This is a genomic window from Arthrobacter sp. 2RAF22 (genome assembly GCF_052115325.1).
Lineage (GTDB): Bacteria > Actinomycetota > Actinomycetes > Actinomycetales > Micrococcaceae > Arthrobacter.
In genome coordinates, this window is sequence record NZ_JBFRGL010000001.1 from 517,290 (window position 1) to 629,815 (window position 112,526).

The following is a 112,526-nucleotide window of genomic DNA, read 5'->3' on the forward strand; positions in this document are numbered from 1 at the left end:
TGCGCGGGCGCCTAAGTAGTACTTAGGCAGGTAAACCGAGTACCCGTGAATCGTACTTCGAGTAGTCAGCGCCATCCACTGCCGGAAAGACGAGTACCACTACGCATTGTTTGTTAACCCTCCCAGGGGCAATTCTTGTCCTATCGAAATCCGAACCGCCAAAGGGATATGTAAGCGGCAGGGATTCGTAGACAAATTCACTTATCTGGGAAGGGTTTTCCAATGTCATCTCTCATGGTTTCCGTCATTGCTTTCGTCGCCGGCGTCAAAGAGCGCTTTAATTCCGAAAAGGGTGCGACAGCCGTTGAATACGGCCTGCTCGTAGCCCTCATCGCCGCCGTCATCGTTGTTATCGTCGGCACTCTTGGCGGGCAGATCAACACCGCCTTCACAACCATCTCAAACAAGCTCTAGCAAGTCCGATGAAGACTCTGGGAATGCAAGCACTGATTCTTAGGTGGCGTGCGCAGCAGCTATTCAAATCGGAAAAGGGCGCAACAGCAGTCGAATACGGCTTGCTCGTAGCCCTGATCGCTGCGGTCATTGTCGTGATCGTCGGCACGCTCGGCGGGCAGATCAACACCGCCTTCACTTCCATCTCAAGCCAGCTCTAGCAAACAACAACAAAGTAATCAGCCCAGGGGCGGGCGGAACAGTACGGGCTTCTGCTCCACTGGTAACCACTTCGCCCCTGGGCTTTTTATTTGGTAATCACTCTCGTCAAGGAGGGGTTGTGCAAGGTCTCAAGTCTCAGGTAATCACTCTCTCACTACGTCTGAGGAAAGCACTCAGGGTCACGAGTGCCTCCGAGGCCGGCGCCAGCGCCGTAGAGTACAGCCTCCTCGTTGCCTTCATCGCCACGATCATTTTCACGATCGTAGGCACTTTGGGGGCCCAACTCGTTCCAGGGTTCGAACATGTTGTGGCAGGTCTGTGATGAGAATCCGGAACCGTTCAACCGCGAAGACGACCACAACCCGGGAATCGGGCGCAGTGGCCGTCGAATTCGCCCTCGTCTTTCCCTTGTTGATTGTTCTTGTTCTGGGAATCGCCGAATTCGGCAGGGCTTTCAACATTCAAGTTTCGCTTTCCGAAGCCGGTCGGGAGGCCTCGCGCTACGCGGCCATCCACTGTTCAGAGACCACTTACAGCGCTTCAAATGCGCAGAGCGCCGGAATTGCGGCGGCGCCGTCCGTCGCTCTGAATGCGTCAAACATCACCATCACGTATTCGGGCACCGGCACATGTTCTTCGGGGAATAACGCGGTCGCCAACGTAAGCTACACGACCGCCTGGATGACCGGCTTCCCCGCACTTATTCCAGGCATGCCTTCAAGTCTGACCGTCAAAGGGACAGGTGTTATGCGATGCGGCGGATAAGGATCGATCAACCGGAGCGCGGCGTCGTAGCTCCGATGACTGCCTTTCTCATGGTGGTCCTACTTGGTATGGCGGCGTTCGCGGTGGATGTCGGCTCAATGTATTCCGAGCACGCACAGCTCCAGAACGGGGCGGATGCCGCGGCCATTGCGATTGCCCAAAAGTGTTCCAAACTGCCGGCCGGCACTTGTCCCGCAGATCAGACGGCATACGCAGCACAGTTTGCCAATGGCAATACCCTGGACAGCCATGGTCAAGCAATCGTCGCAACCGTCAGCGGCAACATTGTGAACGTGACCATTCAGGCCCAGGATCCGTCCGCGAGCAATCACTTCTCCCTCGTCTTCGCACGCGCCCTCGGGATTCAGACAGCGGATATCCGCGCCTCCGCCCAAGCAAAATGGGGGCCGCTAGGCTCGGCCGGCGCATTCCCGCTGGCAATTTCGGACAGCTGCTTCAACTTGTCGTCCGCCAGTCAAACCGCTGAGGTTCAAAGGATCTCGTACAAGCCAGGCGGAACATGCACTGGCCCATCCGGAACGCAAATACCTGGCGGTTGGGGTTGGCTGACCCAGAGTGCTCCGTGTTATGCAAGCACGCAGGTCGGAAGCAACACCATCGGCTCGGACCCGGGAAACAACCCTCCGAGCCTTTGCCAGAGCACTCTCCAAGGCTGGGAAGACACCATTCTTGGCGGCGGTGACGCCGACGTGACCTTCCCGGTCTTCGACAACGCCAGCAACCAGGGCAATAACGGCACGTTCAACATCATCGGCTATGCAACCTTCAAGATCTGGGGTTGGAAATTCGGAAACAACGGCGTCTATGAGTTCCGGAACAAGACATCGGACCCCAACATGACGAGTTCGCTGGCATGTTCGGGCGGAAATGATCGCTGCATCATCGGACAGTTCATCAAATATCAGACCATCGACGCGGCTGGCAGTGGTGGCGGTGGATCGGACCTCGGAACCGAAAACATCGGTCTCAGCAACTAGGTACTAATTAAGGGGAAGAAAGTGAAAACTCGCCTACTGGGAGGCATCGTTGCTCTAGTGCTCGCAATCGCCGGCACACTGCTACTGGTCTCATACGTACAAGGATCTGAAGCCCGGGCTCAGAAGGACCTTCAACCTGTTGATGTGTTGGTGGTCCAGGCTCAGATTCCCTCGGGCGCCAGCCTTGACACGATTAGGTCGTCGGTAAAGCTGACGTCTCTGCCGACAGCGTCCGTCCCCAACGGTGCGCTCAAGAGCCTGGACGGCGTCCAAGGGAAAGTGGCTGGAACGGACCTTTTGCCGGGCGAGGCCCTGCTGGGCGCACGGCTAGTCGACCCCAGCAGCTTGGCGGCACCTGGCTCTGTTCCCGTCCCGGCTGGAATGCAGGAAATCTCCGTGCAACTGGAGGCCCAGCGAGTGGTGGGTGGACGAATCGCCGCGGGCGACACGGTAGGTATCGTCGTCCTCTTCCCTGCCGGATCCGGCGGTGACTCCTCGAGCGCAGCAACGTCCCAGGAGGTATTCCACAAGGTTCTGGTCACAAGCGTGCAGCGTTCCCAAGCCAAGGCTTCGAACTCAACCTCAAACTCGCAGGAACAGGCGAACACTGAACTGCCAACCGGCCAGTTGCTCGTGACTTTCGCTCGCAGTGACGTGGATTCAGCCAAATTGGCATTCGCAGCTGAGTTCGGCAAGTTATGGCTCACCAAAGAACCCGCCTCCGCAGCAGAAAGCGCACCTGTTGTCATCAAGAAGACGGAGCTGTACCGATGAGCCGGTTCGTAGTGATCACGTGTGATGCGGACTTCGAGCGCAGGGCGCGGCATGCGGCCACCGGCCTGCGCGGCACCCTCCACGTGATCACAGCTGATTACCTGCCACCGAGCCCGGAGGACATACTCCGTGTACTGACGGGAGAGATTGCCGAGGTCATCCTCCTCGGTCCAGGCCTCCCGCTCGAGGATTCGATCCGGCTAGCAAGCCTTTTCGACCTTCAGTTCCCGGAAATCAGCGTCGTCCTTGTCACGGAAAGCAGGTCGGAAATAGCCCTGCCGGCAATGCGCGCCGGGGTCCGCGATCTACTGTCGCCCAATGCGGACGCGGATGAAATCCGCGCCATGCTCGAACGTGCAAGCCTGGCCGCCGCCGGGAGGCGTCGTGGCCTTGGAAGCTCAGTAGAGAGTCACCCCAGCGGCGCCCGCGTCATCGCGGTCATGTCTCCGAAGGGAGGTGTTGGCAAGACGACCGTCACAACGAACCTCGCTGTGGGTTTGGCCAAAGTTGCGCCGATGAGCGTCGTCGTACTGGATTTGGACCTGCAATTTGGAGATGTTGCTTCGGGGCTCAACCTTGACCCTGAGCGAACTCTTACGGACGCCGTGGACGGAGCCGCGGTTCAGGACAGCATGGTCCTCAAGTCTTATCTGACGATGCATCCTGCCGGCCTCTACGCGCTCTGTGCTCCGCTCAATCCAGTGGACGCTGACAAGATCTCGGGTGATCAAGTAGGGCACCTGATCAAGCAACTCTCAGATGAATTTCAGTTTGTTGTTGTCGACACCGCGCCTGGCCTGGGTGAGCATGTACTCGCCACCCTGGAGGTAGCCACGGACGTCGTGTGGGTCTGCGGGATGGACATTCCCAGTATTCGCGGACTCCGGACGGGACTGAACATTCTCAATGAGGTGGGTCTTCTCCCGGAGAGGCGCCATATCGTCCTGAACTTCGCGGACCGTCGAAGCGGCCTCACGCTTCAGGACGTGGAGTCCACGATTGGTTCGCCGGTTGACGTGGTCCTTCGCCGCTCCACCGCCGTTCCGTTTTCAACCAACAAAGGTGTGCCCTTGCTGCAAGACGGATCCAAGGATGCCGCCGCCAGAGGACTTTCCGAGTTGGTTGATCGGTTCAAACCGTCTTGGGAAGAAAGGCCACATAAGAAACTTCACAGAAGGGTAGTAGTCCAATGAGTCTCGCCAAAAGGCTGGAAGAAGCCCGCAATTTCGATAAAGCGACTGCGTCAGCTTCGGGGTCGGCTTCGGAGTCAACCTCCCAGGCGGCCCCGTGGGGCCCGGGGGGGCTCGATCCAATGAGTCACACTGCGTCTACATCAGTTGAACAACGGCATTCCTCCGACACCAATGAAGCACTCAATGCAATCAAGGACCGTGCCGGGACCGCTCTCTACGAGCGAATGGGAAGCCGAATCACCGACGCTTCCATGGAGGAAGCGGAGTTGCACCAGTACGTCAAGGACGAACTCCGCGCCATCATCGAAGAAGACGAAATCCCGCTTTCCATGCTTGAGCGGCAGCGACTCGTTAAAGAGATCACCGACGACGTCCTGGGTCTTGGTCCACTGCAAAGGTTCCTCGATGAGACGGCTGTTACCGAGATCATGGTCAATGGGCCCGACAAGGTCTACGTGGAGCGGGCCGGCAAGCTCTACCTGACCGGCGCAAAATTCAGCGATGAAGAACATCTCCGGCGGATCATCGAGCGCATCGTCACCAAAGTCGGGCGACGGATCGACGAATCCTCGCCGCTCGTCGATGCTCGGCTTTCGGATGGATCTCGCGTTAACGCGATCATTCCCCCGCTGGCCGTCGGTGGCTCGACACTCACCATTCGAAAGTTTGGCCATGTTCCCCTCACGGTGGCGAATTTGATTTCGTTCGGCACCATGACTCCGGAGATCGCCGAGCTCCTGCACGCTTGTGTGCAGGGCCGGCTCAACATCATCGTTTCTGGCGGTACAGGCACCGGGAAGACCACGCTTCTCAATGTGCTGTCCTCTTTCCTCCCACCTGAAGAACGCATCATCACCATCGAGGATGCAATTGAACTTCAGCTTCAGCAGGAGCATGTGGTTCGGCTGGAAAGCCGGCCACGAAACATCGAAGGAAAGGGCGAGGTCAGCATCAGGGAACTGGTACGGAACTCGCTGCGCATGCGCCCGGACAGAATCGTGATCGGCGAAGTGCGCGGGGGTGAATCCCTCGACATGCTGCAGGCAATGAACACGGGCCACGACGGCTCCATTTCAACCGTTCACGCCAACTCTCCCCGCGACGCAATTGCCCGCCTTGAGACCCTGGTTCTGATGGCAGGAATGGACCTGCCACTCCGGGCCATTCGCGAGCAGATTGCATCCGCTGTGAACCTGATCGTGCATATTTCCCGTCTCCGCGACGGCACGCGTCGGGTTACACATGTTACGGAGGTTCAGGGAATGGAGGGCGACATCATCACTCTCCAGGACGCCTTCGTCTTTGACTATGGTGCCGGGGTGGACGCTAACGGCAGGTTCCTCGGACGCCCTGTTCCGACCGGAGTGCGGCCGAGGTTCGTCGATCATTTCGCTGATCTTGGAATCGGGCTTTCACCGGCCGTCTTTGGAACCGTGCCGATTGGGGGCGCATTCCGATGACCGTCACTGAACCCGCCTTTTTCGCGATCGGCGTCGGGTTCTGGCTCGTTGCCCTGGCCACGCTGTTCTTCACGACAATTGGATCGGGACGGAACCAGATCTCACTGGCCCGACGCCGGCCCGGAGTGACGGAGCAACCATCGATCCTCACCCGCGTTACCGGGAAGGCAACAACTTTCGTTGAGCAAAACGTGAGTCGAAACTCTAGATTCGGCAGCCGCGATTTGCTTGAACAAGCCGGGCTGAAACTGCGCCAATCCGATTTCATCCTCTTGGTTGCCTGCATTGCTGTGACAGCCGGGGTCGTTGGCTTCGTATTGGCCGGTTTCTTCCTCGGAATCCTGGCGCTGTTGATTACCCCTTTCCTCGCGATGCTCTTCTTGAAATTCAAGACCAACCGCCGTCGGCAGAAATTCGAGGAACAGCTCGGCGACACTCTGCTGATGCTCTCAGGTGGTCTCAGGGCAGGCCACAGCCTCCTGCGAGCGGTTGACGCAGTCGCAAAAGAAGCCGAAGCACCTACCTCGGAAGAATTCGCCCGGCTCGTCAACGAGTCCCTCCTGGGACGCGACTTGAAGGACTCCATGTTGGATGCCGCGCGCAGATTGCGCAGCGAGGACTTCGATTGGACCGCCCAGGCAATTGAAATCCATCGAGAAGTCGGCGGTGACCTTGCCGAAGTGTTGGACCATGTCGGGGAAACCGTGCGGGAAAGGGCTCAGATCAAGGGCCAGGTGCAGTCGCTCAGCGCCGAAGGGAAACTCTCGGCGTACATCCTGGTGGCTCTCCCCCTCGGCATGTTCCTTTACCTGACCGTAGCCAGTCCCAATTATGTCGGGACGCTCTACACCAGCCCATTGGGGTGGTTGATGGTGATCGCGGCCGTCATTCTTCTGGTTGCAGGCAGTTTCTGGCTCAGCCGTGTTGTCAAGATCAAGTTCTAGGAGGGCATCGTGACTACCATGGCCTGGTTGATGGTGGGACTCGTTGTCCTGCCTTGCACCTACATAGTGTGGTCGTTTGTTTCAGTTGACCGAAGTGGGATCGCGGCAGTTCGCACCAACCTCAGGCGCAGCGGAATCGCTGTCCCCGTCGCCTCGAATGCAGGCGTTGTGGTCGGCTCCACTTCCGACGCAAAACGGGTCGCTTTAGGGCTTCGCCTGACGCCCGCCGGTTATGCGGGCTGGCTTGACAAGCTCCTTGCGCGGGCAGGGCGACCAGCCGGAATGCCTTTGGAACGCCTGTTGATAGCCAAGCCGGCGACGGCCTTGGTGGTGAGCATCCTGGGGTTCCTCTTGGTTTTTAGAACACCGAGCAGCAACGCCGTTCTCTTCATCATCTTTCTGGTGGTGCTGAGCTACTTCGTTCCCGACATTCTCATCCACGGCCGCGGGGCGAAGAGGCAGGAAGCAATCGAGTTGGAACTACCCAATACGCTTGACCAGATGCTCATTTCAGTCGAAGCGGGTCTCGGCTTTGAATCCGCGATGGCCAGGGCAGCCCAAAACGGAAAAGGGCCGCTGGCTGCGGAACTAGCCCGAACGCTCCAGGACATGCAGGTGGGCCGCAGCCGTAAGGAAGCCTATCTGGCCATGGCCGAGAGGGTGTCGGTCCCGGATGTTCGGAGCTTCGTCCGGGCGGTCGTCCAAGCGGACACCTATGGGATCGCGATCGCAAACGTACTCCGGACGCAGGCGAAGCAGATGCGTGTCAAGCGGCGCCAAAGGGCCGAAGAAAAGGCGATGAAGTTGCCTATCAAGGTTCTGTTTCCGCTCATGTTTTGCATCTTGCCCGTGCTCTTCATCGTGATCATCGGTCCAGCGGTCATCAATGTCATGAAGAACTTCGTCGGAGCGTTCTAGACAGCTTAACGTCGAGGGCGCCAAACGAATCCCCCAAAGACCGGTCCTCCTCGACACCCAGAGTCGAGGAGGACCTCCTCGCGGGTACCGTGGACGCCCCCAAACCTACTCCCGCCGTGCCCGCGTCAGCTCGGCCCGTGCAAACAGTTCGTCGTCAGAGGGATAGGCCACTTCCTCAAGCACCAAGGGGTGAGGCGCGGCAAGCACGGACTTGGCGTCCCTGACCCCCGCGAGCAAACGCTCGTGCAGCCACTCCGGACTTTCCAGGCCCTCCCCCACACGCAATGCGGATCCCACCAGCGCACGCACCATGTTGTGGCAAAACGCGTCGGCCTGGACATTGGCGAGCAGTACGCCGTCGCTGCCGCGGACGAACTCTAGCCGCTGCAGTTCGCGGATAGTGGTGGCTCCCTCACGGGGCTTGCAGTAGGCGCGGAAATCCTGGAGCCCGAGCAGCGTCGCGGCCCCCGCGTTCATCGCGGCCTCGTCCAACTCCGCCTTGTGCCAGAGGGTGAGCCTGCGCAAGACAGGATCCCAGCGTTCCGGCCCATCGGCGATCCGGTAGCTGTAGCGACGCCACAACGCTGAGAAGCGGGCGTCAAAACCGTCCGGCGCCAATCCGACGTCGTGCACTTCAATGGCGCCGGTTTCATCCTGAAGGACCCGGCTCAAGGCGCCGCGAAGCCTCCGCAACAACGCGGCAGCGGGGTCGATCTCGTGTCCCCTCGGCAGCCCGTCCCACTCGGCCTCGGACAGGTCAATGTGCGCCACTTGTCCCCGGGCGTGGACACCGGCGTCGGTCCGCCCCGCCACGGTGACCCGCACAGGGCGCCGCACGATCAGCGCCAACCCCTCCTCCAGCGATCCCTGCACGGTCCGGAGACCGGGCTGGAGCGCCCACCCGTTGAAAGGGCCGCCGTCGTACGAAAGATCCATCCGGACACGCAAAAACCCGCCGCCCCCCAAAACGGGGGCAGCGGGTTTTCGTTCGTTCATAGACTTAAGTCTACTGTGAGGAATTCAGTGAATTACTTCTTTTCCTCAGCGGCCGGAGCCTCTTCGGTTTCAGCAGCTTCAGCTTCAGGAGCCTCGGCTTCGGTCTCTGCGGCTTCGGTCTCAACGACCTCTTCCTCAGCAACCGGAGCGGTCTCTTCGGCGGCCGGAGCAGCCTTCTCAGCGTCCTTCTTGGCAGCGGCAGTTGCCTCGGCAACTACAGCCTGCTTCGGGGAAACCGGCTCAAGAACCAGCTCGATGACAGCCATGGGAGCGTTGTCGCCCTTGCGGTTGCCGATCTTGGTGATACGGGTGTAGCCACCATCGCGGTTGGCAACGGCGCCGGCGATGTCGGTGAACAGCTCGTGGACGATGCCCTTGTCGCTGATCAGGCCGAGTACGCGACGGCGGGAGGACAGGTCGCCGCGCTTGGCGAAGGTCACGAGGCGCTCTGCGTACGGCTTCAGGCGCTTGGCCTTGGTGACCGTAGTGGTGATGCGCTTGTGCTCGAACAGCGATGCTGCCAGGTTCGCGAGCATCAGGCGCTCGTGAGCCGGACCGCCTCCGAGGCGCGGACCCTTAGTGGGGGTAGGCATAGTAATTTCTCCTGTAATGAAGGCCGTCCGGGTCCGAACGTGGACTCGGTGGCCAAGATCTGCTTGTTAGAGCTCGTCGTCGCTGAAAGCGGCGTCGTCCTCTTCGATGGCTGCGGCGCGGGCTGCAAGATCGAAACCGGGAGGGGAATCCTTGAGGGACAGACCCAGTTCAACCAGCTTTGCCTTGACCTCATCGATGGACTTCGCACCGAAGTTACGAATGTCCATCAGGTCAGCCTCGGAGCGGGCAACGAGTTCACCCACGGTGTGGATGCCCTCACGCTTGAGGCAGTTGTAGGAACGGACGGTGAGGTCCAGATCCTCGATCGGCAGTGCCATGTCGGCTGCCAGGGCAGCGTCCGTCGGCGACGGGCCAATCTCGATACCTTCAGCTGCGGTGTTCAGCTCACGTGCAAGACCGAACAGTTCCACCAGGGTGGTGCCTGCCGAAGCAACGGCGTCGCGCGGGGCGATAGCCTGCTTGGTCTCGACGTCGACAATCAGCTTGTCGAAGTCAGTGCGCTGCTCAACACGGGTAGCTTCCACGCGGAAGGTAACCTTCAAGACCGGCGAGTAGATCGAGTCGACCGGAATACGGCCGATCTCGGAGTCGCCGGACTTGTTCTGAGCTGCCGAAACGTAGCCGCGGCCGCGTTCGATGGTCAGTTCGAGTTCGAACTTGCCCTTCGAGTTCAGCGTGGCAATGTGCAGATCCGGGTTGTGGAATTCGACGCCGGCCGGCGGAGCGATGTCCGCGGCCGTGACGACTCCGGGGCCCTGCTTGCGCAGGTATGCAACAACCGGCTCATCGTGCTCGGAGGACACGGAGAGGTTCTTGATGTTCAGGATGATCTCAGTGACATCTTCCTTGACACCCGGAACCGTGGTGAACTCGTGCAGCACGCCATCGATCCGGATGCTGGTTACAGCAGCACCGGGGATGGAGGAGAGCAGGGTACGGCGGAGGGAGTTTCCGAGGGTGTAACCGAAGCCCGGTTCCAGCGGTTCAATGATGAAACGCGAGCGGTTCTCGGAGACTACTTCTTCAGACAGAGTGGGGCGCTGTGCAATAAGCACTTAGGTTTCCTTTCGGCGAGCATCCGCTATATGACGCAACACAGGTGGTGGAAATCGGCTTGGTTCCGGCTTTGCCGGCCGGGCGCCACGGAACAGTCAGGCTGTTCCGTGGCGGACCCGGCCGGCAAGGCCAAGAATCCAATTAGACGCGGCGGCGCTTCGGCGGGCGGCAACCGTTGTGGGCGCTGGGGGTGACGTCCTGGATGGAGCCAACCTCGAGGCCAGCGGCCTGCAGCGAACGGATTGCGGTCTCGCGTCCGGATCCCGGTCCCTTGACGAACACGTCAACCTTGCGCAGACCGTGCTCCTGGGCGCGCTTTGCAGCAGCCTCGGCAGCCATCTGGGCGGCGAACGGGGTGGACTTGCGGGAGCCCTTGAATCCAACCTCACCGGCGGAAGCCCAGGAGATTACAGCACCGTTCGGGTCCGTGATGGACACGATGGTGTTGTTAAAGGTGCTCTTGATGTGCGCCTGGCCAAGCGCGATATTCTTCTTGTCCTTCTTACGCGGCTTGCGAACCGCGCCACGAGTCTTCGGGGGCATTATTTCTCCTACAGAAAGTTATCGGGGGAAAGTCGGCGCTATTTCTAGCGGCCGGCTTTCTTCTTGCCGGCGACGGTGCGCTTCGGGCCCTTGCGGGTACGAGCGTTGGTCTTCGTACGCTGACCGCGTACGGGCAGGCCCTTGCGGTGACGCAGGCCTTCGTAGCTGCCGATTTCAACCTTGCGGCGGATATCTGCTGCTACTTCGCGGCGAAGGTCACCCTCAACCTTGTAGTTGCCTTCAATGTAGTCACGCAGCTGAACCAGTTCGGCGTCAGTCAGGTCCTTGACGCGAACGTCAGCGCTGATGCCGGTGGCAGCCAGGGTTTCGTGTGCACGGGTCTTGCCCACGCCGTAGATGTAAGTAAGCGCAATTTCCAACCGCTTTTCGCGGGGAATGTCTACGCCAGCGAGACGAGCCATAGTGGCAGTACTCCTTGAATAAACCGGAGGTCGTAGGCAGTACACCCGCACTTTCAGTGCGGCCCCAGCCTCCGACCGGGGGTTAGCTGTCCGGGCTCCATACGTCCCAATTCAGCTTGTGCTGCCTTTATTTACTTGCGTGGGTTAGCAACCCAGGTTTGCCCTCGCGGGCGCTAGTTCCCTTGCGGGGAATTAGCCCTGGCGCTGCTTGTGGCGCGGGTTCTCGCAGATCACCATGACCCGGCCATTACGGCGGATCACTTTGCACTTGTCGCAGATCTGCTTAACGCTCGGCTTGACCTTCATGGCGTTCCTTTGCGTGTTGCAGTTGGTCGGCTGGAGCGGCAACTACCCGGGTTTCCCAAGGCTGCCGCCCAGCAATTACTTGTAGCGGTAGACGATGCGACCACGTGTGAGGTCGTAAGGGCTTAGCTCCACCACTACGCGGTCCTCAGGGAGAATCCTGATGTAGTGCTGTCGCATCTTCCCCGAGATATGTGCAAGAACGATGTGCTTGTTGGTGAGCTCAACGCGAAACATCGCATTGGGCAGCGCCTCAGTCACAACGCCCTCGATCTCAATGACCCCGTCCTTCTTGGCCATATCCTCCGCTAACTGTTGTTTGCCGCAGCCCTCCGGTTAGGCACCGGAAAATCTGCGGACGTTTTTTGTTTGTTTGACCGTCCGGCCCCTGCCACTCCACGAAGCAGGACTCGCGACCTGTTAAATGGGCGTGGCTGTGCAGACAACCAACAGACAACTCTACGCCAAGACGGCGCGAAAGTTAAATCCGCCCATGCTAGCGCAGACACCGGCACGGTGTCACGCTTCCCCTGGCCGCGGGACCCCCTTGGATCCCGCTAAACCGCGCCGTAGGCAGGGTAGGTGCCTGCCGCCGTCGTGATTGATTCCGCGGCCGCGACACCGTCGAGGACAGCCAGGCGGACGGCGTCGGCCGCCGCGCTTTGCAGGGTGATGAGCGAGACTTGCCGCGCTTGTTCCGAACTGCGGTCAAGCCCGACGGCGCCGGTCGCCAGCGCGAACACGGTGTCGCCGTCGGCGAGGGTATGGGAAGGACTCAACGCCCGGGCGAGGCCGGCGTGTGCGGCACTTGCGGTGCGCTTGCATTCTGCCGGGTCGAGGACGGCGTTGGTGGCGACGACGACGAGCGTGGTGTTCAGTGCCGGGGGCCTCGGTTCGGAGGTGCCGGCTTCCGCCTGCGGGGACGATATGCCGAAAGGCATCCCGAGCGCGTTGACCACTGCGAGCGCACCCACCACCACGCCGCTGTCCAGGGTGATGGACGAGGTGCCCACTCCCCCCTTGAACGCGCCGCGGCCGATCACGGCACCAGTGCCGGCACCGACGTTTCCGCGCCCGACGTCGGCGTGCTCGCTTGAAGCCGCAGCCGCGCCTGCCGCTTCGTATCCCATGGCTTCGTCGGGGCGGGCGGCGAAGTCACCGCCGCGACCCAGGTCGAAGATCGCGGCGGCCGGAACGATCGGTACCACTCCCCCCGGCACTGCGAAGCCGCGTCTTTGTTCTTCGCACCATCGCTGGGCACCGTGGGCCGTGACCAAACCGAAGGCGCTCCCGCCGGTGAGCACGACCGCGTCGACCGTGGGCACCAGGGTGGTGGGATCGAGGGCGTCCGTCTCGTGCGTGCCCGGCCCGCCGCCGCGCACATCCACGGAACCCACAGTCCCGGGCGGCGGAAGGACAACGGTCACCCCGCTGAGCCAGCCGTCGCCGATCCGCTGGACATGTCCCACCCGGATTCCCGGCACATCAGTGATCTTGGAAGTCATGGGCCTATTCTGCTCCTCCCCACCCAACTGACTGGCAGTTAATGTCATTCTGAAGCGTCTAAACGACAACAACTGCGAGGCAGTTGGGTGCGACAGCGCAGTCGTGCCTACACCGCGGCTCCGATCCGGGACAGTGCGTCCCTCAGGGATTTCGCCGAGACGTCGATGAAGTGCGCACCGTCGTACGTTGCCGCGCGCAAGTCGCTGATCCGCGGCGCCTCGCCCCTTTCCGTCCGTTCCGCGTACTCGGCAGCCATGCCCCGGATGCTGGCCACTTCGTCCTGATCAAGGTCAGGGTGCATGGCAATCCATTCAGGATCGTCGAGGCCGATCGGCAAATGCAGGGTGGGACCTGCGTTCTCGATCGAGAGCGGCAGGTCCGGGTTCTCGGCGTGCAGGATGCCGAGCACCGCGTCCCAATCGATCGAGCCCTGGCCGATCGGCGCGAAGACCCTGCCAAAGACGCCGTCCTGTTCACCGAGGACAAAATCCCGCAAGTGCGTGGCCCGGGTGTACGGTGCAACGCGACGCGCAGCAGCCACAGGGTCTTCCCCTCGCACCACCACGTTGGCGGTGTCGAAAGTGACCCCGAGGACATCCGGCCCCACGGCTTCCACCAGGCGGACGATTTCATAGCTCGTGATCTCTTCGTGTGTCTCGATGTTCATGTGCACGCCGTGGTCCCGGGCCACCGGGGCAAGGAGCCGCAGGAACTTCTCGATCGCCACGATCTGGTCGGCCCACGGCGCGTCTGTCCGGAAGCGGTCGAAAACGTAGTAGCCCGGCATGCCGCGCTGGTAGTTGGCACACGCCACCCACAAGTCCGTCACGCCTGCGGCTTCATGCGCGGCCTCGATCATCTTGATCATGCCGCGCGTGTAGTCGCCATCGCCGAGCCTGCGGACGTGCGGAGCTTCAGCCGTCGCGTACGGGTTGACCTTCGCGAGGCCCATTTGGAGGTAGAGGTTGAGTGAATCCGCGCAGTCCCGGACCTCTGCGAGCAAGCCGCGGTCCAGGGTTGGGGAGACGTCCATGACGCTGCGGAAGTACACTCCTTCCATCCCCATGCCGTGCGCCCGTTCGAGGATACGGATCGCCGAGTCGTCCGCGTCGTGGGGGATTTTGCTTCCATCGACACCAATTCGCATTTCGCGTCCTTAGCTAGTTCTTCGTGTTGTCTTGTCCGCCGCGGGTGCTCTCCGGAGCCCAGGGCGGTATCCAGGGAGCTAGCCCCTACCGTCCCCAGTTGTAGAAGGTGGTTGACGAGGCGTAGTCGAAGGCCTTCACCGAGTGGGCCAGCACCGCCGTGAATTGCGCACGGTAGAGGATGATGGTGGGCGAACTGGCCCGCCACGCGTCCACCAGCGCGTTGATGTAGGGCTGCTGCGACTGGAGATCCGGGGCGTTGTCCAGCTTCTTCATGAGGTCCGGCGTCCCTGGGATACAGATGTGCTGGTTGTTGAAGCTGCTGCCACAGGTCATCTTCTTGCGGAGTTCGTAGGCAGCCACCGCGCCGGCGCTCTCGAACAGCAGCGCAGACTGGTACTTGCCCGTGTTGAACTTCGTGGCGAAGGCCGTGGGCGTCTGCGAATCGATGTTGACCGTGACGCCTATGTCCTCCCACGAGGCTTTCAGGATCGTCGCAAGCGTGGAGACCCCCGGCGATGTCGGGTTGATCATGAGGTCGATCTGGGGGTTCACCAGCCCGGACTCCTTGACCAAGGCCCGTGCCCGGTCCTTGTCGAGGGGGCGGGCGGCCGAGCGTTGCGGGTCGAATCCCGGTGTTCCTGGAACGAAGGGGCCGTAGTAGCTGTCCGCGTAGCCGTAAGCCACGCTGGCCTTGATCTGCTCATAGGGCACCGCGTACGTCAGCGCTTCGCGCAATTTCGGATTCGAGGTCACGCCGGAGGAATTGTCGAAGGACACCGTGACCGGGGCAAAAGCGGGGGCCGCGGTGACCGTGCAGCAGTCGTTCTGGCTTAGTTCGTGAACAACGTATGGTGGCAGCCCCAGGGTCACATCCGCCTCGCCCCGGCGTGCCTGCAGCATCAGGGTGGGGATCGAGGTGATGAAGTTGACGCGGACCACCGGTTCCTTGGCGGCTTGGCCGTAATAGTTGGGATTGCGTTTGAGCACCGCGTAGTTGTTGGTCACGTACTCGTCCAAGACATAGGGGCCGCTGCTGCTGGCGGTATGCGCGGCCAACCACTGATTGGGCACGCCCTTCTTGTCCTCGCCGTGGTCCTTGATGACTTTCGGGTCATAGATCGATCCGCGGCTCTGCGCCAACGTCACCAGGATTGCGGGGTAGGCACGTGACAGTTCGAGCCGGACATTCTGGGCGTCCACTACGACGACGCTGCTGATCAGGGGCGGGTCCGTCAGGCCGATTTGCAGGCCGAGGGATCCGCAGCCACCGATGGTGAGGTTCCGCATGATCGAGTACCGGACGGCCTCGGCATCCAAAGGGTTGCCGTTGGCGAACTTGGCTCCCGGTTGCAAGGAGAAGGTGTAAGCCTTCCCGTCGGGGGAAACCGTCCAGGTGGTGGCCAAGTCCCCCTTGACCCGGGCAGGGTCCGTGTTGGCCACGAGCGTTCCGTCGGGCTGTTGATCCTCGTCGAGCTTGACGAGCCGGGCGTAAAAGTTGCTGGCGAAGCTGTTCTCATTGCCGGCGCACACGAATGCAGGATCAATGTTGGTCAGCGTCGTGGCCCAGTTCACGGTGAAGGGCCGGCTGCTCGGGGCGGACGAAGCGGCCGGACTGGCACAGCCCGCCAGGGCGAGCAGACCCGCGGCGGCGAGGAACGCCGTCGTCCTCTTCGTCAGGCTACGCAGGGAGGGCAAGGTCCTCATTTCACTTTCCTTCCACGGCTACGGCCGTACCGGCCGCCGCAAGGGCCTTGGCCCGACGGCGAGCGCCCGGGACCGCGTCCAGCAGCGCACGGGTATAGGGGTGGGTGGTGTTGTCGAAAACGTCCTCTGAGGTTCCGGCTTCCACGATCTGTCCCGAGTTCATGACGGCGATGTGATGGCTCATGAGCCGCGCCACGGCCAAGTCATGGACGATGAACAAGTAGGTCAACCCCAACTCGTCCTGGAGATCGCTCAGGAGATTGAGGACCTGGGCCTGGATCGAGACGTCCAGCGCGCTCACCGGTTCGTCGAGGACTACGAGGTCCGGATTGAGGACCAGTGCCCGTGCAATCGCAATCCGCTGGCGTTGACCGCCGGAAAACGCGAACGGATAGCGCTGTGCCTGCTTAAGGGTGATCCCGACGCGGTCAAGCACTTCCTCGACCCGGCGCGAGCGCTCCGCCGAGTCCGAGACTCCGTGGATGACCAGCGGCTCTTCCACGAGGTCGGCAACCGTGAAGCGCGGGTCGAGTGATCCGTTGGGATCCTGGAACACCATCTGGATGCGTTTGCGCATCCGCCGCATCTCCGGCTTCGACAAGGAGGTGAGGTCCACGCCGTCGAACTCGATCAGTCCGCTGTCCACCGCGGTCAGGCCCATGACGCACGCAGCCGTGGTGGACTTGCCGCTGCCCGATTCCCCCACGAGCCCCAGTGTTTCTCCGCGTCGTAGTTCGAAGGAGACATCCCGCAGGATCTGGGTCCTGTTCCTGGAACCGACACCCCTGCCGTAGGACTTGTTGAGGTTCGCCACCCGCAAGAGCGGGGCTGTGGCTGCGTTGCTCATGCTGGATCTCCTGGGGTATCGCTCGCGAAGTGGCAGCGGACGACGGCGCCGCCCGCCAAGGTGCGCGCCTCGGGCCGTTCCGTTGCGCACCGTAGTTCGTCCCGGCCGATCGGGCATCGGGACACAAACGGGCATCCGGGCTCATCGGCCGAAAGGTCCGGGGGCGAGCCGGGGATGGCCGGCAACGCGCCGCGCTTGGCCGTAGCGGGGTCGATGACGCAGTCCAGCAACGCTTTCGAGTACGGGTGGGCCGGCGTGCCGAAAAGTGACCGGGTGCTGCTCGATTCGACGAACCGTCCCGCGTACATGACGTTGACGCTGTCGCAGAGTTCTTCCACGATCCCCAGGTTGTGGGTGATCATCACCAACGCGTTGCCGCGTTCGTCGCAGATTTTGGCCAGGAGGTCCAGGACTTGTGCCTGCGTGGTGACGTCCAGGGCCGTGGTCGGTTCGTCGGCGATGACCACGGCGGGATCGTTGGCGATGGCCATGGCAATGAGCACGCGCTGCCTCATGCCCCCGGAGTACTGGTGGGGGTAGTCGGCGATCCTCCGTTCCGGATCGTTGACGCCCACCTCGGCGAGGAGTTCGCAGGCCATCCGCCGGGCCACCTTGACTGAGACGTCCTGGTGCACCCGGATGGTTTCCACGAACTGGGTTCCGATGGTCTTGAGGGGATCCAGGGCAGCCATCGGGTCCTGGAATACCAGGCCGATGTCCCGCCCCCGGATCTTGGATATCCCGGCGTCGTCAAGGCCCACGAGCTCTGTCCCGTGGAGCTTGACGCTGCCGCCCACAATGCGGCCCGGTGGCGGAACGAGCCCCACGAGGGACATGGCGAGGGCGGATTTCCCGGAACCCGATTCGCCGACGATCGCCAATCGCTGCCGTTTGTAGAGGTCGAAGGACACGTCCCGCACCGCGTGGACGGTTCCCGAGGAAGTGTCGAAATTGGTTGTTAGTCCTTTGACGCTCAGGACGGGCGCCTGGCCCGGGATCCCGTCGCTGGCAATGCTTCGGGAAGGAAAGGGAAGTGCGTTGATGTGCGACATTAGCGGGCTCCTACTCGGGTGCGGGGATCTGCCGCGGTCATGACGAGGTCCGAGACGAGGCTGACTACCACGTAGAGGATGGCGGCCAAAAGGAGTACCGCCTGGACCACGGCAAAGTCCTTCTGGATGATGGCGTCGGCGGTCATGGAACCTATGCCCGGCCATCCGAAAACTTTCTCGACCAGCAGGCTTCCAGCCAGGAGATCGGCGAACAACAGCGAAGCAGCCGGTAACAGTGCCAACAGCCCGTGCGGGGCCACGTGGCGCGAGTAGACCGGGAACCTGCGGAGGCCATGGCTCTGGGCGACTGTGACGAAGGTTTCCCGCAGCGTGCCACGAAGCTGGTTCCGGTACAGCCGGCTGAGGAAGGCGAACGGACCCAAGGCGATAATCGTTGCGGGCAGGATCAGGTGCCAGCTCGCATTGGCGAAAGTCCCCCACTGTCCCGCAAGCAGGGCGTCCACCGTAAACATGCCGGTGACGTTCGTCGGACGGAGCATCCCGGGTGACAGCCGGCCTTCAGGACCCGGGAATATCCCGAGCTGGATCGAGAGAACCAGCAAGGCAAGCAGGGCGATCCAGAAGGGTGGCGATCCCATGGCCAGGGAGGAAGCGATGCGAAGAAACCGGTCCGGCCAGCGGCGTCGTGAGTAGACAGCGATGCTCGCGGCGAGGACCGCCGCCACAATGGCAATGACTACTGACAGCAGCCCCAGTTCGATCGTCGCCGGCAGCCGTTGGGCAAGGAGGCTACCGACGCTGTTGCCGGTGCTGTAAGAGAAGCCGAAGTCACCGCGGAGGAGCGAGCCCATGTAGTTCCCGTACTGGACGAAGAGGTTGTCATCCAGTCCCATGGACTTCCGCAGCGCCGCGATGGCGTCGTCGGTGGCCGCATCGCCGGCAATGGCCCGGGCCGGGTCACCGGGAACCTTGCGGAGGAGGATGAAGGCGAAGATCGAAGCCCCGAAGACCGTGGCCAGTGCTATGCCGAGCCGTTTGAAAATGGTGCTAATCATCGAAAAAGCCTCATTTCGCCTGGATGAATTCGCCGCGTGGATCCAGGACTTCCCGGGCCCTGTCCGCGATCATGGTGGTCAGGCTGACGGCAAGGAGCAGGCCCAGGCCGGGGAAGCCCGCGATCCACCATTGACCCGTCAGGAAGAATTGCTGGCCATCGGTGATCATTTCTCCCCATTCGGCCGTCGGAGGTTGAGCGCCGAGGCCCAGGTAACCGAGGGCAGCCAGGGAGAGCACCGACGCACCGAAGACGGCGGCCATCTGCAGGATCATGATCGGGACCAGGTGCGGGAAAACGTGGCGGAACAGCACGCGGGCGGGGTGTGCTCCGAGTGCGACCGTGGAGCGAACGAAGTCCTGGCCGTACAAGCGCATCACCTCCCCGCGAAGCGTCCGCATGTACCAGGGGAACGAGTGCAGCGAAAGCCCGATGACCACCGCCGTGACTCCCGGCTGCAGTGCCATCGCGATCGCCATCGCCAGAAGGATGGCAGGGAAGCAGAGGATGGAGTTGGTCAGCCAGGTAAAGAGCGTGTCTACCCAGCCGCGCATCGATCCCGCCAAAAGGGCAGCGATACACCCGGCGACCGCGCCGATCAGTGCAATGGTCAGACCGGCCAGGATCGACGTCCGCCCACCCGCCAGGACCCGGGCCAACACGTCCCGCCCGGTGTCGTCCGTGCCCATAGGGTGTCCCAGGCTTGGAGACTGCAGGACGGCGCCGAGGTTGATGGCATCGGGTTGCACGCGCCAGACCAAGGGGCCAATCAAGGTGGCCACAATGAGGGCGGCCAGGAACGACAAGGTCATGGTCAATGCCCTGTCCCGACGAAGGAAGCTCCTGAAGGGTCTCCTTCTGACCGGGACAACGATCTGTGGGGCGGCAATGGCTGTCATGAGAGTCCTTCCTCTCCGGAAAGGATCGTGGCCGGCTTCTTCACGCCGGCACCCATTGATGTGAGGATCGTCCGCACAGTGGCGGCACTGTGGAGCAGTTGACGACGGCGCTCGGCGGGGGCGGGCTCGTCGTCCCAGTCGGCGAGCGCCGGGATACGCCCGCGCGCCACGCCGTCGTGCGTTGCAACACCGAGCCGGGCCAACTGGCCCAGCCCCGCGGCGTCGAGGTGTGGTTCGTGGGTGAACCACGAACGGTCGAAAACCGGAGCGTCGAACTTTCCCCGGTGCTGTTCCAGGGTGAAGTCGCGCACCCCGGCGCGGAGAAGGTGGCCGAGTATCGCTTCCCAGTCGAAAACTCCTTCGCCCACCGCCCGCAGGCGACGTCGGTACCCGTGCGGCAGCGGGAACAGGACCGCGTCCTCCAAATGCGTCATCCGGACCTGCGGCCCGAGCGCCCGGGCCGCATCGACAGGATCCTCTCCACGAACCACCAGGTTGGCCACATCGAATCCGATTCCGAAGACTGCGGGGTCCAAGGACTGGACCAATGCGTGCACTTCAGGTGAAGCCAGGTCTTCATGGGTCTTGACGTTGATGTGGACCCTGGCGTCACGTGCTGTGGACGCAAGCGTCTCGAGGTTCGCCCGGATGAGCCGGAGCTGGGCAGGGTGGTCGAGGAACCTGCCTTGTTCCGAGGCACCTTCGCGAACTGACCGGGTGTAAACAAAGAACTCAGTGACGCCTAGTTCCAGGCCGCGAACCAGGGTCCTGTTCAGTCCGGCCCGAACCATGGCGGGATCATCGAACGGCCCTGCGCAGCCCAAGCCCAGCTGGAGTTCGACGCCGGCATGCCGGGCTTCCTCTGCAACCTCGTTCAGTTCTCCGGCCTTGTTCGGTTGGCCGGGCGCTTCGCTCGAAAGTTCCGCAGAGATGCTGTTGAGCACCACCAGGGTGAAGCCGTCGTCCAAGGCGGCCCGAAGCGATTCCACCAGTGGCCGGTCTTCGTGGCCAGGGTAGCGGGTGAACTGGACTCCCAGCCGCGTCTCCGGCAGCTCGCCGGCGCCGAGGGCCCGTGAATCAGGTAGCACGTGTGTGATCTGGGTCATGTTTGCAAGATACACTCGTAAGACGTCTTACGAAAGGGTGGATTTTTCGAGCCCCATATGAGACGCTTCGTTGACGGAAGTGGATCGGCGAATTGCCTAGCAAGGAGGGCACCATGACGGTGAATGGCCGGCGCAGCGTCGTCGACGATGCGATCGATGACATCCGCCTGCGGATCCGGGAGGGCGAATGGGGCCTCGGAGACCGTATTCCGCCAGAGCCGGAGCTCGGAAAGGCCTTGGGCCTCAGCCGGGCACCCCTCCGGGAAGCCCTCCGCGCGTTGGTACACGCGGGACTCCTCGTGACACGGCAAGGTGACGGAACCTTTGTCGCCGCCGTGGACGAGCAAGAAGTCGCCCTCCGCAAAGGCCTCCAGGGAGCGGACCGGCTCGAAGCCATCGAAGTCCGCCGCAGCCTTGACATTCCTGCCGCCGCCCTCGCTGCACAGCGTCGTGACCAAGAGGACTTGGACAAGCTCCAGGACGCGCTCGATCGACGCCGCGCCGCCGCGGAAGCCCACGACGAGGACGGATTCCGGCTGGCAGACATCGACTTCCACCGGGCCGTGGTGGGCGCCGCGCACAACCAGCTCCTGGCTGGCATCTATGGTTCCCTCGCGGAGAGCATCGACGGTTCGTGGACATCGCCCGAGGGCCTGAACCGTGCTGCCCACGCCGAGCACGATAGCCATGACGAGCTTTTTGACGCCATCCGCGACCGCTCCACACAGGACGCCATGCTGGTGGCTGGAGCGATCCTGGACAACCAGGCTTCGGATTTGGAAGGCAAGCCCGTCGGCTCCACCGGGTCCTAGGATCTCCGAACCTCGACAACACCATCAAGGAGAGCCGTGATCACGCGCATCAAGGCCGCCTTCATCATTGGCTATGCCGACGGCGACCACTGCATCCTGCCCGACGCGGAGCTGGTCCACGAGGACGGAACCATTGTCTTCGTGGGCCGGGACTACCCTGGGAAAGTGGACATTGACATCGACGCCGGGGAGGCAATCGTGTCCCCCGGATTCATTGACTTGAACGCCCTCGCAGATATCGACCACGCCCTTTTCGATTCCTGGCCGGATCCCGGCCGGCGGCTCGGCCTCGTCTGGTCCGAGTCCTACCTGGGGGACCACGGAGCCGTGTTCACCCGCGAGCAGGCACGGTTCCGACGCGAGTTCGCCCTGTCCCAATTGGTCCGCAACGGCATCACCACGCTCATGCCCATTGCGTCCGAGAGCTACCACGAATGGTGCGAGGACTATGAGGACCTTGCCGACACGGCCGCCGCCGTGGAGGACCTCGGCGTCCGGGCCTACCTGGGGCCGAGCTACCGTACGGCAGTCCCCTATACGGACGGCAAGCGGGTGATGCTCCATGAGGACGAACGGCGCGGCCTCGACGGCCTCGACCAAGCCGTTCGCTTCGCCCAGGACTACGAAGGGCGGGCCCATGGTTTGATCCGGGCGGCATTGCTACCGGCCCGGATCGAAACGCAGACCGAACAGACCCTCCGCCTCACCCGGCAAGCCGCCGATGAGCTCAAGGTCCCCGTGCGCCTGCACGCCGCCCAGGGGCTCTTCGAGGTCGAGACGATGATCGCCCGCACGGGACGGCGTCCACTCCCTTACCTGGCCGATCTCGGTTTCCTCGCGGAACGCACCTACATCCCCCACGCCTGGGCCATCCCCGGGCACCCGCACATGCCTGCCTCCGCAGGCACCGGGGACGATCTGGCGCTGCTCGCCGGGTCCGGAACGTCGGTCCTGCTCTGCCCCATCCCCATGGCACATTACGGCGGGATGCTCGACAACTATGACTCCTACCGCGACCGCGGGGTGCGGATCGTACTGGGCACCGACTCAGCCCCGCCCAACATGATCCGGGCCATGGACCTGGCGATGGGGATGACCAAGACCCTCACCGGGGACCGCTCAAGCGCCCAGGCCGCAGACCTGTTCCGCTCGGCCACCCTGGACCCCGCCGAGTCCCTCGGCCGTTCCGATCTGGGCCGGCTGGCACCTGGAGCGCAGGCCGACTACTTCGTCCTGGACCTGAGCAGCAGCCATATTGGTCCGTACGCCGACCCCATCCGCACACTCATCATGAACTCGGACGGACGGGACATCACGCGGGTAGTGGTGGCCGGCCGCACCATTGTGGACCGGGGCGAAATCGTCACTGTGGACACCAGCGACTACCGGGAACGTGCCCAGGCATTCCTGAACCAGTACATTGCCTCGCTGAGCGACTCGGATTACGCCCGCCGCCCCATCCACGAGCTCCTTCCGCCGAGCTTTCCCCTGCGCTGAACCCGCGCAGCGCGCAGGACCTTCGGCGGCCTGGGAACAAACGGTAGTCGTGCCTCGAATGTAAACACGGCCCCATCCGCCACGAAACATCGAGTGAACGAGCGCAGAAGGCTTGTCCAACAATCCCGCGAACGCCCCCTTTTGTGACTTGACAGGTGTTTGCGTGTGGTGAGGTAAAAACTAGCCGCCCCCTTGACCCACCAGTCCGAGTCCGGCGCGCCCCGATATCTGCGAACCGTTAGAGACCCCCATGACAACACAACTGACTGGCAGCCCCGCGGCCACCGCGCAGGCTGTCCCGGCCCCTCAGCGCCGGGGACGCTGGTCCGGCCGAACCCGACGCGACTTCTTCGTATTCCTGGCATTGGCATTGCCGAACTTGGCGCTGATCGCGGTGTTCACGTATCTGCCCCTCATCAACAACATGTATTACTCGACCCTTGACTGGACCCTGGGCTCCACCTCGGCCACCGTCGTTGGCCTCGACAACTACGTCACCTTCTTCACCAGCTCCGACGCCCCGCAAGTACTCGGCACCACGCTCATCTTCACCGTGGTCACCGTCGGTGGCTCCATGGTGCTGGGCCTCTTGGTGGCCCTGGCCTTGAACGCGAAGGTCCGCGGCACCACATTTGCGCGCTCTGCCGTCTTCGCCCCCTACGTCCTCAGTGGAGTGGGCGTCGGCCTCGTATGGCTGTTCATCTTCGATCCCGGATACGGCGTGCTGTCCTGGCTGCTCCGCGGCATCGGCCAGCAAAGTCCCCAGTGGATCAACGATCCGCAACTCTCCCTCGCGATGGTCATCATCGTCTACGTCTGGAAGAACCTGGGCTACTGCGCGGTCGTGTACCTCGCCGGGCTCCAATCGCTCCCGAAGGACGTCATGGAGGCCGCTTCCCTGGACGGAGCCAACGGGTTCCGCCGCTTCATGAGCATTTCCGTTCCCCTGCTCTCGCCCACCACGTTCTTCCTGCTCATCACCACGATGATCAGCTCACTTCAGGCCTTCGACCTGATCCGCATCATGACGCCGCTGGGCAACGGCACCAGCACCCTGATCTACGAGGCCTATCTGCAGGCCTTTGGCGCCTACAACCGAGCCGGCTACTCCGCCGCCATTTCAGTGGTGCTGTTCGCCATCCTGCTCATCATCACCGTGCTCCAGTTGCGGTTCGTCGAACGGAAGGTGCACTACTCATGAGCACGCTCTCCCCCGTCAGCCCCAACCCCGCGAGCGGCGTCGGGACCCTTAAAGCTCCCGACGGCGGTCCGGACCTGCCGGCGCAGCGCGACAAGCCGTTCTCCCGCGCGAACCTCATCCAGACGCTGGCAGGCGGCTACATCCCGCTGATCGTGGCCACCCTCGTGGTAGTCCTGCCGCTGTTGTGGATGCTGCTGAGTTCCTTCAAGCAGCCCGGCGAGATCGTCACCACGGATCTCAAGATACTCCCGCAGGGCCTGAACCTGGAGAACTACCACACGGCCATGACCACTGTGCCGTTCGCACAGTTCTTCCTGAACAGCCTGATCGTCACCACGGTCGGCTCCACAGTCAAGGTGATCCTGGCGATCCTGACGGCCTACGCCCTGGTTTTTGTCCGTTTCCCGTTCAAGAACGTCATCTTCGTCGTGATCCTCGTGGCCCTGATGGTGCCGCCGCAGGTGTCGATCCTCCCCAACTACATCCTGATCGCAGGGATCGGCGGGAAGAACACCCTGTGGGGAATCATTCTCCCGGGACTCGGCACGGCCTTCGGAACCTTCCTCCTTCGCCAGCATTTCAAGACCCTTCCGGGGTCCATCCTCGAAGCGGCGGAAATCGACGGTGCGGGCCATTGGCGCAGGCTCTGGCAAGTGGTTGTCCCCGTTTCGCTCCCCTCGATCGCCACCGTTGCCCTCGTCACAGTCGTCAGCGAATGGAACGACTACATCTGGCCCCTGATCATCACGGACCGCCCGGAAACCATGACCCTCCCGGTCGGCCTGACTCTCCTTCAAAACTCCGAGGGAAACGGCGCAGGCTGGGGGATCTTGATGGCAGGAGCTGTCCTGGTGATCATTCCCATCCTCCTGGTCTTCGCAGCGTTGCAACGCTACATCGTTGCCGGGCTCACCCAGGGCAGCGTCACCGGCTAACAGCACAGCACGTCCACACAACCCCATCACCACCTTTGCATCCTTGAGAGGACCAACCATGGCAATGAATCTTGATCGTAGAAACTTCCTGGGGCTCGCCGGACTCGGAGTCGGCGCCGCCGCCCTTGCAGCATGCGGCGGTCCGTCGACGGGCGGCAGCGCAACGAGCAGCAGCCCCTCGGACATCGACTTCACGGGGGTCAAGCCGGCCGGCTCCTTCGACTTTTGGACCAGCCACCCCGGGCAGTCCCAGGCCGTCGAGCAATCCATCATCGACAAGTTCCAGGCGAAGTTCCCGGACATCAAGGTGAACCTCGTGACGGCGGGCGCCAACTACGAGGAAATCGCGCAGAAGTTCCAGACCTCGCAGGCAGCGAAGTCGGCCCTCCCCGGCCTCGTGGTGCTCTCCGACGTCTGGTGGTTCCGCTACTACACCAACGGCAATATCATCCCGTTGGACGGACTCATCAAGCAGATGGACGTCAAGATTGACGACTTCCAGAAGTCCCTCGTCGCGGACTACCAGTACGCCAACAAGCAGTGGGCGCTCCCCTACGGCCGCTCCACCCCGCTCTTCTACTACAACAAGGACCACTTCAAGGCCGCCGGCCTTCCGGACCGGGCTCCCAAGACCTGGCAGGAGTTCGCCGAGTGGGCCCCCAAGCTCCAGGCAAGCTCGGGCGCGAAGTACGCCTACATCTACCCGGCCCTTGCCGGATACGCCGGCTGGACCCTGCAGAACAACCTGTGGGGCTGGGGCGGCAGCTGGTCCAACGGCTGGACCTTCAACTGCGACTCCACCGAGTCCGTCACGGCCCTGCAGTGGGCCCAGGACTCCATCTACAAGGACAAGTGGGCCGGCGTCTCCTCCAAGAACGCCGCGGACGACTTTTCCGCAGGCATCACGTCCACCACGATCTCCTCTACCGGAGACCTGCTGGGCGTGCTGAAGTCCGCTAAGTTCAACGTCGGCGTCGGCTTCCTGCCGGGCGGCCCCAAGGCCGAGACCAACGTCTGCCCCACCGGCGGCGCGGGGCTCGGGATTCCCAGCGGCGTCAGCAAGGAAGTCCAGCTCGCGGCTGCCACTTTCCTGAAATTCATGACCGAACCGGAGAACACGGCGGCATTCTCCGCTGCCACCGGCTACATGCCCACGCGCGTTTCCGCGGACATGACTGCAGTCCTCGCCAAGACTCCGCAAATCAAGACGGCCATGGACCAGCTCGCCGTGACCAAGGTGCAGGACAACGCCCGCGTATTCCTGCCCGGCGCCGATCAGGAAATGGCCAAGGCCGCTGCGAAGATCCTCACCCAGCAGGGCGACGTGAAGGCCACCATGACGGACCTCAAGACAACCCTCGATGGCATCTACACCAAGGACGTGAAGCCCAAGCTCAAGAGCTGAGGCTCAACGCGCCGAGTGCTGCCCGCTGCCCAACTAGCTTGCAATTAATGTCGTTTTGACGCGTCAGAACGACATCTAATGCGAGCTAGTTGGGCAGCCGCGCCTGATCAGGGAATCGGAACGGGCACGACGCCGAGCGGCGCCAGCTGCTCCGCGCCGCCGTCGGGCGCGGAAAGCACCCAGATGCCCTTTTCGTGGACGGCGACCGAGTGCTCCCACTGGCACGAACGCTTCCCGTCGGTGGTCACCACAGTCCAGTCGTCGTCGAGGGTTGCTGTTTCGATGCTGCCGCGGACGAGCATGGGCTCAATCGCAAGGCACAGTCCCGGCCTGATTTTCGGGCCTCGGTGGGTGGTGCGGTAGTTCAACACGTCAGGGGCCATGTGCATCTCGGAGCCGATGCCGTGGCCTACGTAGTCTTCCAGGATGCCCAGCGGCTTTCCCGGGACGGAGGAGACGTAGTCGTCCACGGCGTTGCCGATATCGCCGACGAACTTGCCTTTGGCCAAAGCAGCGATTCCGCGCCACATGGCGGCTTGGGTGACATCCGAGAGCCGCTGATCTTCAGGATCCGCCGCGCCGACTATCACAGTGCGTGCGGAGTCGGAGTGCCAACCGTCAACGATCGCCCCGCCATCAATCGAAATGATGTCCCCATCCTGCAGGACCCGGTCGCCTGGGATGCCGTGAACCACTTCCTCGTTGACGGATGTGCAGATGGTGGCGGGGAAGCCGTGGTATCCGAGGAAGTTCGACTTCGCTCCAGCGTCGATGAGGACCGCGGCGAAAACGGCGTCGATCTCGCGCGTGGTCACGCCCGGTTTCGCAGCTTCAACGGCTGCGTCGAGCGCTCTGCTGAGGACCAATCCGGCCTCGTGCATTTTGCGCATTTGCTCATTGGTCTTGTATTCGATGCGGGGCTGGCCGAACGCCATGGTCTCCTCTTGTCGTGTGCTGCTTGTGGTGGGCTGCAGATCCAGACCCCCTCTGGCTTCCTATTTTCCCGCATCAGCGGCCCAGCCCGAAACCGGAGCCACAAACGCCCGTGAATTGGTTCTGATTTCAGGCGCTCAAACGGGGAAGCAAAAAGGGCGTGTCCCGCACGGGAGCAGTCAGCTCCGGCGCGGGACACACCCTCTTCAACAGTCGTGCGGCGGCTAGACCGCCTTGGCTGCCTCGATGGCCAGCAGCACGCGATCCGTGACCTCGTCGATGCCGCCAATGCCATCGACCTGGGTCAGGATGCCCCGTTCGGCATACTTGGCCACGACGGCCTCGGTCTGCTCGTGGTAGAGGTCCAGGCGGTGGCGGATGACGCCTTCGTTGTCATCCGAGCGCCCGGTCTCCTTGGCACGGCCCAGCAAACGAGTAACAAGTTCCTCGTCGTCGGCCGTCAGCTGAAGCACGACGTCGAGCTTCTCTTCCGTGTCGGCGAGGATCCGGTCCAGGTATTCCACCTGGGCGGTGGTGCGCGGGTAGCCGTCGAGCAGGAAGCCGTTCTCGACGTCGCTCTCACTCAGGCGGTCGCGGACCATCTTGTTGGTGACGCTGTCCGGAACGAAATCGCCGGCGTCCATGTACTTCTTTGCCTCGATACCCAGCGGGGTTTCGCCCTTGACGTTCGCACGGAAGATGTCGCCGGTGGAGATGGCGACTACGCCCAAGCGCTCGGAAATCCGCTCAGCCTGGGTTCCCTTGCCCGAACCCGGGGGTCCAATGATCAGCATTCTCGTCATCGCAAAAGCCCTTCGTAGTGACGTTGTTGTAGCTGCGCATCAATCTGCTTGACGGTTTCCAGGCCCACACCCACCATGATCAGAATCGACGTGCCACCGAACGGGAAGTTCTGGTTGGCGCTGATCAGGACGAGTGCGACCAGCGGAATCAACGCCACGAAGCCCAAGTAGAAGGCGCCGGGGAGGGTGATCCTGGAAAGCACGTACTGCAGGTAGTCCGCGGTCGGTTTACCCGCCCGGATGCCCGGAATGAACCCGCCGTACTTCTTCATGTTGTCCGAGACCTCTTCAGGGTTGAAGGTGATCGCGACGTAGAAGTAGGTGAAGAACACAATCATGACGAAATACAGCGCCATGTAGATGGGGTGGTCGCCCTTGGTGAGGTTGTTGTTGATCCACTCAACCCACGGAGCGATGGACTCTCCGGCCTTCGGCTGGTTGAACTGTGCAATCAGCCCCGGCAGGTAGAGCATCGAGGAGGCAAAGATGACAGGCACGACGCCGGCCATGTTCACCTTGATGGGGATGTAGGTGCTGGTGCCGCCCACGGTGCGCCGGCCGATCATACGCTTGGCGTACTGGACCGGAATGCGCCGCTGGGACTGCTCCACGAAGACCACGAGCGCGACGGTTACGAGGCCGATCGCCAACACCGTGAAGAAGGTGCCCGGTCCCTTGGAGTTCCAGATGGCACCGAGCGAGGTCGGGAAGCCGGCAGCGATGGAGGTGAAGATGAGCAGGGACATGCCGTTGCCCACGCCCTTCTCGGTAACCAGTTCGCCCATCCACATGATGAGGCCTGTACCGGCCGTCAAGGTGATGACCACGAGGATCGTGGCGATGATGCTCGTGTCCGGGATGATCGGCAGCTGGCAGTTCGGCAGCAGCTGTCCGGAGCGTGCCAGGGACACCAGCGTGGTGGCGTTCAGCAGGCCCAGCGCAATGGTCAGATAACGCGTGTACTGCGTCAGCTTCGACTGGCCCGAGGCACCTTCGTCATACAGCTGCTGGAACCGCGGAATGACCACGCGGAGCAGCTGCACGATGATGCTCGCCGTGATGTACGGCATGATCCCCAGGGCAAAGATCGAAACCTGCAGCAGTGCACCACCGCTGAACAGGTTGACGAGCTGGTAGAGGCCGCCCTGGTCCTGATTGCTTGACAAACATTGCTGAACATTTTGGTAGCTCACACCAGGCGAGGGGATAAAAGCTCCCAAGCGGAAGATTGTGATGATTCCCAGCGTGAACAACAACTTGCGTCGCAGATCAGGCGTCCGAAATGCCCGGCCGAATGCGCTTAGCAAGCGTCCTCCTGAGTTAAAAGTCCAAGGGTGTCGAAAGGGGTCATTGAAACCCAACACCCGAGTCTAACGGTTTGATGCGCCATGCGAACAATCGAGGGGTGCGCGCCATATCAAAAAACTCCCGGAGCAGGGGGCCGAAGCCCTCCGCACCGGGAGTCTTTTTACAGCGAGCGATAGCCCAGAGCCCTTAGAGGGCAGTGGTGGTTCCGCCTGCTGCTGCGATCTTCTCAGCTGCGCTGGAGGAGAAAGCGTGGGCGGTGACGTCAACCTTGACGGTGATGTCGCCGGTGCCCAGCACCTTGACGGGCTGGTTCTTGCGAACGGCACCCTTCTCAACCAGGGACTCGACGGTGACAGCGCCACCTTCCGGGAACAGCTCGTTGAGCTTGTCCAGGTTTACAACCTGGAACTCAACCCGGAACGGGTTCTTAAAGCCGCGAAGCTTCGGCAGGCGCATGTGCAGCGGCAGCTGGCCGCCGGCAAAGCCAGCCTTGACCTGGTAGCGGGCCTTCGTACCCTTGGTACCGCGACCTGCGGTCTTACCCTTGGAGCCTTCACCACGACCAACACGGGTCTTGGCAGTCTTGGCACCGGGGGCGGGACGCAGGTGGTGGACCTTCAGAGTGTTCTGCTTGTCGGCAGCCACGTTCTCTGCCTTATCGGCGGTTTTGTTCTCGGCCATTACTTCGCCTCCTCTACATTCACGAGGTGCGGAACCGTGTTGAGCATTCCAACGGTTACGGCATCAGCGGTACGGACAACAGTGTGTCCGATGCGCTTGAGGCCGAGGGACCGCAGGGTCTCACGCTGGTTCTGCTTGGCGCCGATGACGCCCTTGATCTGGGTGATCTCCAACTGAGCGTCGGAGGGAGTCAGGTTCTTAGCCATGACTAGACACCTGCCTTCTGGTTCTGGAGTGCGCGCACCAGAGCAGCAGGAGCAACCTCGTCCAGCGGCAGGCCACGGCGGGCTGCCACGGAAGCGGGCTCTTCCAGTCGCTTCAGGGCGTCAACAGTCGCGTGAACGATGTTGATGGCGTTCGAGGAACCGAGCGACTTGGAGAGAACGTCGTGGATACCGACGCATTCCAGTACCGCGCGGACCGGACCACCGGCGATAACACCGGTACCCGGGGAAGCCGGACGCAGCATGACAACGCCTGCTGCGGCCTCACCCTGCACGCGGTGCGGGATGGTGTTGCCAACGCGGGGAACGCGGAAGAAGGACTTCTTAGCCTCTTCAACGCCCTTCGCGATAGCTGCCGGAACTTCCTTCGCCTTGCCGTAGCCGACGCCAACCAGGCCGTTGCCGTCACCGACGACGACCAGGGCGGTGAAGCTGAAGCGACGACCACCCTTGACGACCTTGGCAACACGGTTGATGGTTACAACGCGCTCTACGAACTGGCTCTTCTCGGCCTCGCGACCGCCGTCGCGGCCACCACGGCCACCACGGTCGCCGCGGCCCTGGCCACGGTCACCACGCTCGCCACGACGGCCGCCGCGGCGGTCGTCGGTGGCAGCAGCAGTCTCAGTTGCCTCAGCAGCTGCAGCTTCAGTCACCTGAATGTCCTTTTCGTTATTCTCAACGGTCACAGTGCCAGCCCACCTTCACGTGCGCCGTCAGCGACGGCGGCGATCCGGCCGTGGTACTTGTTACCACCGCGGTCGAAGACAACAGCTTCGATGCCTGCAGCCTTGGCACGCCCGGCAACGAGCTCGCCGACGCGCTTGGCCTTGGCAGTCTTGTCGCCGTCGAATGCACGAAGGTCAGCTTCCAAAGTGGAGGCGTAAGCCACGGTTACACCCTTGCTGTCATCGACAACCTGGACGAAGATGTGGCGTGCGGAGCGGTTGACGACCAGACGAGGACGAACAGCCGTGCCGGTGATGCGCTTGCGGATACGAAGCTGGCGACGGCTGCGTGCAGCAGACTTGCTCTTGTTCGTACGCTTCTTGTTAATTGCGATGGCCATGGTTTACTTACCAGCCTTTCCGACCTTGCGGCGGATAACTTCGCCGGCGTAACGGACACCCTTGCCCTTGTAGGGGTCGGGCTTGCGCAGCTTGCGAATGTTGGCAGCAACCTCGCCGACCTGCTGCTTGGAGATACCAGCGACGGAGAGCTTGGTCGGCCCCTCCACCGTGAAGGTGATGCCTTCCGGAGCGGAGACATTGACCGGGTGGCTGAAGCCGAGAGCGAACTCAAGGTCAGAACCCTTGGCCTGAACGCGGTAACCGGTACCAACGATTTCAAGCTTCTTTTCGTAGCCCTTGGTGACGCCCTCGATCATGTTCGCGATCAGGGTGCGGGTCAGGCCGTGCAGGGAACGCGAAGCGCGCTCGTCGTTCGGGCGGGTGACAGTCAAGGTGCTTTCGTCCAGGGTGACCTCGATCGGGCTGGCTACAGTGTGGCTCAGCTCGCCTTTGGTGCCCTTGACGTTGATGACAGAGCCATCAACCTTAACTTCAACGCCGGCAGGAACGGTGATGGGGAGACGTCCAATACGTGACATTATTCTCTTCCTTTCCCGTTACCAGACGTACGCGAGGACTTCGCCGCCCACGCCCTTCTTGCCGGCCTGCTTGTCAGTCAGGAGGCCGGAAGAGGTGGACAGGATTGCGATACCCAGGCCACCCAGCACGTGAGGCAGGTTGGTGGACTTCGCGTAAACGCGGAGACCAGGCTTGGAAATGCGGCGGACACCAGCAATCGAACGCTCGCGGTTCGGACCGAACTTGAGGTCGATGGTCAGCTTCTTGCCGACTTCGGCTTCCTCTTCCTTCCAAGCAGCGATGTAGCCTTCTGCCTTCAGGATGTCGGCAACGCGTGCCTTGAGCTTGCTGTACGGCATGCTCACGGTGTCGTGGTATGCCGAGTTGGCGTTGCGCAGACGCGTAAGCATGTCTGCGACAGGATCTGTCATAGTCATTGTGGGCTCTTGCCCTTCCTCGTAATGGTTTCCGCGTTGGCTGCAAAGCAGCCGCGGCCGGACCTACTACGTAGTTATTAGTCTTCGGATTTGAACGGGAAGCCAAGTGCCTTGAGCAGCGCACGGCCTTCGTCATCGGTCTTTGCAGTGGTGACAACCGTGATGTCCATACCGCGAACGCGGTCGATGGAGTCCTGGTCGATTTCGTGGAACATAACCTGCTCGGTCAGACCGAAGGTGTAGTTGCCGTTGCCGTCGAACTGCTTGCCGTTGAGGCCGCGGAAGTCGCGGATACGGGGCAGGGCGAGGGTCACGAGGCGGTCCACGAATTCCCACATACGGTCCCCACGCAGAGTTGCGTGTGCACCGATGGGCATGCCTTCGCGCAGCTTGAACTGTGCGATCGACTTGCGGGCCTTGGTAACCTGCGGCTTCTGGCCGGTGATCAGGGTGAGGTCGCGGACAGCGCCGTCGATCAACTTGGAGTCCTTGGCGGCATCTCCAACACCCATGTTCACAACAACCTTCACCAGGCGGGGAACCTGGTTCACGTTCTCGTACTTGAATTCCTCAACCAGGGTCTGCTTGATGGAATCGGCGTACTTCGTCTTCAGACGCGGAACGATCTTCGCTGGAGTCTCGAGAGTCTCAGTCATTAGATGTCCTTCCCGGATGCCTTGGACACGCGGACACGGACGGACTTGGAGACGCCGTCCTTCTCAACGGTCTCGAGACGGAAACCAACGCGGGTCGGCTTCTTGGTCGAGGGGTCAACAAGAGCAACGTTGGAGACGTGGATCGGGGCCTCAACGACCTCGATGCCACCGGTCTTGGTGCCGCGCTGCGACTGACCGACCTTGGTGTGCTTGGTGACTCGGTTGATGCCTTCTACCAGGACGCGGTTGGTCTCGGTGAACACGCGAAGAACCTTGCCCTGCTTGCCACGGTCGCCGCCACGTTCCTGCTTGGCGCCGGTGATGACCTGAACCAGGTCACCCTTCTTGATCTTTGCACCCATGGGTTACAGCACCTCCGGAGCCAGCGAAACGATCTTCATGAACTTCTTGTCACGCAGTTCACGACCAACCGGGCCGAAGATACGGGTACCGCGGGGGTCGCCGTCGTTCTTCAGAATCACAGCTGCGTTCTCGTCAAACTTGATGTAGGAACCATCCGCACGGCGGCGTTCCTTCTTGGTACGAACGATGACAGCCTTGACGACGTCACCCTTCTTTACGTTGCCGCCCGGGATAGCGTCCTTGACGGTTGCGACAATGACGTCGCCAATGCCTGCGTAGCGACGGCCGGATCCACCGAGAACGCGAATGGTAAGGATTTCCTTAGCACCCGTGTTGTCGGCGACCTTCAGTCGCGACTCCTGCTGAATCAATTTTTACTCCTTGCGTCGCGCCGGTTCTCAGACCGAAATGGAGCATACGGAATGAGCCTTGCGGAACGGTTGATCGGGGTGTCTCTTGACCTGCCTGGATTTTGCCAGTGCAGGCCTAAACTCCCGTGCCGCCAGCATCAGCTTCCCTTGCGGAAATAACTGCGCGGGGCAGTATGCCGCGGCACGATTGTTTACGAGGTGGTTGTTGACGCACAACTGGCGCCATACAAACTCAATATCCTAGCACGTTTTATGCTAAGGACCGAAACGCGGAAAGGCCCGCATTCCTTCCGGAATACGGGCCTTCCACCAATCCATATCGCTGCCGGACAAAGCCCGGCGCGGGATTACTTAGCCTTTTCGAGGATCTCGACCAGGCGCCACCGCTTTGTAGCGGACAGCGGGCGGGTCTCAGAGATCAGAACGAGGTCGCCGATGCCGGCGGTGTTCTGCTCGTCGTGAGCCTTGATCTTCGAGGTGCGGCGAATGACCTTGCCGTACAGAGCGTGCTTCACGCGGTCTTCAACCTGAACAACGATGGTCTTTTCCATCTTGTCAGAGACAACGTAGCCGCGACGCGTCTTACGGTAACCGCGCTGTTCAGCGCTGGCTGCTGCTTCCGTCACAGTTTCCTTCTGTTCGCTCACTTGGCGTCCTCTCCAGCCTCGGCTTCGGCCTTCTCAGCCTTGGCTTCTGCCTTCTTGGACTTCTTTTCTTCCTTGGCTTCCACAACCGGTGCGGCAACCTCGGCACGAATGCCCAGCTCGCGCTCACGGAGAACGGTGTAGATGCGTGCGATGTCCTTCTTTACCGCGCGCAGACGACCGTGGTTCTCCAACTGTCCGGTGGCGGACTGGAAACGCAGGTTGAACAGCTCTTCCTTGGACTTGCGGAGTTCTTCAACGAGACGCTCGTTGTCGAAACCGTCCAGCTGTGCGGGTGCGAGATCCTTCGACCCTACTGCCATTTCTATTCACCACCTTCGCGACGCACAATGCGTGCCTTCAACGGCAGCTTGTGGATTGCCAGGCGCAGTGCCTCGCGAGCTACCTCTTCATTGACACCGGCGAGCTCGAAGAGAACGCGGCCCGGCTTGACGTTTGCGACCCACCATTCCGGAGAACCCTTACCGGAACCCATGCGGGTTTCGGCCGGCTTCTTCGTCAGCGGACGGTCCGGATAAATGTTGATCCAGACCTTACCGCCACGCTTGATGTGGCGGGTCATCGCGATACGGGCAGACTCGATCTGACGGTTCGTGACGTAGGCCGGGCTCAGCGCCTGGATGCCGTACTCACCGAAGGTGACCTTGGTGCCGCCCGTTGCAGCGCCGGAACGACCCGGGTGGTGCTGCTTACGGTGCTTGACTCGACGTGGGATAAGCATTTAAGCCTGTCCTCCTTCTGCTGCGGGAGCAGCAGCTTCAGCTGCCGGAGCCTCTGCAGCAACAGGTGCTGCGTCAGCTGCCGGACGGTCGGTACGACGACGGCGGTCACCACGGTCGGCGCCACCCGGGCGGCCCGGGCGGTCGCTCGGACCACGGCCGCGGGACGGAGCAGCAGCTGCCTGCTGAGCCAGTTCCTTGGCAGTGACGTCGCCCTTGTAGATCCAGACCTTCACGCCGATGCGGCCGAAGGTGGTCTTGGCTTCGTAGAAGCCGTAGTCGATGTTCGCACGCAGGGTGTGCAGGGGCACACGGCCTTCGCGGTAGAACTCCGAGCGGGACATTTCTGCGCCACCCAGTCGACCGGAGCAAGCAATACGGATACCCTTGGCACCCGCACGCTGTGCGGACTGCATGGCCTTCTTCATCGCACGGCGGAAAGCCACGCGGGAAGTCAGCTGCTCAGCAACGCCCTGGGCAACAAGCTGGGCTTCCATCTCGGGGTTCTTGACCTCGAGGATGTTCAGCTGGACCTGCTTGCCGGTGAGCTTCTCGAGCTCGCCGCGAATGCGGTCTGCTTCTGCGCCGCGGCGGCCGATGACGATACCCGGGCGGGCCGTGTGGATGTCCACGCGGACACGGTCACGGGTGCGCTCGATTTCGACCTTGGCGATGCCAGCGCGCTCCATACCCGTGGACATGAGCTGGCGGATGCGGATGTCTTCGCGAACGAAGTCCTTGTACCGCTGGCCAGCCTTGGTGCTGTCAGCAAACCAGTGCGATACGTGATCGGTGGTGATGCCGAGTCGGAACCCGTGCGGGTTTACTTTCTGTCCCACTTAGCGAGCCTCCTCTTTCTCCGGGGTAGCGACTACCACGGTGATGTGGCTCGTGCGCTTCTTGATCTGAAATGCGCGACCCTGAGCACGCGGCTGGAACCGCTTCATGGTCGGGCCTTCATCAACAAACGCTTCGCTGATGTAGAGGTCTCCTTCGTCAAAGGCAACGCCGTCGCGGTCCGCGAGGACCCGTGCGTTTGCCATTGCCGACTGAACTACCTTGAATACCGGCTCCGAAGCTGCCTGTTCGGCGAACTTCAGAATTGCCAGAGCCTCATTCGCTTGCTTACCACGAACAAGGTTGACGACGCGCCGGGCCTTCATAGGCGTTACGCGGATGTGACGCGCAATAGCCTTGGCTTCCATTGCTTTCCTTCTCTCGTCTTAGCCGTAGAGCGAGCGCCTTAGCGGCGCTTGCCCTTACGGTCGTCCTTGACATGGCCGCGGAATGTCCGCGTGGGAGCGAATTCGCCGAGCTTGTGCCCGACCATCGACTCAGTGACAAACACCGGAATGTGCTTGCGTCCGTCGTGAACGGCAATCGTGTGACCCAGCATGTCCGGGACGATCATCGAACGGCGGGACCAGGTCTTGATGACGTTCTTGGTGCCCTTTTCGTTTTCCCTGGCGACCTTCACAAAGAGGTGCTGGTCTACGAAAGGACCTTTTTTCAGGCTGCGTGGCATGTGTCCAGGCTCCTATCGCTTGTTCTTGCCAGTACGGCGGCGACGAACAATAAGCTTGTCGCTCTCTTTGTTGGGGCGGCGGGTGCGGCCTTCACGCTTACCGTTCGGGTTGACCGGGTGGCGTCCACCGGAAGTCTTACCTTCACCACCACCGTGCGGGTGATCGACCGGGTTCATGGCGACACCACGGACGGTCGGGCGAACGCCCTTCCAGCGCATACGGCCGGCCTTACCCCAGTTGATGTTCGACTGCTCGGCGTTGCCGACCTCGCCGACGGTTGCGCGGCAGCGCACGTCAACGTTGCGGATTTCACCGGAGGGCAGACGCAGCTGGGCGAAACGGCCTTCCTTGGCGACGAGCTGAACCGAAGCACCTGCGGAACGGGCCATCTTGGCGCCGCCACCCGGACGCAGTTCAACTGCGTGGATGGTGGTACCAACCGGGATGTTGCGCAGCGGCAAGTTGTTGCCCGGCTTGATGTCAGCGTCGGGGCCAGCCTCGACGAAGTCACCCTGGGACAGCTTGTTCGGGGCGATGATGTAACGCTTGGTGCCATCAACGTAGTGCAGGAGGGCGATGCGAGCCGTGCGGTTCGGATCGTACTCGATTTCGGCAACGCGGGCGTTGACGCCGTCCTTGTCGTGGCGACGGAAGTCGATCAGACGGTACTGGCGCTTGTGGCCACCACCCTTGTGACGGGTAGTGATCTTACCGGTGTTGTTACGGCCGCCAGTCTTGTGCAGCGGACGCAGCAACGACTTTTCCGGAGTCGATCGCGTGATTTCGGAGAAGTCGGCTACGCTCGAGCCGCGACGGCCCGGGGTAGTCGGCTTGTATTTACGGATTCCCATAATTCATTTCCTCGTTAAAGTGGTCTCCGCTACGCGAGCGGACCGCCGAAGATGTCGATTGTGCCTTCTTTGAGGGTGACAATTGCACGCTTGGTGCTCTTGCGCTGTCCCCAGCCGAATTTGGTCCGCTTGCGCTTACCGGCACGGTTGATGGTGTTGATCGATTCGACCTTGACGGAGAAAATCTTCTCCACGGCCAGCTTGATCTCGGTCTTGTTCGAGCGGGGGTCCACCAGGAAGGTGTACTTGCCCTCGTCGATCAGGCCGTAGCTCTTTTCCGAAACGACGGGTGCAATGACGACGTCGCGCGGGTCTTTGATGGTGGCTGCACTCACTTGGCATCCTCCTCGTTCTTTGCCTTGTCAGCGATGAAAGCCTCGAACGCAGCCTTGGTGAAGACAACGTCGTCGGAAACCAGCACGTCGTAGGTGTTCAGCTGGTCTGCGTACAGAACGTGAACATCTGCGAGGTTGCGCACGGACAGTGCGGCAACATCGTTGGCGCGCTCGATAACAACGAGCAGGTTCCGACGCTCGGAGACTGCACGCAACGCGGCCAGTGCTGCCTTGGAGGACGGCTTGGTGCCGGCAACCAGTTCAGAAACGACGTGGATGCGGCCGTTACGGGCGCGGTCGGACAGGGCGCCACGCAGTGCGGCAGCCTTCATCTTCTTGGGGGTCCGCTGGCTGTAGTCACGCGGCGTCGGGCCGTGGACGATGCCACCACCGGTCATGTGAGGAGCACGGATGGAACCCTGACGGGCGCGGCCGGTGCCCTTCTGCTTGAACGGCTTGCGGCCTGCACCGGAAACTTCGGCGCGGGTCTTGGTCTTGTGGGTACCCTGGCGAGCAGCAGCGAGCTGTGCGACGACGACCTGGTGCAGCAGCGGCACGTTGGTCTGGACGTCGAAGATCTCTGCAGGCAGGTCTACCTTGACAGTGCTAGTCATTTAACTAGGCTCCCTTCACGGCGGTGCGTACGAGGACGACCTGGCCGCGGGCACCGGGGACGGCACCCTTGATAAGGAGCAGCGACTTCTCGGCGTCAACAGCGTGAACCGTAAGGTTCAGCGTGGTGTGACGTTCTGCGCCCATGCGACCGGCCATTTTCAGACCCTTGAAGACGCGGCTCGGGGTGGATGCGCCACCGATTGAACCGGGCTTGCGGTGGTTCTTGTGCGCACCGTGGGAGGCTCCAACACCGTGGAAGCCGTGACGCTTCATAACACCGGCGAAGCCCTTACCCTTGCTGGTGCCGACGACGTCGATCTTCTGACCGGCTTCGAAGAGCTCAACAGAAAGCTCCTGGCCCAGTTCGTAAGACGCGGCGTCTGCAGTGCGCAGTTCGACGACGTGGCGGCGAGGAGTTACGCCAGCCTTTTCAAAGTGACCAGCCAGCGGCTTGGTGACCTTGCGGGGATCGATCTGGCCGTAGCCGATCTGAACGGCGACATAGCCATCAGTCTCTGCGTTGCGCAGCTGGGTGATGACGTTGGAGTCAGCCTGGACGACAGTTACCGGGATGAGCTTGTTGTTCTCGTCCCAGACCTGGGTCATGCCGAGCTTCGTGCCCAGCAGGCCCTTTACGTTACGGGTTGCGGTCATAGTTTTCTCAGCACCTCCCTACAGCTTGATTTCGATGTTCACGTCAGCCGGCAGGTCGAGACGCATAAGCGAGTCAACAGCCTTCGGCGTGGGGTCGATGATGTCGATCAGACGCTTGTGAGTACGCATTTCAAAGTGCTCACGGCTGTCCTTGTACTTGTGGGGAGAGCGGATAACGCAGTACACGTTCTTCTCCGTCGGCAGCGGCACGGGGCCCACTACCGTTGCGCCTGCGCGCGTGACCGTCTCAACGATCTTCCGCGCTGAAACATCAATGACCTCGTGGTCATATGACTTCAGCCGGATGCGGATTTTTTGTCCCGCCATGTCGCCTGACTCTCTTTCAGTCTGTGCTGCCCTCGAATAAAGGCTGCCCTGTTCACTTACGTGTTGTATGTGGCTGCCGAAGCATTTGAAGTAGTACTACCACCCGCCGCACAAGCTGAATCCGGAGGGATCCGGGTTCCTCAACTTGCCGGTGTAACCGACCCCCGCGGTCGGGCGTGTCGCGATTTCCACGCAAACGCGTCCGTATTCCTTTGGGGATCTGGGTTATGTTTGGGCTTCAGCTTGGACCCTGACACCCGGCATTATCCGGATCGGGACGCGAAGAAGCGCTTGAACAACTCACCTAGTATGCCGGAATTCCCCGGCATAAGCCAATCGGGCCTCCCTGACCATTGCCATCGGCACCTGCGCTCGGGATGATGGGGGCATGACCGTCCAAGATGCTGCCACTGTGGGGGATCTTGCAGGCCGCATCCGGCCGGACTTCACTTTGGGTGTCGCTGCCGCGGCCTTCCAGATCGAGGGCTCGCTCACGGCGGACGGACGCGGACCGTCGAGCTGGGACGCGTTTGCCGAGAAACCGGGCGCGATCGTCGACGGGCACTCCCCTGCAGTCGCCTGCGACCACTACAACCGGACGGACGAGGACATTGCCCTCATGCAGGACCTGGGCGTGGATTCCTACCGGTTCTCCCTCTCCTGGCCGCGAATCCAACCCGGCGGCAAGGGGCCCATCAACCAACAGGGCCTGGATTTCTACGACCGCCTGATCGACAAGCTCCTGAAGGCCGGGATCTCCCCCATGGTGACCCTGTTCCATTGGGATACTCCCCTGCCGTTGGAGCACGACGGCGGCTGGCTGAATCGGGCGACTGCGGAACGGTTCGCCGAATACTCCGCCGCGGCCGCACACCGCTTCGGTGACCGCGTGGCGCAATGGGTCACCCTCAACGAACCGGTTTCGGTCGCGTTGCAAGGTTATGCGCTCGGTGTCCACGCTCCCGGCAGGCGGCTGCTCTTCGATGCCCTGCCGGCTGCCCACCACCAGTTGCTGGGGCACGGCCTCGCCGTCCAGGCGCTGCGCGCCGCAGGCGTGGCGGGAACTGTCGGCGTCGCCAATGTCCACTCTCCGGTCCGGCCCGCAAGCAAGCGGCTTGCAGACGGTCTCATGGCCAAGGCCTTCGACCTCATCTTCAACCGGGTGTACGCCGATCCCATCCTCCTGGGGAAGTACCCAAAGCCGCCGCTCCAGGTAAGGCCTTGGTTCCGGGCCTTGGGCAAGGTCCGCGACGAGGACCTCAAAACCATCCACCAGCCGTTGGATTTCTACGGCCTGAACTACTACTACCCCGTCAAGGTGGCCTCGGGCCGCGGCGACGGAACCGCCCACTGGAACACCCCGGACATGATGGCCAAGCTGCCGTTCCATCTGGCGGCGTTTCCCGAATACGAGACGACAGGATTCGGTTGGCCTGTGGCTCCCGAACACCTCGGAATCCTGCTGCGGGAACTGAAGGACCGCTACGGAGCAGCGCTGCCTCCGCTGTTCATCACGGAGAGCGGCGCGAGCTTTCCGGAACCGGACCACACCCAGGGTCCGGTGCACGACGCCGACCGCATCAGCTATCTTGCCTCGCACCTTGGCCAGGCCTTGAGGGCCACTGCCCCCGGCGGGATCGCCCACGACGTCAAACTTCTGGGCTACTACGTCTGGACGCTACTGGACAACTTCGAATGGGCCGCAGGCTATTCGCAGCGGTTCGGCCTGGTGCACGTTGATTTCGATACCCTTGAGAGAACCCCCAAGGACTCGTACTACTGGTACCAGTCCTTGAGCAAGGCGCGACGGGGCTGATTCGAAGTCACTTTGTGGACCGATTGTGCTAAATCAGTCTTTCCTGTTCGCCCGATTGATGCGCTTGGCGCGCTCGATCTCGCGGCGGAAGTATTTCCTTCCCCACAACACCCCGGCTACCACAACAACCACCAAGACCAGAAAAATCAGCGTTCCCATTTCGCATTCCTCCCTTGAGGCAACGGTATCAGGGCGCAGTCCTGTTGAGGCGCCAGACCGCAAGGACAATCAATGCCAAGGCGATCACGGCGAGCATCGCGAAGGCATAGGAACGAAGGGCCCACATCACGCTGAGCGCAACACCCACGGCACCCCACCACACGAACGTGCGCTCGGCGAGGACAAGTCCGGCAAGCACTAGCACCGCAAATCCGACGAGGACCCATAGCTGCTGTGGCACAGTGCCCGGGAAGAGGCTTCCTGGCACTATCGAGAGGAGGCCTCCGAAGGACAACAAGCCTGAAGCGATCCCCCCTCTGATACGCCCCTCCAGCGCGTCCCCAACGTAATAGCGCACCCCTGCCAAAACCGCACCTTGGACCGCGAACCACTGCACCACCCAAAAGAACTCGGGCCTGGCTCCATGGACGAAGAGGACCGCCCGCTGTGCGGCTGAGAGCACCAGCACCGCACCGAGCTCCGCGACAGCGAATCTGATGGCGCGTGGTACCTCGAGGAAAGCCACGGCCACGGCAGCGCCGAGCAAGCACGTTCCTGCCACAGCGGTGTCATCGTGCAGTAGGCCTGCAGCTGCGGCCAGGGCAAATCCCCCTCCTGCTGTTACAGCGAGCGACAACTTGCGCACTGGGTGCGATCCCACGCCCGGGATCCGGGACCAACGGACAGCGTAAAGCACAGCGGCCGATCCTGCGCAGCCCAGGAGCCACGGCAGGAAATCCTCCCATTGAGCCCCAGACAGCCACAGGAGCCGAGCGTCATCCAGGACCGAAGCAGCCAAGACAGTAGCACCAACGAGGCTCGCGGCGGAGGCTAGCGGGTAGAAGCCCGGCATTCCCTCGACGTGGGAGGCTACGAAGCACACCATTGCCAGCACCAGTCCAGCCATTCCCACGGCGGTGTCCGATACGTCAACGGACGCCACCCCTCCGGCACCGCCGAAGCCCAGCGCCGCCGCCAGCCAGAACCAATGTTCAGGGACGCCGCTTCCTGGTTGGACGAGTAGCCTCACGCAAGTCACCACGAGTGACATAGCGAGCAGCACCAGGGGCACAGCCGTGTGGCCCAGCAAGGGTTCGGCCAGCCAGGTCCCGGGAGGGAAGGACACTTCGGGTCCGGCTGCCACCACCACTGCGATCGACGCCGGAATGGTGAAATACACAGCGCCTCGGGCGGTGAAGATCCGATGCGCGACCACGGCGGAAACCAACAGCACGGCCAGCTCAAGCAGCAGCACCCAGCGGCCGCCGTCGTGGGCTTCCGGCTGAGACACAGACGAAAGGTACGTCGCCGGCAGCACTGCTTGCGCGCTGAGCGTCACCCACACTGCCGCCTGTTGGAAGGGAATCTGCTGCAATCGGTTCCGCATGAGCCCGCGGATGATGTGCTGCAGCACCAGGACTCCCGCGAAAGTCAGCGACACCGCCGTGGCGGAGGCTGATACGTCGTGGGCAAATACCGCGGCAACGGCGGCCGTGAGAATCCTGGCGGCGATGAAGTAGACGCCCTTCGCCATGCGCGCGGGCACCGCAGCGACCATGACGGCGCTGAATACGGCGAAGATGGCAAGCAAAGCCTCGACCTCGTGAATGTGCCCACCGCGAAGCAATAGCAAGAGCGCCAACGTCGCCGGCGCGAAGACCGCGGAGGCGGCCTCGGTGCGAAGCAGGAACCCCGCCGCCACAGCCGACCCCGCCATGGTGATCGAGATCGCCACCGCCTGCCAGCTTCCGGCCACGGAGCCGTCGGAGTACCTCCCGGAGACGCTGACGACGGCGACTGCGCCGGCCATGAAGGGGAGCACCACGGCGGAATCGACTGTCGCAAGGCCCCGGTCAATACTGCGGACCGCCTCCACGAGGGGCGGAATCAGTTGGACTGTCAAGGCGACGAACACCACGGTGGCAAGCTGAAGCCTCTCCCCCGCCACCACCAAATCGCCTCCGTCCCGGAGCAGCTGCAGATAGCCTGTGCCGGCGAGCAGGGTGACGAGCGCACGGGCTGCCCACCAATAGCTGCGGCGATGCAGGGTGCGGGGAAGGCGGAGCGCCTGAACGGCGAAGTACAGCGCGCCGACGAGCAACACCGTGTTTCCCAACGACACGGACACTGCCCCGAAGGACAACGCCCCCGACCAGGCAAATGCCGCCGGGGCGAGGAACTCGACCACCCTTCCGGTCCTCACGGCGTCGCCCACAGCTTTCGGGAACAGCGTCAAGCCGAGCAAAGCGACTGCAAGGACATGAATCACCACGGCCGATACAGTGAGGGGCTGGCCCGATGCTTGGTCCAGCAAAAAAAGCAAAGGCAGCGCTGCCATGCCGGTACCGGCAAAGGCTGCGAGGCAGGCGGTCGGCGCGAAGGTGCTGACACCCGAGCGGATCAGCGCGGCCTCCAATAGCAACTGGAACGTCACTGCGGCGAGGAACGCCAGGACGACGGCGGCAAGGCGCTCGGGAGTCTCCGGCACTACCGCCGCCGTCGCTGCCGGGACACTGAGAGTGAGCGCAATGCGCCCCGCGAGGACAAAGGCCTTGCGTTTGCCCTCCCTAGGCCTGCTTGCGCGCAGCAGCCAGAACGCGCCGGCGATAGCCAACAATGCCGCTGTCGGCCAACCGCCCAGCTCATCGGCAAACGGGGCAGCAATCACAAGAGCGGCAACAGGGAGCCACTCGGCCTCGCCGCCCAGCTTCCACGCCAGGACCAGACCGCACAGGAGGGCCGCGAACAACGGGATCCCCACGGGCGTCCCGGAATGCCGGACCAGGATGGCAAAGCCCGCCATGAAGGCAGCCGCCGATTGAAGGCCAAAACACGCCACGGCATCAATGCGGCAGCGCCGGATCGCCTGGGATGTGCCCGGCCCAGGGAACCAACGGACCAGCCTGCTGCTGTCGAATGCCGACCATAGCGACTGCGCCGCAAGGAGAACGATGCCGGCCAGCAGCACTTCCGGGAGTCCAAGCCCCGCGTCGGACAGGAGTACAAGGAACGCCACCGTGAATGAGAGCCGCGCGGCATAGAACTGTGGGAGCCGGAAGATGCCCTGCGGAAGGGCCGCCATCACGGCAAAATACAGTCCACACGCCATCATGACGATGGCGTACTCGCCCTTCCCCAAATGTTGGGGAACGAAGCTCGCGGCAAGCGTAACGAGCGGCACCACATAGGGGTGGAGGGACATCAAGGGCCGGACATAGACCGGCGGAAGCCAGCGCGGTCTGCGCATGGCTATCAGGGTCAGGACTACGGCGAATCCGATCAGGCATGCGAAATACCAGACGAGGGCACCGCCCAGCATGGACACGCCCGACCACGCCGCGGAGACCACGAAGCTCAACGACAGGAAAGCGAGAACCCTGTTGTCGAGTCGCACCGCGGCGACAACATAGGCCACTGTCCCGACGACGGACGTAACCAGCCAGGCCGCCGGGCCATTGTGCAACGCGAAGTTGTACATCGCCAGGCCCGTCACGGGGATCAACGCAAGGCCTGTTCCCGCGAAGGCGATCGCGGCGGGCCGAAGCCTGGAAGCCCTCGCATGGAGGATGAAACCCGCAGCATAGAAGGCAGCCGTGATGGCCCAGACTCCGACGAAGCGGAGAACGGACGGAAGGCCGGAGCCGATGAACAGCGCCGAAGCGGCGACCAGCAGAAGGCTTGCCACGTAGAGGGTGATGTTGATGTTCTGCCGATCCCGCTTCCGCTTCCGGGCCGCTTCCTCTTCCCGCAGGGCCTCCGGCGGGATCCGGGCCTCTGGCGACTGGATTGCTTGCATCCGGGCTGGTTGCGGCTGGATGGGGAATGGCCAAGGTTCAAGTGGAACGGGCAGGGCCGGAACGGTCTTGGCTGGGGCGGCCTGGCCTGGAGTTGCTAGGGCCGGGACGTCCTGGACGGGAGCTGTCGCGCGCGTTTGCCAACCCTCCGGGCGCGACGGGCCGGACTCCCGGTACTCCGCGGGAGCAGCGCCGCGGTGGGCCTCGGCGTCGCGCCACCCTGCAAGGTGGCCGGCCAGATAGCCTGAGCGATACTGCCTGACGGAATCGTCTGCAAGCCGTGAGGCAGCACGTTCGGCAAGCCAACGCCCTTTCGATTTCCCTGAGGAATACGACACCAAAGCAGTGACCAGGACAAAAACCATTACGAGGATGGTGCCAAAGAAGCCAGACATTCCTGCTCTCCTGTCCACGGGCGACGAAGCCGCACGGCCTGCGGATCCGCGAAGTCACGGATCCACACTTCGTCATTAATCCATTCGATAGATAAACCATAGCAAAGAAGAACCCCGCCACAATAGTGACGGGGTTCTTCTTTGCTTTGCTACCGGACGCCAGGCGTCCGATCCTCCACCGATCTACAAGTAGAAACTACTTGATGATCTTGGTAACACGTCCCGAACCAACGGTGCGGCCACCTTCACGGATTGCGAAGCCGAGGCCCTCTTCCATAGCGATCGGCTGGATGAGCTCAACGGTCATCTCAGTGTTGTCGCCAGGCATAACCATTTCCGTGCCTTCCGGCAGGGTGATAACGCCGGTTACGTCCGTGGTACGGAAGTAGAACTGCGGGCGGTAGTTCGAGTAGAACGGGTTGTGACGTCCGCCTTCGTCCTTGGACAGGATGTAGACGTTGGCCTCGAAGTCGGTGTGCGGGGTGATGGAACCCGGCTTGACGACAACCTGGCCACGCTCGACGTCGTCGCGCTTCAGACCGCGGAGCAGGAGGCCACAGTTCTCGCCGGCCCATGCTTCGTCGAGCTGCTTGTGGAACATCTCGATACCGGTAACGGTGGTCTTCTGGACCGGACGGATACCAACGATTTCAACTTCCGAGTTGATCGCGAGGGTACCGCGCTCGGCGCGACCCGTAACAACGGTGCCACGACCGGTGATCGTGAAGACGTCTTCGATCGGCATCAGGAACGGCTTGTCGCGGTCACGAACGGGGTCCGGAACCGAGTTGTCGACAGCTTCCATGAGGTCCTCGACGGACTTGACCCAAACCGGGTCGCCTTCGAGTGCCTTGAGGCCGGAAACGCGGACAACGGGAGCGTCGTCGCCATCGAAGCCCTGAGCGCTGAGCAGCTCGCGAACTTCCATTTCAACGAGGTCGAGAAGCTCTTCGTCGTCGACCATGTCGGACTTGTTCAGCGCGACCAGCAGGTAGGGAACACCAACCTGGCGGGCGAGCAGAACGTGCTCGCGGGTCTGAGCCATCGGGCCGTCAGTGGCGGCAACCACGAGGATCGCACCGTCCATCTGGGCAGCACCGGTGATCATGTTCTTGATGTAGTCAGCGTGACCCGGAGCGTCTACGTGTGCGTAGTGGCGCTTCTCGGTCTGGTACTCAACGTGGGAGATGTTGATGGTAATACCACGCTGGCGCTCTTCCGGAGCAGAGTCAATCGACGCGAAGTCGCGCTGCTCGTTGAGAGTGGGGTACTTGTCGTACAGCACCTTGGAAATGGCGGCAGTCAGCGTCGTCTTACCGTGGTCAACGTGACCAATGGTGCCGATGTTGACGTGCGGCTTAGTCCGCTCGAACTTTGCCTTTGCCACAGGTTCCTCCTAGAACGATTTCAAGTGAGTTGCTCCTCGGCCGCGCTTTTCGCGGCAGAAACTCCAGCAAGTCTACTTGGGGGCTTTGGATTTGGTGAAATTGCAGATTCAGGGACCAATGTTGGTACCTGGAGTCTGTTCGCGCAAGGACCGGACTGCGGCCTGGGCTACAGCCCGGCGCCTGCGCTGAATGCTTTCCCGGAACGGGCCAACATCCTGGTTTATCCGTCGGTGATTACTCGCCGCGGTTCTTCTGGATGATCTCGTCGGCAACTGCCTTCGGGACCTCGGCGTAGCTGTTGAACGTCATGGAGTACACAGCACGGCCCTGGGTCTTCGAACGCAGGTCACCGATGTAGCCGAACATGCCGGACAGCGGAACGTGCGCACGGATCACCTTGACGCCAGCGGCGTCTTCCATGGACTGCATCTGGCCACGGCGGGAGTTCAGGTCACCGATTACTTCACCCATGTATTCCTCAGGGGTGCGGACCTCAACATCCATCAGCGGTTCGAGCAGAACCGGGTTCGCCTTGCGTGCGGCTTCCTTGAAAGCCATACGGCCGGCGATCTTGAACGCCATTTCCGAGGAGTCAACATCGTGGTACGCGCCGTCAATCAGCGTGGCCTTGATGCCGACAACCGGGTAGCCTGCCAGAACGCCGTCGTTGAGCGCATCCTGGATGCCCGCGTCAACGGACGGGATGTACTCGCGGGGCACGCGGCCACCGGTGACCTTGTTCTCGAACGCGTAGAGCTCGCCGTCGGCGGTGTCCATCGGCTCGATAGCGATCTGGATCTTTGCGAACTGACCCGAACCACCGGTCTGCTTCTTGTGCGTGTAGTCGTGACGCTCTACAGCGCGCTTGATGGTTTCGCGGTAAGCAACCTGCGGCTTGCCGACGTTTGCCTCGACCTTGAATTCGCGGCGCATGCGGTCCACCAGGATGTCCAGGTGGAGCTCGCCCATGCCGGCGATGATGGTCTGACCGGTGTCTTCGTTGAGGGAGACCTGGAAGGTCGGGTCCTCAGCGGAGAGCTTCTGGATGGCCGTGGAGAGCTTCTCCTGGTCACCCTTGGTGTTCGGCTCGATGGCAACCGAGATCACGGGCTCCGGGAAGCTCATGGACTCGAGGACGATCTGGTTGTTGGCGTCGCACAGGGTGTCGCCCGTGGTGGTGTCCTTCAGACCGATTGCTGCGTAGATGTGGCCCGCGGTAGCGCCTTCAACAGGCATTTCCTTGTTGGCGTGCATCTGGAACAGCTTGCCGATGCGCTCCTTCTTGCCCTTGGTGGAGTTGACCACCTGGGCGCCTGCTTCCACGTGACCGGAGTACACGCGGATGAAGGTGAGCTGACCGAAGAACGGGTGCGCCGCAATCTTGAACGCGAGGGCCGAGAACGGCTCCTCGGCGGAAGGCTTGCGGGTGAGCTCCTTCTCTTCGTCGCGCGGGTCGTGACCGACCATGGGCGGGACGTCGAGCGGGTTCGGCAGGAAGTCAACAACAGCATCCAGCATCGGCTGTACGCCGCGGTTCTTGAAGGCAGAACCACAGAGAACCGGGTAGAGCTCGGAGTTGATGGTCATCTTGCGGATGCCGGCCTTGAGCTCCTCGACAGTGAGTTCTTCACCGTCGAGGTACTTCTCCATGAGTTCCTCGGAAGCCTCGGCAACAGTCTCAACGAGCTGTGCACGGTATTCCTCAGCCTTGGCCTGGAGATCGGCGGGGATCTCCTGGACCTCGTACTTGGCACCCATGGTGACGTCACCCTTGGCATCGCCCGGCCACACCAGTGCGCGCATCTCAAGGAGATCCACGACGCCGATGAAGTCGTTCTCTGCACCGATGGGCAGCTGGAGAACCAGCGGCTTGGCGCCGAGGCGGCTGATGATGGTGTCTACGGTGAAGTAGAAGTCAGCGCCGAGCTTGTCCATCTTGTTGACGAAGCAGATACGCGGCACGTTGTACTTGTCGGCCTGGCGCCAAACAGTCTCGGACTGCGGCTCAACGCCTTCCTTGCCATCGAAGACAGCAACGGCGCCGTCGAGGACGCGCAGCGAGCGCTCGACCTCAACCGTGAAGTCCACGTGGCCCGGGGTGTCAATGATGTTGATCTGGTTCTTGTCCCAGAAGCAGGTCACGGCGGCAGACGTGATGGTGATGCCGCGTTCCTTTTCCTGTTCCATCCAGTCAGTCGTCGAAGCACCGTCGTGCGTTTCGCCGATCTTGTGGTTCACACCCGTGTAGAACAGGATGCGCTCGGTGGTGGTGGTCTTGCCGGCATCGATGTGGGCCATGATGCCGATGTTGCGGACCTTGCTAAGGTCGGTAAGCACGTCCTGTGCCACGGTGTCTCCCTTTCGGATGGACTACACGTTCGCCGCCAGCTCAGGGAGCCGGCGGCGTACGGGAAGTTTTACCAGCGGTAGTGTGCGAAGGCCTTGTTCGACTCGGCCATCTTGTGGGTGTCTTCGCGACGCTTCACAGCGGCACCGAGACCGTTGGACGCATCCAGGATTTCGTTCTGGAGGCGCTCGGTCATCGTCTTCTCGCGGCGGGCCTTGGAGTAGCCAACCAGCCAGCGGAGAGCGAGGGCGGTGGAGCGGCCCGGCTTGACCTCAACGGGAACCTGGTAGGTTGCGCCACCGACACGGCGGGAGCGGACCTCGAGGGAAGGCTTGACGTTGTCCATGGCCTTCTTGAGGGCGGCGACGGGGTCGCCACCGGACTTGGCGCGTGCACCTTCGAGTGCGCCGTAAACGATGCGCTCTGCGGTGGACTTCTTGCCGTCGATCAGAACCTTGTTGATCAGCTGGGTGACCAACGGGGAACCGTAAACGGGATCGGAAACTAGCGGCCGCTTCGGGGCCGGACCCTTGCGAGGCATATTACTTCTTCTCCATCTTTGCGCCGTAGCGGCTGCGGGCCTGCTTGCGGTTCTTGACACCCTGGGTATCGAGGGCACCACGGACGATCTTGTAACGGACACCCGGAAGGTCCTTCACACGACCACCACGGACCAGCACGATGGAGTGCTCCTGGAGGTTGTGGCCAACACCGGGGATGTAGGCGGTAACTTCAACGCCACCGTTGAGGCGGACACGAGCAACCTTACGGAGAGCCGAGTTCGGCTTCTTCGGGGTGGTCGTGTAAACGCGGGTGCAAACACCGCGGCGCATCGGGCTGCCCTTAAGCGCGGGAGCCTTGGTCTTGGAGACCTTCGGCGTGCGGCCCTTGCGGACCAGCTGGTTAATCGTAGGCACTTTCGTGTTCTCCGTTGGTTGATCTCTGCTCCGCGCCCAGGCGTTGGCCTGTGTTTGCGTGAGAGCTTTGGCGTTGTCCATGCGACCCTGGCCCGAAGACCGGTGGGCGTGCAAAAGTGCGGCATTCGTTGCGCACGTAGCCCGCAACCCGGAAACAGGCTCCACCCAACATCATGAGAACAAAACCGAAATGATGCTGCGGCGGCCTTCATCCACTGCCACACAGAACAATTACCAGAATTCTAGCATGGCTTGATCTGAGGCCTTAATCGGGTGTAGAGGGGTGAACCACGACGGCGGGTGCCGGCCGCCGTCGTCGGGCGCTTAACGGGAAGGACCCCGCACTCAGTGAGTACGGGGTCCTTGCGTTTCAGACTTCTCAGCGGAAGTCGTTGCCGAGATCGTAGTCATCCAGCGGGATGGCGTGGAACTCGGGAGCTCCGTCGCCGCCCAGGGCGTCATACGAGAAGTCGGTGAAGGCGCTGGGGCCCGTGAACAGGCTTGCCTTTGCTTCTTCAGTCGGCTCCACGGTGACCTCGGTGTAACGGGGCAAACCCGTACCGGCCGGGATGAGCTTACCGATGATGACGTTCTCCTTGAGGCCGAGCAACGGGTCGCTCTTGCCTTCCATGGCCGCCTGCGTCAGAACGCGGGTGGTCTCCTGGAAGGAAGCGGCCGACAGCCAGGACTCAGTTGCCAGAGATGCCTTGGTGATACCCATCAGTTCCGGACGGCCGGAAGCCGGGGTACGGCCTTCGGACACCACGCGACGGTTCTCGTCTTCGAAGCGGCTGCGCTCAGCGAGCTCGCCCGGAAGCAGATCGGAGTCGCCGGATTCGATGACGGTCACGCGGCGCAGCATCTGACGGACGATGACTTCCACGTGCTTGTCGTGGATGCCGATGCCCTGGCTGCGGTAAACGCCCTGGACCTCGTCCACCAGGAACTTCTGGGCGGCACGCGGACCCATGATGCGCAGAACCTGCTTCGGGTCCACAGGACCGTTGATCAGCTTCTGGCCGACGCTGACGTGCTCGCCATCCTCGATGAGGAGGCGGGAACGGCGCAGCACCGGGTAGGCGATCTCCTCGGAACCATCGTCCGGGGTGATGATGAGGCGCATCTGGCGCTCGGACTCTTCGATGGCGATGCGGCCGGCTGCTTCAGCAATCGGTGCAACACCCTTCGGAGTACGGGCTTCGAAGAGCTCCTGGATACGGGGCAGACCCTGGGTGATGTCGTCGCCACCGCTGGCGGAAACAGCACCACCGGTGTGGAACGTACGCATGGTCAGCTGGGTACCGGGTTCACCGATGGACTGTGCGGCGATGATGCCGACGGCCTCTCCGATGTCCACGGTCTTGCCAGTGGCCAGCGAACGGCCGTAGCAGAGCGCACAGGTACCGACCTTGGACTCACACGTGAGCACGGAACGGACCTTGACCTCGGTGATGCCGGCTGCGAGCAGCTCGGCAATGACGACGTCGCCGCAGTCGGTGCCGGCAGCTGCCAGCACAGCACCCTTGGAGTCGACGACGTCGACGGCGAGGGTACGTGCGTAGGCGCTGTTCTCGACGTTCTCGTCAAGGACCAGCTCACCGTTGGAGTCCGGCACGGCGATTGCGGTCATGAGACCACGCTCGGTGCCACAGTCCTCTTCACGGACGATGACGTCCTGCGAAACGTCCACCAGACGACGGGTCAGGTAACCCGAGTTGGCGGTACGCAGCGCGGTGTCGGCCAGACCCTTACGGGCACCGTGCGTGGCGATGAAGTATTCCAGCACCGACAGGCCCTCGCGGTACGAGGACTTGATCGGACGCGGGATGATCTCACCCTTCGGGTTGGCCACAAGACCACGGATACCCGCGATCTGGCGGACCTGCATCCAGTTACCACGTGCACCGGAGGACACCATGCGGTTGATGGTGTTCATCGGGGACAGGCTGTCACGCATCGCCTGGGCGATTTCGTTGGTGGCCTTGTTCCAGATCTCGATCAGTTCCTGGCGACGCTCGTCGTCGTCGATCAGGCCCTTGTCGTACTGGCCCTGGATCTTGGCAGCCATGGTCTCGTAACCGGCAAGGATGGCCGGCTTGGAGGTGGGCACCTCGATGTCGGAGATTGCCACGGTGACGCCCGAGCGGGTTGCCCAGTAGAAACCGGCGTCCTTCAGGTTGTCCAGCGTTGCAGCCGTGACAACCTTCGGGTAGCGCTCTGCGAGGTCGTTGACGATACGGGAAAGCTCGCCCTTGTCGGCAACAGCCTCAACCCACGGGTAGTCCTCCGGCAGGGTCTCGTTGAAGAGAACCTGGCCGAGGGAGGTCTGGACCAGTGCGGTCTGACCCGGCTCCCAACCTTCCGGAGCTTCCCAGCCGGCGTAAGGCACAAAGCCCTCAAGGCGGATCTTGACCTGGGAGTTCAGGTGCAGCTCGCGGGCATCGTAGGCCATGATGGCTTCCGAAACCGAGGAGAAGATACGGCCTTCGCCTGCGGAACCAACGCGCTTGGTGGTCAGGTGGTACAGACCGATGATCATGTCCTGCGAAGGCAAGGTCACCGGACGGCCATCTGACGGCTTCAAGATGTTGTTGGAGGACAGCATCAGGATCCGGGCTTCAGCCTGCGCTTCGGGGCTCAGCGGCAGGTGGACTGCCATCTGGTCACCGTCGAAGTCGGCGTTGAAGGCGCCACACACCAGCGGGTGAAGCTGGATGGCCTTGCCTTCAACAAGCTGCGGCTCGAATGCCTGGATGCCGAGGCGGTGCAGGGTAGGTGCACGGTTGAGCAGCACCGGGTGTTCGGTGATGATCTCTTCCAGCACGTCCCAGACCTGCGGGCGGTAACGCTCGACCATGCGCTTTGCCGACTTGATGTTCTGCGCGTGGTTGAGGTCAACCAGGCGCTTCATCACGAACGGCTTGAAGAGCTCCAGGGCCATCTGCTTGGGCAGACCACACTGGTGCAGCTTCAGCTGCGGGCCGACGACGATGACCGAACGGCCGGAGTAGTCGACGCGCTTGCCGAGGAGGTTCTGGCGGAAACGGCCCTGCTTGCCCTTGAGCATGTCGCTCAGGGACTTCAGCGGACGGTTGCCCGGACCCGTGACGGGACGGCCGCGACGGCCGTTGTCGAAGAGGCTGTCAACAGCTTCCTGAAGCATGCGCTTCTCGTTGTTGACGATGATCTCCGGAGCGCCGAGGTCAAGCAGTCGCTTGAGTCGGTTGTTGCGGTTGATCACACGGCGGTACAGGTCGTTGAGGTCGGAGGTCGCGAAGCGGCCACCGTCCAGCTGGACCATCGGGCGCAGTTCCGGCGGGATCACCGGGACGGCGTCCAGCACCATGCCAAGCGGGCTGTTGTTGGTGGTCAGGAAAGCGTTGACAACCTTCAGTCGCTTGAGGGCACGCGTCTTGCGCTGGCCCTTGCCGTTCTGGATGGTGTCGCGGAGGGACTCCGACTCTGCCTGCATGTCGAAGTTCTCAAGACGCTTCTTGATGGCTTCGGCACCCATGGAGCCTTCGAAGTACATGCCGTAACGGTCGCGCAGTTCGCGGTACAGGCCTTCGTCACCCTCGAGGTCGGCGACCTTCAGGTTCTTGAAGCGGTCCCAGACCTGCTCGAGGCGCTCGATCTCAGCATCCGCGCGCTTGCGGACGTTGGCCATCTGGCGGTCCGCGGAGTCGCGGGCCTTCTTCTTGTCCGCAGCCTTGGCGCCTTCACCTTCGAGGCGGGCAAGCTCGTCCTCAAGGTCGCGGGCAATCGTGGCGATGTCACTGTCGCGGTTGTCGACGAGCTGCTTCTTCTCGAGGTCGTGCTCCACCTGAAGGTTCGGCAGTTCCGCGTGACGGCTCTCGGTGTCGACGCTCGTAATCATGTAGGCAGCGAAGTAGATGACCTTTTCAAGGTCCTTCGGTGCCAGGTCAAGGAGGTAGCCCAAACGGGAGGGAACACCCTTGAAGTACCAGATGTGCGTGACGGGAGCGGCCAGCTCGATGTGGCCCATGCGCTCGCGGCGCACCTTGGCGCGGGTGACTTCAACGCCACAACGCTCGCAGATGATGCCCTTGAAGCGCACGCGCTTGTACTTGCCGCAGTAGCATTCCCAGTCCCGGGACGGGCCGAAGATCTTCTCGCAGAAGAGGCCGTCCTTCTCGGGCTTGAGCGTGCGGTAGTTGATGGTTTCCGGCTTCTTGACCTCACCGTAAGACCAGCCGCGGATGTCTTCCGCGGTGGCGAGGCCGATCTGCATGAGGCCGAAGGAGGATTCGCTGGACATATGGTCCCTGTTCTCTCTTGTTCTCTAAATTCTGAAGTCTTGGGTTTACGGAAAGAGGCAGCAGCCTTGGCTGGCGGTCTGCACCGCCAGCCAGAGCGGCTGTTTAGACCTCTTCTACGGAGCTGGGCTCTGCGCGAGACAGATCGATGCCCAGTTCTTCCGCAGCCGTAAAGACTGCGTCATCAGAGTCACGCATTTCGATCGTCGTACCATCCGTGGAAAGGACTTCCACGTTCAGGCACAGCGACTGCATTTCCTTGATCAAGACCTTGAAGGATTCCGGAACGCCAGGCTCGGGGATGTTCTCGCCCTTGACGATGGCTTCGTAGACCTTCACGCGGCCGTGGATATCGTCCGACTTGATCGTCAGCAGTTCCTGGAGGGTGTAGGCAGCGCCGTATGCTTCGAGCGCCCACACTTCCATTTCACCGAAGCGCTGGCCACCGAACTGAGCCTTACCACCCAGCGGCTGCTGCGTGATCATGGAGTACGGGCCGGTGGAGCGTGCGTGGATCTTGTCGTCCACCAGGTGGTGGAGCTTCAGGATGTACATGTAGCCCACGGAGATCGGGTCCGGGAACGGCTCGCCGGAGCGGCCGTCGAACAGACGGGTCTTGCCGGAGGAGTCGATCAGGCGGTCGCCGTCGCGGGTCACGTTGGTGGAATCCAGCAGACCTGTGATTTCCTCTTCGCGTGCACCGTCGAACACCGGGGTGGCAACGGTCGTCTGGCCGGTTTCACGAGGCAGGTTCGGGAGGTTCTTGACCCACTCCGGCTCGCCTTCGATCTTCCAACCGGTCTTGGCAACCCATCCAAGGTGCGTTTCGAGCACCTGGCCGACGTTCATACGACCCGGAACACCCAGGGGGTTCAGGACGATGTCCACAGGGGTACCGTCGGCAAGGAACGGCATGTCTTCGATCGGCAGGATCTTGGAGATGACGCCCTTGTTACCGTGGCGGCCGGCGAGCTTGTCGCCGTCGGTGATCTTGCGCTTGGCGGCAACGTAGACGCGGACCAGCTGGTTGACGCCCGGGGGCAGCTCGTCGTCGTTGTCGCGGTCGAAGACGCGCACGCCGATAACCGTGCCGGACTCACCGTGGGGAACCTTCAGGGAGGTGTCACGCACTTCGCGGGACTTCTCGCCGAAGATCGCGCGGAGGAGGCGCTCTTCCGGAGTCAGTTCGGTTTCACCCTTCGGGGTGACCTTTCCGACCAGGATGTCGCCGGCTTCAACCTCGGCACCAATGTGGATGATGCCGCGCTCGTCCAGTCCTGCGAGGACTTCCTCGGACACGTTGGGGATGTCACGGGTGATTTCCTCGGCACCAAGCTTGGTGTCGCGGGCATCGATCTCGTGCTCCTCGATGTGGATGGAGGAAAGGACGTCCTCAGCGACGATGCGCTGCGACAGGATGATGGCGTCCTCGAAGTTGTGGCCTTCCCAGGACATGAATGCCACGAGAAGGTTCTTGCCGAGGGCGAGCTCACCCTGGTCCGTTGCCGGGCCGTCAGCGATGATGCCGCCGACTTCGAGGCGCTGGCCTTCGTTGACCAGGACACGGTGGTTGTAGCAGTTGCCCTGGTTGGAACGGGCGAACTTGTTGATGCGGTAGCTGGTTTCCGTGCCGTCGTTGTTAAGCATGGTGACGAGGTCAGCGGAAACTTCGTTGACGACACCGGCCTTCTTCGCGATGACGACGTCACCGGCGTCGACGGCGGCAGCGCGCTCCATGCCGGTACCCACGAACGGGGCCTCGGAACGGACCAGCGGCACAGCCTGGCGCTGCATGTTGGCACCCATGAGTGCGCGGTTTGCATCGTCATGCTCGAGGAACGGAATCAGGGCGGTAGCTACGGACACCATCTGGCGCGGGGAAACGTCCATGAACTGAACTTCGCCGGCCGGAACCAGAACGGGCTCGCCTCCACCACCACGGGCACGGACAAGCACGGTCTCTTCCGCGAACTTCTTGTCGGCATCCAGCGGTGCGTTGGCCTGTGCAATCAGGACTTCGGCTTCGTCGTCGGCGGTGAGGTACTGGACCTCATCGGAAACGACGCCCTCGGACACCAGGCGGTACGGAGTCTCGATGAAACCGAACGGGTTGATGCGGCCGTAGGAAGCCAGCGAACCGATCAGGCCGATGTTCGGGCCTTCAGGAGTTTCAATGGGGCACATACGTCCGTAGTGGGACGGGTGAACGTCTCGGACTTCCATGCCTGCGCGGTCACGGGACAGACCACCCGGACCAAGGGCCGACAGGCGGCGCTTGTGGGTCAGACCCGACAACGGGTTGTTCTGGTCCATGAACTGCGACAGCTGGGACGTTCCGAAGAACTCCTTGATGGCTGCCACAACGGGGCGGATGTTGATCAGGGTCTGCGGCGTGATCGCTTCGACGTCCTGCGTGGTCATGCGTTCGCGGACGACGCGTTCCATGCGGGAGAGGCCGGTGCGGACCTGGTTTTCGATCAGTTCGCCGACGGCGCGGATGCGACGGTTGCCGAAGTGGTCGATGTCATCGATCTCGACGCGGAGCTCGTGGTCTTCGCCATCGCGCTTGCCCATGAGGGTCTTCTCGCCGGCGTGGAGCGCGACGAGGAACTTGATCATGGCCACGATGTCTTCAACGTGCAGGACCGAAGCTTCCTTGTCGCCAAGGGAGCGGTCGATGCCGAGCTTGCGGTTGATCTTGTAACGGCCAACCTTGGCCAGATCGTAGCGCTTGGCGTTGAAGTACAGGTTGTCCAGCAGGGACTGGGCAGCCTCGACGGTGGGCGGCTCGCCCGGACGCAGCTTGCGGTAGATGTCCAGCAGGGCGTCTTCGCGGGTTTCGGTGGCGTCCTTCTCCAGCGTTGCGCGCATGGAGTCGTACTGGCCGAACTCTTCGAGGATCTGGCCTTCGGTCCAGCCGAGGGCCTTCAGCAGAACGGTGACCGACTGCTTGCGCTTGCGGTCGAGGCGTACGCCGACCTGGTCGCGCTTGTCGATTTCGAGTTCGAACCATGCACCGCGGGACGGGATGATCTTTGCAGTGAAGATGTCCTTGTCACTGGTCTTGTCGGCGGTGCGCTCAAAGTAGGCGCCCGGCGAACGGACCAGCTGGGAGACGACGACACGCTCGGTGCCGTTGACGACGAACGTTCCCTTCTCGGTCATGAGAGGGAAATCGCCCATGAACACGGTCTGCTGCTTGATTTCACCCGTGTTGTTGTTCATGAACTCGGCCTTGACATACAGCGGTGCCGAGTAAGTGGCGTCACGGTCTTTGCATTCGGCCATGGTGTACTTCGGATCAGCGAACTCCGGCTCGGAGAAGCTCAGGGACATGGTGCCCTGGAAGTCCTCGATGGGGGAGATCTCTTCGAAGATGTCGGCAAGTCCGGAGGTGGTGGCGACGCTCAGGTCGCCTTCCTCGACAGCCTTCGCTACCCGCGACTGCCAGCGTTCGTTTCCGACCAGCCAGTCAAAGCTGTCTGTCTGCAGTGCGAGCAGATTCGGAACGTCCAGCGGTTCGTGAATCTTTGCGAATGAGAGCCGGCGAGTTGCACCATCGGTGCTTGCCGTATTAGCGGTTTCGTTATTAGAGGTGCTCGAGGCGACCAAGAGGGATCCTTCCACAGACCTTCAGGCGTTTTCAGATCTCCCCCGCTTGCACCCTGCAGATTGAATCCGCAGTGTACCTTTCCGGTTCCGCTATATGACCCGGGACCCCGGCTGACCAAGACCATGCTCGTTCTTAACGGCACGTCGATGGCGCAGCTGAGAGGTAAAGCCCACCGCTATATGAAGGCTGAAGGTTAACAGGGAAGACGCAAATATCCACAATACGGCAAATCAACCCACCTGTCTACCCCACATCCCGCCTGAATGCAAGCACCGTTGCCGCAGGCACCTATGCGGCAACGGCCTCTTGCTGGCGCGGGCGGAATGTTGATCCAGGCTCCATTGTTGAATGGAGAGGTGATCTACGCCACGGTAACCTAGGCTCACCACCCTTGATCGGAAGAGAGAAAATGGGCACCCCCTCAGACACAACGGACAACAACAACGACGTTGTCATCCTTTCCGCCAGCCGTACCCCACAGGGACGGTTGAACGGGCAACTGGCCGGGCTCACCGCCGTCGAGCTCGGCGCTCACGCCATTTCAGGCGCCATTGCGGCGAGCGGGCTCACCGCGGACAAAGTGGACGCAGTGATCATGGGGCAGGTCCTGCAGGCGGGCGCCGGCCAGAATCCGGCCCGGCAAAGCGCCATCGCCGCTGGCATCGGCTGGAACATCCCCGCCGTCACCATCAACAAGGTCTGCCTCTCCGGACTGACCGCCGTGATCGATGCAGCGCGAATGATCCGCAGTGGCGATGCCGCCGTCGTGGTTGCCGGCGGCCAGGAATCGATGAGCCGCGCTCCGCACTTGCTGCCCGGTTCCCGGCAAGGCTGGAGCTACGGCGCCATCCAGGCCCTCGACGTCGCTGCCCACGACGGGCTCACCGACGCCTTTGATGGCCAGTCAATGGGCCTGTCCACCGAGATCAAGAACCTCTCGCTGGGCATCGACCGCCGGTCCCAAGATGAAGTGGCCGCCGCTTCGCACCAGCGTGCGGCCGCGGCCGCCGAGCAAGGAGTGTTCGACGGCGAGATCACCCCCATCAGCGTCAAGCAGCGCAAGGGAGAACCCTTGGTGCTGACAAGGGACGAAGGCGTCCGCCCGCAGACCACGCTCGAGACCCTGGCCCCCTTGAAGGGCGCCTTTGCCACCGACGGAACCATCACCGCAGGCAACTCCTCTCCCCTGTCCGACGGCGCCTCCGCACTCGTGCTCACGAGCCGCCGCTTCGCCGAGGAGAACGGCCTTGACTACCTTGCCGTCGTCGGCAAGCCCGGCCAGGTGGCGGGACCCGACAACAGCCTGCATTCGCAGCCTTCCAACGCCATACGGCACGCGCTGGACCGTGCTGGGTGGACAACGGCCGACCTGGACTTCATCGAGATCAATGAAGCCTTCGGTTCGGTGGCGGTACAGTCCTTGAAGGACCTGGACTATCCCTTGGAGAAGTGCAATGTGCACGGCGGAGCAATCGCGATTGGACACCCGATCGGTGCCTCAGGAGCGCGGCTGGCCCTCCACGCGGCCCACGAGCTGAAGCGCCGCGGTAAGGGTAAGGCGGCAGTTGCGCTCTGTGGTGGCGGCGGCCAAGGTGAAGCACTGCTTCTCTACCGCGACTAGATATTCGGCGAGTTCGGCGGCGGAGTGGCCGTGAGCGGAAATGGAGCATGAATGCGGGGCACTGAGCGATTCCTGGCTGACGCGGCCGCACGCGGACTCGACGTCCAACTCGTAGAGCGGGCGGCGGCTAGCAGTCTTGAGGAAGCTGCCCGCATCATGGGGATCACACCGGCGGACATCGTGAAGTCCCTTGTGGTCAAACACCGGGACGGCTCGTTCCTGTTCGCGCTGGTTCCGGGTGACCGGCAGATCTCCTGGCCCAAGTTGCGCGCCCTCCTGGGCGTCAACAAGCTGTCGATGCCCTCGGCCGATATCGCTTTCGAGGCAACCGGCTATGAGCGCGGCACCATCACGCCGCTGGGAAGTTCGACGCCCTGGCCGGTCTATGCGGATGCCAGCATCGCCGGACGCAGGATCTCAATGGGCGCAGGCGAACACGGATTCAGCGCCTTCGTGAAGGCCGATTCCCTCACTGAGGCCTTGGGCGCGATCGTAGCCGACATCAGCGACCCCATCTGAGCAACGCGGGGTCACTTACGGCCCATCCGGCAGCACCTAATGGGCCGTAAGTGACCCCGCGTTGCTGTTAAATGCAGGAAAGCCCCGCCCGGACGAATCCGGACGGGGCTTCCTGAAAACGCGAACGCGAGTTACTTGACAGTAACCGTGGCGCCGGCAGCTTCGAGCTGCTCCTTGGCCTTCTCAGCGGCTTCCTTGGTGGCGCCTTCGAGAACAGCCTTCGGTGCACCGTCAACCAGGTCCTTGGCTTCCTTGAGGCCGAGGGAGGTGATGGCGCGAACTTCCTTGATCACTGCGATCTTCTTGTCACCGGCAGCTTCGAGGACGACATCGAATTCAGTCTTCTCTTCGGCCTCTTCAGCAGCAGCGCCACCGGCAGGGCCGGCGACTGCAACAGCAGCAGCGGTAACTTCGAAGGTCTCTTCGAAGAGCTTGACGAACTCGGAGAGCTCGATGATGGTCAGTTCCTTGAAAGCTTCAATGAGCTCTTCGTTGCTGAGCTTCGCCATGTTTGGCGTCCTTCCTATAGGTGGTGCTGCCACGGACGTTGTCCGTTACTGCACCGCAGTTTGAGTGGGGAGAACTTAGTTCTCTTCGGTTGCTGCTTCAGCGGCTTCAGCCGGAGCGGCAGCCTCTTCTGCAGCAGCCTCGGCGGCAGCCGGTGCTTCGTCAGCGGCCGGTGCTACAGCGCCGCCCTCTTCTTCAAGCTTGAGGCGCAGAGCGTCAATGATGCGTGCAGCCGCGGCAGCAGGTGCCTTGAGGATGCCTGCAACCTTGGCGAGCTGCAGCTCACGGGACTCGAGGGCTGCCAGTGCGGCAACCTCTGCTGCGTTCAGTGCCTTGCCTTCGAAGTAGCCGGTCTTGATGACAAGCTGCTTGTTGGCCTTGGCAAAGTCCGTCAGGCTCTTGGCGGCAGCAACCGCGTCACCCTTGATGAATGCGATCGCAGTGGGGCCGGCAAGCTGACCGTCGAATGCTTCGACACCAGCTTCCTTGGCTGCAATGGCGGTCAGGGTGTTCTTGACGACCGAGAACTTGGTGTCCAGGCCGAGAGAAACACGCAGCTGCTTGAGCTGTGCAACAGAGAGCCCGCGGTATTCGGTCAGGACAGCGGCGTTCGATTCCTTGAAATCGTTGGTGATCTCAGCTACTGCGGAGATCTTGCTAGGCGTTGCCATAACCCTCCTTCCGGGGAATAAAGCCGGTTTTCCGGGTCCCCGCTCAAAAGAGCTGCAACTAAAAAACGCCCCGCGCAGATGCACGGGGCTTGGCTCAACACGATCCAATGATCATGGAGATTTGCTTCGTTCACCTGCGCCGGCCGCCCTTTGTCAGGGTCCTTCGTCTAGGAAACCACTTGGTTCTTCCGCACGCAGCTACAGAGTTGAGCTGTGCCCGGAGGAGTGGATTCCCATCAACCGACGGTCTTTGGTAGTTCAAGCTTACGGGACGGGCAAGTGCATCGCCAAATCGCGCCGCCTACTCGGAGGAGGTGACCCTCGGCCCCATGTTCGGCAGTTCCTTCTGCCACAACCCCGTGACCCCGGCCGTGGTGAATCCCAGTTGCTTGTTCACCGTCAGCAAGTACCGGTTTTCCGGCGCATTCCAGGTGTAGATCACGCGGGCGTCGGGAAACTGTTCGCTCAGGCGCTGCATGTTGGCGACCTTGATGAGGAGCCCGAGCTTGTTCCCGCGGTGCTCCTGCAGGACGATCGTGTCGTCCTGGAAGACGACATCCTGGCGTTGCGCCAGGACCCCGATCGTGGTGAGTCCGACGATCCGCCCGCTGGCGACGTGTTCGACGGCGGTGACCACCGTTCGGCGTCCCTGCGCGACGGCGGCGTCCTCCGCCTGCCGCAACACACCGGCGTCGAACACTAATTGCTGCTGTTCGGCTTCCGGGGCCTCGTTGCCTTCCGACACCACCTCGCCGGCTGCGTTCTCCAGGGCGGCCACAGCTTCGAGCCACTGTTGGGGGCACCGATCGGTCCAGTGGTGGACCTGGTAACGGCCGGCGTTCGCGTCTTCGGCTTCGGCCTCAAGCTCGGCTACGAGCTTTGAATCCAGCGGGAGCGCGCAGGAACTGAACTGTTCGATGTGCTGCAGGGTGTAACCGGTACGCCGGGCAAAATCGACCTCGCGGCTGGCCAAGGGAACGAAGCCCAGGCCGCTGCCAGGCACGAGTTGACCTTCGGCACCACCCCGGAGGGACTCGGCAGGATGGTTCGTGTCCACCATGATCATGGTCCGGCCCTCGCTTCTGGCGAAGTGCTCGGCAGCTTCCAGGAGCTGCCTTCCGACGCCCCTGCGCTGGAATTCGGGAAGGATGTCGAGGGTGAACTCGGCCAGGTCCATGTTGTCGGCAAGGGGAAGCGCGATGTCTACCGTACCGACAATGCGGCCGTCGACGCGGGCCACGAGAATGACCTGGCGTTCGTAAGGGTCGCCGAGTTCGAGCAGTTTTTCCAACGGCGTGTACGCGAGATCGTCCGTGCCCCAGATCTGCATGCGGACCCTGCGGCTGACTTCGACGGCGGCCAGGAAATCCTTTGCGTCATCGGCGTCAAGGGAATCCGGGATCCAGAGTTGGCCGATCTCCACCGTGCTCGTCATTTGATCCTCTTTTGCCATTCGCCGTCGTATCCGGCCGGTTTGAAGCCGAGCTGTACGTTGATGGACAGCATATGTTCGTTTTCCTCGGCGTTAAAAGTCATGACGCGCCCTACGGCCGGATATTCCGTCTGCAGCCTGCGCAGATTGGCCAGTTTGACGAGCATTCCCAGCCCATGGCCCCGATGCGGCGGTGCCACCAAAGTATCGTCCTGCTCGGCCACCCCGGGCTTCGCGGGATCAAGATAGATCACGGTGTACGCAACGAGCTCCCCCGTCCTCCGGTCTTGTGCGGCGGCCACGAGGGCAGTCTGGCCCTCGGCAAGCATGGTGTCTTCGAGTTGCCTGACGCGGGCAGCGTCCCAGTCCTCTGCCTCGATCTCAAGGCCTCCCGCCGGAGTATCCGTGCTCATCCGGCCCATCAGCCCGGCCATGCGGTCCACGTATTCGGCGGGGCAACGGTTCGTCCAGGCAAGGACCCCGTAACCGGCGTCTGCTTTGGAGTGCGCCGCAAACTCCAGCCTTGCCCATTCCGCGTTGTGGTCCATGTCCAACGTGCTGAATCTGCTGGCCTGTTCCAAGGTGTAACCGTTCTTGAGGCAGAAGGCTGCTCCCGGAGCAACGTCGGGTACTCCCCCGGGTACTCCCTCTGCTCCTGCGAGGCCGATGGGGTGTTCGGTGTGCGCCTGCAGGACGTGCCTCCCCTGGGCCTTCGCGATGCCTTCTACGGTGCGAAGCAACGCGGTTCCGATTCCGTACCGGCGGTACCCCTCCAGCACATCTACCTCGAGCCACGCGGTTTGGATGTTGTCCTTGAGCGGAACTTCGCAGGACGCGTGGCCAACGATCCTTCCGTCCACTCGGGCGAAGACGTGCCTCGATACCGCGTATGGGGTATCGCGCCATCCGGCGAGCCGGGCCTGGGCCGAGGACGCCCGTTCCAGGTTTCCCCAGGTTTCCAGCACCATGGCGTCCATCACGGATGAGAGCTCCCGGAAAACCTTGCCGTCCGGACCATCCAGGGACTCCGGCAGATGGAGCTCGTGGATGCTGAAATCCGGAACCTGGCCTGTCATGCCCTCAGCCTAATCAGCGGTCGCCGGCCGCGATAGGTGACGGTTCGCCTACAACGAAAGGACCGCCCGGCTAATGCCGGACGGTCCTTTCAGAGTCGATGCTCCCGGCGGCTTACGCCTCGGTGAGAACCTTGGTGACGTTCGGGTCAACGGAGATGCCCGGACCGAACGTGGTGGCGACCGTAGCCTTCTGGATGTAGCGGCCCTTGGAAGCGGACGGCTTCAGGCGAAGCACCTCTTCCAGAGCGGCTGCGTAGTTCTCGGCCAGCTTCAGTTCGTCGAAGGAAACCTTGCCGATGATGAAGTGCAGGTTCGAGTGCTTGTCGACGCGGAAGTCGATCTTGCCGCCCTTGATGTCGTTGACAGCCTTGGTGACGTCAGCGGTCACGGTACCGGTCTTCGGGTTCGGCATGAGGTTACGCGGGCCGAGGACCTTACCGAGACGGCCAACCTTGCCCATGAGGTCAGGGGTTGCCACTGCGGCGTCGAAGTCGGTCCAGCCGGCTGCGATCTTTTCGATCAGGTCATCGGAACCAACGAAGTCGGCGCCTGCAGCGATTGCTGCTTCAGCCTTGTCGCCCGTTGCGAACACCAAGACGCGGGCAGTCTTACCCGTGCCGTGCGGCAGGTTGACGGTACCGCGGACCATCTGGTCGGCCTTACGCGGGTCAACGCCCAAACGGAAAGCGACCTCAACGGTGGCGTCGAACTTGGACGGGTTGGTGTCCTTGGCGAGCTTGATGGCCTCGAACGGGGCGTAGAACTTGTCTGCCTCGATCTTGGCTGCGGCTGCCTCATATGCTTTGCTGCGCTTTGCCATGCTGCTTATTCTCCTTGTGCAGTTGTGGTCTGCGGACCGCGCTGGGCCCTGCCACAGTTGGACATCCGGCGTGGATCTCCAACATTCTCAATATTTCAATGGTGCCGGTTTCCCGGCGGTGCTACCCGGCGTCGTCAGTTTCCCAAAACAGACGCCATGAAGCTGTGAGGGGAATTAACCCTCGACGGTGATGCCCATGGAGCGTGCGGTGCCGGCGATGATCTTGGCAGCGCCCTCAAGGCTGGTGGCGTTGAGGTCTTCCATCTTGGTGGTGGCGATCTCGTTAACCTGTGCCTGGGTCAGCTTGGCAACCTTGACGGTGTGCGGCGTGGCCGAACCCTTCGCGACGCCTGCAGCCTTCTTGATGAGCTCTGCAGCCGGCGGGGTCTTGGTGATGAAGGTGAACGAGCGGTCTTCGTAGACCGTGATTTCAACCGGGATAACGTTTCCGCGCTGGGCTTCTGTTGCAGCGTTGTACGCCTTGCAGAATTCCATGATGTTGACACCGTGCTGGCCAAGCGCAGGACCGATCGGCGGGGCCGGGTTGGCGGCACCTGCCTGGATCTGCAGCTTGATGAGGCCGGTGACCTTCTTCTTGGGAGCCAATGTAGGTCCTTCTCTCAATAACTTCCTAGGACACAGGAGCGTGCCTCAGGTTTGTGGCCGCCATGGCAAGGCGACCGACCGCTCCGTGGCTGCTAAGCGGGCAACCGCGGGGCGAAATTCTTGGATCAACTAGATCTTGGTGACCTGGTTGAATGCGAGCGTAACCGGGGTTTCGCGCTCGAAGATCGACACCAGCACCACAAGCGTCTGGGAATCCATCTTGATCTCGGAGATCGTGGCGGGAAGGGTCTCGAACGGACCTTCCTTGACGATGACGGACTCTCCGACCTCGAAGTCGATGTCGACGGGCGTCTGGTGCTGTTTGTTGACCGGCTTGCCCTTTTCGGCCTGCTGCTCTTCGAAGACCGGGGCCAGCATGGAGAAGACCTCATCGAGGCGAAGCGGGACCGGGTTGTGTGCGTTGCCCACGAAGCCCGTGACACCCGGGGTATGGCGGACGGCGCCCCAGGATGCGTCGGTCAGGTCCATACGGACGAGGACGTAGCCCGGAATGCGAACGCGGTTGATGATCTTGCGCTGGGCGTTCTTGATCTCAACGACTTCCTCCATGGGCACCTGGATCTCGAAGATGTAATCTTCCATGTCCAAGGTCTGGATGCGGGTCTCAAGGTTGGCCTTGACGCGGTTTTCGTAGCCTGCGTAGGAGTGGATGACGTACCAGTCACCCTCCTGGCGGCGAAGCTTGGCCTTGAACTCCTCGGCGGGGTCGGCGGGCGCTACGGCTGCAGCGGCGGCCAGGGCGTCGGCGCCGGACTCGTCGTCGGACACATCGGCGTCGTCGGACGCATCGGCGTCATCGGACTCATCCTGGTCGGCGTCGTCGACGTCGGCAGTTTCGGGCGCAGCAGAATCGACCTCGGATCCTTCCACGGCGTCAGCCGTGGCGTGGGCCGTGCTTTCAGCGGGCCCATCCAGCTCAGTCTCAGTTACCTCGAGCTCCTGCTCAGACACTTGGTCTCCTGCTTCCTCATTGCCTAACATGCCTATTTAAATGGCTCAATTCCGCAAACCCTGTGAAATCCCTTGATTTTCCGGGGATTTCACGCGGTTTGCGGAGCGATCCGCTTAGTGGTTCGTGGTGCCGGTAGCGCCGAAAACCCATTTGATTCCCGTACCGAAAGCCAGGTCCAGGATGGTGACGACCAACATCATGATGGCCACGAACACCAGCACCACGACTGTGTAATTGACCAGTTCCTTGCGGGTGGGGGCAACTACCTTTTTGAGCTCGCCAATTACCTGGCGGACAAAAAGAGCAATTCGAGCGAAGAGTCCGGAATCGGACTTCTTGGCAGGGCGGCCCTTCGAGCTGCTCGCAGCTGTTTCGGTCACCTGATCCTCACTCATCTATGCAAACGTCGTTGACCCGACTCTGATCAGAGTCATGGTTGCTGCGCTTGTTCCGAGCGAAACCCGGAACAGCTTGCGCAGGGCAGACAGGACTCGAACCTGCAACCTGCGGTTTTGGAGACCGCTGCGCTACCAATTGCGCCACTACCCTATGGAACGAATCCATATTTGGCCGCACTCCATCATTGCCAAGGAATCTCCAAGAACACGGGATTCCGGGCCAATCTGGGGCGCGAACCATTGTGATGTTTTTCAACACCGGTGAACCAGTCTACGCAACAACGTCGCGATAGTCGAACCGGGCCATTTCCGGAGCGTTCAGGCCTTCCCGCTCACGCGATCAGCCTCGTGTGATCAGCGCTCGTTTGATCAGCATGCACTGTCACTTTCGAGAGGTTAGCCCGATAGCTCCGCAGAACAGCATAAAGTAGATTCCGTCGAATCCCACCATCCAGCTCATGAGCTGCCCGCGAAGAACGGTGCTTTAATGTCTGCCGGAATACCTGCCGCCCGCATTTCACAGCGAATTTCCGCCATCGCCGAGTCCGCCACACTTGCCGTTGACGCCAAGGCCAAGGCGCTCAAGGCAGCGGGTCGCCCCGTGATCGGCTTTGGCGCCGGGGAGCCCGACTTCCCGACCCCCGACTACATCGTCAAGGCCGCCGTCGAGGCCGCCTCGCAGCCGAAGTACCACCGCTACTCCCCCGCTGCCGGCTTGCCGGAGCTGAAGCAGGCCATCGCGGACAAGACCTTCCGCGACTCGGGCTACAAAGTCGATGCTTCCCAGGTGATGGTTACCAATGGCGGTAAGCAGGCTGTCTACAACACCTTCGCCACCCTGGTTGATCCGGGCGACGAAGTCATCATCCCCACGCCTTTCTGGACCACTTACCCGGAGGCAATCCGCTTGGCCGGTGGCGTTCCCGTCGAGGTCTTCGCCGGACCCGAGCAGGGTTACCTGGTCACCGTGGAGCAGCTCGAAGCCGCGGTCACCGACAGGACGAAGATCCTGCTTTTCGTTTCCCCGTCCAACCCGACCGGCGCCGTCTACAGCGCCGAACAAGTGGCCGAAATCGGAAAATGGGCCGCGGCCAAGGGCCTCTGGGTTGTCACCGACGAGATCTACGAACACCTGACTTACGACGGCGTCCCCTTCACCTCGATCGCCACTGCCGCTCCCGAACTCGGCGACAAGGTGGTCATCCTCAACGGTGTCGCCAAGACCTATGCCATGACCGGATGGCGTGTCGGATGGATGATCGGCCCGGCCGACGTCATCAAGGCCGCCACCAACCTTCAGTCGCACGCGACGTCGAACGTTTCGAACATCATGCAGATCGCTGCCCTCGCTGCGGTGTCCGGCCCGCTGACCGCCGTCGACGAAATGAAGGTCGCCTTCGACCGCCGCCGCAAGGCGATCGTTGCCGGACTGAACGCGATCGACGGTGTGGAATGCCCGACGCCGACCGGCGCCTTCTACGTGTACGCCGACGTCCGCGGGCTGCTGGGCAAGGAATTCCCGACCTCGAACGGTCCCGTCCGTCCGTCAACGTCCGCGGAGCTTGCCTCACTGATCCTCGACGAGGTTGAGGTCGCGATTGTTCCGGGCGAGGCCTTTGGCCCCTCCGGTTTCGTGCGCCTCTCGTACGCCTTGGGCGACGACGACCTCGCCGAAGGCGTTCGACGCCTCCAGGAATTCCTCGGCCAGGCCAAGTAGCCTTTCCCCCGCGCAAACGCCCGCTCACCTTGGGATAGAGGTGAGCGGGCGTTTGGGTTTAACCCGCCATAGGTGAGCGGGCGTTTGGGTTTAACCCACCACAGGTGAGCGGGCGTTGGGGTTTAACCCGCCATAGGTGAGCGGGCGTCAGAGGAGGCGGCGTTCGGCGGCCCACTTGGTCAGTTCGTGGCGGCTGGAGAGCTGGAGTTTGCGGAGTACCGCAGAGACATGGGTTTCCACGGTCTTGATGGAAATGAACAGCTCCTTGGCCACCTCCTTGTAGCTGTAACCCCGGGCGATGAGACGCATGACTTCCAGTTCCCTCGCGGAAAGACGGTCCAGCTCGTCGTCGGCGATCTCGGCCGGGGAAGTTCCAAACGCGTCCAGGACAAAACCCGCCAGCCTCGGCGAGAAGACCGCGTCACCGTCGGCCACGCGGACCACGGCGTCGGAGATCTCCGGGCCGGAAATGGTCTTGGTGACGTAGCCGCGTGCCCCGGCCCGAATGACGGCCACGACGTCCTCGGCGGCATCCGAGACGCTCAAGGCCAGGAAGCTCGTGCTCCCGCGCAACGCCGAGGATGCACTGATGACCTCCCGGCCGCCACCGCCAAGGCCGCCGGGCAAGTGGACGTCAAGAAGCACCACCTCCGGCTGAACCTCGGCAATCACGGCGATGGCTTGTTCCACTGTTCCGGCCTCGCCCACGACGTCGATCCGCGAATCGAGGTCGGCCTTCAGCCCGGACCGGAAAATGGCGTGATCGTCCACGATCACCACGCGAACCTTCCGCGTTACTTGCTCTGATAGGGCGTTCATACTTTGGCTTCTCCGTTTCGGTTCTCTGCTTTGTCGGCGTTCTCGACGGGCAGTTTCAGGCGTACTTCGGTGCCCTCGGAACTACTGCTGATGACCGCAGTGCCGCCGTGGCGTTTCATCCGTCCGACGATTGACTCCTTGACACCGAGCCGGTCTTCCGGGACGGCATCCGGGTCAAAGCCGGGTCCGCGGTCCCTGACGAAAACCTCGCTGCCGGTGTCGGAAGTCTCGAGATAGACGGACACGGCTCCGCCGCCATGCCGGGCAGCATTGTGCATGGCCTCCCGGGCCGCCAGGACGAGGGCTTCGTGCCTGTCCGTCATGGCGGTGTCTCCGACGCTGACGACGTCGACCGGATGTCCGTGGGCGTCCTCCACTTCGGCTGCGGCTGCGGCAATCCGCTCCGCGAGGAGCCCCGAATCCTTGGCGGCGTCCCGGTATAGCCAGGTGCGCAGTTCACGCTCCTGGGCACGGGCGAGGCGGACCACGTCCTGTTCCGAACCGGCACGGCGTTGGATCAAGGCGAGCGTCTGCAGTACCGAGTCGTGCAAGTGGGCGGCAATCTCGGCCCGCTCGGTCTCGCGAACCCGCGCTGCCCGCTCAGTTTCAAGGTCCTTCCAGAACTTCAAGCCCCACGGCAGCAGCACCAAGGCCACGCCGCCCAGCACCGCGATGGAAGCCAGCAGCGCAAGCCAGGTCTGCTCCCACGAGCCGGAACCGGACACCATGACCAACACCCCGGCAACCACCAGGGCCAGGCCTGCAGCAAGGCGGACCCAGCCACCGGCTTGGTCCGCCTTCGTCTTGTCCACCAGCCCGGCCCGGCGCGTCTCGTCCAACTGCATCCACGCGATCGCCGCCCCACCGAGTATGGCCGCCGCCGGGATCAGCGTGCCGAGGGGGACCTCGACGCCGAACTGCCGGGCGATCAGGATGGCGGCGACCAGGAGCAGGCCGGCCCCGAGGAGGATCTCTTTCCCATACTGGATCCGCCGAATCCTGAACCAGGAGGCGACGACGGGAGCCGGGGTGGACAGCGGCACCGGCTGCGCGCCGTCGGGCGCTGCAACGTCGGGAGGAATGCTCACCGAAGGAGGCAGGCTCACCGCGGGAGCAATGGGCGACGCCGGCCGGCGGCTGTTTCGGCGGGCGCTTTCGTCAGCGGTGGGCACCATGACCCAGAGCCAGGCGTAGAAAGCCAGGCCCGCGCCGCCGGCGAAGGAGGCAAGGACCATGGCGAGCCGGATGTACTTCACGGGCCAGCCAAGATGGTCCGCCAGGCCGCTGCACACGCCGGCAATGATCCGGTCGCTGCTCCGGACCAGCGGCGGGCGTTGCGTGGCGGTTGTCATGAATCCATCCAAACACGTATCAGGGTCTTCGGCGCTCGAAGCAGGGCATCTCAGGGGGCCACTCAGGGAACGTTCAGGGTATCCCCCAATAGAGGGAGACGTCGCCGGACGGCAAGATCGAAGTATGAACGCGAACAGCATGAATCCAGAGGACCCCGGACAAGCTGCGGAGCCCGGACAACCTGCAGAATCCAGCCAGCCGGCCGCGACGGGCGTGCCCGAAGAACCGGCCCAGCCGAACGCCGGCAACACCAGCGGCGCGGCACCGAATTACGCCGTGCCAGCTCCCCCGCAGAACTTCTTCAACTGGATCAGAAGCCAAGGCATCAGCCGTGGCCGGGACCGGTGGATGGGCGGCGTGGCCAGCGGCATCGCCCACCGCTTCGGCATCGATCCTTTGATCGTCCGCGGCATCTTTATCATCCTCACCCTCTTCGCCGGCATAGGCATCCTGCTCTATGGCATCGCCTGGGCGCTCCTGCCCGAACCCGATGGCCGCATCCATGCACAGGAGGCCGGGGCGGGCCGCTGGTCCGCAGGCATGACCGGAGCCCTCATCACAACCATCATCGGATTGCCAAGCCTCGGCCGCGGTTTCTGGGGATGGGGCTGGAATGGGGTTCCCGGACTCCTGTGGACGCTGTTCTGGGTAGGCGGCATCATCTACCTGGTCTATTTCCTGGTCCAGCGCAGCAAAGCCCGCAACGGAAGGCAGACAATGGGCACACACAACTACGCGTCCGCTCCAGGTTCCTTTGGCGGCGCGGACACACACGCCTCGGCAGGCTACCCGGCCGCCCCTTACAGCGCGGGTCCTTACAGCGCCGGGACTTACAGCGCCGGGACATACGGAACCGGCGGAACCGGTAATTACGGAACCGGGGGGCCGGGAACCCCCCCGGGCCCCGTCAATCCCGCAGGGCCCTACCCACCGGCCGGCGTTCCCAACCGCCCTGAACGCCCCGAGCGTCCAAGGCGGCAGGGGCCGGGCGCGGCCATCGTAGCGGTCTCAGCGGGGGCTGCCCTGCTGGCCGGCGGAACACTCAAGCTGCTCGACGCCGGCAACGTCATCCACCTGGGCGAAGCCGCCAACGCGGTGGTCTGGGCCACGGGCGCCGGAGTCCTCGGCCTCGGGATCCTTGTTGCGGGGCTTCGTGGCCGCACGTCGGGACTACTCGGCTTCCTGGCCATAGCCACGCTGGTGATCGGCGGCATCTTCAATATCGCGCCCAACGCGGACCACTTCCGTCTCCAGAATGCCCAATGGAATCCCGTGAGCATCGACGATGCCCGCAAAGGCTTCGACATCACCGGGGCCAACGGGACCGTCGACCTGACCAAGCTGAACCTGAGCGCGCCGCTGAGCTCCGACGTCGTTGTTCCGATGGACGTCACCGCCAGCAATATCAAACTCGTCATCCCGGCGACCGTGCCGGTGGAGGTCCAGGCGGACATGACCTTCGCGAACCTCAAGCAAGACGGTAGCGCAGTCACCCAAAGCAATGGCGGTACCCGGGACAGCTTCAACACGGACAAGCCCGGCGCCAAGCTTGTCGTCAGGCTCAACGGCACTTTCAGCAACGTCACCGTCCAGGAAGGAAACTGACATGAGCACGCACGAACCCACGCAGGCATTTGAAACAGCACCTGAAACCCCGGTTCAAACCGCCCGGGCAAGGGTAGGCACCGTGGTCTGGGGGCTGATTGTCCTGGCACTCGCAGCTTTGATCATCATTTCCAAACTCGGCCTCGTGGTCCTCAACGGCACCTATGTGCTGATCGGGCTCATGATCGGAGCCGGCGCGGCACTCGTGATCGGAGGCCTGGTCTCCGCCCGCTCACGAAAAGACCGCGGGTCCAGCCCGGACTCCGGTGCCGTCAATTCCGAGCACCGCTAGCAAGCAGCACGTGACAAAGCAGCCACAACAGGGAAGGCTCTAGCCATGAACAAGTTCTTCAGCATCGTACGGGGCATCGGCCTGAAGCGCGGTCCGCAGCGTTTGATCGGAGGGGTTTGCGGTGGCATCGCCGCCAAGCTGAATGTGGACGTAGCCTACGTCCGCATTGGCTACCTGATCTTCTGCCTGCTACCCGGGCCCGCCGTGGTGATCTACGTGGTGGCATGGTTGCTGCTTCCCAACCAAAGCGGCACCATTGCGCTGGAATCCTTCCTCACCCAGCGCTCGCAAGGCAGGAACTAGCACAGCCCGGGTTCGCCCGGGCTGTTTCCTGGTTGTTTCAAAAGTCTCATCCGCGGCGGTCACGGTTTGTGTCCTACCCCACATTGCCCCCTACAATCATTGTGAGCTCAGCGTGGCGCTCTGCACGTATACCTCCTAGCCAGGATTTGAGCCCTCATGAAAATTGGAATCCTTACCAGCGGTGGCGACTGCCCCGGACTTAATGCCGTCATCCGCGGCGCCGTCCTCAAGGGAATCGCCATCCACGGCCAGGAATTCGTCGGTTTCCGGGACGGTTGGCGGGGCGTCGTGGAGGGCGACGTCATCGACATTCCCCGGACTATGGTCCGCGGTATCGCCAAACAGGGTGGAACCATCCTTGGCACCTCCCGCACCAACCCGTTCGAAAACGGCGGCGGGCCGGATGTCATCAAGGCCCACATGGACCGCCTCGGCATCGACGCCATCATCGCCATCGGCGGCGAAGGCACCTTGGCCGCCGCGAAGCGCCTCACCGACGCCGGCTTGAGGATCGTGGGCGTCCCCAAGACCGTGGACAACGACCTCGACGCCACCGACTACACCTTCGGCTTCGACACCGCCGTCCAGATCGCCACCGAGGCCATCGACCGGCTGCGCACCACGGGAGAATCCCACCACCGCTGCATGATCGCCGAGGTCATGGGCCGCCACGTGGGCTGGATCGCCCTGCACGCGGGCATGGCCGCCGGCGCGCACGCCATCCTGATCCCCGAGCAGAAGGTCAGCATCGAGCAGATCACCGAGTGGGTCCAGGAGGCCCACGATCGTGGCCGTGCGCCGCTGATTGTTGTCGCTGAGGGTTTTGTTCCGGACCACATGGAGGCCCCGCACTCCGAACGCGGCCTGGATACCTTCGGCCGGCCCCGCCTGGGTGGCATCGCCGACCAGCTCGCGCCGGAGATCGAAGCCCGCACCGGCATCGAAACCCGTGCCACGATCCTCGGCCACATCCAGCGCGGCGGCGTCCCGTCGGCTTTTGACCGCGTCCTGGCCACCCGCCTGGGCATGGCGGCCATCGATTCCGTCGTGGAAGGCCGCTGGGGAACCATGGTGGCCCTCAAGGGCACGGACATCGAGCATGTGGGCTTCGAAGCCGCTTTGGGCAAGCTCAAGACCGTCCCGCAGAACCGCTATGACGAAGCTGCGGTGCTGTTCGGCTGAGCCGGTTCTTCACAAGGGCAGATTCTTCAAGGAGCAGGCAGGTACCACCGGGTGCCTGCCTGCTCCTTTCCTTTTCCGGGACTGCATAGACTCGATGTCATGGAACTTGATGCGGGATCGGCGGAAATTGTGCTGCTGGCCTGGGCCCGGCACTTAGGGTTCGACGACGAGGCCTTCAGTTTCGTCTCCGGCTCACCTGCTGCCCGCACCGGGGAGCGGCTGGTCAGGGAAGACGAAGACGCCGAATCCATCACCTTCGTGAGGCTCTTTGGCCGCTCCGCATTGGTGGCTCCCGCGTGGGCGGTGGCTGCCGCCGTCGAACTCTCGGACGATCAACTGAGCGAGCATTCCGCACTGTTGCGGATCAGCCGCGAACACGGCGGCCACGGGCTCGGGACGTCGGCGCTGCTGTTCGCCGACGACCTTCCCCTCTTCCGGCCGGGCGGCGAAGTCACCGTCTCGCACGGCCACCCGGAGGCGATCGAGCTGGAGGGCAGGTGCCCTCCGGACGACGTCAATGAAGTCCATCTCTCAAGGATGGACCACCATTTCACCGTGATGGACGGCAACGAACCGGACCACAAACCGGTGGCCTGCGGCGCCTATGCGGAGTGGCAGGGTATCCTCGCGGACATGGGCGTCCTGGTGCCGCCGGATTTGCGCCGGCAAGGACTTGGAACCCTGGCTGCCTCGATCGCCGCCCACGAGGCACTCGCCTCCGGCCTGACGCTGCAATGGCGAACAGCGCTGGACAACCGGGGCTCCATGGCCTTGGCCCGAAAGCTGGGATTCGTCGACGGCGGCATCCAGACCTCCGTCCTGCTCCGCTAACCGCGAGTTGGCAGACGATGCCCCCAAAACCGCATTTTGAGGGCATCGTCTGCGTGTTCGCGCGGGCTAGCCGTCTTGCGAAACAGTTTGAGGCTTAGCCTCGGACGGGGCCGCCGCCGGAGAACCCCAACCCCGGACGGCCTTGGGCTTGCCAAACAACAACGCCGCTACTGCGCCCAGCAGAATCGCAAAAGCGGGCAGCAGGACCGACTGGCTCATCGCGGTCGAGAAGCCGTCGTGCAGGAATTCGGGCAACTTGCCGGTGAATCCCCCTTCGCCTGCCGGGGCAGCGCCTGGCGGGGCCGCGGGCAGCTCAGCCGCGAGCCGGGACTGGATGAGGGCAGCAATCGCGGCCGATCCCAGGACCGCACCGATCTGGCGCGTCGTATTGAAGACGCCGGAACCGGCGCCGGCCGAGCGCGGCGGCAGGTTGCGGGTTGTGGCGTTGGAGACCGGGCCCCAAATGAAACCATTGGCCACGCCCTGGAGGGCGCTGGGCAGCAGGAACATCCAGATGGGAGTGTCCGGCTTCAGCAGCGTCCCGGTCCAGAACAGCGCACCGGACAGGCAGAGGAGCCCGAAGGCCGCGAACCAGCGCGGGTTGATCCGGTCGATCAACTTGCCGACGAAAGGTGCCAAGGCGCCGGAGATCACGGCCATGGGGATCATGAGCAACGCGGACTGCGTGGGGGTCAACCCACGGACTACCTGGTAGTAGAAAATGGTGGGGAGCGGGAACGCTGTGATGGTGAAGCCCACCGCCATGATGGTGGTGTTACCCAAGGAGAAGTTGCGGTCCTTGAACAGGCCCAACGGCAGCAAAGGCTCGCCGCCGCGGCGCTCCAGCAGCCACTGCCAGAGGACGAACACGGCAAGGACAACGAGCCCCGTGATGATCAGTCCCCACACGGTAATGGGCCCGGTGACGGTGCCCCACTTGTAGCTTTGGCCTTCCTGGATGCCGAACACCAGCAGGAACATGCCGGCCGCGGACAGCAAAACACCCACGACGTCGAACTTGTGGCTGTGCGTGGTCAGCTTCGGTACCAGCCGGGTCACGAGGACGAAGGCAACGACGCCGATGGGAACGTTGACGAAGAAGATCCACTGCCAGCCGAGGCCGTCAACCAACACGCCACCGAGGATCGGACCGACGAGGATGGCCATGCCAGCCGTCGCTCCCCAGAGGCCCATGGCCGCGCCGCGGCGGTCCGGCGGGAAGATCCTGGTGATGACGGCCATGGTCTGGGGCGTCATCATGGCTGCGCCGATGCCCTGGACCACCCGGGCCGCGATCAGCATGCCGATGTCGCCCGAGAGGCCGCACCACAGCGAAGCGAGCGTGAAGACCACGAGGCCGATCAGGTAGAGGTTCTTGGGCCCGAAGCGGTCACCGAGCCTTCCGGTGATCAGCAACGGCACGGCGTAGGCGAGGAGGTAGGCGCTCGTCACCCAGATGACGGCGTTGATGTCGGTATGCAGGCCCTCCATGATCCGTGGGTTCGCCACGGAGACAATGGTGGTGTCGATCAGGATCATGAAGAACCCGACCACGAGGGACCACAGTGCGGGCCACGGTTTAGCTACGTTTTCCATGGGTTTCCTTTGACTGTGCTGAATATCTTGCACGTTGGTGCGTTGGCTGGGCGGTTACCACGGCAACTGCCCGCTGCGGAGATCGTTTTGGAAGCTGCGTATCCAGTCGATTTCCGTCCGCAGCATGGTTTGTTGGTACTTGACGTCGATCCAGAACTTGGTCTCGACGCCTTTTGCGGCGACAGCTTCTTCACCGCGGACCAGGAAGTCGAGTTGGTCTTCCAGGTTCGCCACGCGGCGGTCCAGGAGTTCGAGGACGACGCCGGACGGCAGGTTGTGTGCCTCGGCGATCGCGTGGGGGAAGCTCGGGTATTCGTTCACGGGTTCCGCCAGCATGTTCTGGAGGCGCTCGGTCAGCGCCTCCCTGCCGGTTCCCGTGATTCGGTAGGTGGTCCGTTCGGGCCGGTTGCCGGCGCGGTCAATGCCCGTGGACTCGACGAAACCCGCCTCTTCCAGGCGGCCGACGGCGTGGTAGAGCGTGCCCGGCCGGACCTTGACCAAGCGGTCCTCGTGACGGGCCATCAGGAGCTGGTACATCTCGTATGGATGCATCGGCGCCTCCACGAGGAGGGCCAATGCGGCGACACCAAGTGGAGTCAGTGCGGCTCGTGCCATTTCCCCATCCTCCGTACGAACTATTCCACAACAACTATTCCACATGGAATATTTGGTCGCAAGGCGGCCACCGCGGCCACGCCGCCAGGCACGGGCTCAGCCCGACGGCCCCCCTTGGTCTATCCGAGCAGTTCGAGAATCTCCGCGCGGGCAAACATCCGGGCGGCCTCGCGCGCTGTGGGGGCACCGGCGTCGGGATCTGCGCCGGCGTCAATCAGAACCCGGGCCACCTCCGTGTAGCCCTTGAAAACCGCGCCGGCCAGCGGAGTCTGGCCACGGTCGTTTGCCCCGTTCGCATCGGCACCGTGGTACAGCAGAAGCTGAACGGTTTCCGCGTGGCCGTGGTAGGCGGCCAGCATCAGGAGAGAGTCGCCTGCGGCAGTGCGCATTCCAGCCGGAGCACCGGCGTTGAGGTATCTCCGCAGGAGCTCCGAGTTGCCTTCCCTGGCGGCATCGAACAAGGTGTGCGCCAAGGCAATGGCCTCGTCATCGGCACCCGTCGCTTGGGCTTCAGCGCCCGTCGTTTCGCTCATCGATGGGGTCCCTTCAGGAATCCGGTCTGACGCCCCACCACCTGTCCGGCATCGGGCGCAACGATTACTTCCTGGGCGGCCGGATAAGGCTCCTCACCGTCCAGCACGGTCAACACTTCGTGCGGGTCCACAGACCGCTTGATCAGGGCCAGTCCTACTGCCCCCATTTCGAAGTGCTGGGCCACAGATGTCAGCGTACCCACCTTGCGCTCTCCGGCAAATACAACGCTGCCCGGCGCTGGAAGGGTGTGCTGCGAGCCGTCCAATTGCAGGAAAACGAGCCGCCGGGGCGGGTGTCCGAGGTTGTGGACACGGGCAATCGTTTCCTGGCCCTTGTAGCAGCCCTTGGACAAGTGGACCGAGGTCCGGAGGAGATCGAGCTCGTGCGGGATGGTCTTCTCGTCCGTCTCCGCGCCGAGCCGGGGACGCCAGGCAGCAATGCGGAGCGCCTCCGCGGCCAACGAGCCAGCGAGGGCCATGCCCTCAACGGCCGTTTCAAGCTCATCCGCGGGAATGAGGTACTCGAACCAAGGACGCTCAAGGCCGGGATGGGAGCTTTCCTCCACCACGCTGTAGGAATAGCCGCCGACGCCGATGTGCGGCCACGGGTCTTCCCAGACGAGCCGCCCGGACCAGGCGTCAACGGGCTTCGTTGAGCCGACGACGGCCCACTCGGCCGACACGTCAGCCACCTCGACGCGCAACATGAACCGCATTTTGTTGAGCCACTCGGCCAGCGGGGCAGCCTCGGCGGCTTCGACCAACAGCCAGGTGGTCTCGCCGTCGTCCACCACGCGGGCGTCGAACTCAATGCGTCCCTGAATGGTGAGGAGCAGCAGTTCGCTTGAGACGCGCGGCTGGAGGTTGGTCAGTTGCTGCGAGGAAAGAGTATTGAGCCAGCTCAGGCGATCCGGTCCGGTGACCGTGACAACGCCCCGGTAGGAAAGATCGACGACGGCGGTGCCTGCGGCGAGTGCGCGCTGCTCCCGCAGGGGCTCGCCGTAGTGGGCCGCGACGCCGGAGTCCTCGCCGCCGCCTTCTACAGCTCCGGGGCGCGACAATAGGGGGCTCGTGTAAGTCATATGTAGTAGAAGTCCTTGGGGCTCAGCGGTATTCCGGGTTTTCAAAATCGAAGCGCGTACCGGCTTTCCATTCGTCCGGGAGGTTCCCGTAGGCAGGAATGCCGCCTACGTCCTTGAGCATCCGGGCGTAGTGGAGCAGGTTCCAGGTCATGAAGGTGGTGTTCCGGTTGGTGAAGTCGCTCTCAGGACCACCGGACCCTTCGTCGAGGTAGCTGGGCCCGGGGCCGACGGCGCCGATCCAGCCGGCATCGGCCTGGGGCGGAATGGTGAAGCCGACGTGCTGGAGGCTGTACAGGACGTTCATGGCGCAGTGCTTGACGCCGTCCTCGTTGCCGGTGATCAGGCAGCCGCCGACCTTTGGATAGTAGGCCCACTGGCCTTTGCTGTTGAGTTGGCCCGAATGGGCGTAGAGCCGCTCGATGAGCTTCTTGGTCTGGGAGGAGTTATCGCCAAGCCAGATAGGACCGGCCACCACCACGATGTCGGCCTCCAGCACCGCCGGATACAACTCCGGCCATTCATCCGTCGCCCAGCCGTGCTCGCGCATGTCCGGATACACTCCGGCGGCAATGTCGTGATCCACGGTCCGGATCACCTGGGTACTGACGCCCTGCTTTTCCATGATGCGCCGGCTGATGGTTATCAGTCCGTCGGTATTGCTCACTTGCGGCGATGGCTTGAGCGTCCCGTTGAAAAAGACGGCCTTGAGATCGTCATAGCTGGCAGGTTTTGGCGCTTCGTTCACTTGCTGCTCCCCTTTGGTTCGAACTGCGAAACGGGACGTTCAGTGAGACCTCTTCGGTGAGACCTTGAAGCTATGTAACAAGCACCCTAGGAGAGCTTGTTCAGGAAAGCCGAAGCGTGGGCCTCGAGCGACTTGCCCGGAGTGGACACATCCCAGCGCCACAACAGATTGCCATCCACGAGGCCGAAGATGCGTGTGGCCGCAGTGTATTCCTTGGAGTGGCCGCCGCGCATCACCATATCGGTGCTCATCTGGATCTGCGGCCCCTTGATTTGACCGTAGTACAGCTCGCTGATGCCACCGGGATGGACAATCGTCACAGTGATGTCGAACCCGCCGTCGGCGTTCCGGTGGGCTTCGACGTCATCGGCAGTTTTCAATACCGGGACGATTTCCGCGGGAATCAAGCCGGGGCCGCCGTCGGCGTCGAGCATTTTCCGCTCCAGCGCCCAAAAGCCTGTCTCCACGGTGAGGGGCCGCAATTTGGTGCCGTCCTCGTCGCTGAGCCAGCTTTCCGCCCGATACTCCAGGTAGGGCAGGCCGTGGTGCGTGAAGGAGACGTGCTGGATGAAGTGATCCGAGTCTTCTTCACCGCTTCCAAGCCGTCCCCGGCCTTCCCACTCACCAATGAGCCAGGAAAGGGGTACCAGTTCGGGTGTCAGGTCGGAAGGAATTTCAATGGGCACAGCAATTACCTCAGTGGACCGGAAGGTACGGGTTGATCAAAAGCGCTGGGAGCTCTACTTCTGGCCTTTGAAGAGACGGTAAACGACAAAACCAGCGAACCACGCCATCGAGAGGCTGGCCAGGCCGAGGAGGACAAGGAAGAAGATTTCAAATGCAAGTACGGACATGATGCCATCCTAACTGTTAGTAGATGAGTAGTTTGTCGATGAAGTAGCACAAGGCGCCAACCGCCCAAACGGGGGCGACGCCCATTCCAAGGACAGCCGGGAAGTTCAGGCGGCCGAGCCGAAGCGTCACCATCCGACGGAAACTGACCAGGACTGAGCCGATGACGACGCCCACCACGATGGCAGCCACGATCGCGATGTTGGAGAACACCAGGCCTGCCAGCGGAGCCACCAACCCTGCGGCCACGATGCCCAAGGGCGCCACGACCCGGTCCGGCCATCGCAACAAGCCGGCGAGGAGGGCGACCGCGGCGCTGAGGGCAGCGACCAACACCATTTCCTTGATCCCATTGAACCTCGCCCCCGCAATCCAGCCAGCGCCAAGGCAGCTCAGCAGCACACCGGCGCAGCTGCCCAGAGTGGACTCGAGCCGTTGGGCCTGACCGGTTCCGCGGATCAGCTGCACGACGAACACCGCAATCACGCCTGCGGCGATGAAGGCCGGAGTTGCATCCAGAAATCCGGGGGCTGGCACGAAGCCGGCAGCCAAGGCTGAACCCGCGCCGCTCAGGCCGATCACCGTGGCGAGCGTTTTCTTCGCCGGGACGGCTAGAAAGTGGGGCCAGCCGATGCCAACCGCGGCCGACGCCAGGATTCCGACGGCGACCAACCCTTCCGTGGGGCCGTAAGAGCTGGCGACGAAAACCGCGAGCGCCACGAGGCCGACCACCCCGATGCTCCAAGACTTCACTGCGCCCCTGACCTCATTGTGTCCCTAACCTCGCCGCGCCTTCATGGGATCCTCGATGGGCCCATTTCGTTCCAAGCCGCGAGCAACCTCCTGCCAATCCTGCCTTATACGGCACAAATATGTCGCAAACATAGGCTGAAGGTGACACGAATCCCTGACGTTGCAGGGGCCTTTGGGTATACTCGGTTGTCAACAGCGCTTCTTGTTGCAACGCTTCCGTTACAACGGAACCACGCCCCATAAGCAGCTACCGGCCGGTGGAAACCCGGTTCAGACGCCCGATGATGCGCGGACCGCCCATTGGAGGAACTATGTCGCACATCCTGCTCCTGACGAACAGCACCGGGTCGTCGGTAGACATCCTGCCCGCCTTGGAGCTCTTGAACCACCGGGTCCACATCCTTCCGGCAGAGCCAACGGCCTTGCTCGAAACCGACCCCACCGACGTCGTCTTCCTTGATGCCCGCAAGGACCTCGTGGGGGCCCGCTCCCTGACCCAGTTGCTCAAAGCCACGGGCTTGAGCGCCCCCCTCATCCTGATCCTCACGGAAGGCGGCATGGCTGCCGTCTCTTCCGCATGGTCCGTTGATGACATCGTCCTCGACTCGGCCGGCCCGGCCGAAGTCGAAGCCCGGATCCGCCTGGCCGTGGCCCGCGCAATCCCCGGCGAAGAGGAAACCAACACCGAAATCCGGGCGGCCGGCGTCGTGATCGACGAGGCAAGCTACACGGCCCGCGTGAACGGGCAGCCGCTCAACCTGACCTTCAAGGAGTTCGAACTCCTGAAGTATCTCGCCCAGCACCCGGGCAGGGTATTCACCCGTCAGCAGCTTCTCACCGAAGTATGGGGCTACGACTACTACGGAGGCACCCGCACCGTGGACGTCCACGTCCGGCGCCTGCGCGCCAAGCTCGGCGTGGACCACGAGAACCTCATCAGCACGGTCCGCAACGTTGGCTACAGGCTGACGTTGGTCCGCCTGCCGGAAGATGAGCTCACGGAGGCCTAGGCTTCCGAACCCCAAGCTTCGAAACACAAAGAAGGCCCGGACTCACTGAGTCCGGGCCTTCTTTTGCTTGAGTGGAGGACATACGGGTCGAACGTATCGAGGCCACCCCACTGGTGGATCCCCCTCGTATCCTGCTTCGCGAAGCCGGACGAGATATAGACCTTACACGGCCAACACAGTGCCCGCAAAATCCATCCCGCCAAACCGGCCCGAGACGTATAGCCTTGCAGCATGAGCCCTGCGCACCCGGAGAACTGGCCCGTCCTTGTCGTCAAAGGCGCCTCGGACAACGAGTTGTTGAAAGACATCAAGGCGCTCGCCGCAGCCGCCGAGGAGTCGGACGGCAATCCCCCGCTGTCAGAACAGACCCTGGTCATGCTGCGCGGGGCCGATGCCGGCGACCACTCTGTGCTCGCCCTGGCCCTGTACGCCCCGGACGAGCAGTCCGATCCCGCAAGCGGCCAGGACCTGGCGGGAATCGCCGTCGTGGTTGAAGCGGACGGCGGGACGGGAGTCCTGGAAATGGCAGTGCACCCGAGCTACCGCAACCAGGGTGCCGCGGGCCGGTTGCTCGACTCGCTCCGGGACAGCCGCGGGCTCGAGGGGCTGAACGCGTGGTCCCACGGGAATCACGAGGCCGCCGCGGAGCTTGCGGCCCGCTACGGCTACGGTCCGGCGCGCGAACTGTGGAAGATGCGCCTTATGTCCTCCACCGCGGAACTGCCCGACGCCGGCCTGCCTGAGGGAGTCTCCCTGCGCGCCTTCGTGCCGGGTCAGGATGAGTCCGCCTGGCTGGCCGCCAACAGGGCGGCATTTGCCCACCATCCCGAGCAGGGCTCCCTGACCAGGGCCGACCTGGACGCCCGAATGGCTGAGGATTGGTTCGATCCCGCAGGTTTCCTGCTCGCCGTGAACCCGGCCGGGGAACTGCTCGGATTCCATTGGACCAAGGTGCACCCCCGGCAAGGACCCCATCCGGCCATCGGGGAGGTCTACGTCGTGGGTGTGACACCCGCGGCCCAAGGCCTGGGGCTTGGCAAAGCGCTCACTGTCGCTGGCATCAGGTATCTCCAGAGCCACGAACTGCACTCGGTCATGTTGTACGTGGACGCCGACAATACGGCGGCCGTCGCCCTTTACCAGAAACTGGGCTTCGTTCGTTGGGACGTCGATGTCATGTATGCGCCGTTAACCGGGAAGTAACCCGGAACCAAGGCGTATCTGAAAGGCTAGGACATCTAGGATTCCGGTACGTGGAATCCTTGTAGGGTTGAATCAAACCCCGCGCTGAACGAAGGAGAGCCCGATGAACCCGGACCCGGTCGGAACCACCAAAACCGAGGTCAAGGGCGCAACCTTGCCTCCCCGCTTCGGGTCTTCCGAAGTCCCGGCTGCGCGGGCAACCCAGGACCGGATCGACATTCCTGAATTTGCGCCCTCCCTGGAGCCCGAAGGCGACATCAGCCCGGACCGCTTCCTGGACCGCGAGCTAAGCTGGCTCGCCTTCAACTCCCGCGTTCTTGAGCTCGCGGAGGATCCCGACCTCTTCCTCCTGGAGCGGGTCAATTTCCTCTCCATCTTCGCCTCGAACCTGGATGAATTCTTCATGGTGCGGGTTGCCGGCTTGAAGCGCCGCATCGCCACTGGACTCGCGGTGCCCTCCCCCGCCGGACTGAGCCCCATCGAAGTCCTGGAGCAGATCGGCGATGCCGCCCGGAAGCTGCAGGAACGCCACGCGCGCGTATTCGCCGAGCAGATCCGCCCCGCTCTGGCCTATGAGCACATCCACCTCATGCGCTGGGACGAACTCGACGACGAGGCCCAGCACCGCTTGAGCATCATGTTCGGCGAGAAGGTCTTCCCGATCCTCACCCCCCTCGCCGTCGATCCCGCCCACCCCTTCCCCTATATCTCCGGGCTATCCCTCAACCTGGCCGTGATTGTCCGCAATCCTGTCAGCGACAAGGAACTGTTTGCCCGCGTCAAGGTCCCGGACCAGCTCCCGCGCCTCGTCTCGATCGACGGACCGCGTGCCGGCGCGGTCCCGGGCCGGGTGGCACGCTTCATCGCGCTCGAAGAGGTCATCGCGGTGCATCTGGACAAGCTGTTCCCCGGAATGGAAGTCATGGAGCACCACACCTTCCGCGTCACCCGCAACGAGGACGTGGAAGTCGAAGAGGACGACGCCGAGAACCTCTTGCAGGCGCTTGAAAAAGAACTGCTGCGCCGCCGCTTCGGCCCGCCCGTCCGGCTTGAGGTCACCACGGACATCAACCCGAACATCCGCGCGCTCCTGGTGCGGGAACTCGGCGTCGAGGAATCCGAGGTCTACTCCGTTCCGGCTCCCCTGGACCTCCGGGGCCTGTCGGTCATCGGCGGAATTGACCGCGCCGACCTCCACTACCCGAAGCACGTGCCCCACACCTCGCGGTACTTGAACGAATCCGAGACATCCAAGGCCGCCAACGTCTTCGCGGCGATGCGCCGCCGCGACATCCTGCTGCACCACCCGTACGACTCGTTCTCGACGTCGGTCCAGGCCTTCCTGGAGCAGGCGGCCGCCGACCCCAAGGTCCAGGCCATCAAGCAGACCCTGTACCGCACTTCCGGCGATTCCCCCATCGTGGACGCACTGATCGACGCTGCCGAGGCCGGCAAGCAGGTCCTGGCCCTCGTGGAGATCAAGGCCCGCTTCGACGAGCAGGCCAACATCTCCTGGGCCCGCAAACTGGAGCAGGCCGGCGTGCACGTGGTGTACGGCATCGTGGGACTCAAGACGCACTGCAAGTTGTCCCTTGTTGTCCGCCAGGAAGTGGATGGCCTCCGCAGGTATTGCCACATCGGCACGGGCAACTACCACCCGCGGACGGCCCGCTACTACGAGGACCTTGGCCTGTTGACCTCCAATGAGCAGGTGGGCGAGGACTTGTCCAAGCTCTTCAACCAGCTCTCCGGGTATGCTCCGAAGTCGACCTTCAAGCGGCTCCTCGTGGCGCCGCGCTCAGTGCGGTCCGGATTGATCGACAGGATCGAGACCGAGATCCGCAACGCCCGGGCGGGAATTGCCGCCAAGGTCCAGATCAAGGTCAACTCCATGGTTGACGAGGCCACCATCGATGCCCTCTACCGCGCATCGCAGGCCGGCGTAAAGGTTGACGTCATTGTCCGCGGCATCTGCTCGCTGCGTCCGGGAGTTCCTGGACTCAGCGAGAACATCACGGTCCGCTCCATCCTGGGCCGCTTCCTGGAGCACTCGCGCGTGTTTGCTTTCGCCAATGCCAACGATCCCGTGGTCTACATCGGCTCCGCGGACATGATGCACCGCAACCTCGACCGCCGGGTCGAGGCGCTGGTGCAACTCTCCAGCCGCGAAGATACAGCCGAGGTCATGGATCTGCTGCGCCGTTACATGGACCCCGGCACTGCCAGCTGGCACCTCGACAACGAAGGCCACTGGACCAGGTTCCACCAGGCCGAGGACGGCTCGCCGCTTCTGGACATCCAGTCCTGGCTGCTTGCCTCCCGGTCCCGCCAACGTGCAGTTGCCCGGCGGTAGGCAGCGAAAAGTTGAAGAGCGATACACCTATTGCGGACCAGACGGACCATCCGGGGGAGCCGATCGCCGTCACGGCGGCCGGCGCCATTCCTTGGCGCGTCACCAAGGGCACCCTTGAGGTCCTGCTGATCCATCGGCCCAAGTACGACGACTGGTCCTGGCCCAAGGGCAAGCTCGACGCCGGGGAAACCATCCCGGAGTGCGCCGTCCGCGAGATCAGGGAAGAGATCGGCCTCAAGGCTGCCCTCGGTATTCCGCTTCCTCCGACGCACTACCATGTGGCGGCCGGGCTGAAGGTGGTGCACTACTGGGCGACGCAAGTCAACGGGTCCATCATCAAGCCGGACGGCCAAGAAGTGGATGCCTACATGTGGGCCGCGCCGGACAAGGCGGCACGTTTCCTGAGCAACCCGACGGATGTGGGCCCCCTCCAGGCGTTGGCGAAGGCCCACCTCAATGGTGAGCTGGAAACATGGCCCCTGATTCTGGTGCGCCATGCCAAGGCCAAGCCGCGATCCTCCTGGACCAAGGCAGAGGGCAGCCGGCCGCTGGCCGTGACGGGCCTGCGCCAGGCACTGGCAGTCGAACGGCTTCTGGGCGTGTGGAAGCCGCTGCGGATCGTGAGCAGTCCCTGGGCCAGGTGTGTGTCCACCATCGCGCCTTACGCCAAGTCAGCCGGAGCCAAGGTGAAACTTGTGGAGGCCCTGACGGAACACCATCACCAGCGGAGCCCGAAGAAGACAGCCGCGATCGTCGAGGGCTTATTCGACAAGCAACGCGGGGTTGCGCTCTGCACCCACAGGCCGGCACTCCCCACCGTCCTGAAGACGCTCGGCGAGCGGATGGGCCCCGAGCTTCACGAGATGCTGCCGGCCCAGGATCCGTACCTGGCGCCTGGCGAGATGATCGTGTGCCATGTGGCCCGCGGAAACGGCCAGCGCGTAGTTGCCGTGGAACAGATCAAGCCCTTCGATGACTGACTCCAGTAAGCTGGGTGCGTGAGCATCCCAACCCCATATGAAGACCTCCTGCGCGACGTCATGGCCAACGGAACGCACAAGTCGGACCGCACGGGCACCGGCACTCGGAGCGTTTTCGGCCGCCAGCTGCGTTTCGATTTAAGCCAGGGTTTCCCGCTCATCACCACCAAGCGGGTCCACTTCAAATCCCTCGCGCTGGAACTCTTGTGGTTCCTCCGCGGCGAGTCGAACGTGAAGTGGCTCCAAGAGCAGGGCGTCACCATCTGGGATGAGTGGGCAGACGCTGATGGCGAACTCGGCCCGGTGTACGGCGTGCAGTGGCGCAGCTGGCCGACTCCCGACGGCGGGCACATTGACCAGATCGCAGAGCTCATGAAGGGCCTGGCCGCCAACCCGGATTCGCGCCGGCACATCGTTTCGGCCTGGAACGTGTCCGAGATCAAGGACATGGCGTTGCCGCCGTGCCACGCGTTCTTCCAGTTCTACGTTGCCGACGGCAAGCTGTCCTGCCAGTTGTACCAGCGTTCCGCCGACATGTTCCTGGGCGTTCCTTTCAACATCGCCTCCTACGCGTTGCTGACCTGCATGGTGGCCCAGCAGCTGGGCCTCGAGCCCGGCGATTTCGTCTGGACCGGCGGGGACGTCCACGTTTACGACAACCATGTGGAGCAAGTCACCGAACAGCTCTCCCGGGAGCCTTACGAGTACCCGCAATTGCGCTTCGCCCGCAAGCCGGACTCGATCTTCGACTACACCTTCGAGGATTTCGAAGTAGTCGGCTACCGGCACCACCCCGCGATCAAGGCGCCCGTGGCGGTATGAACGCCCAGGAAACTCCCGCCGCGGAGTCGCCTTCCCCCGGGGAGGCCGCGGAAACGCTCAACGGAATCGGCCTCGTGTGGGCACAGACCGGCAGTGGAGTGATCGGCAAAGGCGGGACCATGCCTTGGCACGTTCCCGAAGATTTGCAGCACTTCAGCCGGCTGACAACCGGGCATCCCGTCATCATGGGCCGGAAGACCTGGGAGTCTTTCCCCGCAAAGTACCGTCCCCTGCCCGGCCGCACCAACATCGTGGTGACCCGGCAGCACGGCTGGGCGGACACGCCCGACGCACGTGGCGCCGTCGTCGTCTCCTCGCTTGACGCAGCGCTCCTCGAGTCCCAGTTCGCACCTGGCGGCCAGAACGTCTGGATCATTGGCGGGGGCGAGATTTACCGGCAGTCCATGGACATCGCGAATGTCGCCGTCGTCACGGTCATCGATTCCGACACCGACGGCGACACGTTCGCGCCGGAGTTCGGCGAGGCCTGGAACCTTGAGTCGACAGAGCCGGCTGATGGTTGGCTGACCTCCAAGAACGGCACCAACTACCGGATCGTCACGTGGCGCCGGACGGAAGACTGAGAATGCTGAAGAAACCTGAGACCCTGTTCGTGCTCGGCTACATGTTGTTGCCGCTCTTCGCGCTCCTGTCCGCGATCGTCGGGCTCACCATGATCCTGGGCGGCAACAAGATCCTGGGGATCATCGTCCTGGTGGTGGTGACCCAGGTCTTCGCTTTTGGCGCGTTCTACGCCCTGCGCGCCCGCAAGGCGGCCCTGCTGGAAGAGCCCGACTCCTCACCCAAGTAACTCGCATTTGTTGTCGTTTTGAGCGCCCAAAACGACAACAACTGCGAGTCAGTTGGGTCGTGACGTAACCGACAGCGGCCGGGAGCCGCGAAAGTCTAGACTGGTTCAATGACTACAGCAGCTAATCCGTCCGTTGGACTGGTCGGTTGGCGTGGCATGGTCGGCTCCGTCCTGATGCAGCGCATGCAGGAAGAGGGCGACTTCGCCAACATCAACCCGGTATTTTTCTCCACCTCGAACGCGGGAGGTGCCGCGCCGTCATTCGCCGACGGCGCAGGCAAGCTCGAGAACGCGTTCGACATTGAGACTCTTGCCAAGCTGCCGATTATTGTCACTGCCCAGGGCGGCGACTACACGAAGCAGGTCCACGGCGAGCTTCGCAGCCGCGGCTGGGACGGGCTTTGGATCGATGCCGCGTCCACGCTGCGCATGAACGATGACTCCATCATCGTGCTGGACCCCATCAACCGGGACGTCATCGCCGCCGGACTGTCCGGCGGCGTGAAGGACTACATCGGCGGGAACTGCACCGTCTCGTGCATGCTCATGGGGCTCGGCGGCCTCTTCAAGAACAACCTGGTCGAGTGGGGTACCTCCATGACCTACCAGGCGGCGTCGGGCGGCGGTGCCCGCCACATGCGCGAACTGCTGAACCAGTTCGGCACCCTCAACAACGAAGTCAGCAGCGAACTGGACGATCCTGCTTCCGCGATCCTGGAAATCGACCGCAAGGTCCTGGCGACGCAGCGCTCCGGCGTCGACGCCACCCAGTTCGGCGTGCCGCTGGCCGGCTCCCTGATCCCGTGGATCGACGCCGACCTCGGCAACGGCCAGTCAAAGGAAGAATGGAAGGCCGGGGTGGAAACCAACAAGATCCTCGGCACCGGCAACGGAAAACCGGGCAAGGACCACGTTGTCATGGACGGGCTCTGCGTCCGTATCGGTGCCATGCGCTCCCACTCCCAGGCCCTGACGCTCAAGCTGCGCGAGGACTTGTCCGTCGCCGAAATCGAGAAGCTCCTGGACGCTGACAACGAGTGGGCCAAGGTTGTGCCCAACACCAAGGAAGCCTCCATGGCGGACCTCACCCCGGTTGCTGCCTCCGGCACTTTGGAGATCCCGGTCGGCCGCATCCGCAAGCTCGAGATGGGCCCCGAATACATCAGCGCCTTCACCGTGGGCGACCAGCTCCTCTGGGGCGCTGCCGAGCCGCTGCGCCGCATGCTGAAGATCGCCACCGGCACCCTCTAGCAGTCCTGCTTTCACCAACTAACTCGCAGTTGATGTCGTTTTGAACGCTCATAACGACATCAACTGCGAGTAAGTTGGGTGCCTCAACGCTCCATGAACCGCAGGTACTTGGCGGCCTGGAGCTCGAAGGACCGTTTGGCCGCTGGTGTCAGGCCTTCCGGGGCGAACGGTTCGGGAACGACGACGGCGGTCCGGCCAGTGCCGCTGCGGGACCAGGTGCCCACCACTTCGCCGCCGGACACAATCATGCGTTTGAAGACCCCGTTGCCGCCCGGAACGACCTTCTGGAAATGCTCCGGCGGTAGGACAAGGCTGCGGTCCGTATACCCAAGCAGGAATTCATCGAACCCCGGCAACGCGAGGATGGTCCGCGAGCCGGGAACGCCGTCGTCGAGCAATGCGGCCGTCTCTGGCGACAGCCAATAGGACGTTGCACCAAAGACGAGCTCAACGAGTTGGCTGCGAATAGCCTCGTGGGCTGCCCGGACCTCGGATTTGGGGATCTGGGTCCACCACGCGAAGTCTTGGAGCGTGGCCGGTCCGTGACTGCGCAGATACCTGAGCAGAAATTCGGCAATCCCTTCTTCCCGCCCCAAGATCTTGGATTCCGGAATCCACTCGTCGAAAGCCACGAACAGTTGCTGTCCAAGGGCTTTGCCCGCCGTCCCCGCCGGAGGTCCTTGGACCAGCCACGCGTTCTGGCACAGGATCCAGAGCAAATGGATCCCCCGTTGGGCCGCGGTCACTTGGCCCGCGGATTCGAAGATCTTGAAAAGTTCCTCGCGCGTGGCGCCCGGGCTGCCAGCGACGCGTTCAAGGGCAAGGTCCCGGCAGGCGGCGATGTCTGCCTTTTCGATGCCGAGTTCCCGGTGCCGTGCGGCAACCGAACGCATGGACCGCTCCGTGGTGATGCCCAGGATCCAACGCAAGTCCTGCGGCGGAACCAGGTGCAGCGTGCCCCTCATGGGCCAGGACCGGACCACGGTGCCGTTCTCCAATGCTTCCAGCACTTTCGAGAGGCCGGAACCGGGGACGCGCTGGCCCACTGCCCAAAACGCCGAGGCAAGGTCCTGGGCCTGCATGGCACCCATCGTGGAGACGCATTCCTCCGGGCTGCTGAATCCCCCAAGCAATCCCTGGCTAGCGAGGCGCAGCCTGCCCATGACTTTGGGAGTGACCCGGATCTTCGCCGAAGCTGACATGGCCCCATCATAGGACGCTTAGCGGACAGCTTCGGTCCTCATTAGGACGCCCGAGGAACTCCCATGCCGCTCACAGGGGCCTACCAGCGGGCCCTCCTACGCTAGGGGAATGCTGTTCGGTGAGTTAGGTCCGCTGCTGCGGCCGCTCAGCCGGCGGTTGGCAGCCGCTGGTTGGTGCGCCGCCGCCGTCGGGCTTGTCTGCGGCCTGGCAATAGCGGTTGGTGCGGGGGTTCGACTGTCCCCGTCGATGCAGGCTGTCCAGGAAGTGGGACTTGCCGCCACCGGCGCGGCAGCCCTCCTCCTAGGCCTTGCTGCCGCGTGCCAGCCATCGTCCGATCGGCACGTTGACGACCCCGAATCAGGGTTCCAGGCAAGCGCCAACGATCAAGTGCGCAGCTTCCTGCTCGCCGCCGTCGTCATGCTCCTGGGCGTGGCAGGCTTCGCGGCAGCCGGCTGGATTTCGCCCGGCGGTCCGTCGCCGCAGAGCATAGCGTTCAGCCAGATCTTCCTCTTGGGGGCCGCCAGCTGCGGACTGACGTTCCTGTTGCTCAACAAGGTCCTCCCGAGCGGAAAGCGCTAAAGAGCGTTCCTCGCGGGTTCCTACAGGGCGAGGCCGATCAGTAGCGGTTCCGGGTGCAGTTCAATGCCGAAGCGCTCGACGACGCCGCGGCGCACCTCGCGCGCGATCGCCACCATGTCCTCCGCGCTGGCTCCTCCCCTGTTGGTGATGGCCAGGGTGTGTTTGGTGGACAGCGAGGCGCGGCCTCCGGACACGCTGGATGGATCGAGTCCGAAGCCCTTTCCGAAGCCGGCCTGGTCGATCAGCCAGGCCGCCGACAGCTTGACGAGGCCATCGTTTCCAGCCGGGTACTGCGGCGCTCCCTCGGGCAGCGATGCGGCCGCTGCGGCCGGGACAATCGGATTGGTGAAGAAGGAACCCGTGGAATACGTGTCCCTGTCCGAAGCGTCCAGGACCATCCCCTTGGAGGCACGCAGCCGCAGGACTTCACGCCGGACGTCGTTGGAATACGCGCGCTTCCCGGCCTCGACTCCGAGGGACCGGGCCAGCTCCGCGTAGCGGATAGGCGCGCTCATGCGTCCGAGCGGCAGCTGGAATTCAACCGTCAGCACCACGTAACGGGGTGAGCCCTCGGTGGTGGTCTGTTTGAGGATGGAGTCCCGGTAGCCGAACTTGAGCTCGGAGTTGGTGAAGGTTTGCACGGCGTTGCGTTCCCGGTCCCAGGTACGGACCGCTGCGATGGTCTGGGACACGTCAGCACCGTAGGCGCCCACATTCTGCACAGGAGTGGCGCCGGTGGCTCCGGGGATGCCAGAGAGGGCTTCCAGTCCGGACCACGCATGCAGCACCGAGTGCTCCACGAGGGTGTCCCAGTTGTGCCCCGCTTGGACCACCACGGAAACGCCCCCGCAACTATCCTCCGAGTTCACGGTGAAGCCTTGCGACGCGATCTTGAGCACAGTGCCGGGGTATCCGGTGTCCGAGATCAGAAGGTTGGATCCCCCGCCGATGATGAGCAATTTCTCGCCCGCGGCGTCCGCCGAACGGACGGCATCGATGATTTCCCCTTCGGTGCGGGCCTCCACAAAGGTGCCGGCAGGGCCGCCAACGGCGGCCGTGGTCAGTTCGGAAAGCATCGTCTGGGTCACCGAACAAGCCTAGCGGGGATTGCCTGCGCTGGCCGACTCAGGGACGGGCTTCCGCAAGGCTGGCCGACTCAGGGACGGGCTTCCGTAAGGCGGGCCGGCCCGTGGGCGTGCCGGCTCAGGGAGGTGCCGGCTCAGGCGCGCGTTTCCGCGAGATGGGCGCCAGGAAGAAGCTCGCGACAAGCAGCACCAGGACGGCGAGCAAGGAATGCAGGATGCCGAAGTGCTCCGCCAGCAAGCCCAAGAGCGGCGGACCGCAAAGGAAGGCCCCGTAGCCGATCGTCGAGACGACCGATACCCGGGCAGCTGCGTGCGCCGGATCGTCCGCGGCGGCGGACATGCCCACCGGGAACCCCAAAGAGGCACCGAGTCCCCAGATGGCCAGGGCCGCGAAGGCGAGCCACGGCACTGGGGCGAAGACGAAGAGCGCCAACCCCACCACGGCAGTGGCCGAGCACCAACGCATCACGGGCACCCTGCCGAAGCGGTCCAGGACTACGGTTCCGGCAAAGCGGCCTACGGTCATAAACGTCACGAAGATTCCATAGCCGATGGCGCCGGCAGCGTCGGATTGCCCGTGGCCATCGGCCAACGCCAAGGCCACCCAGTCCCCCGCGGCGCCCTCAGCCAGGGCGAGCCCCAGGACGAGCAATCCAAGCAGCAGGGTCCGGCGTTCGCGCCATGCCCGGGCCACCATGCGCTTGCTGTCCAAAGGTTCGGCCGGTCCCTGCTGGCCTGGTTGGATGACGGGCAAGGGGCCGGTTGAGGGATCTTCGAAGGTGTCCGGCTTGTCGGGCTTGAAGGCTTTTGGGGTCCCTCGTGCAGTGGAATGGCGGGTGATGTCCGCGCGGAACCAGGAAGCAGCTGTCACCACGGAGACGGCCACCACCAGGCCGGCCGCAGCCAGATGCCAGAAGACCGGCAGTCCCGCGGCAGCGGCCCACGCGCCGAGCCCGGCGCCCGCAACGGTGCCGAGGCTGAAGGATCCGTGGAGGCGGGGCATGATGTGCCGTTCAAGGGCGCGTTCCAGTGACGCCCCTTCAACATTCGATGCCGTGTTCCAGCTTGCCGTTCCGAGGCCGATCACCATGAGTCCAAGCGCCACGGCCACCGGGTTGGCCAGCACAGACGTGCCAAAACCGGCGACCGCCAGGCCGAGGCCCACCATGGCGCCGCCGATCCGCGTGGTCAACCGTGATCCGAGCCGGATCACGATCACCCCAGATGCGGACACGGAGAGGAACGATGCCACCGTCATGCACATCAGCAGGAGGCCTACCGTGCCGGGCGTCAGGTTCAGGCCATCGCGGATCGCCGGCAAACGGGACACCCACGACGAGAAGGCCAGGCCACTGGCGCCGTACGCGGTCACCACAGCAGTGCGCCACCGCGACAATTCCGCCGCGGTGGCGCGAGGTGCAGATTGTTGCAGCCGGCTCAAGCGAGCTTCACAACGGCCTGGGACTTCATGAGGACCTTCTGGCCGGCGAAGGTGACGGTCAGGTCGATGCGCGCGGTGCCGGCTTCGGCGTCGAGCGCTCCCACCACTCCGGCGACCTCGATCACGGCACCGGGCTCACTGGTACCGGTGGTGTCGGCGACCAGCACCGGTTTGGTGAAGCGCGTCTGGTAGTCGACGACGGCGGCGGGGTCGCCGGCCCAGTCGCTCACCAATTGCACGGCGGAGCCCATGGTGAACATGCCGTGCGCGATGACTCCGGGAAGCTCAACGCCGGTGGCGAAGGATTCGTTCCAGTGGATCGGGTTGAAGTCGCCGGATGCGCCGGCGTACTTGACCAGGTCCTGGCGCGTGACCTCGATGCTGCGGGTGCCGATTTCCTGCCCGACCGTAAGTTCTTCAAGTTTCATGCTCATGGTTACTGTCCCTCTCCGCGGACCAGGATGGACGAGGTGGTGGTGGCGACCCTTTCGCCGTCCACCGTCGTGATTTCCGAACGAGTCGTGATCATGGCCCCGCCGCCCATGGCGCGGACGCCGTCGACGTGCAGTTCGGCCCGCAACTGATCTCCGGCAACGATCGGGCGGTGGTGGGTGAAGCGCTGGTCGGCGTGAACCACGCGGCTGAAGTCAATCCCGGAATCGGGGTCCTCGATCAGCTGGGCATCGGCCCGCTGGGCGACGATGATTGCGAAGGTCGGCGGGGCCACGAGGTCGCTGTGGCCCAGGGCCTTGGCGGCTTCGACGTCGAAGTGGGCGGGATGGGTGGCCTTCACGGCCCGGGCGAACTCCCGGATCTTTTCGCGGCCGACGTCGTACACCTCTGCGGCAGGGTAGCTGCGGCCCTGCAAGTCCGGGTTAATAGTCATAGTCCAACCCTATCGGCCCGGGAGCCGGTACGTAGAGCCGGACCGCTACCCCGAGGCAGGCGGTCCGAACCATCTGGTGAGCGCGTCGGCAAGGCCCGCTTGGGTGCCGTCTCCCACCCAGGCCACGTATCCATCGGGCCGGATCAACACGGCGGCAGGAGGACTGACCTCGCCGAGTGCCGGAAGGTCCCACGCACCAAGGTATGTGGCATCTATCAGCTGAACACGGTCTGCCCAGGGTGTGATGTCGATGGTGCCGGGTTCGCCGAGGTTGAGGAGCGCCGGCCGGGCATCGTGCAGCAGGCTGAAGACGCGAATCGGCCCGTCCGCGGTGACGAGGTCGAGATCGGGCATGCGTCGTCCGAGCAGCGGGTGCCCATTGCCGACGTCGTAATGTACGTCGAGGCCGGATTGCATCGCGGCGAAGCGCTTGCGCGGTTCCTCCATGCCGAGCAGCTCGGCCATGACCTCGCCCACAGCCTTCGTGCGGTCGTCCGGGCGGCGAAGCGCGACACTCGCCATCGTATTGCGCAGCACGCGGGCGGCCACCGGATGGCGCTCGGCATGGTAGCTATCGAGGAGGCTTTCCGGCGATGTCCCCTTGACCACTTGGGCCAGCTTCCATCCCAGGTTCACGGCATCCTGCACGCCGGTGTTGAGGCCCTGTCCGCCGTCGGGCGCATGAACGTGCGACGCGTCGCCGGCGAGCAGGACCCGTCCGTCGCGGTAGCTTGCGGCCTGCCGGGTCATATCGGTGAACCTGGAGATCCAGATAGGACTGTGGACCCCGTAATCCGTCCCGCATACGGCGATGAGCGCGTTGCTCAGGTCTTGGAGGGTCGGTTCGGTGGTGGGTCCGATGTGCTCTTCGGTCACCATGACCCCCACGGGCCCGCCATCCGCGTAGACCACCTTGCCGTCGAGAATCTTGTAATCCAGCTTGCCGAAGGAGTGGATACCGAAAGGATTGGTGTGGACGCCCAAGGGCGGCTGCTCGGCCATCTCGACCTGGGCGATCAGGGCACTGGTGGTCGGATCCCATCCGGGGAACTCGATGCCGGCTGCTTTGCGGACCAGGCTGCGGCCGCCGTCGCACCCGACGAGGTACTCCGCGCGCAACGGCCCGCCGTCGGACAACTCGACGTCGACGCCGGTAGCGTCCTGCGCGAAACCGGTCACCTCGCGTCCGTAATAGATCGGCACGGTCAGCTCGGCGACCCAGCGCGCCAGAATGCGCTCGATGTGGTTCTGCCACAGCCCGAGCCCGTAGTTGTGCCGGGTGGGAAAGTCGCTGATGTCGAAACGGACGCCGCCGAACCCCGCGACCTGGGCTATTTGCCCCTCGGACAGGAAGCGATCAGCGATTCCGCGCTGATCGAGGACCTCGATGGTGCGTGAGTGCAAACCGCCTGCACGGGATCCGGCGAGATCCTGGTTGGGACGTCGCTCGACGATCGCGACGTCGACGCCGGCCAACGCCAGTTCGCCCGCCAGCATCAACCCTGTGGGGCCTCCTCCGGCGATTACCACCGCATGCTTGGTCATCGCCATGTTCCGCCAGGCTACTTCTTCAAGCCCTTGCGGACCTGCTGTCCGCGGACCACCATGCCCACGACATGCAGGACCAGGCCGAGCCCGATCACGAACAATGACGTCAGCGCAAGGCCTTGGTTATGGGAGGTGTTGCCGATAATCGTCAGGATGATCCCGACGGCGATAAGCCCCATCGCGCTGAAAACCAGCGTCTTGTAGGCGGTAGAGGCCGTGGCCCAGAATTCGTTCAGCACCCCCCAAGTTTAGGGCACTTGTCAGAAGCGTCGAGTCAGGACCCAACACCAACGAACGCCCGCTCACAAATAAGCGGTTGGGGGCGGACGCCCGCTCATAAATAAGCGGTTGCGGGCGGACGCCCGCTCACCTATGGCAAGTCGCGGGCGGACGCCCGCTCACCTATGGCCGCCAATCCACCAACGCTCGCGCAGATCATCTGCAGGAGGGTTTCGGGAATTGCCGTCAAAAGTGAGCGAGCGTCCTGAAAAAACCGGATGTAAGTGAGCTAGCGTCGGCGGGAGCTCTAGCGTCGGAGGGAGCCCTTAGAGGGAGGGCTGGACCCCGAAGGCAACGGCAAGCTTCATGATCTTTTCGGCGCGGCCCAGGCGCGGGAGGTCGGAGCCGTCGCGGATGACCCTGCCGTTGGCTTCGAAGTCGTTCATGAAGTCGGTGGCCCAAGCGACGTCCGACGGCGTCGGGCTGATGACCTCGTTGATGACCGTGGTCTGGTCAATGGCCAGGCAGAGCTTGCCGGTCATGCCCATGGTCACCGTAATGCCGGTCTGCTCGCGCAGAATCGGGTGGTTGGTGCCGACGGTGGGGCCGTCGATGGGGCCCGGCAGGTTGCCCACGCGGCTGGCGACGACGAGCTTGGCACGCGGGTAGGCCATCGCTTCCGGCGTGGCGGCCATGCCGGTGTCCCGGCGGAAGTCGCCCGAACCGAAGGCGAGGCGGAAGGCACCCTGTGCGCGAGCGATGTGGTTGGCTTCCTCGATGCCGAGGGCCGACTCCACGAGCGGGATGACCGGGGTCTTGCCGTCCATGCGGTGGAAGGACTCGGTGACCTGGTCCGCGGACTCGGTCTTGGCCAGCATGACGCCCAGCAGGCCGGGCGTGCCACGCAGTCCGGCGAGGTCATCGGCCCAGAACGGGCTCGTGGCGTCGTTGATGCGGACCCATGCCTGGCCGCCGGCGGTCAGCCAGTTGATGACGTTCTCGCGGGCAATGTCCTTCTGGGACGGGTCCACGGCGTCTTCGATGTCAAGGATGATGGCGTCCGCACGCGATGAGGCCGACTGGTCGAAAAGYTCCGTCTTCATGGCGTTCACGAGGAGCCAGGAGCGTGCAATCTCGGCGGGAATGTTGCGGGTGGACCGAATGGACTCGGCGGCGGTGCTAGACGTCATGTATCTACCGTATCCGGCCAGCCGCCGGGAACGCTAAGAATCGGGCACCGGTGTGAGCATCAATACGAACAAAACGATTGTGACAGGAGGCCCCGCCCCCAACTGACTCGCAGTTGTTGTCCTTATGAGCCGTCAAAACGACATCTAATGCGAGTTAGTTGGGTTTGGCGCGCTTTGGGGAGCCCGCAGCTCAAACCAGCTCAAACCAGCTCAAACCAGCTCAACCCAGCGACGCAGGGCGAAATGTGTCCCCCTGTTGCCCGGAGTTGCGCGGGGATTTCGCCGGATTGCCCCCGGTTTCCCGGCGTTTCCGAGGGTTACTGCCGGGCTTCCCCTGACCAGTGGACATGCGCTTACATCGTTCCCACCGGCAGTTCGGTCTATTCCAGAACAGGTCCGGACCCACGAATTCCACTCCCCAGAAAGTAGCTCCCATGAAACTGCACCAGCCCCTGCTAAGCGTCGCGGCCGCCGTCGTACTTGCGCTGACGGTGACCGGCTGCGGCGGCAATGCCCAAGCGGGAGACCAAACAGCCGGTCAAGCCGAAGTCAAAGAACTCCGCTACCAAGGCTCGGCCAACAACGTCGGCCTCCCTGAACTGGCGGCGGACCTTGGCTACCTGGGCGACATCAAACTCAACTGGGTAGGCAACACCACCAGCGGCCCCCAGGACATCCAGTCGGCTGCCACCAACCAGACCGACTTCGGCGGCGCGTTCGCCGGGGCCGTCGTGAAGCTGATCGAGGCAGGGGCTCCCGTGACCGCCGTCGTGAACTATTACGGCGAAGATGCCAAGACCTTCAACGGCTTCTACGTCAAGGCGGACAGCCCCATCAAGACCGCCAGGGACCTCATCGGCAAGAAGATCGCGGTCAACACCCTGGGCGCACATTCGGAAGCCGTCATCAACACCTACCTCAGCAAGAACGGCCTCAGCCAGGACGAAATCAAGCAGGTACAGCTGGTAGTGCTCGCGCCCAACGACACCGAAGAAGCCGTACGCCGCGGCCAGGTGGATGTTGGAAGCCTGGGCGGGGTCCTGCAGGACCATGCCGTTGCCGCCGGTGGACTGCGCTCGCTCTTCAACGACTATGAACTCTTCGGCACCTTTGCCGGCGGGCAGTACGTGCTCCGCAACGACTTCATCGACAAGAACCCCAACACAGCCCGGATCTTCGCTACGGGCGTGGCCAAGGCCATCAAGTGGGAGACCGAGACGCCGCGCGACCAAGTGATCGCGCGCTTCAAGAAGATCATCGACGCCCGCGGACGCAATGAGAGCACCGCGAACCTGCAGTACTGGAAGAGCCCTGGCGTCCCCGACAACGGCGTGATCAAGGACGAGGACTTCACCCGCTGGTCCGCGTGGCTGAAGAGCTCGGGGATCGTCAAGAACGACCTCACACCGTCGAAGTACTACACCAACAAATTCAACGATCTCGCAGCAAGCGCCCCAACCCCAAGTACCGCGAAGGGATAGTGATGACCGCCAAAATCAGCCTCCGAAATGTCACCAAGCAATTCACCGTCCGCCCCGGAAAAGGCGGCAGGGCCGGCGCGACAGGCAAGCCAGGCGCGAAAGAGCCCACCACACTGACCGCCATTAGTTCCCTCAGCTTGGACGTGCGCGACGGCGAATTCCTCACCTTGGTGGGGCCCAGCGGTTCCGGCAAGACCACCTTGCTGGACCTCCTGGCTGGCCTGTCCACGCCCACCTCCGGCGAGGTATTGGTGGACGGCCAGCCAGTGACGGGACCCGGAAAGGACCGTGCCGTGGTTTTCCAGCAGTACGCACTCTTCCCCTGGCGCACGGCGTCGGCCAACGTGTCGATCGGACTCGAAGGCAAGGGAACCGACGGGCGCAAGCTCAACCGCCGCGAACGTGCCGCCAAGGCAAGCGAATACCTCAAACTGGTTGGCTTGGCGGGCTTCGAGGACCGTTTCCCGCATGAGCTTTCGGGCGGCATGAAACAGCGAGTGGCCATTGCCCGGAGCCTCGCCTACGAGCCCGATGTGCTCCTCATGGATGAACCCTTCGCCGCGTTGGACGCCCAGACGCGTGAACAACTCCAGGACGAACTCCTGCGGATCTGGCGGGCCACGGGCAAGACAATCGTCTTCATCACCCACGGCATCGACGAGGCCGTGTACCTGGGGCAGCGCGTCGCCGTCCTCAGCGCCCGGCCCGGACAGCTCAAGGAAATCGTGGACGTGGACATCCCGGACCGCGACGGCGAGGACGACATCCGCTCGCACCCCGCCTTCGTCGAACAGCGGCACAAGGTCTGGACCCTGTTGCACGACGAAGTCCGCCTTGCCCAGGATGCCGGCCATCGCAAGATCCTGCCCGACGGCACGGCCCCGGATGAAGTCCCGGGAACAACACTCGAAAGGAGCGCGGCCTGATGACCACGACTCTCACGCAACAGCCCGCGGCGAGCGCCGCACCCAAGCAAGCTCCCGCCGTCGGGCACTCCGGTCCGGCGGAGACGGTGCGTTGGAACACGACGGCGACTCTCGCCTTTGTGCGGACCGCAGCCGCCCGCGCCGGTTCCGGCCTGTGGAAGGCCGCGGGGATCATCGCCTTCCTGGCTCTCTGGGAACTCGGGCCGACATATCTGGCCAGCCCCTCGACCCGGGTATTCCTGCCGCCATTGCACGTGGTCCTGGAAGCATGGGGGAAGCTGTTCGAATCCGGCACCATCCAGGCGCATTTGGCCGCGAGCCTCACCCGTTCGGTGACGGGATTCGGCGCAGCCCTCGTGGCTGGCGTAACCCTCGGTTTGCTGATCGCCTGGTACGGGCGGCTCAATGCGGTGCTGAACCCGCTCCTGGAACTGTTCCGGAACACAGCCGCGCTTGCCCTGCTGCCTGTGTTCACGCTGCTGCTGGGGATCGGCGAGGAGTCCAAGATCAGCATCGTGGCCTACGCGGCGTTCTTTCCGGTCCTGCTGAACACGATCGCCGGGGTGAAGACGGTGGACCCGCTGCTCATCCGGGCCGCGAAGTCGCTCGGCCTCTCAAGCCTTTCGCTCTTCCGCAAAGTGATCCTGCCTTCCGCGGTGCCCACCATTTTCACGGGAATCCGCATGGCCGGCACAGCCTCCATCCTGGTGTTGATCGCCGCGGAAATGGTGGGGGCGAAGGCCGGGCTCGGTTACCTGATCGTGAATGCCCAGAGCAGTTTCCTCATCCCGGACATGTACGCCGGCATCCTCACGGTGTCCCTTCTGGGCTTGGCCGTGAATTTCCTCCTTGTAGCCCTGGAACGGCATTTCTCCCGCTGGCGGACCGCCGTCGGGAGCGGGTCCTGACCGTCAATCCATCCATCTAGTCACAACCAAGTCACAACAGAAAAGGAACAAAAATGTCCATCATTACCGAAACCAAACTCGAATTCGCCAAGCTCGGATCCCGGATCGGCGCCGAAATCCGCGGCTTCGACCTTAGCGGCAATCTCTCCCCGGAAACCGTGGGGCAGATCCGGGCCGCGCTCAACGAACACAAGGCCCTCGTTTTCCGGGAGGCCAACATCCTCAGCGACGAGGCCCAGGTGAAATTCGCCAGCCATTTCGGCCCGCTCACCACTGCCCATCCGACCGTGGCCTCCGTGGAGGGCGAAGAGAACGTCCTGCCCGTGGACAGCGAGAACGGTTCCGCCAACAATTGGCACACCGACGTCACATTCGTGGTCAACCCGCCGCAGGCTTCCACTCTGCGCAGCATCGATCTTCCGTCCTATGGAGGCGAAACCCTGATTGCTTCTTCGGCGGGAGCGTACGCCGACTTGCCGGACGAGCTCCGGAACTTCGCGGACACGCTCTGGGCGGTCCACACCAACGACTACGACTACTCGGTGCCGAAGAACCTGGAACATGAGAACGCCGATGAGCGCCGCAAGGAATTCACCCGAATCAAGTTCGAAACCGCCCACCCCGTGGTGCGTGTCCATCCTCTGACCGGGGAGCGCGGATTGTTCATTGGGGGCTTCGCGCAGCGCCTTCGGATCGTGGGGCTGTCCAACACCGAGTCGAAGGACATCATCCGCTTGCTCCAGGCTTACGTCACCCGTCCGGAGAACGTGGTGCGCGTGAACTGGGAGCCGAACCAGCTGGTGCTCTTCGACAACCGCATCACCCAGCACTACGCGCCGGACAACTACGACGGCCAGCCGCGCAAGCTCAACCGAGTGACTATCGCCGGCGACATCCCGGTGGGCGTGGACGGCAAGCCGAGCCAGTCGATCCAAGGTGACTCGAGCACCTACTCAGTTGTCGCGCCGCTGTAGTAGCACGCATGTGCTGTTGTAGCTGCCTTAGCCCAACTAGCTCGCATTTAATGTCGTTTTCAGGGCTCATAACGACATCTAATGCGAGCTAGTTGGGTTTAACGCGCTTTAGGGGAGCTTGCTGCCCCGCGCAGCCACCCACAGGCCATACCACTCGGCGCGCGTCATGGCTGCGGCAACGGCGGCAGCGTCCGCGCAGGCAGCGATCCGCGCCGGGTTGGAACTGCCGAGCACCGGGGAAATGCGTGCCGGATGCTTCATGAGCCACCCCAACAACACGGCCTCGGGAGTGACACCCTTTGCTTCCGCAAGCTCGGCGACAAGAGCGGAAGTCGCAGCGTCCGCGGCAGTCGGGGCATCCGGCGTCGAGCCCGTGTACCGGCCCTGGGCGAGGGAACCGTAAGCCTGCAGCTCAATCCCCTGCGCGACGCAGTGTTCCAAAGTGCCGTGCGGGAAACTGTAGCCGAGGGCATCATCATGGTTGACCAGGACCGTGCTCTCGAGCCATGCCCGCCGGTGCAGGCTCATTTCCAGCTGGTTGGCCACGATCGGCACCTCCAGCCGGTCCTGCAGGAAAGCGATCTGCGCGCCCGACATGTTGGACACGCCCAATTGCCGCACCTTGCCTTCCGCCATGAGTTGCCCGACGGCGGACGCCACCTCCGCGGGTTCCATCAGGGGGTCGGGGCGGTGGAGAAGCAGCACGTCGACGTAGTCGGTCCTCAGCCGTTCCAGGCTTCCATTGACCCGCTCCAGGATGGCGTCCTTGCTGAGGTCGTAGTGTCCGTCGACCCCAGGCTGGCTTAGCCGGATTCCGCACTTGGTCTGGAGCTGGATTTTATCCCGCAGCCCCGGCGTCTGAGCCAGGACTTCACCGAAGACGGCCTCGGACTTGCCGGTGCGGTAGATGTCGGCGTGGTCGAACAGGGTGATCCCGATGCCGATGGCGGCCTCGATCGCGGCCGCGGCCTGCTCGATCTCGGCAGCTGCGTATTCGCTGCCTTCCCAGGGACCTCCAAGGCCCATGCAGCCGTAGATGAGCCGGCCCGCGGCTGTTTCACTTTGTGCAGTCATTTTCCAACTCTTTCACGTGCAACTGGCCCGCAGTTGTTGTCGTTTACAGCCTTCAAAACGACGTTAACTGCGGGCCAGTTGGGTAGGGGGGTGCGGATTAGCGGGTTAGACGATCCAGGCGGTCGTGTTTGCCGGGAGCTTGCCGCCGTCGAGCGGTGCGCTGCTCACGACGACGGTGCCTTCCGGAAGTGCCACCGGCTCGGTGCCGAAGTTCGTCACCGACTGCCAGCCGTTGGGCCGCGCGAAGTGCAACACCGACTCGTTGCCGGAGGGGATCCATTCAAGGTCCTCGGCCGCCCGCAGTTCCGAACGCAGTTCCAGGGCCTTGCGGTACAGCTCAAGCGTGGAGCCGGGAACGTTGTCCTGCGCCTCCACTGCGTAGCCCGCGAACCATTCAGGCTGCGGCAAGTGGGCATGTCCCTCGCCGAAACCGAACGAGGAACCTTCACTGGTCCACGGCAGCGGGACACGGCAGCCGTCCCGGCCGACGTCCACTCCCGGGTTGCGGAAGAACGCGGGGTCCTGGCGCTGGCCGGCCGCGATGTCGCCGACTTCCTGCAGGCCAAGTTCTTCGCCCTGGTACAGGTACGCGGAACCCGGCAGTGCGAACATGAGCAACGACGCTGCGCGGGCGCGGCGCAAGCCGAGTTCGGCGTCGACCTCGGCGGCCGAACCGCCGTCGAGCAGCCATTGCTTGCCGTCCTGGCCCAGGCCGTCCCGGCCGCCGCCTGCGGGCAGGCCGTAGCGGGTGGCGTGCCGAACGACGTCGTGGTTGGAGAAAACCCAGGTGGACGAAGCACCGGATGCCGCGGCCTCGCCGAGGTTCTTGGTGATAATCGTGCGGAACTGTTCGGCGTCGAAATCGGCCTGGAGGAGGTCGAAGTTGAACGCCTGGCCCAGTCCTTCGGGGCTGGCGTAGCGGGCGCGGCGGTCCGCGTGGACCCACGCTTCGGCGACGGCCGTCCGGGGCGGGTTGTACTCGTTGAAGACCTTGCGCCACTCGGCGTAGATCTCGTGCACCTCATCGCGGTCCCAGAACGGGTGCTCACCCAAGGCGTTTTCGCCTTCCTTGGGCAGCTCGGTCTTGGAGGGCAGGACCTCCGGCAGGTCCTTCGTGAGGGCATGGGCGACGTCGATGCGGAAGCCGTCCACGCCACGGTCGGACCAGAAGCGGAGGGTCTTCAGGAAGTCTTCACGAACCTCGGGGTTGTCCCAGTTGAAGTCCGGCTGCTCCTTGGTGAAGATGTGCATGTACCACTGTCCCGGGGTGCCGTCCGGTTCGGTGATGCGCTCCCAGGCCGGGCCGCCGAAAATCGAGTCCCAGTCCGCCGGGGGCAGCTCGCCGTTCTCGCCCAGGCCGTCGCGGAAGATGTAGCGTTCACGGGCAGCCGAGCCCTTCGGTGACGCCAACGCTTCCTTGAACCATTCGTGCCTGTCAGAGGAGTGGTTCGGGACGATGTCCGCGATCAGCTTGATGCCCGCAGCGTGCAGTGCGGCCGCCATCTCATCGAAGTCTGCAAGGGTGCCCAGCTTGGGGTCCACGTTGCGGTAGTCATCGACGTCGTAACCACCGTCAGCCAGGGCCGAGGGGTAGAACGGGCTCAACCAGACGGCGTCAATGCCGAGGGATTTCAGGTAAGGAACCTTGGCGGTAATGCCCTTGATGTCGCCCAGTCCGTCGCCGTTCGCATCCGAAAAACTGCGCGGGTAGATCTGGTAGACAGCCGCTTGGCGCCACCAGTTGGGATCGGCCATGCGCTCGGAGTCGTTGTGAGTTGCCATGGTGGCGGTGGAGGACAAAGGGAATCCTGTTCTGTGTCGACGCTTCGATGGATGGGACTTTTATTTAGAATCTAAATTTAGTACCTCAAGTATTATGTGACGCATACCTACAGAAGGTCAACAGCCATGCCTGATATCGCGACTGCCACTCCGCAGATGCTCCGGCGCTTCAACGCGGCCACCGTGCTCGGGGTCATCCGTTCCTCCAACGCAGTGACCGTTTCGGAGCTGATGGACGCTACCGGACTGACCCGCGCCACCACCCTTTCCGTATGCGAAGACCTCATGGCCCGGGGCTGGATCCGCGAGTTGGAGAACCAGCGCGATTTCGGCGCGTACCAGAAGGGCCGCCCCGCACGGCGCTTCGAACTCGACGAAAGTGCCGGTTGCGTCTTGGGGATCGACGTCGGCGTCCTCAAGACCACTGTGGTGGTGGCCGATCTGCGCGGAAAAACGGTCGGGCGGGCGAGCAAGCCATTCCGCGGAAGGGAGATCGAAGCGGAGGAACGGATCGGGGTGATCAGCCAAACCGCGCTGCTCGCCCTCGAGGCTGCCGGAGTGGCGCCGGACCAAGTCCTGGCGGTGACGGTGGGGCTCGCCGCCCCGGTGGGCCGCGACGGAAACATCCTCGTCAGCCAGCCGTTCTGGCGCCTGTTCGACGTCGGGCTGAAGAAGGCCCTGCACGATCTCCACGGATGGGAGGTAGTACTGGAGAACGATGCCAACTTGGCGGCACTGGGCGAATGTTGGCGCGGTGCGGGCGGCGGCGTCCAGGACCTGGCCGTACTCCTGGCCGGGGAGCGTTTCGGTGCGGGCCTGGTGGAATCCGGCCGTTTGCTGCACGGTACTGCCGGGGGCGCGGGTGAAATGGCCTATCTGGACATGGTCGAGGGCGTGGGCTCCGCCGACGGCCTCGCCGCGCTTGCCAGGCTATGGGCGGCAGAAGCCCTGGCGCGAGAGTCGAAAACGACGCTGCGGACCGCGGCCGCGCCGGGCGGCGAGGTGACGGCCCAACACGTGTTCGCCGCTGCGGCCCAGGGTGACAAGGTTGCGCTGGACATCCTGGACCGGCTCTCGGACCGACTGGCCCGGGTGGTCTCGACGGTGGCCATTTTGCTCAACCCGGAACTCGTGGTGATCGGCGGCGCGGTGGCGGATTCGGCGTCGGTCCTTCTTGAGCCTGCCGCCCGGAAGCTGGCCAGTTACACAGCCACTCCCCCGCGGTTGGCCGCGTCCCCTTTGGGCGATGCGATTGTGGGTGTCGGCGCGGTGCGCCATGCCCTGGACCGCGTGGAGAAGAACTCCTTGGATCTGGTGTTGAGGCGGGCCTAGGCTCTTCGACGGCTTGACCGGGTTTCCCGTCGGCGCACTCGTCGGCGTCCTAGGCGCCCGGGGCTATTCCGGCATCGCCATCGTGCGGAGGTCCAGCTGGCGCAGGACCCTGTCCGCGACCTCGGGATCCATGCCGGGCTCGCTCCGCGCGGCGACCACTTCCTGGCGCGCGGCGTCGAGGGCGATGGTCTGGACCGCGATCGCCAGTTCCCTGCCGCGCTGTCCCTTTTCGGCGTCCGACTCGTTCTTCAATGTCCCGTCAAGCAACTCGGCATGCAGGCGGGTCATCTTTTCCTTGACGAGGGCCACCTTGTCCGCCGGCAACTCCTTCATCAGATCGTGTTCCTTCAGTGCGGAGATGGCGGCGGTCTGGGCGCGCTTGGCCAGGAGCCGCGCGGCATCCTTTTCGTGCGAACCGTCTTCGGACGCCTTGAGCACGCGCATGAGCCACGGAAGGGTCAGCCCCGGCAGCACCAGGGTGGCCAGCAGTACCGCGCAGGCGATGACCAGGATCTCGTGGCGGGCAGGGAAGTCGCTGCCCTCTGCGATAGTCAGAGGAAGGGCCAAGGCGAGGGCCAGCGTCGCGAGGCCGCGCATGCCGCACCACGTCAGGATCAGGACCTCCTTGGGCGAGGCCGGCTGCAGCAGGTTTTTCCGCTTGCGGGCCGAGATTGCCAAAAGCCCGAGCCAAGCGAACCGGACAACGAACACGAGCACGCACACCGCCACGGCGGGGCCGATCATGCCATATATGGCCGCCCCTTCGTCCCGGATCACATGCCGGATCTCCAGCCCCACAAGGCCGAACGCCAGGCCCGTGGCGAGAAGTTCCACCACGTCCCAGAAGGCGGTGCGGGTGACGCGCTCGGCGGCGTCCTGGGACCGCGCGTGCCGCTGCGTTTCGAGGGCGGTGACGACGACGGCGATCACTCCCGAGGCGTGCAGCTCTTCCGCAAGGATGTAGGCAGCGAAGGGAATCACCAGGGTCACGGCGCTGCGGGCCACCATGGAGGTGACCAGCTGGGTGATGAGCCTCGTCAACCAGCCCATCGCAATGCCGACAATGACGGCAAGGGCAGCACCGATGACGAATTGGAGCACGACGCCGGCACCCAGCTTGGTGCCGGAAACCGTCGCCGCCACCGCGGCCTGGAAGATCACGATCGCGGCGGCGTCGTTGAACAAGCCCTCGCTCTGCAGCACGGTGATGAGCCTGCGCGGCATGTGGACGCGTCCGGCAACGGATTCAACCGCGACGGGGTCCGGCGGGGCCACCATGGCACCGAGTGCGATCGCCGCAGGAATGCCGATCCCCGGAATCATGAGCCACGCGGCACCGGCAACAACCGCCGTCGATACCACGACGAGCGCCACAGCCATGAGCAGAAGCGTCCGCCACCGGACCCGGAAGACGGCCCAGGAACTCTTCTGGGCGGTTGCGAACAGCAGCGGCGGAAGGAAGATCGGGAGGATCAGTTCAGGCGCAAGATCAAAGTCCGGGAAGCCCGGAATGAAGGTCATAGCCGCAGCCAGCAAGAGCATCAGCACCGGGTACGGGAGCCGCAAGCGGTCCCCCAGGCCCACGGCCACGACCGTTGCAAGAAGCAGTCCAACAATGAGAGCCAACTGGTCCATGTTCCCGATTTCCCCAGACGTCGTAGCGGCGGCGTCCCGGGCGCCTGCCGAGGGACTAGCCCTACCAACATATCCCGGCGGGGCGCGGTTAGGACGCGGTGAGAGCCTCCACCACCGGCATTGAGCCGTCCCTGAACTCGATGGTGCGGCGGACAGTCTCGGGCAGTTCCAAGACGGCGGCAGCCACCAAGGCAACATTGGCCCGTGAAGTTTCCGTCCCGGTACTCGGGTCCGCGGGGCTTACCTCAATGAGCGCAGACCCCGGATTGCTGGTCAGCGCACCCGGGCCAAGGATCGTCCAGTCGAGATCAGTAGCGCGCAGGTACTCGTCCGCCGCGGCTTTGGCCTCCGCGTAGGCGTAGAAGCTGTTGTCCTCGGGAACGCCGTGGCTGGGTCCTGCGCCGAAGTAGGACACCATCACATAGCGGGCCACGCCGGATTGTGCCGCGGCATCCATCGATCGGATGGCGGCATCCCTGTCTACGGCATAGGTGCGTTCCGGATTGCCTCCGCCTGCCCCCGCGGACCACACCACGGCGTCGTGGCCGTCAAGCGCCGACGCGATCTCCGACGTCGTCGAATTCTCGACGTCGAGCACCACCGGGGCCGCACCCGTCACTTCGACCTCGGGCGCGTGTTCCGGATTGCGGATGAAGGAAGTGACCGCGTGACCTTCGTTGCTCAGGATGCGGGACAGGTGCAAGGCCACCTTGCCGTGGCCGCCGATGATTGCGATTCGACTCATGGACCCATTCTGTCGCAGTGGTCAAGCGAAGCGGCCAAGCCCGCCCGCAGACGGTGGATGAATTCCCGGAAAATCGCCGCTCCGCATTTGCGGAGCCCATTGCTGAATTCGTCAGTTCTCCGGACAAATCTGACTACTGATTACTAAGTAGACTTAGTTTAAACAAGATCGCCACCCTGCCAAAAGGCCGGAAGTCCGGGCCTTGGGGGCACCCGTCCCGACGCCGAAGAAGACTTGCGAGTGTTTGGTGGCCAGCCGGAAATAAAAGCAAGTGGCACCCACTCGTGTGGAGCGAATTACCCATTCCTACACTCAAATCACCTGCAGCAGGAAAAGGAATACCTCATTTCATAAATCTCATTGATGGACTTATCCAAATAACCGGGTTACATCCCGTTGATGGATCTATTCGAAATGGGCGGAAATGAGGGCTTCCTCAGTGCTGCGCATTTAAGCAAAAGGGTCTCAACGAGCGCCATCCCCTGCGCCTGCGTATCACTTCCCGGGGCCGCCAACCGGCCGGCCCCAGAAACGATGAGCTACGGGGATTCGACATGTATCAGCAGGAGTACAGACACGGCGGGATCAGTGGAGGCAGCGTCCTCGCCCTGATATCCGCGGGGGTAAGAACTGTCACCAGGTACAAGGCATCAATAGCCACTTGGGCAATTGTGGCGGTGGTCGCCATTGCGGCCGTGACGATGCAGAACTACACACAGGTCCTTGCCCCAGGCGCGAGCGCTGCAAACGCCACGCACGTCGGTTCGGCAGCCGGGATTGCCGCACCTTCCCCGGCGGTTGCCAGTCCGACGCCGGTTGACAGTCCCACGCCGGCACCGGCACCAGCCGCTGTCGCGCCGTCAGCTCCTGCAGCGGCGCCGGTCGCAGCCGCTGCTCCACCCGCTCCTGCTCCTGCGCCTGCTCCGGCGCCCGACACGAACGCCTACACGGTGGTCAGCGGCGACACCGTTGGCTCGATAGCCRCCCGATTCGGCGTCGACGTCGATGCGATGCTGGCAGCCAATGGGCTCAGTGCGTATTCCGTGATCGTGCCCGGCCAGGTGCTGAAGCTGACCGGGCCGCCGGTTGACGCGGCTCCGGCACCCGCTCCGGCACCGGCCCCCGCTCCGGCGCCTGCGCCCGCGCCTGCTCCGGCTCCGGCTCCGGCGGTGCGGACCATCTATGTTGCGGGCTCCGGCGGCCAGGCGGCTGTGGACAGTTGCATTGGCCCGATCCATTTCACTCCCACGGACGCCTATTCGCTTTTCATTACAGAACATGATTTCTGCGGCGGGTGGGCACGATTCTCGGGTATCGGCGTCGGCGAGACGGTGAGCATTCCCGGTTACGGCACATACACCGTGACAGCTCGCGGCCAGGTGCCCCAAGGCGGGACGACAAACAACGTCGCAGCAGTATTCGGCGGCTTCCCCCGGGCGATACTGCAGACGTGCATCCCGGGCACCAACCAGATGCTGGTCATCGCGCTGAACTAAGGGCGCTCCCGTCGGCGCGGGCTGGGCGAGCGCCCTTCCTGACCCTCTTTGAATTTTAGAAGGCCCCGTAGAGGGCGTGTCGTCGGGGTGTTGCGCGGGATCGCTTCTCAAAGAAGGTCAGGAAGGGAGGCACCCGGACTCCCTTCCTGGCTGAAAAAGCAGGCCGGAAGCTGAACGCTTCCGGCCTGCTTCTGCAAGGGTGGGCTTTCGATCTTCCCCACAAGACCTCGCTCAACAACCTCCGGTTTGGGAGACTGGATCAAGACCTGAGATTGGGGCGAACTTGGACGGACAGCAATGGATCTGGGTTGCGACGGTGCTGGTCGTCGCGGCGATAGTAGCCATTGTCATGGCCTTTGGCCGCCACTGACAGTCGCCGGTTGGTCGCGAATGCGTGCCGGACCTCGCCTTTCCGGACGGGCTCCGGCATCGTGGCCCGGAAGTGCCCGTGGCTCCGGGCGCGAGAGCTTCCTGTACTTCCGCTTCGAGCGCCACAGCACGAGCAGGTGGAGCGAGCACATCAGCACAACTGTGATGCCAACGAAGACCACAAGGTCAATGAGAAAGCGGCCAAAATCCACGAGCAGGGATGCCTTTCGGTCCGGACAACCTCCTGATCGTAGCTTGAGATGGCCGACAGACGAAACCGGCCCACTACAGGGTGAACCTCAAGGAAACACTAAGAAAAGATCAAGATTTCACTAAGACTGTCAGCTCGCGCGCCAACCAGGCGCCACATGCTTATGGAAGAATCTGTTTTGCTCAGGTAACTGAGGCCCTGGCCGTGATCTTCAAGAAGCGCCGCCACCTGAGGATTGGGGGACACCCAAGTGGCGGCGCTTCTAAAAACTATCGGCAGGCTGCGCGCGCTCTCAGCTTTTCAGCAGGATCTTTACGAAATCTTTACGGCAAGTGCCCAGCAAACTTGCGGGCTTCGCGAAGGCACAGGGCAGGCTTCACTGGCCGGCGGATGGGCTCCGGAGCGGACGGCTTCATCACCAAGCCCTTCCGTGCGCGGGAGATGCGGGCCAGTATCGCGCGATGACGCGCCGGCCGCTGCGCCCTCCACGCCCACCCAATGGGTTTCGTTCGTCGCTGCCTGGCAGAAAACTCAATCGAGGAAGACACTGAAGGGCCACCGGCATCACGGCCGATGACCCTTCAGGTTGTCCTGTGATTTGGAGCTAGGCGGGGACGTCGAACCGCTGGCCTTCCGGCTTGGACGGCAGGATCGTGAAGACGAGCAGCGCCAGTCCACCGAGGAACGGGACCAGGCCGATCAAGATCATCCAGCCACTGAAGTTCACATCGTGGAGGCGGCGGACAGTGAGGGCCAGAGACGGGACGATGACTGCCAGACCCCAGATGACCAGGAGGATGACGCCGACCATCGCCCCGGGACCCGGGACCATAGCTCCGGAGTCATTGACGGTGGCACCCGCGGAGCCAGCTACGGACATGACGATGTTCAGCACGGTGGTGACGACAACCGAGATGAGGGTCCACCACCAGTACTCGCTACGGCTGGCCCGGCCGGTGAACGTGGCGTACTTCTTGACGAACCGGCGTGCTGCCTCGCCGATCGGTGCACCATAGTACGGGGCCCAAAGCGGAATGGCGCTGCCAAACTGGGTGGTTTGTTGCTGCTGGTACGACAATGGATCTCCTAAATAGACGAGTAAGTTCGAGGGTGATCGCGAGTTACGACGCGCCGTACCCACGTTGAGTTCCGTGCATAGGACTTGGACATCTTCGAAGGGCGCCGCCGCCTGAGAATTGGGGGAACCACAGGCGGCGGGCCATCTTTCTAGATGCGCACCACCCGAGAATTGGGGGAAACCTCAGATGGCGGCGCGTCCGAAACTATCGGCAAGTAGCGCCATTTCGTCACGATCTTTACGAAATCTTTACGGCAAGCACCCAGTGGCCTTGTGGCTACCGCCCAGATTTCTCCTCTAATTCACTTGGACCAACACCGGGCCCGGCCGGCCTAAGATGCAGGGGCGGGGGCTCCAAACGCGCGGAGGCCGTTGTGCGGTGTGCGCCGCGGGAGTGGTTACACCTTGGCGTCCATCAGCTAGCGCCGAAAACGAAAAACCCCCGGAATCTCGCGGATTCCGGGGGTTTTACTTGGTAGCGGTGGGGAGGCTCGATCTCCCGACCTCACGATTATGAGTCGTGCGCTCTAACCAACTGAGC

At 63.1% G+C, this 112,526-nt stretch carries 115 protein-coding genes and 2 tRNA genes (1 of these 117 only partly in view); 39 read left to right on the forward strand and 78 right to left on the reverse strand.

Annotation, left to right across the window (positions count from 1 at the left end):
* The first annotated feature begins 222 nt into the window (after positions 1 to 222).
* The 10 genes from AB4068_RS02315 (at position 223) to AB4068_RS02360 (ending at position 7,667) form a co-directional block, all read left to right on the forward strand.
* Positions 223 to 414 (forward strand): Flp family type IVb pilin, encoded by a 192-nt coding sequence (locus AB4068_RS02315; RefSeq protein WP_441432562.1) that lies wholly within the window; start codon positions 223 to 225, stop codon positions 412 to 414.
* A 23-nt stretch (positions 415 to 437) separates the two neighbouring features.
* On the forward strand, positions 438 to 614 hold the full coding sequence (locus AB4068_RS02320) for a Flp family type IVb pilin (protein ID WP_441432563.1): 177 nt from the start codon (positions 438 to 440) through the stop codon (positions 612 to 614).
* A gap of 119 nt (positions 615 to 733) precedes the next feature.
* Positions 734 to 937 (forward strand): Flp family type IVb pilin, encoded by a 204-nt coding sequence (locus AB4068_RS02325; RefSeq protein ID WP_441432564.1) that lies wholly within the window; start codon positions 734 to 736, stop codon positions 935 to 937.
* Positions 938 to 993: 56 nt separating this feature from the next.
* The gene (locus AB4068_RS02330) at positions 994 to 1,380 is read left to right on the forward strand and encodes a TadE/TadG family type IV pilus assembly protein (RefSeq protein ID WP_441432565.1); all 387 of its coding nucleotides are present in this window, start codon (positions 994 to 996) and stop codon (positions 1,378 to 1,380) included.
* The gene (locus AB4068_RS02335) at positions 1,368 to 2,378 is read left to right on the forward strand and encodes a pilus assembly protein TadG-related protein (RefSeq protein ID WP_441432566.1); all 1,011 of its coding nucleotides are present in this window, start codon (positions 1,368 to 1,370) and stop codon (positions 2,376 to 2,378) included. Before AB4068_RS02330 ends, AB4068_RS02335 begins: the two co-directional genes overlap by 13 nt.
* Positions 2,379 to 2,399: 21 nt before the next feature.
* Positions 2,400 to 3,152 carry a Flp pilus assembly protein CpaB gene (gene cpaB, locus AB4068_RS02340; RefSeq protein ID WP_441432567.1) on the forward strand — a complete coding sequence of 251 codons (753 nt, stop codon included), beginning with the start codon at positions 2,400 to 2,402 and terminating at the stop codon, positions 3,150 to 3,152.
* Positions 3,149 to 4,345, forward strand: coding sequence for an AAA family ATPase (locus AB4068_RS02345; protein WP_441432568.1), 1,197 nt, complete (start codon positions 3,149 to 3,151; stop codon positions 4,343 to 4,345). The genes cpaB and AB4068_RS02345 overlap by 4 nt, the downstream gene beginning before the upstream one ends.
* 119 nt (positions 4,346 to 4,464) lie before the next feature.
* Positions 4,465 to 5,805 (forward strand): CpaF family protein, encoded by a 1,341-nt coding sequence (locus AB4068_RS02350; protein WP_441432667.1) that lies wholly within the window; start codon positions 4,465 to 4,467, stop codon positions 5,803 to 5,805.
* The gene (locus AB4068_RS02355) at positions 5,802 to 6,749 is read left to right on the forward strand and encodes a type II secretion system F family protein (protein ID WP_441432569.1); all 948 of its coding nucleotides are present in this window, start codon (positions 5,802 to 5,804) and stop codon (positions 6,747 to 6,749) included. Before AB4068_RS02350 ends, AB4068_RS02355 begins: the two co-directional genes overlap by 4 nt.
* A gap of 9 nt (positions 6,750 to 6,758) precedes the next feature.
* Complete coding sequence (locus tag AB4068_RS02360) at positions 6,759 to 7,667, forward strand: type II secretion system F family protein (RefSeq protein WP_441432570.1); 909 nt, start codon at positions 6,759 to 6,761, stop codon at positions 7,665 to 7,667.
* Positions 7,668 to 7,772: 105 nt separating this feature from the next.
* Here AB4068_RS02360 and AB4068_RS02365 read toward each other — a convergent pair whose 3' ends face one another.
* The 15 genes from AB4068_RS02365 to AB4068_RS02435 all read right to left on the reverse strand — a co-directional run bounded on the left by AB4068_RS02365 (position 7,773) and on the right by AB4068_RS02435 (position 20,879).
* Positions 7,773 to 8,663: a tRNA pseudouridine synthase A gene (locus AB4068_RS02365; protein ID WP_306958961.1), complete on the reverse strand. Its 891-nt coding sequence runs from the start codon at positions 8,661 to 8,663 to the stop codon at positions 7,773 to 7,775.
* A 32-nt stretch (positions 8,664 to 8,695) separates the two neighbouring features.
* Positions 8,696 to 9,256 carry a 50S ribosomal protein L17 gene (gene rplQ, locus AB4068_RS02370; protein ID WP_284991839.1) on the reverse strand — a complete coding sequence of 187 codons (561 nt, stop codon included), beginning with the start codon at positions 9,254 to 9,256 and terminating at the stop codon, positions 8,696 to 8,698.
* Positions 9,257 to 9,322: 66 nt separating this feature from the next.
* Entirely contained in the window at positions 9,323 to 10,333 is a 1,011-nt protein-coding gene (locus tag AB4068_RS02375) for a DNA-directed RNA polymerase subunit alpha (RefSeq protein ID WP_011692778.1), read from the reverse strand.
* Positions 10,334 to 10,475: 142 nt separating this feature from the next.
* Positions 10,476 to 10,877 (reverse strand): 30S ribosomal protein S11, encoded by a 402-nt coding sequence (gene rpsK, locus AB4068_RS02380; protein WP_028265083.1) that lies wholly within the window; start codon positions 10,875 to 10,877, stop codon positions 10,476 to 10,478.
* Positions 10,878 to 10,921: 44 nt separating this feature from the next.
* Complete coding sequence (gene rpsM / locus AB4068_RS02385; protein ID WP_011775569.1) at positions 10,922 to 11,299, reverse strand: 30S ribosomal protein S13; 378 nt, start codon at positions 11,297 to 11,299, stop codon at positions 10,922 to 10,924.
* A gap of 192 nt (positions 11,300 to 11,491) precedes the next feature.
* The gene (gene rpmJ, locus AB4068_RS02390) at positions 11,492 to 11,605 is read right to left on the reverse strand and encodes a 50S ribosomal protein L36 (RefSeq protein ID WP_011775570.1); all 114 of its coding nucleotides are present in this window, start codon (positions 11,603 to 11,605) and stop codon (positions 11,492 to 11,494) included.
* 75 nt (positions 11,606 to 11,680) lie between these two features.
* Entirely contained in the window at positions 11,681 to 11,902 is a 222-nt protein-coding gene (gene infA / locus AB4068_RS02395; RefSeq protein WP_009358723.1) for a translation initiation factor IF-1, read from the reverse strand.
* 257 nt (positions 11,903 to 12,159) lie between these two features.
* On the reverse strand, positions 12,160 to 13,107 hold the full coding sequence (locus AB4068_RS02400; RefSeq protein ID WP_441432571.1) for a P1 family peptidase: 948 nt from the start codon (positions 13,105 to 13,107) through the stop codon (positions 12,160 to 12,162).
* Positions 13,108 to 13,214: 107 nt separating this feature from the next.
* A complete protein-coding gene (locus AB4068_RS02405; RefSeq protein ID WP_441432572.1) occupies positions 13,215 to 14,255 on the reverse strand; it encodes a sugar phosphate isomerase/epimerase family protein in 1,041 nt (346 codons plus the stop codon).
* An 85-nt stretch (positions 14,256 to 14,340) separates the two neighbouring features.
* On the reverse strand, positions 14,341 to 15,960 hold the full coding sequence (locus AB4068_RS02410; RefSeq protein WP_441432573.1) for an ABC transporter substrate-binding protein: 1,620 nt from the start codon (positions 15,958 to 15,960) through the stop codon (positions 14,341 to 14,343).
* 1 nt (position 15,961) lies between these two features.
* Entirely contained in the window at positions 15,962 to 16,807 is an 846-nt protein-coding gene (locus AB4068_RS02415; RefSeq protein WP_306958966.1) for an ATP-binding cassette domain-containing protein, read from the reverse strand.
* On the reverse strand, positions 16,804 to 17,859 hold the full coding sequence (locus AB4068_RS02420; protein ID WP_441432574.1) for an ABC transporter ATP-binding protein: 1,056 nt from the start codon (positions 17,857 to 17,859) through the stop codon (positions 16,804 to 16,806). Before AB4068_RS02420 ends, AB4068_RS02415 begins: the two co-directional genes overlap by 4 nt.
* Entirely contained in the window at positions 17,859 to 18,875 is a 1,017-nt protein-coding gene (locus AB4068_RS02425; protein WP_441432575.1) for an ABC transporter permease, read from the reverse strand. Before AB4068_RS02425 ends, AB4068_RS02420 begins: the two co-directional genes overlap by 1 nt.
* A gap of 10 nt (positions 18,876 to 18,885) precedes the next feature.
* Positions 18,886 to 19,686 (reverse strand): ABC transporter permease, encoded by an 801-nt coding sequence (locus tag AB4068_RS02430; protein WP_307052498.1) that lies wholly within the window; start codon positions 19,684 to 19,686, stop codon positions 18,886 to 18,888.
* Between the two features lie 83 nt (positions 19,687 to 19,769).
* Entirely contained in the window at positions 19,770 to 20,879 is a 1,110-nt protein-coding gene (locus AB4068_RS02435; RefSeq protein WP_441432576.1) for a sugar phosphate isomerase/epimerase family protein, read from the reverse strand.
* Between the two features lie 113 nt (positions 20,880 to 20,992).
* On the opposite strand from AB4068_RS02435, the gene AB4068_RS02440 reads away from it, so the two are divergent.
* The 5 genes from AB4068_RS02440 to AB4068_RS02460 all read left to right on the forward strand — a co-directional run bounded on the left by AB4068_RS02440 (position 20,993) and on the right by AB4068_RS02460 (position 26,729).
* Positions 20,993 to 21,691, forward strand: coding sequence for a FadR/GntR family transcriptional regulator (locus AB4068_RS02440; RefSeq protein ID WP_306958969.1), 699 nt, complete (start codon positions 20,993 to 20,995; stop codon positions 21,689 to 21,691).
* A 36-nt stretch (positions 21,692 to 21,727) separates the two neighbouring features.
* Positions 21,728 to 23,188 (forward strand): chlorohydrolase family protein, encoded by a 1,461-nt coding sequence (locus tag AB4068_RS02445; RefSeq protein WP_332602046.1) that lies wholly within the window; start codon positions 21,728 to 21,730, stop codon positions 23,186 to 23,188.
* 250 nt (positions 23,189 to 23,438) lie between these two features.
* Positions 23,439 to 24,389: a carbohydrate ABC transporter permease gene (locus tag AB4068_RS02450; protein ID WP_306958971.1), complete on the forward strand. Its 951-nt coding sequence runs from the start codon at positions 23,439 to 23,441 to the stop codon at positions 24,387 to 24,389.
* Entirely contained in the window at positions 24,386 to 25,324 is a 939-nt protein-coding gene (locus AB4068_RS02455; RefSeq protein ID WP_307052495.1) for a carbohydrate ABC transporter permease, read from the forward strand. Before AB4068_RS02450 ends, AB4068_RS02455 begins: the two co-directional genes overlap by 4 nt.
* A gap of 58 nt (positions 25,325 to 25,382) precedes the next feature.
* Positions 25,383 to 26,729: an ABC transporter substrate-binding protein gene (locus tag AB4068_RS02460; protein ID WP_306958973.1), complete on the forward strand. Its 1,347-nt coding sequence runs from the start codon at positions 25,383 to 25,385 to the stop codon at positions 26,727 to 26,729.
* A 107-nt stretch (positions 26,730 to 26,836) separates the two neighbouring features.
* Here the strand turns inward: AB4068_RS02460 and map are convergent, their stop codons facing one another.
* The 23 genes from map to rpsJ form a co-directional block, all read right to left on the reverse strand.
* Entirely contained in the window at positions 26,837 to 27,664 is an 828-nt protein-coding gene (map, locus tag AB4068_RS02465; protein WP_307052493.1) for a type I methionyl aminopeptidase, read from the reverse strand.
* A gap of 222 nt (positions 27,665 to 27,886) precedes the next feature.
* Complete coding sequence (locus AB4068_RS02470) at positions 27,887 to 28,456, reverse strand: adenylate kinase (protein ID WP_306959321.1); 570 nt, start codon at positions 28,454 to 28,456, stop codon at positions 27,887 to 27,889.
* 5 nt (positions 28,457 to 28,461) lie between these two features.
* Positions 28,462 to 29,772 carry a preprotein translocase subunit SecY gene (gene secY, locus AB4068_RS02475; protein WP_059387373.1) on the reverse strand — a complete coding sequence of 437 codons (1,311 nt, stop codon included), beginning with the start codon at positions 29,770 to 29,772 and terminating at the stop codon, positions 28,462 to 28,464.
* A 187-nt stretch (positions 29,773 to 29,959) separates the two neighbouring features.
* Positions 29,960 to 30,454: a 50S ribosomal protein L15 gene (rplO, locus tag AB4068_RS02480; RefSeq protein WP_284991834.1), complete on the reverse strand. Its 495-nt coding sequence runs from the start codon at positions 30,452 to 30,454 to the stop codon at positions 29,960 to 29,962.
* Positions 30,454 to 30,660 carry a 50S ribosomal protein L30 gene (gene rpmD / locus AB4068_RS02485; protein WP_059387371.1) on the reverse strand — a complete coding sequence of 69 codons (207 nt, stop codon included), beginning with the start codon at positions 30,658 to 30,660 and terminating at the stop codon, positions 30,454 to 30,456. Before rpmD ends, rplO begins: the two co-directional genes overlap by 1 nt.
* Positions 30,661 to 30,662: 2 nt before the next feature.
* A complete protein-coding gene (rpsE, locus tag AB4068_RS02490; protein ID WP_171983517.1) occupies positions 30,663 to 31,334 on the reverse strand; it encodes a 30S ribosomal protein S5 in 672 nt (223 codons plus the stop codon).
* 29 nt (positions 31,335 to 31,363) lie between these two features.
* Entirely contained in the window at positions 31,364 to 31,747 is a 384-nt protein-coding gene (gene rplR, locus AB4068_RS02495) for a 50S ribosomal protein L18 (protein WP_059387369.1), read from the reverse strand.
* 3 nt (positions 31,748 to 31,750) lie between these two features.
* The gene (gene rplF / locus AB4068_RS02500) at positions 31,751 to 32,287 is read right to left on the reverse strand and encodes a 50S ribosomal protein L6 (protein ID WP_059387368.1); all 537 of its coding nucleotides are present in this window, start codon (positions 32,285 to 32,287) and stop codon (positions 31,751 to 31,753) included.
* 18 nt (positions 32,288 to 32,305) lie between these two features.
* Complete coding sequence (gene rpsH, locus AB4068_RS02505; RefSeq protein ID WP_028265096.1) at positions 32,306 to 32,704, reverse strand: 30S ribosomal protein S8; 399 nt, start codon at positions 32,702 to 32,704, stop codon at positions 32,306 to 32,308.
* 77 nt (positions 32,705 to 32,781) lie between these two features.
* Positions 32,782 to 33,360, reverse strand: a complete 579-nt coding sequence (gene rplE / locus AB4068_RS02510) for a 50S ribosomal protein L5 (RefSeq protein ID WP_059387367.1) — start codon at positions 33,358 to 33,360, stop codon at positions 32,782 to 32,784.
* A complete protein-coding gene (gene rplX, locus AB4068_RS02515; RefSeq protein WP_059387366.1) occupies positions 33,360 to 33,722 on the reverse strand; it encodes a 50S ribosomal protein L24 in 363 nt (120 codons plus the stop codon). The genes rplE and rplX overlap by 1 nt, the downstream gene beginning before the upstream one ends.
* 3 nt (positions 33,723 to 33,725) lie before the next feature.
* Entirely contained in the window at positions 33,726 to 34,094 is a 369-nt protein-coding gene (rplN, locus tag AB4068_RS02520; RefSeq protein WP_003803789.1) for a 50S ribosomal protein L14, read from the reverse strand.
* A gap of 347 nt (positions 34,095 to 34,441) precedes the next feature.
* Complete coding sequence (gene rpsQ / locus AB4068_RS02525) at positions 34,442 to 34,741, reverse strand: 30S ribosomal protein S17 (RefSeq protein ID WP_059387365.1); 300 nt, start codon at positions 34,739 to 34,741, stop codon at positions 34,442 to 34,444.
* Positions 34,738 to 35,061, reverse strand: coding sequence for a 50S ribosomal protein L29 (gene rpmC, locus AB4068_RS02530; protein WP_059387364.1), 324 nt, complete (start codon positions 35,059 to 35,061; stop codon positions 34,738 to 34,740). The genes rpsQ and rpmC overlap by 4 nt, the downstream gene beginning before the upstream one ends.
* 2 nt (positions 35,062 to 35,063) lie before the next feature.
* Entirely contained in the window at positions 35,064 to 35,480 is a 417-nt protein-coding gene (gene rplP / locus AB4068_RS02535) for a 50S ribosomal protein L16 (protein WP_028265101.1), read from the reverse strand.
* Positions 35,481 to 36,317: a 30S ribosomal protein S3 gene (gene rpsC, locus AB4068_RS02540; protein WP_028265102.1), complete on the reverse strand. Its 837-nt coding sequence runs from the start codon at positions 36,315 to 36,317 to the stop codon at positions 35,481 to 35,483.
* Positions 36,318 to 36,683 carry a 50S ribosomal protein L22 gene (gene rplV, locus AB4068_RS02545; protein WP_028265103.1) on the reverse strand — a complete coding sequence of 122 codons (366 nt, stop codon included), beginning with the start codon at positions 36,681 to 36,683 and terminating at the stop codon, positions 36,318 to 36,320.
* A gap of 38 nt (positions 36,684 to 36,721) precedes the next feature.
* Positions 36,722 to 37,003, reverse strand: a complete 282-nt coding sequence (rpsS, locus tag AB4068_RS02550; protein ID WP_018773666.1) for a 30S ribosomal protein S19 — start codon at positions 37,001 to 37,003, stop codon at positions 36,722 to 36,724.
* A 12-nt stretch (positions 37,004 to 37,015) separates the two neighbouring features.
* Positions 37,016 to 37,855: a 50S ribosomal protein L2 gene (rplB, locus tag AB4068_RS02555; protein WP_028265104.1), complete on the reverse strand. Its 840-nt coding sequence runs from the start codon at positions 37,853 to 37,855 to the stop codon at positions 37,016 to 37,018.
* Between the two features lie 29 nt (positions 37,856 to 37,884).
* Positions 37,885 to 38,190, reverse strand: a complete 306-nt coding sequence (gene rplW, locus AB4068_RS02560; RefSeq protein WP_059387362.1) for a 50S ribosomal protein L23 — start codon at positions 38,188 to 38,190, stop codon at positions 37,885 to 37,887.
* Complete coding sequence (rplD, locus tag AB4068_RS02565) at positions 38,187 to 38,804, reverse strand: 50S ribosomal protein L4 (RefSeq protein ID WP_059387361.1); 618 nt, start codon at positions 38,802 to 38,804, stop codon at positions 38,187 to 38,189. Before rplD ends, rplW begins: the two co-directional genes overlap by 4 nt.
* Before the next feature lie 4 nt (positions 38,805 to 38,808).
* Positions 38,809 to 39,459 carry a 50S ribosomal protein L3 gene (gene rplC / locus AB4068_RS02570; protein ID WP_059387360.1) on the reverse strand — a complete coding sequence of 217 codons (651 nt, stop codon included), beginning with the start codon at positions 39,457 to 39,459 and terminating at the stop codon, positions 38,809 to 38,811.
* A gap of 18 nt (positions 39,460 to 39,477) precedes the next feature.
* Positions 39,478 to 39,786 carry a 30S ribosomal protein S10 gene (gene rpsJ, locus AB4068_RS02575; protein WP_003803825.1) on the reverse strand — a complete coding sequence of 103 codons (309 nt, stop codon included), beginning with the start codon at positions 39,784 to 39,786 and terminating at the stop codon, positions 39,478 to 39,480.
* Between the two features lie 388 nt (positions 39,787 to 40,174).
* On the opposite strand from rpsJ, the gene AB4068_RS02580 reads away from it, so the two are divergent.
* The gene (locus tag AB4068_RS02580; RefSeq protein WP_307052492.1) at positions 40,175 to 41,602 is read left to right on the forward strand and encodes a GH1 family beta-glucosidase; all 1,428 of its coding nucleotides are present in this window, start codon (positions 40,175 to 40,177) and stop codon (positions 41,600 to 41,602) included.
* 33 nt (positions 41,603 to 41,635) lie between these two features.
* Here the strand turns inward: AB4068_RS02580 and AB4068_RS02585 are convergent, their stop codons facing one another.
* From AB4068_RS02585 to rpoB, 8 genes are all read right to left on the reverse strand, one after another.
* Positions 41,636 to 41,761 carry a hypothetical protein gene (locus AB4068_RS02585; RefSeq protein ID WP_284991831.1) on the reverse strand — a complete coding sequence of 42 codons (126 nt, stop codon included), beginning with the start codon at positions 41,759 to 41,761 and terminating at the stop codon, positions 41,636 to 41,638.
* A 28-nt stretch (positions 41,762 to 41,789) separates the two neighbouring features.
* A complete protein-coding gene (locus AB4068_RS02590; protein ID WP_441432577.1) occupies positions 41,790 to 45,950 on the reverse strand; it encodes a hypothetical protein in 4,161 nt (1,386 codons plus the stop codon).
* Between the two features lie 196 nt (positions 45,951 to 46,146).
* Positions 46,147 to 47,337: an elongation factor Tu gene (gene tuf, locus AB4068_RS02595; RefSeq protein ID WP_059387357.1), complete on the reverse strand. Its 1,191-nt coding sequence runs from the start codon at positions 47,335 to 47,337 to the stop codon at positions 46,147 to 46,149.
* Positions 47,338 to 47,572: 235 nt separating this feature from the next.
* Positions 47,573 to 49,687 carry an elongation factor G gene (gene fusA / locus AB4068_RS02600; RefSeq protein WP_059387356.1) on the reverse strand — a complete coding sequence of 705 codons (2,115 nt, stop codon included), beginning with the start codon at positions 49,685 to 49,687 and terminating at the stop codon, positions 47,573 to 47,575.
* Positions 49,688 to 49,755: 68 nt separating this feature from the next.
* Positions 49,756 to 50,226 carry a 30S ribosomal protein S7 gene (gene rpsG / locus AB4068_RS02605; protein ID WP_059387355.1) on the reverse strand — a complete coding sequence of 157 codons (471 nt, stop codon included), beginning with the start codon at positions 50,224 to 50,226 and terminating at the stop codon, positions 49,756 to 49,758.
* 1 nt (position 50,227) lies between these two features.
* On the reverse strand, positions 50,228 to 50,602 hold the full coding sequence (gene rpsL, locus AB4068_RS02610; RefSeq protein ID WP_009358312.1) for a 30S ribosomal protein S12: 375 nt from the start codon (positions 50,600 to 50,602) through the stop codon (positions 50,228 to 50,230).
* Positions 50,603 to 50,981: 379 nt separating this feature from the next.
* Positions 50,982 to 54,881 carry a DNA-directed RNA polymerase subunit beta' gene (locus AB4068_RS02615; protein WP_284755100.1) on the reverse strand — a complete coding sequence of 1,300 codons (3,900 nt, stop codon included), beginning with the start codon at positions 54,879 to 54,881 and terminating at the stop codon, positions 50,982 to 50,984.
* Between the two features lie 103 nt (positions 54,882 to 54,984).
* Positions 54,985 to 58,491, reverse strand: a complete 3,507-nt coding sequence (gene rpoB, locus AB4068_RS02620) for a DNA-directed RNA polymerase subunit beta (protein WP_441432578.1) — start codon at positions 58,489 to 58,491, stop codon at positions 54,985 to 54,987.
* Positions 58,492 to 58,901: 410 nt separating this feature from the next.
* Here rpoB and AB4068_RS02625 point away from each other — a divergent pair, with 410 nt between their 5' ends.
* Both AB4068_RS02625 and AB4068_RS02630 read left to right on the forward strand, forming a co-directional pair.
* A complete protein-coding gene (locus AB4068_RS02625; RefSeq protein ID WP_306958978.1) occupies positions 58,902 to 60,113 on the forward strand; it encodes an acetyl-CoA C-acetyltransferase in 1,212 nt (403 codons plus the stop codon).
* Positions 60,114 to 60,164: 51 nt separating this feature from the next.
* Positions 60,165 to 60,632, forward strand: a complete 468-nt coding sequence (locus tag AB4068_RS02630) for an aminoacyl-tRNA deacylase (protein WP_441432579.1) — start codon at positions 60,165 to 60,167, stop codon at positions 60,630 to 60,632.
* A 131-nt stretch (positions 60,633 to 60,763) separates the two neighbouring features.
* Here AB4068_RS02630 and rplL read toward each other — a convergent pair whose 3' ends face one another.
* From rplL to AB4068_RS02675, 9 genes are all read right to left on the reverse strand, one after another.
* Positions 60,764 to 61,141: a 50S ribosomal protein L7/L12 gene (gene rplL, locus AB4068_RS02635; RefSeq protein WP_059387353.1), complete on the reverse strand. Its 378-nt coding sequence runs from the start codon at positions 61,139 to 61,141 to the stop codon at positions 60,764 to 60,766.
* A gap of 75 nt (positions 61,142 to 61,216) precedes the next feature.
* The gene (gene rplJ / locus AB4068_RS02640; RefSeq protein ID WP_441432580.1) at positions 61,217 to 61,810 is read right to left on the reverse strand and encodes a 50S ribosomal protein L10; all 594 of its coding nucleotides are present in this window, start codon (positions 61,808 to 61,810) and stop codon (positions 61,217 to 61,219) included.
* 301 nt (positions 61,811 to 62,111) lie between these two features.
* Positions 62,112 to 63,263, reverse strand: a complete 1,152-nt coding sequence (locus tag AB4068_RS02645) for a GNAT family N-acetyltransferase (RefSeq protein WP_370872614.1) — start codon at positions 63,261 to 63,263, stop codon at positions 62,112 to 62,114.
* Positions 63,242 to 64,318, reverse strand: coding sequence for a GNAT family N-acetyltransferase (locus AB4068_RS02650; RefSeq protein WP_441432581.1), 1,077 nt, complete (start codon positions 64,316 to 64,318; stop codon positions 63,242 to 63,244). Before AB4068_RS02650 ends, AB4068_RS02645 begins: the two co-directional genes overlap by 22 nt.
* 112 nt (positions 64,319 to 64,430) lie before the next feature.
* A complete protein-coding gene (gene rplA, locus AB4068_RS02655) occupies positions 64,431 to 65,138 on the reverse strand; it encodes a 50S ribosomal protein L1 (RefSeq protein WP_028265118.1) in 708 nt (235 codons plus the stop codon).
* Between the two features lie 174 nt (positions 65,139 to 65,312).
* Complete coding sequence (gene rplK, locus AB4068_RS02660; RefSeq protein WP_018773647.1) at positions 65,313 to 65,744, reverse strand: 50S ribosomal protein L11; 432 nt, start codon at positions 65,742 to 65,744, stop codon at positions 65,313 to 65,315.
* 129 nt (positions 65,745 to 65,873) lie between these two features.
* Positions 65,874 to 66,716, reverse strand: coding sequence for a transcription termination/antitermination protein NusG (gene nusG / locus AB4068_RS02665; RefSeq protein WP_441432582.1), 843 nt, complete (start codon positions 66,714 to 66,716; stop codon positions 65,874 to 65,876).
* A 114-nt stretch (positions 66,717 to 66,830) separates the two neighbouring features.
* Positions 66,831 to 67,112 (reverse strand): preprotein translocase subunit SecE, encoded by a 282-nt coding sequence (secE, locus tag AB4068_RS02670; RefSeq protein ID WP_059387348.1) that lies wholly within the window; start codon positions 67,110 to 67,112, stop codon positions 66,831 to 66,833.
* An 81-nt stretch (positions 67,113 to 67,193) separates the two neighbouring features.
* A tRNA-Trp gene (locus AB4068_RS02675) sits at positions 67,194 to 67,266 on the reverse strand.
* 336 nt (positions 67,267 to 67,602) lie between these two features.
* Here AB4068_RS02675 and AB4068_RS02680 point away from each other — a divergent pair.
* Entirely contained in the window at positions 67,603 to 68,832 is a 1,230-nt protein-coding gene (locus AB4068_RS02680; protein WP_307052486.1) for a pyridoxal phosphate-dependent aminotransferase, read from the forward strand.
* Between the two features lie 147 nt (positions 68,833 to 68,979).
* On the opposite strand, the gene AB4068_RS02685 is transcribed toward AB4068_RS02680, so the two are convergent.
* Together AB4068_RS02685 and AB4068_RS02690 are read right to left on the reverse strand one after the other, a co-directional pair.
* Complete coding sequence (locus AB4068_RS02685; protein WP_059387347.1) at positions 68,980 to 69,651, reverse strand: LuxR C-terminal-related transcriptional regulator; 672 nt, start codon at positions 69,649 to 69,651, stop codon at positions 68,980 to 68,982.
* The gene (locus tag AB4068_RS02690; protein WP_306958984.1) at positions 69,648 to 71,003 is read right to left on the reverse strand and encodes an ATP-binding protein; all 1,356 of its coding nucleotides are present in this window, start codon (positions 71,001 to 71,003) and stop codon (positions 69,648 to 69,650) included. Before AB4068_RS02690 ends, AB4068_RS02685 begins: the two co-directional genes overlap by 4 nt.
* A 124-nt stretch (positions 71,004 to 71,127) precedes the next feature.
* On the opposite strand from AB4068_RS02690, the gene AB4068_RS02695 reads away from it, so the two are divergent.
* From AB4068_RS02695 to AB4068_RS02715, 5 genes are all read left to right on the forward strand, one after another.
* Positions 71,128 to 72,609 carry a PspC domain-containing protein gene (locus AB4068_RS02695; RefSeq protein WP_441432583.1) on the forward strand — a complete coding sequence of 494 codons (1,482 nt, stop codon included), beginning with the start codon at positions 71,128 to 71,130 and terminating at the stop codon, positions 72,607 to 72,609.
* Position 72,610: 1 nt separating this feature from the next.
* Positions 72,611 to 72,901 carry a hypothetical protein gene (locus AB4068_RS02700; protein WP_306958986.1) on the forward strand — a complete coding sequence of 97 codons (291 nt, stop codon included), beginning with the start codon at positions 72,611 to 72,613 and terminating at the stop codon, positions 72,899 to 72,901.
* Positions 72,902 to 72,946: 45 nt separating this feature from the next.
* Positions 72,947 to 73,204, forward strand: coding sequence for a PspC domain-containing protein (locus AB4068_RS02705; RefSeq protein ID WP_059387344.1), 258 nt, complete (start codon positions 72,947 to 72,949; stop codon positions 73,202 to 73,204).
* A 156-nt stretch (positions 73,205 to 73,360) separates the two neighbouring features.
* Positions 73,361 to 74,386: an ATP-dependent 6-phosphofructokinase gene (locus tag AB4068_RS02710; RefSeq protein WP_078108065.1), complete on the forward strand. Its 1,026-nt coding sequence runs from the start codon at positions 73,361 to 73,363 to the stop codon at positions 74,384 to 74,386.
* Positions 74,387 to 74,485: 99 nt separating this feature from the next.
* On the forward strand, positions 74,486 to 75,217 hold the full coding sequence (locus AB4068_RS02715) for a GNAT family N-acetyltransferase (RefSeq protein ID WP_441432584.1): 732 nt from the start codon (positions 74,486 to 74,488) through the stop codon (positions 75,215 to 75,217).
* A 66-nt stretch (positions 75,218 to 75,283) separates the two neighbouring features.
* Here the strand turns inward: AB4068_RS02715 and AB4068_RS02720 are convergent, their stop codons facing one another.
* The 7 genes from AB4068_RS02720 to AB4068_RS02750 all read right to left on the reverse strand — a co-directional run bounded on the left by AB4068_RS02720 (position 75,284) and on the right by AB4068_RS02750 (position 81,393).
* Entirely contained in the window at positions 75,284 to 76,813 is a 1,530-nt protein-coding gene (locus tag AB4068_RS02720; protein ID WP_441432585.1) for a DHA2 family efflux MFS transporter permease subunit, read from the reverse strand.
* Positions 76,814 to 76,867: 54 nt separating this feature from the next.
* On the reverse strand, positions 76,868 to 77,428 hold the full coding sequence (locus AB4068_RS02725) for a PadR family transcriptional regulator (RefSeq protein ID WP_059387343.1): 561 nt from the start codon (positions 77,426 to 77,428) through the stop codon (positions 76,868 to 76,870).
* A gap of 119 nt (positions 77,429 to 77,547) precedes the next feature.
* Entirely contained in the window at positions 77,548 to 77,961 is a 414-nt protein-coding gene (locus AB4068_RS02730; RefSeq protein WP_441432586.1) for an ankyrin repeat domain-containing protein, read from the reverse strand.
* Positions 77,958 to 79,043: a CAF17-like 4Fe-4S cluster assembly/insertion protein YgfZ gene (gene ygfZ, locus AB4068_RS02735; RefSeq protein ID WP_441432587.1), complete on the reverse strand. Its 1,086-nt coding sequence runs from the start codon at positions 79,041 to 79,043 to the stop codon at positions 77,958 to 77,960. Before ygfZ ends, AB4068_RS02730 begins: the two co-directional genes overlap by 4 nt.
* 22 nt (positions 79,044 to 79,065) lie before the next feature.
* Positions 79,066 to 79,788: a flavodoxin family protein gene (locus AB4068_RS02740; RefSeq protein ID WP_441432588.1), complete on the reverse strand. Its 723-nt coding sequence runs from the start codon at positions 79,786 to 79,788 to the stop codon at positions 79,066 to 79,068.
* Positions 79,789 to 79,874: 86 nt separating this feature from the next.
* The gene (locus tag AB4068_RS02745) at positions 79,875 to 80,474 is read right to left on the reverse strand and encodes an FABP family protein (protein ID WP_059387340.1); all 600 of its coding nucleotides are present in this window, start codon (positions 80,472 to 80,474) and stop codon (positions 79,875 to 79,877) included.
* A 184-nt stretch (positions 80,475 to 80,658) separates the two neighbouring features.
* Positions 80,659 to 81,393, reverse strand: coding sequence for a hypothetical protein (locus AB4068_RS02750; protein WP_059387342.1), 735 nt, complete (start codon positions 81,391 to 81,393; stop codon positions 80,659 to 80,661).
* A 311-nt stretch (positions 81,394 to 81,704) separates the two neighbouring features.
* Here AB4068_RS02750 and AB4068_RS02755 point away from each other — a divergent pair, with 311 nt between their 5' ends.
* The 8 genes from AB4068_RS02755 (at position 81,705) to asd (ending at position 89,823) form a co-directional block, all read left to right on the forward strand.
* Entirely contained in the window at positions 81,705 to 82,403 is a 699-nt protein-coding gene (locus AB4068_RS02755) for a winged helix-turn-helix transcriptional regulator (protein WP_059387339.1), read from the forward strand.
* Between the two features lie 231 nt (positions 82,404 to 82,634).
* Complete coding sequence (mshD, locus tag AB4068_RS02760; RefSeq protein ID WP_441432589.1) at positions 82,635 to 83,606, forward strand: mycothiol synthase; 972 nt, start codon at positions 82,635 to 82,637, stop codon at positions 83,604 to 83,606.
* A 103-nt stretch (positions 83,607 to 83,709) separates the two neighbouring features.
* Positions 83,710 to 85,959, forward strand: coding sequence for an RNA degradosome polyphosphate kinase (locus AB4068_RS02765; protein WP_441432590.1), 2,250 nt, complete (start codon positions 83,710 to 83,712; stop codon positions 85,957 to 85,959).
* Between the two features lie 11 nt (positions 85,960 to 85,970).
* On the forward strand, positions 85,971 to 86,939 hold the full coding sequence (locus tag AB4068_RS02770; protein ID WP_059387338.1) for an NUDIX hydrolase: 969 nt from the start codon (positions 85,971 to 85,973) through the stop codon (positions 86,937 to 86,939).
* Between the two features lie 18 nt (positions 86,940 to 86,957).
* Complete coding sequence (locus AB4068_RS02775; RefSeq protein ID WP_059387337.1) at positions 86,958 to 87,761, forward strand: thymidylate synthase; 804 nt, start codon at positions 86,958 to 86,960, stop codon at positions 87,759 to 87,761.
* Positions 87,758 to 88,345, forward strand: a complete 588-nt coding sequence (locus AB4068_RS02780) for a dihydrofolate reductase (RefSeq protein ID WP_441432591.1) — start codon at positions 87,758 to 87,760, stop codon at positions 88,343 to 88,345. Before AB4068_RS02775 ends, AB4068_RS02780 begins: the two co-directional genes overlap by 4 nt.
* A 2-nt stretch (positions 88,346 to 88,347) precedes the next feature.
* Positions 88,348 to 88,572 carry an NF038396 family protein gene (locus tag AB4068_RS02785; RefSeq protein WP_236812320.1) on the forward strand — a complete coding sequence of 75 codons (225 nt, stop codon included), beginning with the start codon at positions 88,348 to 88,350 and terminating at the stop codon, positions 88,570 to 88,572.
* Positions 88,573 to 88,680: 108 nt separating this feature from the next.
* Positions 88,681 to 89,823, forward strand: coding sequence for an aspartate-semialdehyde dehydrogenase (gene asd, locus AB4068_RS02790; RefSeq protein WP_441432592.1), 1,143 nt, complete (start codon positions 88,681 to 88,683; stop codon positions 89,821 to 89,823).
* Between the two features lie 83 nt (positions 89,824 to 89,906).
* Here the strand turns inward: asd and AB4068_RS02795 are convergent, their stop codons facing one another.
* Positions 89,907 to 91,025: a winged helix DNA-binding domain-containing protein gene (locus AB4068_RS02795; RefSeq protein WP_441432593.1), complete on the reverse strand. Its 1,119-nt coding sequence runs from the start codon at positions 91,023 to 91,025 to the stop codon at positions 89,907 to 89,909.
* A 109-nt stretch (positions 91,026 to 91,134) separates the two neighbouring features.
* Between AB4068_RS02795 and AB4068_RS02800 the strand changes: the two genes are divergently transcribed.
* Positions 91,135 to 91,605 (forward strand): hypothetical protein, encoded by a 471-nt coding sequence (locus AB4068_RS02800; protein ID WP_306958995.1) that lies wholly within the window; start codon positions 91,135 to 91,137, stop codon positions 91,603 to 91,605.
* 20 nt (positions 91,606 to 91,625) lie between these two features.
* On the opposite strand, the gene AB4068_RS02805 is transcribed toward AB4068_RS02800, so the two are convergent.
* The 7 genes from AB4068_RS02805 to AB4068_RS02835 all read right to left on the reverse strand — a co-directional run bounded on the left by AB4068_RS02805 (position 91,626) and on the right by AB4068_RS02835 (position 97,974).
* Positions 91,626 to 92,693: a UDP-N-acetylmuramate dehydrogenase gene (locus tag AB4068_RS02805; protein WP_441432594.1), complete on the reverse strand. Its 1,068-nt coding sequence runs from the start codon at positions 92,691 to 92,693 to the stop codon at positions 91,626 to 91,628.
* Positions 92,694 to 92,808: 115 nt separating this feature from the next.
* The gene (locus tag AB4068_RS02810; protein ID WP_441432595.1) at positions 92,809 to 94,131 is read right to left on the reverse strand and encodes an MFS transporter; all 1,323 of its coding nucleotides are present in this window, start codon (positions 94,129 to 94,131) and stop codon (positions 92,809 to 92,811) included.
* Positions 94,128 to 94,565: a MaoC family dehydratase gene (locus AB4068_RS02815; protein WP_306958998.1), complete on the reverse strand. Its 438-nt coding sequence runs from the start codon at positions 94,563 to 94,565 to the stop codon at positions 94,128 to 94,130. The genes AB4068_RS02810 and AB4068_RS02815 overlap by 4 nt, the downstream gene beginning before the upstream one ends.
* A gap of 2 nt (positions 94,566 to 94,567) precedes the next feature.
* Positions 94,568 to 95,017, reverse strand: coding sequence for an FAS1-like dehydratase domain-containing protein (locus AB4068_RS02820; protein ID WP_306958999.1), 450 nt, complete (start codon positions 95,015 to 95,017; stop codon positions 94,568 to 94,570).
* A 45-nt stretch (positions 95,018 to 95,062) separates the two neighbouring features.
* Positions 95,063 to 96,562 (reverse strand): FAD-dependent monooxygenase, encoded by a 1,500-nt coding sequence (locus AB4068_RS02825; RefSeq protein WP_441432596.1) that lies wholly within the window; start codon positions 96,560 to 96,562, stop codon positions 95,063 to 95,065.
* 17 nt (positions 96,563 to 96,579) lie between these two features.
* Positions 96,580 to 96,804 carry a DUF3188 domain-containing protein gene (locus tag AB4068_RS02830; protein ID WP_059387331.1) on the reverse strand — a complete coding sequence of 75 codons (225 nt, stop codon included), beginning with the start codon at positions 96,802 to 96,804 and terminating at the stop codon, positions 96,580 to 96,582.
* A gap of 306 nt (positions 96,805 to 97,110) precedes the next feature.
* Positions 97,111 to 97,974: an HpcH/HpaI aldolase/citrate lyase family protein gene (locus AB4068_RS02835; RefSeq protein WP_078108043.1), complete on the reverse strand. Its 864-nt coding sequence runs from the start codon at positions 97,972 to 97,974 to the stop codon at positions 97,111 to 97,113.
* 434 nt (positions 97,975 to 98,408) lie between these two features.
* Here AB4068_RS02835 and AB4068_RS02840 point away from each other — a divergent pair, with 434 nt between their 5' ends.
* From AB4068_RS02840 to AB4068_RS02855, 4 genes are read left to right on the forward strand one after another with little or no spacing between them, the layout of a single operon-like run.
* A complete protein-coding gene (locus AB4068_RS02840) occupies positions 98,409 to 99,455 on the forward strand; it encodes an ABC transporter substrate-binding protein (RefSeq protein WP_284991056.1) in 1,047 nt (348 codons plus the stop codon).
* A gap of 2 nt (positions 99,456 to 99,457) precedes the next feature.
* Positions 99,458 to 100,381 (forward strand): ABC transporter ATP-binding protein, encoded by a 924-nt coding sequence (locus tag AB4068_RS02845; RefSeq protein ID WP_441432597.1) that lies wholly within the window; start codon positions 99,458 to 99,460, stop codon positions 100,379 to 100,381.
* Positions 100,381 to 101,289: an ABC transporter permease gene (locus AB4068_RS02850; RefSeq protein ID WP_441432598.1), complete on the forward strand. Its 909-nt coding sequence runs from the start codon at positions 100,381 to 100,383 to the stop codon at positions 101,287 to 101,289. Before AB4068_RS02845 ends, AB4068_RS02850 begins: the two co-directional genes overlap by 1 nt.
* Positions 101,290 to 101,342: 53 nt before the next feature.
* Positions 101,343 to 102,263, forward strand: a complete 921-nt coding sequence (locus AB4068_RS02855) for a TauD/TfdA dioxygenase family protein (protein ID WP_441432599.1) — start codon at positions 101,343 to 101,345, stop codon at positions 102,261 to 102,263.
* Between the two features lie 108 nt (positions 102,264 to 102,371).
* Here the strand turns inward: AB4068_RS02855 and AB4068_RS02860 are convergent, their stop codons facing one another.
* Together AB4068_RS02860 and AB4068_RS02865 are read right to left on the reverse strand one after the other, a co-directional pair.
* Positions 102,372 to 103,337 carry an aldo/keto reductase gene (locus tag AB4068_RS02860; RefSeq protein WP_441432600.1) on the reverse strand — a complete coding sequence of 322 codons (966 nt, stop codon included), beginning with the start codon at positions 103,335 to 103,337 and terminating at the stop codon, positions 102,372 to 102,374.
* Positions 103,338 to 103,442: 105 nt separating this feature from the next.
* Entirely contained in the window at positions 103,443 to 105,137 is a 1,695-nt protein-coding gene (locus tag AB4068_RS02865) for a glycoside hydrolase family 13 protein (protein ID WP_306959003.1), read from the reverse strand.
* Between the two features lie 108 nt (positions 105,138 to 105,245).
* On the opposite strand from AB4068_RS02865, the gene AB4068_RS02870 reads away from it, so the two are divergent.
* Positions 105,246 to 106,451 (forward strand): ROK family transcriptional regulator, encoded by a 1,206-nt coding sequence (locus AB4068_RS02870; protein ID WP_306959004.1) that lies wholly within the window; start codon positions 105,246 to 105,248, stop codon positions 106,449 to 106,451.
* Positions 106,452 to 106,514: 63 nt separating this feature from the next.
* Here AB4068_RS02870 and AB4068_RS02875 read toward each other — a convergent pair whose 3' ends face one another.
* Both AB4068_RS02875 and AB4068_RS02880 read right to left on the reverse strand, forming a co-directional pair.
* Positions 106,515 to 108,086: a Na+/H+ antiporter gene (locus AB4068_RS02875; protein WP_441432601.1), complete on the reverse strand. Its 1,572-nt coding sequence runs from the start codon at positions 108,084 to 108,086 to the stop codon at positions 106,515 to 106,517.
* Between the two features lie 88 nt (positions 108,087 to 108,174).
* Positions 108,175 to 108,831, reverse strand: coding sequence for an NAD(P)H-binding protein (locus AB4068_RS02880; RefSeq protein WP_441432602.1), 657 nt, complete (start codon positions 108,829 to 108,831; stop codon positions 108,175 to 108,177).
* Between the two features lie 554 nt (positions 108,832 to 109,385).
* On the opposite strand from AB4068_RS02880, the gene AB4068_RS02885 reads away from it, so the two are divergent.
* A complete protein-coding gene (locus AB4068_RS02885; protein ID WP_441432603.1) occupies positions 109,386 to 110,327 on the forward strand; it encodes a LysM peptidoglycan-binding domain-containing protein in 942 nt (313 codons plus the stop codon).
* Between the two features lie 1,184 nt (positions 110,328 to 111,511).
* Here AB4068_RS02885 and AB4068_RS02890 read toward each other — a convergent pair.
* Positions 111,512 to 111,985 (reverse strand): DUF805 domain-containing protein, encoded by a 474-nt coding sequence (locus AB4068_RS02890; protein WP_441432604.1) that lies wholly within the window; start codon positions 111,983 to 111,985, stop codon positions 111,512 to 111,514.
* A gap of 473 nt (positions 111,986 to 112,458) precedes the next feature.
* Positions 112,459 to 112,526 (reverse strand) — tRNA-Met (locus tag AB4068_RS02895); it runs 9 nt beyond the window's last position.

Excerpts from the sequence above, each read along its gene's own strand:
- AB4068_RS02315 (WP_441432562.1), top strand. The coding sequence starts at position 223 with ATGTCATCTCTCATGGTTTCCGTCATTGCTTTCGTCGCCGGCGTCAAA.
- AB4068_RS02320 (WP_441432563.1), top strand. The coding sequence starts at position 438 with ATGCAAGCACTGATTCTTAGGTGGCGTGCGCAGCAGCTATTCAAATCG.
- AB4068_RS02335 (WP_441432566.1), top strand. The coding sequence starts at position 1,368 with ATGCGGCGGATAAGGATCGATCAACCGGAGCGCGGCGTCGTAGCTCCG.
- AB4068_RS02345 (WP_441432568.1), top strand. The coding sequence starts at position 3,149 with ATGAGCCGGTTCGTAGTGATCACGTGTGATGCGGACTTCGAGCGCAGG.
- AB4068_RS02350 (WP_441432667.1), top strand. The coding sequence starts at position 4,465 with ATGAGTCACACTGCGTCTACATCAGTTGAACAACGGCATTCCTCCGAC.
- AB4068_RS02355 (WP_441432569.1), top strand. The coding sequence starts at position 5,802 with ATGACCGTCACTGAACCCGCCTTTTTCGCGATCGGCGTCGGGTTCTGG.
- AB4068_RS02365 (WP_306958961.1), bottom strand. The coding sequence starts at position 8,663 with ATGAACGAACGAAAACCCGCTGCCCCCGTTTTGGGGGGCGGCGGGTTT.
- rplQ (WP_284991839.1), bottom strand. The coding sequence starts at position 9,256 with ATGCCTACCCCCACTAAGGGTCCGCGCCTCGGAGGCGGTCCGGCTCAC.
- rpsK (WP_028265083.1), bottom strand. The coding sequence starts at position 10,877 with ATGCCCCCGAAGACTCGTGGCGCGGTTCGCAAGCCGCGTAAGAAGGAC.
- rpsM (WP_011775569.1), bottom strand. The coding sequence starts at position 11,299 with ATGGCTCGTCTCGCTGGCGTAGACATTCCCCGCGAAAAGCGGTTGGAA.
- rpmJ (WP_011775570.1), bottom strand. The coding sequence starts at position 11,605 with ATGAAGGTCAAGCCGAGCGTTAAGCAGATCTGCGACAAGTGCAAAGTG.
- infA (WP_009358723.1), bottom strand. The coding sequence starts at position 11,902 with ATGGCCAAGAAGGACGGGGTCATTGAGATCGAGGGCGTTGTGACTGAG.
- AB4068_RS02400 (WP_441432571.1), bottom strand. The coding sequence starts at position 13,107 with ATGACTTCCAAGATCACTGATGTGCCGGGAATCCGGGTGGGACATGTC.
- AB4068_RS02405 (WP_441432572.1), bottom strand. The coding sequence starts at position 14,255 with ATGCGAATTGGTGTCGATGGAAGCAAAATCCCCCACGACGCGGACGAC.
- AB4068_RS02410 (WP_441432573.1), bottom strand. The coding sequence starts at position 15,960 with ATGAGGACCTTGCCCTCCCTGCGTAGCCTGACGAAGAGGACGACGGCG.
- AB4068_RS02415 (WP_306958966.1), bottom strand. The coding sequence starts at position 16,807 with ATGAGCAACGCAGCCACAGCCCCGCTCTTGCGGGTGGCGAACCTCAAC.
- AB4068_RS02420 (WP_441432574.1), bottom strand. The coding sequence starts at position 17,859 with ATGTCGCACATCAACGCACTTCCCTTTCCTTCCCGAAGCATTGCCAGC.
- AB4068_RS02425 (WP_441432575.1), bottom strand. The coding sequence starts at position 18,875 with ATGATTAGCACCATTTTCAAACGGCTCGGCATAGCACTGGCCACGGTC.
- AB4068_RS02430 (WP_307052498.1), bottom strand. The coding sequence starts at position 19,686 with ATGACCTTGTCGTTCCTGGCCGCCCTCATTGTGGCCACCTTGATTGGC.
- AB4068_RS02435 (WP_441432576.1), bottom strand. The coding sequence starts at position 20,879 with ATGACCCAGATCACACACGTGCTACCTGATTCACGGGCCCTCGGCGCC.
- AB4068_RS02440 (WP_306958969.1), top strand. The coding sequence starts at position 20,993 with ATGACGGTGAATGGCCGGCGCAGCGTCGTCGACGATGCGATCGATGAC.
- AB4068_RS02450 (WP_306958971.1), top strand. The coding sequence starts at position 23,439 with ATGACAACACAACTGACTGGCAGCCCCGCGGCCACCGCGCAGGCTGTC.
- AB4068_RS02455 (WP_307052495.1), top strand. The coding sequence starts at position 24,386 with ATGAGCACGCTCTCCCCCGTCAGCCCCAACCCCGCGAGCGGCGTCGGG.
- AB4068_RS02460 (WP_306958973.1), top strand. The coding sequence starts at position 25,383 with ATGGCAATGAATCTTGATCGTAGAAACTTCCTGGGGCTCGCCGGACTC.
- map (WP_307052493.1), bottom strand. The coding sequence starts at position 27,664 with ATGGCGTTCGGCCAGCCCCGCATCGAATACAAGACCAATGAGCAAATG.
- AB4068_RS02470 (WP_306959321.1), bottom strand. The coding sequence starts at position 28,456 with ATGCTGATCATTGGACCCCCGGGTTCGGGCAAGGGAACCCAGGCTGAG.
- rplO (WP_284991834.1), bottom strand. The coding sequence starts at position 30,454 with ATGGCCGAGAACAAAACCGCCGATAAGGCAGAGAACGTGGCTGCCGAC.
- rpmD (WP_059387371.1), bottom strand. The coding sequence starts at position 30,660 with ATGGCTAAGAACCTGACTCCCTCCGACGCTCAGTTGGAGATCACCCAG.
- rplR (WP_059387369.1), bottom strand. The coding sequence starts at position 31,747 with ATGGCCATCGCAATTAACAAGAAGCGTACGAACAAGAGCAAGTCTGCT.
- rplF (WP_059387368.1), bottom strand. The coding sequence starts at position 32,287 with ATGTCACGTATTGGACGTCTCCCCATCACCGTTCCTGCCGGCGTTGAA.
- rpsH (WP_028265096.1), bottom strand. The coding sequence starts at position 32,704 with ATGACTATGACAGATCCTGTCGCAGACATGCTTACGCGTCTGCGCAAC.
- rplE (WP_059387367.1), bottom strand. The coding sequence starts at position 33,360 with ATGACTGAGACTCTCGAGACTCCAGCGAAGATCGTTCCGCGTCTGAAG.
- rplX (WP_059387366.1), bottom strand. The coding sequence starts at position 33,722 with ATGGGTGCAAAGATCAAGAAGGGTGACCTGGTTCAGGTCATCACCGGC.
- rpmC (WP_059387364.1), bottom strand. The coding sequence starts at position 35,061 with ATGGCAGTAGGGTCGAAGGATCTCGCACCCGCACAGCTGGACGGTTTC.
- rplP (WP_028265101.1), bottom strand. The coding sequence starts at position 35,480 with ATGCTTATCCCACGTCGAGTCAAGCACCGTAAGCAGCACCACCCGGGT.
- rplV (WP_028265103.1), bottom strand. The coding sequence starts at position 36,683 with ATGGAAGCCAAGGCTATTGCGCGTCACATCCGCGTAACGCCTATGAAG.
- rpsS (WP_018773666.1), bottom strand. The coding sequence starts at position 37,003 with ATGCCACGCAGCCTGAAAAAAGGTCCTTTCGTAGACCAGCACCTCTTT.
- rplB (WP_028265104.1), bottom strand. The coding sequence starts at position 37,855 with ATGGGAATCCGTAAATACAAGCCGACTACCCCGGGCCGTCGCGGCTCG.
- rplD (WP_059387361.1), bottom strand. The coding sequence starts at position 38,804 with ATGACTAGCACTGTCAAGGTAGACCTGCCTGCAGAGATCTTCGACGTC.
- rplC (WP_059387360.1), bottom strand. The coding sequence starts at position 39,459 with ATGACCGCAACCCGTAACGTAAAGGGCCTGCTGGGCACGAAGCTCGGC.
- rpsJ (WP_003803825.1), bottom strand. The coding sequence starts at position 39,786 with ATGGCGGGACAAAAAATCCGCATCCGGCTGAAGTCATATGACCACGAG.
- AB4068_RS02580 (WP_307052492.1), top strand. The coding sequence starts at position 40,175 with ATGACCGTCCAAGATGCTGCCACTGTGGGGGATCTTGCAGGCCGCATC.
- AB4068_RS02585 (WP_284991831.1), bottom strand. The coding sequence starts at position 41,761 with ATGGGAACGCTGATTTTTCTGGTCTTGGTGGTTGTTGTGGTAGCCGGG.
- AB4068_RS02590 (WP_441432577.1), bottom strand. The coding sequence starts at position 45,950 with ATGTCTGGCTTCTTTGGCACCATCCTCGTAATGGTTTTTGTCCTGGTC.
- rpsG (WP_059387355.1), bottom strand. The coding sequence starts at position 50,226 with ATGCCTCGCAAGGGTCCGGCCCCGAAGCGGCCGCTAGTTTCCGATCCC.
- AB4068_RS02615 (WP_284755100.1), bottom strand. The coding sequence starts at position 54,881 with ATGTCCAGCGAATCCTCCTTCGGCCTCATGCAGATCGGCCTCGCCACC.
- AB4068_RS02625 (WP_306958978.1), top strand. The coding sequence starts at position 58,902 with ATGGGCACCCCCTCAGACACAACGGACAACAACAACGACGTTGTCATC.
- AB4068_RS02630 (WP_441432579.1), top strand. The coding sequence starts at position 60,165 with ATGCGGGGCACTGAGCGATTCCTGGCTGACGCGGCCGCACGCGGACTC.
- rplL (WP_059387353.1), bottom strand. The coding sequence starts at position 61,141 with ATGGCGAAGCTCAGCAACGAAGAGCTCATTGAAGCTTTCAAGGAACTG.
- rplJ (WP_441432580.1), bottom strand. The coding sequence starts at position 61,810 with ATGGCAACGCCTAGCAAGATCTCCGCAGTAGCTGAGATCACCAACGAT.
- AB4068_RS02645 (WP_370872614.1), bottom strand. The coding sequence starts at position 63,263 with ATGGCAAAAGAGGATCAAATGACGAGCACGGTGGAGATCGGCCAACTC.
- AB4068_RS02650 (WP_441432581.1), bottom strand. The coding sequence starts at position 64,318 with ATGACAGGCCAGGTTCCGGATTTCAGCATCCACGAGCTCCATCTGCCG.
- rplA (WP_028265118.1), bottom strand. The coding sequence starts at position 65,138 with ATGGCAAAGCGCAGCAAAGCATATGAGGCAGCCGCAGCCAAGATCGAG.
- secE (WP_059387348.1), bottom strand. The coding sequence starts at position 67,112 with ATGAGTGAGGATCAGGTGACCGAAACAGCTGCGAGCAGCTCGAAGGGC.
- AB4068_RS02680 (WP_307052486.1), top strand. The coding sequence starts at position 67,603 with ATGTCTGCCGGAATACCTGCCGCCCGCATTTCACAGCGAATTTCCGCC.
- AB4068_RS02685 (WP_059387347.1), bottom strand. The coding sequence starts at position 69,651 with ATGAACGCCCTATCAGAGCAAGTAACGCGGAAGGTTCGCGTGGTGATC.
- AB4068_RS02690 (WP_306958984.1), bottom strand. The coding sequence starts at position 71,003 with ATGACAACCGCCACGCAACGCCCGCCGCTGGTCCGGAGCAGCGACCGG.
- AB4068_RS02695 (WP_441432583.1), top strand. The coding sequence starts at position 71,128 with ATGAACGCGAACAGCATGAATCCAGAGGACCCCGGACAAGCTGCGGAG.
- AB4068_RS02700 (WP_306958986.1), top strand. The coding sequence starts at position 72,611 with ATGAGCACGCACGAACCCACGCAGGCATTTGAAACAGCACCTGAAACC.
- AB4068_RS02705 (WP_059387344.1), top strand. The coding sequence starts at position 72,947 with ATGAACAAGTTCTTCAGCATCGTACGGGGCATCGGCCTGAAGCGCGGT.
- AB4068_RS02710 (WP_078108065.1), top strand. The coding sequence starts at position 73,361 with ATGAAAATTGGAATCCTTACCAGCGGTGGCGACTGCCCCGGACTTAAT.
- AB4068_RS02715 (WP_441432584.1), top strand. The coding sequence starts at position 74,486 with ATGGAACTTGATGCGGGATCGGCGGAAATTGTGCTGCTGGCCTGGGCC.
- AB4068_RS02720 (WP_441432585.1), bottom strand. The coding sequence starts at position 76,813 with ATGGAAAACGTAGCTAAACCGTGGCCCGCACTGTGGTCCCTCGTGGTC.
- AB4068_RS02725 (WP_059387343.1), bottom strand. The coding sequence starts at position 77,428 with ATGGCACGAGCCGCACTGACTCCACTTGGTGTCGCCGCATTGGCCCTC.
- AB4068_RS02730 (WP_441432586.1), bottom strand. The coding sequence starts at position 77,961 with ATGAGCGAAACGACGGGCGCTGAAGCCCAAGCGACGGGTGCCGATGAC.
- ygfZ (WP_441432587.1), bottom strand. The coding sequence starts at position 79,043 with ATGACTTACACGAGCCCCCTATTGTCGCGCCCCGGAGCTGTAGAAGGC.
- AB4068_RS02755 (WP_059387339.1), top strand. The coding sequence starts at position 81,705 with ATGTCGCACATCCTGCTCCTGACGAACAGCACCGGGTCGTCGGTAGAC.
- mshD (WP_441432589.1), top strand. The coding sequence starts at position 82,635 with ATGAGCCCTGCGCACCCGGAGAACTGGCCCGTCCTTGTCGTCAAAGGC.
- AB4068_RS02765 (WP_441432590.1), top strand. The coding sequence starts at position 83,710 with ATGAACCCGGACCCGGTCGGAACCACCAAAACCGAGGTCAAGGGCGCA.
- AB4068_RS02780 (WP_441432591.1), top strand. The coding sequence starts at position 87,758 with ATGAACGCCCAGGAAACTCCCGCCGCGGAGTCGCCTTCCCCCGGGGAG.
- AB4068_RS02785 (WP_236812320.1), top strand. The coding sequence starts at position 88,348 with ATGCTGAAGAAACCTGAGACCCTGTTCGTGCTCGGCTACATGTTGTTG.
- asd (WP_441432592.1), top strand. The coding sequence starts at position 88,681 with ATGACTACAGCAGCTAATCCGTCCGTTGGACTGGTCGGTTGGCGTGGC.
- AB4068_RS02795 (WP_441432593.1), bottom strand. The coding sequence starts at position 91,025 with ATGTCAGCTTCGGCGAAGATCCGGGTCACTCCCAAAGTCATGGGCAGG.
- AB4068_RS02800 (WP_306958995.1), top strand. The coding sequence starts at position 91,135 with ATGCTGTTCGGTGAGTTAGGTCCGCTGCTGCGGCCGCTCAGCCGGCGG.
- AB4068_RS02815 (WP_306958998.1), bottom strand. The coding sequence starts at position 94,565 with ATGAGCATGAAACTTGAAGAACTTACGGTCGGGCAGGAAATCGGCACC.
- AB4068_RS02820 (WP_306958999.1), bottom strand. The coding sequence starts at position 95,017 with ATGACTATTAACCCGGACTTGCAGGGCCGCAGCTACCCTGCCGCAGAG.
- AB4068_RS02825 (WP_441432596.1), bottom strand. The coding sequence starts at position 96,562 with ATGACCAAGCATGCGGTGGTAATCGCCGGAGGAGGCCCCACAGGGTTG.
- AB4068_RS02840 (WP_284991056.1), top strand. The coding sequence starts at position 98,409 with ATGAAACTGCACCAGCCCCTGCTAAGCGTCGCGGCCGCCGTCGTACTT.
- AB4068_RS02845 (WP_441432597.1), top strand. The coding sequence starts at position 99,458 with ATGACCGCCAAAATCAGCCTCCGAAATGTCACCAAGCAATTCACCGTC.
- AB4068_RS02850 (WP_441432598.1), top strand. The coding sequence starts at position 100,381 with ATGACCACGACTCTCACGCAACAGCCCGCGGCGAGCGCCGCACCCAAG.
- AB4068_RS02855 (WP_441432599.1), top strand. The coding sequence starts at position 101,343 with ATGTCCATCATTACCGAAACCAAACTCGAATTCGCCAAGCTCGGATCC.
- AB4068_RS02860 (WP_441432600.1), bottom strand. The coding sequence starts at position 103,337 with ATGACTGCACAAAGTGAAACAGCCGCGGGCCGGCTCATCTACGGCTGC.
- AB4068_RS02870 (WP_306959004.1), top strand. The coding sequence starts at position 105,246 with ATGCCTGATATCGCGACTGCCACTCCGCAGATGCTCCGGCGCTTCAAC.
- AB4068_RS02875 (WP_441432601.1), bottom strand. The coding sequence starts at position 108,086 with ATGGACCAGTTGGCTCTCATTGTTGGACTGCTTCTTGCAACGGTCGTG.
- AB4068_RS02880 (WP_441432602.1), bottom strand. The coding sequence starts at position 108,831 with ATGAGTCGAATCGCAATCATCGGCGGCCACGGCAAGGTGGCCTTGCAC.